Source organism: Salinicola salarius (assembly GCF_003206135.1).
Taxonomy (GTDB): domain Bacteria; phylum Pseudomonadota; class Gammaproteobacteria; order Pseudomonadales; family Halomonadaceae; genus Salinicola; species Salinicola salarius.
Genome location: NZ_PZJT01000011.1, coordinates 57,672 through 155,119, shown reverse-complemented (window position 1 = coordinate 155,119; position 97,448 = coordinate 57,672). Strand labels below are relative to the sequence as shown.

77 protein-coding genes, 8 tRNA genes and 1 pseudogene (1 of these 86 only partly in view) are annotated in these 97,448 nt (G+C 62.2%); 33 read left to right on the top strand and 53 right to left on the bottom strand.

Annotation, left to right across the window (positions count from 1 at the left end):
* A partial coding sequence (locus DOM32_RS12240) for a PDC sensor domain-containing protein (protein WP_478013359.1) occupies nucleotides 1-608 on the bottom strand: 608 nt, incomplete at its 3' end.
* Between the two features lie 334 nt (nucleotides 609-942).
* Between DOM32_RS12240 and DOM32_RS18275 the strand changes: the two genes are divergently transcribed.
* From DOM32_RS18275 to DOM32_RS12225, 3 genes are all read left to right on the top strand, one after another.
* The gene (locus DOM32_RS18275) at nucleotides 943-1,401 is read left to right on the top strand and encodes a type II toxin-antitoxin system HicB family antitoxin (protein WP_277354959.1); all 459 of its coding nucleotides are present in this window, start codon (nucleotides 943-945) and stop codon (nucleotides 1,399-1,401) included.
* A 1-nt stretch (nucleotide 1,402) separates the two neighbouring features.
* Entirely contained in the window at nucleotides 1,403-1,561 is a 159-nt protein-coding gene (locus DOM32_RS18270) for a type II toxin-antitoxin system HicB family antitoxin (RefSeq protein ID WP_338095127.1), read from the top strand.
* Nucleotides 1,562-1,710: 149 nt separating this feature from the next.
* Nucleotides 1,711-2,787 (top strand): DNA cytosine methyltransferase, encoded by a 1,077-nt coding sequence (locus tag DOM32_RS12225; protein WP_110634835.1) that lies wholly within the window; start codon nucleotides 1,711-1,713, stop codon nucleotides 2,785-2,787.
* On the opposite strand, the gene DOM32_RS12220 is transcribed toward DOM32_RS12225, so the two are convergent.
* From DOM32_RS12220 to DOM32_RS12150, 15 genes are all read right to left on the bottom strand, one after another.
* On the bottom strand, nucleotides 2,699-3,148 hold the full coding sequence (locus tag DOM32_RS12220; protein WP_208625379.1) for a very short patch repair endonuclease: 450 nt from the start codon (nucleotides 3,146-3,148) through the stop codon (nucleotides 2,699-2,701). The two genes, DOM32_RS12225 and DOM32_RS12220, sit on opposite strands and share 89 nt — an antisense overlap.
* 43 nt (nucleotides 3,149-3,191) lie before the next feature.
* Entirely contained in the window at nucleotides 3,192-4,868 is a 1,677-nt protein-coding gene (locus tag DOM32_RS12215; RefSeq protein WP_110634830.1) for an ATP-binding protein, read from the bottom strand.
* Nucleotides 4,869-4,955: 87 nt separating this feature from the next.
* Entirely contained in the window at nucleotides 4,956-5,312 is a 357-nt protein-coding gene (locus DOM32_RS12210) for a S24 family peptidase (RefSeq protein ID WP_110634827.1), read from the bottom strand.
* A gap of 556 nt (nucleotides 5,313-5,868) precedes the next feature.
* Nucleotides 5,869-5,956 (bottom strand) — tRNA-Ser (locus DOM32_RS12205).
* A gap of 139 nt (nucleotides 5,957-6,095) precedes the next feature.
* Nucleotides 6,096-6,656 (bottom strand): nitroreductase family protein, encoded by a 561-nt coding sequence (locus DOM32_RS12200; protein ID WP_071231329.1) that lies wholly within the window; start codon nucleotides 6,654-6,656, stop codon nucleotides 6,096-6,098.
* Nucleotides 6,657-6,724: 68 nt separating this feature from the next.
* Complete coding sequence (queF, locus tag DOM32_RS12195; protein ID WP_110634824.1) at nucleotides 6,725-7,564, bottom strand: NADPH-dependent 7-cyano-7-deazaguanine reductase QueF; 840 nt, start codon at nucleotides 7,562-7,564, stop codon at nucleotides 6,725-6,727.
* Nucleotides 7,561-8,334, bottom strand: a complete 774-nt coding sequence (locus DOM32_RS12190) for an ABC transporter permease (protein ID WP_071231331.1) — start codon at nucleotides 8,332-8,334, stop codon at nucleotides 7,561-7,563. The genes queF and DOM32_RS12190 overlap by 4 nt, the downstream gene beginning before the upstream one ends.
* On the bottom strand, nucleotides 8,331-9,314 hold the full coding sequence (locus DOM32_RS12185; RefSeq protein ID WP_110634820.1) for an ABC transporter ATP-binding protein: 984 nt from the start codon (nucleotides 9,312-9,314) through the stop codon (nucleotides 8,331-8,333). The genes DOM32_RS12190 and DOM32_RS12185 overlap by 4 nt, the downstream gene beginning before the upstream one ends.
* Nucleotides 9,315-9,502: 188 nt before the next feature.
* Nucleotides 9,503-9,578, bottom strand: a tRNA-Glu gene (locus DOM32_RS12180).
* A gap of 171 nt (nucleotides 9,579-9,749) precedes the next feature.
* A tRNA-Gly gene (locus DOM32_RS12175) sits at nucleotides 9,750-9,824 on the bottom strand.
* Nucleotides 9,825-9,876: 52 nt separating this feature from the next.
* Nucleotides 9,877-9,952, bottom strand: a tRNA-Glu gene (locus tag DOM32_RS12170).
* Nucleotides 9,953-10,062: 110 nt separating this feature from the next.
* Nucleotides 10,063-10,137 (bottom strand) — tRNA-Gly (locus DOM32_RS12165).
* 53 nt (nucleotides 10,138-10,190) lie between these two features.
* A tRNA-Glu gene (locus DOM32_RS12160) sits at nucleotides 10,191-10,266 on the bottom strand.
* Nucleotides 10,267-10,383: 117 nt separating this feature from the next.
* Nucleotides 10,384-10,458 (bottom strand) — tRNA-Gly (locus DOM32_RS12155).
* Nucleotides 10,459-10,480: 22 nt separating this feature from the next.
* Nucleotides 10,481-10,556: transfer RNA gene (locus tag DOM32_RS12150), tRNA-Glu, on the bottom strand.
* Nucleotides 10,557-10,737: 181 nt separating this feature from the next.
* Between DOM32_RS12150 and msrB the strand changes: the two genes are divergently transcribed.
* The 6 genes from msrB (at nucleotide 10,738) to DOM32_RS12120 (ending at nucleotide 16,117) form a co-directional block, all read left to right on the top strand.
* The gene (gene msrB, locus DOM32_RS12145) at nucleotides 10,738-11,136 is read left to right on the top strand and encodes a peptide-methionine (R)-S-oxide reductase MsrB (RefSeq protein WP_087719581.1); all 399 of its coding nucleotides are present in this window, start codon (nucleotides 10,738-10,740) and stop codon (nucleotides 11,134-11,136) included.
* A gap of 121 nt (nucleotides 11,137-11,257) precedes the next feature.
* A complete protein-coding gene (gene ylqF / locus DOM32_RS12140) occupies nucleotides 11,258-12,202 on the top strand; it encodes a ribosome biogenesis GTPase YlqF (protein WP_110634817.1) in 945 nt (314 codons plus the stop codon).
* A 210-nt stretch (nucleotides 12,203-12,412) separates the two neighbouring features.
* Nucleotides 12,413-13,639 (top strand): pyridoxal phosphate-dependent aminotransferase, encoded by a 1,227-nt coding sequence (locus DOM32_RS12135; RefSeq protein ID WP_110634814.1) that lies wholly within the window; start codon nucleotides 12,413-12,415, stop codon nucleotides 13,637-13,639.
* Between the two features lie 173 nt (nucleotides 13,640-13,812).
* Nucleotides 13,813-14,715, top strand: coding sequence for a protease HtpX (gene htpX, locus DOM32_RS12130; protein ID WP_110634811.1), 903 nt, complete (start codon nucleotides 13,813-13,815; stop codon nucleotides 14,713-14,715).
* Between the two features lie 197 nt (nucleotides 14,716-14,912).
* Entirely contained in the window at nucleotides 14,913-15,335 is a 423-nt protein-coding gene (locus tag DOM32_RS12125; RefSeq protein ID WP_071233172.1) for a MarR family winged helix-turn-helix transcriptional regulator, read from the top strand.
* 11 nt (nucleotides 15,336-15,346) lie between these two features.
* On the top strand, nucleotides 15,347-16,117 hold the full coding sequence (locus tag DOM32_RS12120) for a siderophore-interacting protein (protein WP_110634808.1): 771 nt from the start codon (nucleotides 15,347-15,349) through the stop codon (nucleotides 16,115-16,117).
* A 44-nt stretch (nucleotides 16,118-16,161) separates the two neighbouring features.
* Here DOM32_RS12120 and pdxB read toward each other — a convergent pair whose 3' ends face one another.
* The gene (pdxB, locus tag DOM32_RS12115; protein WP_110634805.1) at nucleotides 16,162-17,313 is read right to left on the bottom strand and encodes a 4-phosphoerythronate dehydrogenase PdxB; all 1,152 of its coding nucleotides are present in this window, start codon (nucleotides 17,311-17,313) and stop codon (nucleotides 16,162-16,164) included.
* Nucleotides 17,314-17,539: 226 nt separating this feature from the next.
* Here pdxB and DOM32_RS12110 point away from each other — a divergent pair, with 226 nt between their 5' ends.
* Nucleotides 17,540-17,815 (top strand): WGR domain-containing protein, encoded by a 276-nt coding sequence (locus DOM32_RS12110; RefSeq protein ID WP_071233175.1) that lies wholly within the window; start codon nucleotides 17,540-17,542, stop codon nucleotides 17,813-17,815.
* 58 nt (nucleotides 17,816-17,873) lie between these two features.
* Here the strand turns inward: DOM32_RS12110 and rlmKL are convergent, their stop codons facing one another.
* Nucleotides 17,874-20,066, bottom strand: a complete 2,193-nt coding sequence (rlmKL, locus tag DOM32_RS12105) for a bifunctional 23S rRNA (guanine(2069)-N(7))-methyltransferase RlmK/23S rRNA (guanine(2445)-N(2))-methyltransferase RlmL (RefSeq protein WP_110634802.1) — start codon at nucleotides 20,064-20,066, stop codon at nucleotides 17,874-17,876.
* Between the two features lie 254 nt (nucleotides 20,067-20,320).
* Between rlmKL and rmf the strand changes: the two genes are divergently transcribed.
* Nucleotides 20,321-20,530 carry a ribosome modulation factor gene (rmf, locus tag DOM32_RS12100; protein ID WP_083387499.1) on the top strand — a complete coding sequence of 70 codons (210 nt, stop codon included), beginning with the start codon at nucleotides 20,321-20,323 and terminating at the stop codon, nucleotides 20,528-20,530.
* 174 nt (nucleotides 20,531-20,704) lie between these two features.
* Here rmf and DOM32_RS12095 read toward each other — a convergent pair whose 3' ends face one another.
* From DOM32_RS12095 to DOM32_RS12065, 7 genes are all read right to left on the bottom strand, one after another.
* Nucleotides 20,705-21,739, bottom strand: coding sequence for a quinone-dependent dihydroorotate dehydrogenase (locus DOM32_RS12095; RefSeq protein WP_110634799.1), 1,035 nt, complete (start codon nucleotides 21,737-21,739; stop codon nucleotides 20,705-20,707).
* A gap of 224 nt (nucleotides 21,740-21,963) precedes the next feature.
* Nucleotides 21,964-23,112 carry a hypothetical protein gene (locus tag DOM32_RS12090; protein WP_071233178.1) on the bottom strand — a complete coding sequence of 383 codons (1,149 nt, stop codon included), beginning with the start codon at nucleotides 23,110-23,112 and terminating at the stop codon, nucleotides 21,964-21,966.
* A gap of 227 nt (nucleotides 23,113-23,339) precedes the next feature.
* Nucleotides 23,340-28,157 (bottom strand): NAD-glutamate dehydrogenase, encoded by a 4,818-nt coding sequence (locus DOM32_RS12085; protein WP_110634796.1) that lies wholly within the window; start codon nucleotides 28,155-28,157, stop codon nucleotides 23,340-23,342.
* Nucleotides 28,158-28,364: 207 nt separating this feature from the next.
* The gene (gene trmA, locus DOM32_RS12080; RefSeq protein ID WP_110634793.1) at nucleotides 28,365-29,489 is read right to left on the bottom strand and encodes a tRNA (uridine(54)-C5)-methyltransferase TrmA; all 1,125 of its coding nucleotides are present in this window, start codon (nucleotides 29,487-29,489) and stop codon (nucleotides 28,365-28,367) included.
* A 34-nt stretch (nucleotides 29,490-29,523) separates the two neighbouring features.
* Complete coding sequence (gene murI, locus DOM32_RS12075) at nucleotides 29,524-30,381, bottom strand: glutamate racemase (protein ID WP_110634790.1); 858 nt, start codon at nucleotides 30,379-30,381, stop codon at nucleotides 29,524-29,526.
* Nucleotides 30,374-31,273 (bottom strand): LysR family transcriptional regulator, encoded by a 900-nt coding sequence (locus tag DOM32_RS12070; protein WP_110634787.1) that lies wholly within the window; start codon nucleotides 31,271-31,273, stop codon nucleotides 30,374-30,376. Before DOM32_RS12070 ends, murI begins: the two co-directional genes overlap by 8 nt.
* A gap of 129 nt (nucleotides 31,274-31,402) precedes the next feature.
* Nucleotides 31,403-31,945 (bottom strand): hemerythrin domain-containing protein, encoded by a 543-nt coding sequence (locus DOM32_RS12065; RefSeq protein ID WP_110634856.1) that lies wholly within the window; start codon nucleotides 31,943-31,945, stop codon nucleotides 31,403-31,405.
* 303 nt (nucleotides 31,946-32,248) lie between these two features.
* Between DOM32_RS12065 and DOM32_RS12060 the strand changes: the two genes are divergently transcribed.
* A complete protein-coding gene (locus DOM32_RS12060) occupies nucleotides 32,249-33,601 on the top strand; it encodes a replication-associated recombination protein A (RefSeq protein ID WP_110634784.1) in 1,353 nt (450 codons plus the stop codon).
* A gap of 95 nt (nucleotides 33,602-33,696) precedes the next feature.
* On the opposite strand, the gene lolA is transcribed toward DOM32_RS12060, so the two are convergent.
* From lolA to DOM32_RS12045, 3 genes are all read right to left on the bottom strand, one after another.
* A complete protein-coding gene (lolA, locus tag DOM32_RS12055) occupies nucleotides 33,697-34,353 on the bottom strand; it encodes an outer membrane lipoprotein periplasmic chaperone LolA (protein WP_071233184.1) in 657 nt (218 codons plus the stop codon).
* Nucleotides 34,354-34,507: 154 nt separating this feature from the next.
* A complete protein-coding gene (locus tag DOM32_RS12050; protein ID WP_420876621.1) occupies nucleotides 34,508-38,191 on the bottom strand; it encodes a DNA translocase FtsK in 3,684 nt (1,227 codons plus the stop codon).
* 211 nt (nucleotides 38,192-38,402) lie between these two features.
* A complete protein-coding gene (locus DOM32_RS12045; protein WP_110634781.1) occupies nucleotides 38,403-40,436 on the bottom strand; it encodes a methyl-accepting chemotaxis protein in 2,034 nt (677 codons plus the stop codon).
* Between the two features lie 145 nt (nucleotides 40,437-40,581).
* Here DOM32_RS12045 and aat point away from each other — a divergent pair, with 145 nt between their 5' ends.
* From aat to infA, 3 genes are all read left to right on the top strand, one after another.
* Entirely contained in the window at nucleotides 40,582-41,274 is a 693-nt protein-coding gene (gene aat, locus DOM32_RS12040; protein WP_071233265.1) for a leucyl/phenylalanyl-tRNA--protein transferase, read from the top strand.
* Nucleotides 41,271-42,029: an arginyltransferase gene (locus tag DOM32_RS12035; RefSeq protein WP_071233186.1), complete on the top strand. Its 759-nt coding sequence runs from the start codon at nucleotides 41,271-41,273 to the stop codon at nucleotides 42,027-42,029. Before aat ends, DOM32_RS12035 begins: the two co-directional genes overlap by 4 nt.
* Before the next feature lie 279 nt (nucleotides 42,030-42,308).
* Nucleotides 42,309-42,527, top strand: coding sequence for a translation initiation factor IF-1 (infA, locus tag DOM32_RS12030; RefSeq protein ID WP_013332816.1), 219 nt, complete (start codon nucleotides 42,309-42,311; stop codon nucleotides 42,525-42,527).
* 182 nt (nucleotides 42,528-42,709) lie between these two features.
* Here infA and clpA read toward each other — a convergent pair whose 3' ends face one another.
* Nucleotides 42,710-44,974, bottom strand: a complete 2,265-nt coding sequence (clpA, locus tag DOM32_RS12025; protein WP_071233187.1) for an ATP-dependent Clp protease ATP-binding subunit ClpA — start codon at nucleotides 44,972-44,974, stop codon at nucleotides 42,710-42,712.
* Nucleotides 44,975-45,086: 112 nt separating this feature from the next.
* Nucleotides 45,087-45,416, bottom strand: a complete 330-nt coding sequence (clpS, locus tag DOM32_RS12020) for an ATP-dependent Clp protease adapter ClpS (RefSeq protein WP_420876623.1) — start codon at nucleotides 45,414-45,416, stop codon at nucleotides 45,087-45,089.
* A 312-nt stretch (nucleotides 45,417-45,728) separates the two neighbouring features.
* On the opposite strand from clpS, the gene DOM32_RS12015 reads away from it, so the two are divergent.
* From DOM32_RS12015 to DOM32_RS11980, 8 genes are all read left to right on the top strand, one after another.
* Nucleotides 45,729-46,334, top strand: a complete 606-nt coding sequence (locus DOM32_RS12015; protein ID WP_110634850.1) for a pseudouridine synthase — start codon at nucleotides 45,729-45,731, stop codon at nucleotides 46,332-46,334.
* Nucleotides 46,335-46,477: 143 nt separating this feature from the next.
* On the top strand, nucleotides 46,478-46,927 hold the full coding sequence (locus DOM32_RS12010) for an NUDIX domain-containing protein (protein WP_071233190.1): 450 nt from the start codon (nucleotides 46,478-46,480) through the stop codon (nucleotides 46,925-46,927).
* 180 nt (nucleotides 46,928-47,107) lie between these two features.
* Complete coding sequence (gene mnmA / locus DOM32_RS12005) at nucleotides 47,108-48,349, top strand: tRNA 2-thiouridine(34) synthase MnmA (RefSeq protein WP_110634776.1); 1,242 nt, start codon at nucleotides 47,108-47,110, stop codon at nucleotides 48,347-48,349.
* Nucleotides 48,346-48,990, top strand: coding sequence for a high frequency lysogenization protein HflD (gene hflD / locus DOM32_RS12000; RefSeq protein ID WP_110634773.1), 645 nt, complete (start codon nucleotides 48,346-48,348; stop codon nucleotides 48,988-48,990). The genes mnmA and hflD overlap by 4 nt, the downstream gene beginning before the upstream one ends.
* 67 nt (nucleotides 48,991-49,057) lie before the next feature.
* The gene (purB, locus tag DOM32_RS11995; protein WP_110634847.1) at nucleotides 49,058-50,422 is read left to right on the top strand and encodes an adenylosuccinate lyase; all 1,365 of its coding nucleotides are present in this window, start codon (nucleotides 49,058-49,060) and stop codon (nucleotides 50,420-50,422) included.
* Nucleotides 50,423-50,452: 30 nt separating this feature from the next.
* Nucleotides 50,453-51,631, top strand: coding sequence for a ribosomal protein uL16 3-hydroxylase (locus tag DOM32_RS11990; protein ID WP_110634770.1), 1,179 nt, complete (start codon nucleotides 50,453-50,455; stop codon nucleotides 51,629-51,631).
* Between the two features lie 162 nt (nucleotides 51,632-51,793).
* Nucleotides 51,794-52,261 carry an outer membrane lipoprotein gene (locus DOM32_RS11985; RefSeq protein WP_071233193.1) on the top strand — a complete coding sequence of 156 codons (468 nt, stop codon included), beginning with the start codon at nucleotides 51,794-51,796 and terminating at the stop codon, nucleotides 52,259-52,261.
* A gap of 197 nt (nucleotides 52,262-52,458) precedes the next feature.
* Nucleotides 52,459-53,445 carry a lipid A deacylase LpxR family protein gene (locus DOM32_RS11980; RefSeq protein ID WP_110634767.1) on the top strand — a complete coding sequence of 329 codons (987 nt, stop codon included), beginning with the start codon at nucleotides 52,459-52,461 and terminating at the stop codon, nucleotides 53,443-53,445.
* 126 nt (nucleotides 53,446-53,571) lie between these two features.
* On the opposite strand, the gene DOM32_RS11975 is transcribed toward DOM32_RS11980, so the two are convergent.
* The gene (locus DOM32_RS11975; protein ID WP_071233195.1) at nucleotides 53,572-53,859 is read right to left on the bottom strand and encodes a hypothetical protein; all 288 of its coding nucleotides are present in this window, start codon (nucleotides 53,857-53,859) and stop codon (nucleotides 53,572-53,574) included.
* Nucleotides 53,860-54,063: 204 nt separating this feature from the next.
* On the opposite strand from DOM32_RS11975, the gene slyD reads away from it, so the two are divergent.
* The gene (gene slyD / locus DOM32_RS11970; protein WP_071233268.1) at nucleotides 54,064-54,546 is read left to right on the top strand and encodes a peptidylprolyl isomerase; all 483 of its coding nucleotides are present in this window, start codon (nucleotides 54,064-54,066) and stop codon (nucleotides 54,544-54,546) included.
* Between the two features lie 129 nt (nucleotides 54,547-54,675).
* Here the strand turns inward: slyD and DOM32_RS11965 are convergent, their stop codons facing one another.
* The 6 genes from DOM32_RS11965 to DOM32_RS11940 all read right to left on the bottom strand — a co-directional run bounded on the left by DOM32_RS11965 (nucleotide 54,676) and on the right by DOM32_RS11940 (nucleotide 64,034).
* Nucleotides 54,676-55,287: a C40 family peptidase gene (locus DOM32_RS11965; RefSeq protein WP_110634764.1), complete on the bottom strand. Its 612-nt coding sequence runs from the start codon at nucleotides 55,285-55,287 to the stop codon at nucleotides 54,676-54,678.
* Between the two features lie 263 nt (nucleotides 55,288-55,550).
* Entirely contained in the window at nucleotides 55,551-57,962 is a 2,412-nt protein-coding gene (locus tag DOM32_RS11960) for a DUF1266 domain-containing protein (protein WP_244179905.1), read from the bottom strand.
* 151 nt (nucleotides 57,963-58,113) lie between these two features.
* Nucleotides 58,114-59,394 carry an acyltransferase family protein gene (locus tag DOM32_RS11955; protein ID WP_071233198.1) on the bottom strand — a complete coding sequence of 427 codons (1,281 nt, stop codon included), beginning with the start codon at nucleotides 59,392-59,394 and terminating at the stop codon, nucleotides 58,114-58,116.
* Nucleotides 59,395-59,552: 158 nt separating this feature from the next.
* Nucleotides 59,553-59,795 (bottom strand): GlsB/YeaQ/YmgE family stress response membrane protein, encoded by a 243-nt coding sequence (locus DOM32_RS11950; protein WP_071233199.1) that lies wholly within the window; start codon nucleotides 59,793-59,795, stop codon nucleotides 59,553-59,555.
* Between the two features lie 164 nt (nucleotides 59,796-59,959).
* The gene (gene mdoH, locus DOM32_RS11945) at nucleotides 59,960-62,431 is read right to left on the bottom strand and encodes a glucans biosynthesis glucosyltransferase MdoH (protein ID WP_110634759.1); all 2,472 of its coding nucleotides are present in this window, start codon (nucleotides 62,429-62,431) and stop codon (nucleotides 59,960-59,962) included.
* Nucleotides 62,432-62,450: 19 nt separating this feature from the next.
* Nucleotides 62,451-64,034: a glucan biosynthesis protein G gene (locus DOM32_RS11940; protein ID WP_244179904.1), complete on the bottom strand. Its 1,584-nt coding sequence runs from the start codon at nucleotides 64,032-64,034 to the stop codon at nucleotides 62,451-62,453.
* Between the two features lie 316 nt (nucleotides 64,035-64,350).
* Between DOM32_RS11940 and DOM32_RS11935 the strand changes: the two genes are divergently transcribed.
* The 4 genes from DOM32_RS11935 (at nucleotide 64,351) to DOM32_RS11920 (ending at nucleotide 70,320) form a co-directional block, all read left to right on the top strand.
* Complete coding sequence (locus DOM32_RS11935) at nucleotides 64,351-65,904, top strand: glucosyltransferase domain-containing protein (RefSeq protein ID WP_110634756.1); 1,554 nt, start codon at nucleotides 64,351-64,353, stop codon at nucleotides 65,902-65,904.
* Nucleotides 65,905-66,133: 229 nt separating this feature from the next.
* On the top strand, nucleotides 66,134-67,729 hold the full coding sequence (locus DOM32_RS11930) for a solute:sodium symporter family transporter (protein ID WP_071233202.1): 1,596 nt from the start codon (nucleotides 66,134-66,136) through the stop codon (nucleotides 67,727-67,729).
* Between the two features lie 168 nt (nucleotides 67,730-67,897).
* Nucleotides 67,898-69,289 carry a YcjX family GTP-binding protein gene (locus DOM32_RS11925; protein ID WP_110634753.1) on the top strand — a complete coding sequence of 464 codons (1,392 nt, stop codon included), beginning with the start codon at nucleotides 67,898-67,900 and terminating at the stop codon, nucleotides 69,287-69,289.
* On the top strand, nucleotides 69,286-70,320 hold the full coding sequence (locus tag DOM32_RS11920; RefSeq protein ID WP_110634750.1) for a YcjF family protein: 1,035 nt from the start codon (nucleotides 69,286-69,288) through the stop codon (nucleotides 70,318-70,320). Before DOM32_RS11925 ends, DOM32_RS11920 begins: the two co-directional genes overlap by 4 nt.
* A 59-nt stretch (nucleotides 70,321-70,379) precedes the next feature.
* Here DOM32_RS11920 and DOM32_RS11915 read toward each other — a convergent pair whose 3' ends face one another.
* The 7 genes and pseudogenes from DOM32_RS11915 to DOM32_RS18395 form a co-directional block, all read right to left on the bottom strand.
* Nucleotides 70,380-71,180: a Cof-type HAD-IIB family hydrolase gene (locus tag DOM32_RS11915; protein WP_071233205.1), complete on the bottom strand. Its 801-nt coding sequence runs from the start codon at nucleotides 71,178-71,180 to the stop codon at nucleotides 70,380-70,382.
* Nucleotides 71,181-71,383: 203 nt separating this feature from the next.
* Entirely contained in the window at nucleotides 71,384-73,066 is a 1,683-nt protein-coding gene (gene nagE, locus DOM32_RS11910) for an N-acetylglucosamine-specific PTS transporter subunit IIBC (protein WP_110634747.1), read from the bottom strand.
* A gap of 10 nt (nucleotides 73,067-73,076) precedes the next feature.
* The gene (locus tag DOM32_RS11905; protein ID WP_110634744.1) at nucleotides 73,077-75,809 is read right to left on the bottom strand and encodes a glucose PTS transporter subunit IIA; all 2,733 of its coding nucleotides are present in this window, start codon (nucleotides 75,807-75,809) and stop codon (nucleotides 73,077-73,079) included.
* Nucleotides 75,810-75,910: 101 nt separating this feature from the next.
* The gene (locus DOM32_RS11900; RefSeq protein ID WP_110634741.1) at nucleotides 75,911-76,930 is read right to left on the bottom strand and encodes an SIS domain-containing protein; all 1,020 of its coding nucleotides are present in this window, start codon (nucleotides 76,928-76,930) and stop codon (nucleotides 75,911-75,913) included.
* Complete coding sequence (gene nagA, locus DOM32_RS11895; RefSeq protein ID WP_110634738.1) at nucleotides 76,930-78,090, bottom strand: N-acetylglucosamine-6-phosphate deacetylase; 1,161 nt, start codon at nucleotides 78,088-78,090, stop codon at nucleotides 76,930-76,932. The genes DOM32_RS11900 and nagA overlap by 1 nt, the downstream gene beginning before the upstream one ends.
* Nucleotides 78,091-78,152: 62 nt before the next feature.
* Nucleotides 78,153-78,614, bottom strand: coding sequence for a GntR family transcriptional regulator (locus DOM32_RS18400; protein WP_420876622.1), 462 nt, complete (start codon nucleotides 78,612-78,614; stop codon nucleotides 78,153-78,155).
* 42 nt (nucleotides 78,615-78,656) lie between these two features.
* Nucleotides 78,657-78,887: pseudogene (locus tag DOM32_RS18395) on the bottom strand (GntR family transcriptional regulator); the annotation flags it as partial.
* A gap of 275 nt (nucleotides 78,888-79,162) precedes the next feature.
* Here DOM32_RS18395 and DOM32_RS11885 point away from each other — a divergent pair.
* The 4 genes from DOM32_RS11885 to DOM32_RS11870 all read left to right on the top strand — a co-directional run bounded on the left by DOM32_RS11885 (nucleotide 79,163) and on the right by DOM32_RS11870 (nucleotide 84,223).
* The gene (locus DOM32_RS11885) at nucleotides 79,163-81,103 is read left to right on the top strand and encodes an exoribonuclease II (protein ID WP_110634733.1); all 1,941 of its coding nucleotides are present in this window, start codon (nucleotides 79,163-79,165) and stop codon (nucleotides 81,101-81,103) included.
* 174 nt (nucleotides 81,104-81,277) lie between these two features.
* Entirely contained in the window at nucleotides 81,278-82,411 is a 1,134-nt protein-coding gene (locus DOM32_RS11880) for an N-acetylglucosaminyl phosphatidylglycerol synthase (RefSeq protein WP_071233210.1), read from the top strand.
* Nucleotides 82,404-83,219 (top strand): N-acetylglucosaminyl phosphatidylglycerol deacetylase, encoded by an 816-nt coding sequence (locus DOM32_RS11875; protein WP_110634730.1) that lies wholly within the window; start codon nucleotides 82,404-82,406, stop codon nucleotides 83,217-83,219. The genes DOM32_RS11880 and DOM32_RS11875 overlap by 8 nt, the downstream gene beginning before the upstream one ends.
* Nucleotides 83,216-84,223: a glucosaminyl phosphatidylglycerol flippase gene (locus DOM32_RS11870; protein ID WP_110634727.1), complete on the top strand. Its 1,008-nt coding sequence runs from the start codon at nucleotides 83,216-83,218 to the stop codon at nucleotides 84,221-84,223. The genes DOM32_RS11875 and DOM32_RS11870 overlap by 4 nt, the downstream gene beginning before the upstream one ends.
* A gap of 114 nt (nucleotides 84,224-84,337) precedes the next feature.
* On the opposite strand, the gene sucD is transcribed toward DOM32_RS11870, so the two are convergent.
* The 9 genes from sucD to sdhC all read right to left on the bottom strand — a co-directional run bounded on the left by sucD (nucleotide 84,338) and on the right by sdhC (nucleotide 95,980).
* Nucleotides 84,338-85,210 (bottom strand): succinate--CoA ligase subunit alpha, encoded by an 873-nt coding sequence (sucD, locus tag DOM32_RS11865; RefSeq protein ID WP_071233213.1) that lies wholly within the window; start codon nucleotides 85,208-85,210, stop codon nucleotides 84,338-84,340.
* Nucleotides 85,210-86,376 (bottom strand): ADP-forming succinate--CoA ligase subunit beta, encoded by a 1,167-nt coding sequence (sucC, locus tag DOM32_RS11860; protein WP_071233214.1) that lies wholly within the window; start codon nucleotides 86,374-86,376, stop codon nucleotides 85,210-85,212. Before sucC ends, sucD begins: the two co-directional genes overlap by 1 nt.
* Before the next feature lie 120 nt (nucleotides 86,377-86,496).
* Nucleotides 86,497-87,948 carry a dihydrolipoyl dehydrogenase gene (gene lpdA / locus DOM32_RS11855; RefSeq protein WP_087719534.1) on the bottom strand — a complete coding sequence of 484 codons (1,452 nt, stop codon included), beginning with the start codon at nucleotides 87,946-87,948 and terminating at the stop codon, nucleotides 86,497-86,499.
* Nucleotides 87,949-88,031: 83 nt separating this feature from the next.
* A complete protein-coding gene (odhB, locus tag DOM32_RS11850) occupies nucleotides 88,032-89,618 on the bottom strand; it encodes a 2-oxoglutarate dehydrogenase complex dihydrolipoyllysine-residue succinyltransferase (protein ID WP_110634725.1) in 1,587 nt (528 codons plus the stop codon).
* Between the two features lie 51 nt (nucleotides 89,619-89,669).
* Entirely contained in the window at nucleotides 89,670-92,501 is a 2,832-nt protein-coding gene (locus DOM32_RS11845) for a 2-oxoglutarate dehydrogenase E1 component (RefSeq protein ID WP_110634722.1), read from the bottom strand.
* A 259-nt stretch (nucleotides 92,502-92,760) separates the two neighbouring features.
* Entirely contained in the window at nucleotides 92,761-93,471 is a 711-nt protein-coding gene (locus tag DOM32_RS11840) for a succinate dehydrogenase iron-sulfur subunit (RefSeq protein ID WP_071233218.1), read from the bottom strand.
* A gap of 14 nt (nucleotides 93,472-93,485) precedes the next feature.
* A complete protein-coding gene (sdhA, locus tag DOM32_RS11835) occupies nucleotides 93,486-95,258 on the bottom strand; it encodes a succinate dehydrogenase flavoprotein subunit (RefSeq protein ID WP_071233219.1) in 1,773 nt (590 codons plus the stop codon).
* A gap of 3 nt (nucleotides 95,259-95,261) precedes the next feature.
* Nucleotides 95,262-95,609, bottom strand: a complete 348-nt coding sequence (gene sdhD, locus DOM32_RS11830) for a succinate dehydrogenase, hydrophobic membrane anchor protein (RefSeq protein ID WP_071233220.1) — start codon at nucleotides 95,607-95,609, stop codon at nucleotides 95,262-95,264.
* On the bottom strand, nucleotides 95,603-95,980 hold the full coding sequence (gene sdhC / locus DOM32_RS11825; protein WP_075569934.1) for a succinate dehydrogenase, cytochrome b556 subunit: 378 nt from the start codon (nucleotides 95,978-95,980) through the stop codon (nucleotides 95,603-95,605). Before sdhC ends, sdhD begins: the two co-directional genes overlap by 7 nt.
* Before the next feature lie 494 nt (nucleotides 95,981-96,474).
* Between sdhC and gltA the strand changes: the two genes are divergently transcribed.
* On the top strand, nucleotides 96,475-97,448 hold the 5' portion of the coding sequence (gltA, locus tag DOM32_RS11820) for a citrate synthase (RefSeq protein WP_110634719.1). Its footprint extends 313 nt past the window's final position; the window shows 974 of its 1,287 coding nt (coding positions 1-974); it begins with the start codon at nucleotides 96,475-96,477; its stop codon lies beyond the right edge, outside the window.

Here is a 97,448-nt window from a genome sequence, read left to right as displayed (position 1 = left end):
TACCGAGAGATCACACCTAGCCGCACGCCGTTGTCGTCGAACACCGGCGTGACGATATCGATGACGGCCGTCTTGGTCCCATCACCGTTACTGTTCGCCCCCGGATGCGGTGGCGATATGTAGAGCTCGCGAGGTTGCAACTGCATGGCTTCCTGAAAGGCTTCCGTCGCGGCGTGATTGACCACCGGAGGAACGGGTTGCAACTGGGCCGTGGTGGAAGAGAGCTGCTCACGCCCATGGGTATCGAGCAGCGTCAGGCGGGTATAACGGCCAAAGTGCGTCAGCAAGGTGTTAAACAACGCCTCCAGCTGTTCCAGCTCGCGCCGGGATTCGATGTCCTGAGCAGGCGGGGGGAGCGCACTCTGGCGGCTCGCCAGGTAATGACGCAGAAGAGGAAACTCCGCCGTCGCCAACACCTGGTTGAAGCTCTCGTTCATGTCCTGGAGCAGCACTGCATACTTGGCTTCCAGCAAGGCCTCGGCGGCCCCGCGCGTACCATCCAACCGCTCCTCCAGGTAAGCCGCGAAGAAGGGATAGAGCATCATCGTCACTACAATGACCGGGAGAAGAGCGGCCACGACCAGGCGGGCCCAGAGCGCTTTCAGCATCAACGGCGAAATCTCGTACAAGGCCAAAAGCCGGCCATATCTCCGGCAGCGCATCCGGTGCTGCCAACAGGCTGGGCAGGGTGCCAGCTGGCCCCTGCAGATGAATCCGGCGCAGTATCTATCAGAACTTTCCTGGCGTCATCAAGAACAATGGTGGTTGCAATCAACGGATTACTACCCCACGGCACAATCCAGTGATGGCATTGGCGCAGCCTGCGATGGCCGCACGCCGGAACACGCCATGAGCGGTTATGGCACACCGATCCGGGCATGATCGACGCGCAGCGAAACCGCAACATCTGACACTGATACCAGGGCGACGTGCAACGGATCAATGAAGAATCGGTATGCTGCGATACGACCTCATACGGCACTCTGCCACGATCAGTTCGAGCTATATTATCATCAGGCCATCGTGGAGGCGGTCAGCGGTCGTATTCGTGGGCTCGAAGCACTGATCCGCTGGCGCCACCCTCAGAAAGGCATGATCTCGCCGGGGAAGTTCAATCCGCTCGCCGAGAAAACCGGCCAGATCATTCCCCCTCGAGCGCTGGGTGCTACGCGTGGCCTGCCAGGACGCTGCGGGCAAACCGACACTGCCTACGGCGTCACCTTCCCTGACTTCCCCGGCTGCTACTCGGCGGCCGATGAAATGGCGGACCTGCCTCGCATGGCTCAGGAAGCTGTCGAGGTGCATTTCGAAGGGGAAGATATGGCAATCCCTGCGCCCTCAACGCCAGAAGACTGGGAAGGTCACGAGGACTTTCAGGGGGGCTACTGGATGTTGATCTGACATCGACCTGTCAAAGGTCAGCACCAAGGCGGTGCGCGTCAATATCAGCCTGCCCGAATCACTGGTGGCCAAGATCGACAGCGCGGCAAAAGCACGTCACCTCAGCCGCTCCGCCTTTCTGGCGATGGCAGCCCAGCACGAAATGAACGAATCGCGCTGATCGAAATGGTAAAGATAACGGCCCCGGTATCGCCGTGATTAAACATGGATGAGCTACGAGGCTTGATCTTGAAGACCATCTGAAAAGAAAATATCGCTCGAGATTTTCCCTATAACTGTATAAACTGCCAGCAGAATAGGAGGACACTCATGATCGAAGCCGTCGACCTCTTCTGCGGGGCAGGAGGCTTGACCGCGGGTTTGCGCGAGGCAGGCATCCGCGTTCGTGCTGGTTACGACATCGAGGGCGCATGCAAATACGCGTACGAATTCAATAACGGCGCCACGTTCGTCGAGAAGGACGTGGGCCAAGTTGGTAAGAATGAGATCGACGGCTGGTATGCCGAGGAATCCATCCGTCTACTGGCAGGCTGCGCGCCGTGCCAGCCGTTCTCGACGTACAACCAGGGCCGGGACACCACCAAGGACGAAAAGTGGCCTCTCCTCAGTGCATTCGCGCGGTTGATCAAAGAATCCCAGCCCGAACTGGTGACCATGGAAAACGTCCCGGACGTCACCAAGCACGCCGTCTATCACGAGTTCGTGGCGACACTGAAAGAGGAAGGCTATCACGTCTCTGCTGGGCGAATTGCCTGTGCCGATTACGGCTTGCCACAGCAGCGCCGCCGCCATGTCTTGCTGGCCTCCAAGCTCGGCCCCATATCGATGATCGAGCCCACTCACCTCATGCAGCCGAAGACGGTGAAACAGGCCATCGGACATCTGAAACCGATAGCATCGGGTGAATGCGACCCCGAGGATCCACTTCACAAGGCTTCGAAGCTCAACGAACGCAATATGCGACGAATCCGGGCTTCGAAACCTGGTGGCACTTGGAAAGACTGGCCAGAAGATCTGATCACCGAGTGCCATACCCGTAGCTCTGGGCAGTCGTATATTGGTGTCTACGGCCGGATGGAATGGAGAAAGCCGAGTCCAACGATGACTACGCTCTGCTATGGCTACGGCAATGGGCGATTCGGACACCCTGAGCAAGACCGAGCCATATCCCTGAGAGAAGCCGCAATCCTTCAAGGTTTCCCCGAGAATTACGAGTTCGCGCCGCAGAGCGCGGGAATCAATTTCAGGAACGTCGGTAGGATGATCGGCAACGCCGTACCGGTACGACTCGGCGAGGTCATCGGCCTGAGCTTTCAGGCGCATCTATCGCAGTATCGGGAGCAGGGGGCAACTCAAACTCCTCACGAAGCCGAGATTCCAGCTTAGCGAGATCCCGCGTCTCACACTCCCATACGATCAATACGCGCCACCCCAACGCCCGCAAGGCTGCCTCCTTGCGGGCATCCCTCTCCACATTGCGCTCGAACTTCGGCAGCCAGAAATCTTGGTTAGTCTTGGGTGTCGTCGCGTACTTGCACCCCGGATGTCGGTGCCAGTAGCAGCCGTGGACGAAAATGATGGTCTCGTGTCTCGGCAGCACGATATCCGGCGAGCCCGGTAGATCCTTGCGATGCAGCCTAAAACGCAGACCCAGACCATGAAGTAGCTGCCGAGTGGCGACTTCGGCGCCAGTGTTCTTCTGGCGGACGGCCTTCATCTTGTTAGTAGTTCGGGCTGTCACTGTCATCTGTTAACGCTAGAAGTTTGATGAGCTTTCAGCGCACAATTCATCAGCTCCCCCTAACCTTTCTTAACAGAAACTTCACCCTACCTTTAATGCTGATAAGAGTCATCCTTAACTGGTCCTTTGCTTCTCCGGTCAATAGACTCGTATGACCTACCGCATTGCGAATTGGCTTATACATCACATTGTCGCGACACAGAGGCATAGAGTTGATATTAGCACCATCCCTCTCGCGATCTTCAGAAAGAACACTTAGCGTATCCATGCCAAGATAACAAAGATCATCTTGGCTACGAGTAATACTATAGTATATATTGGCCCTCACAAGGTTCCTTCCCTCTTTTTCTTTGTAGTCAGAAGCTTCATTTGTGGCTCGCGCATTCAAAGCAATCAGTTGATCGCCAATATATTTACGCAGAAGGTTTTCAGTCAGGAAACAATCCACGTAGGCCGAAACATTATATTCAGCGTCTTTCCTGATATCGGATAACCAGTCATCTACTTTGCTTTTATTAGGCTCACCTTTATCAGGAGAAAATTCCCTTTCGGCCTCAGAAATAAAAGCTTTGGCTTTCCTGTCCCTTTTGCTCACACGATCGTCTTCGTCATCGCCTTCCTCGTTGATAGCGCGACGTAGTTCGTCCCATTCTTTCAATAACTGAGGGACCAAGTCTTCCTGGAGATAATCAAGAAGCTTTCGAAATTCTTTGTCACTTTCTAAGACGCCTTCACGACTACTAGTAAAAGGATCTTTAGTTCCACGATCCATGCTATCGTAATGAATTTGTCCATAAAGATAGCTCTCAAGAATCCGTTGAGTCGGAATGTGACGAAGAATGTTCTTTTCTCTCAGTCGACCATTCACGAAGAGGTCGACGGAAGCCCTTTCGTCAGTACCATCTATCTTGGCATCTCTAGGTTTGACGACAGTCGCTAGGAAGCCTTTGATGGGCAACTTAGAAGTCACGCCCACTGGGTCCGCTCTCAGAGCATCAAGCGTAGAAAGGTAAGGATCTTCGTAATCGTTGATGAGCCAAAGAAATTGGGTGCCTCTAGCCAGATCTTTTAAGTCATCAATACCCACCCTCCTACCATTGACATGGATATTAAAATCGTTATCTATCAATGAAAACTTGAAACTCATCGCCAATGTCTTTCGAATGAATTTCTCGGAATTCCTGATAGAACCTTTCATATCCTGGAAACAAATTATGGTTCCCTGAGAATGTCCTTCAGACAAACCTTTGATTGAGTCGGCGTCGACTCGCTCCAATTCATACTGTTGGGGTGTGAGATCATCGGTTATAGCCTGATCCAACTGACCATTATCGATGGTACCACCGACGTAATCGAACCCTTGCTTTTTCGTATAAACTGAAATTCGCTCAGCGCACGAAAGCAAAGCCAATTTTCCTATGCCTTTGGCACCAATGTAAGGTCTGTCTCTGATAGTACGGGTCTTACCATCTTTACGCTTGGAATATCCGATTTTCAGGAACTTACCCTGAAAATCATCTGCATTCATGCCTACCCCATCATCTTTGATGGAGAAAGCGTCGTTGTCGCGGTCTATATGTATCCAAACATTCTTGGCATCGGCGTCCCACGAATTCGAGATAGCCTCTCCCAAAACTGTGACGAAATTCCTATAAAGATTACGACCTAAGTGATTGAGCACACTCAAGGAGAGCTCAAACTTAAAATCTTGTTGTCCAGACGCCATTTTTTCCCTCGTACCCGGGTCTCTGCCCGTTATCGAATCATGGAGTGTCTCGTTGTAGACCCATGACTCCCCGGCATTCGTCGCTGATCAAAAAACCCTGCCCACCTTTCTCCAGCACTGCCCAATAATCTCGACGCGCCATTGGTCCTCTGGCTTGATCAGCTCCCGCTCGTAGGCCGAGTTATCGCTGATCAGTACCCACGCCCCACCGGCGACCCGCTGCACGCACTTGAGCCGTAGCTCGTCGTCCATGCGCAGCAGGAACACGCCATCCGGCGTGCGCTGGGCGCGATTGACCAGCACCTGCTCCCGGTCGCGGATCGTGTCGCCCATGGAATCGCCACGCGCGGTCACGCCTACCACCTGGGCCGAATCGACGCCCTCGGCCTCGAACAGCTTGACAGGCAGGTAGAACGTCGACTGGATCGTCTCGGCATCGAACAAGCGCCCTTTCCCGCTTCTACCTCATACATCGGCAATGGCAGCGAATCCTGAACGGGTTCAGGCAATTCGGATTGCCGGCCAATTGGACCATCCGATCCATTCACGCCGATTGCCTTGGCTACTTGCTGGCACATTGAACGAGAGCTTATCCCATGAGCGCCAAGCCGTCGAAGGCTTGCCAACGCAGGCGCGGCATTGGCAAGCTCGTCGGGGCCAGAGGCTGAGGGCGTGTTCGGGCCCGGCTTTATTGGTGGAGAAAAATGAATGGCTGACGCTTCCGGCGCCCCAAAAACCGGACGCCTCGGGGCGAACCGGAGGGTTCTCATCGCCTCCCCCGCCTCGAGGTTTATTCCGGGCATGAAAAAGCCGGCTACTTGAGCCGGCCAATTCGGAATTCGTGGCGGAGGGGGAGGGATTGCTGGCGCTTGTCGGCGCTCGAAAAGCAAAATCGCGAGCGCCTCGGTGCGAACCGGAGGGTTCTCATCGCCTCCCCCGTCTCGAGCTTTATTCCAGACATGAAAAAGCCGGCTACGGGAGCCGGCTAATTCGAAATTCGTGGCGGAGGGGGAGGGATTCGAACCCTCGAAGCCTTTCGACTTACACACTTTCCAGGCGTGCTCCTTCGACCACTCGGACACCCCTCCGCATTGTCATTCCGTTCACAATGGCTGTGCCGCTGCGTTCAGAACGGCGCACATAGTATCGAGCTAAACCTGTGATCGCAAGCCATTTTTCCTTTTCCGGCGACCTTTTACGTTATTCGTTGAGAACCCGGCCGCCGAGTCAGGACCAGCGCTCCACGTATTCGTCCGGATTGCGCGCCGGGGCGCTGGGGTAGCGCCCTCCTGCCTGGCCCAGGTAGAGGTAGCCGATCAGCTCTTCATGCTCGCCGAGGCCGAGACCACGCCACACGGTCTTGTCGTGCGCGTAGGTGCCGGTGCGCCACATGGCGCCGAGCCCCTGCGCGTAAGCGGCGTAAAGCATGGCATGGGCGGCACAGCCGGCCGAGATGATCTGCTCCACCGGCGGCACCTTGGGCAGATCCGGGGTGATCCTGGCGATCACGGCGATGATCATGGGGGCGCGCTTGGGCTTCTTGCGGGCGGCGTCGAGGCTGCCGTCGTCGATATGCGGATTGGCCTGATAATCGGACTGGGCGAAGAGTTCACCCAGCCTATCGAGCCCTTCCCCGCTGATCTCGATGAACCGGTATGGCGTCATTTCCTTGTGATCCGGCGCTCGCAGCGCCGCGCGATAGAGCGCGTCCAACTGCTCTGCGCTCGGTGCCGGGCCGGCCAGCTTGCCCATCGAGCGGCGCTCGTGCAGCAGTGTCATGGCATCCATGTGTAGCTCCTTCGACGATACCGGTAATGAGACTCAATGCCTGGTCGCCTGACTCTACGTCAAAAGCGTCATTGCCGCAGCAGCCGTGCGGGCAGTTCCGGCGCCCAACCCGGCGTGGCACGCCACGGGTTGATATCCAGCCCGCCGCGACGCACGTAGCGTGCCATCACCAGCAGCGCCTGCGGGCGGCAGCGCGCCATCAGGTCGACGAAGATGTGCTCGACGCAGTGCTCGTGAAAGTCCTGATGCTGGCGATAGGAGACGATGTATCGCAACAGGGCGGCGCGGTCGAGCCGCGGGCCACGGTAGGCGATCAGCACGCTTCCCCAATCCGGCTGGCCGGTGACCGGGCAGTTGGATTTGAGCAGGTGCGAATGCAGCGTCTCCTCGACGACATCGCCCTCGTCACAGATGAGCAACTCCGGTGACGGCGTGTAGCGGTCGATATCGACTTCGATCTCGTCGATGCACTTCCCCGGCATGGCACGGGGGGCCAGCGCGGCGTCATCGACACCAAACAGCTCCACGGTGACCGGCGCACCGGCGGCCGCGCTCAGGTCCCGCACCAGGAAGTCGATCACTGCCTCGCGGCCGGCAAACGTCGTCTGGTTGAAGCTGTTGAGGTAGAGCTTCCAGGACTTGGATTCGATCAGCCGTGGCGAGTCTGCCGGCAACCGGAAGCGTGCGACGGCCACGACCGGCTTGCCGCGCAGATCGAGCCAGGAGAGCTCGAACGCCCACCATTCGTCGCCGCCCACGAAAGGCAGCGACGATGCCTCGATGCCCAGCGGCGCACGGTTGGCCGCGCGCTCGATGGGGAACAGCAGCGAGGCGTCGTAGCGCTCGGGATAGCTGGAGACCTCGCCGAGCGGCGCGTCGATCAGGGTCTGAGGGCGATCCTGATTCATGAGCGAATCCCCTTGCCGCGATTGAGCATCCACAACGCCAGGAACCAGAACGCGACGATGAAGACGGCGATGGCTATCAGCGCGCCGCCGACGGGAATGTCGGAGATGCCGAGAATGCCATAGCGGAAGGCGTTCACCATGTAGAGGATCGGGTTGATCATCGTCACGTTCTGCCAGAATTCCGGCAGCAGGTCGATCGAGTAGAACACGCCGCCCAGATAGGTCAGCGGTGTCAGCACGAAGATCGGGATGATCGAAATGTCGTCGAACTTCTTCGCCAGCAGGGCGTTGACGAAACCGCCGATCGAGAACAGCAAGGCAGTCATGATCACCACCATCAGGGTCAGCAGCGGATGGTGAAGGTCGAGATGGGTAAAGAACAGCGACACCACCGTCACGATCAGCCCCACGCCCAGCCCGCGCGCCGCCCCGCCAATGACGAACCCGGCCAGGATGACCCAGTTGGGCATCGGCGAGACCATCATCTCTTCCACGCTGCGCTGGAACTTGTTGGAGAAGAACGACGAGGCCACGTTGGAGTAGCTGTTGGTGATCACGGACATCATGATCAGTCCGGGCACGATGTAGGACATATACGAGATGCCGTGCATCTCGCCGACACGGGAGCCGATCAGGTTGCCGAAGATGATGAAGTACATCGTCATGGTGATGGAGGGCGGCACCAGCGTCTGCGGCCAGATCCGCAGGAAACGGCGTACTTCCTTGACCACCATGGTCCAGAGAGAAATCAGCAGCTGCCGGGTATTCAAGACGCCGTCTCCTTGGCCTGTGAGGATGTTTCGGATTGAGTGTCGATACCGGTCGCGGCCTCCGGTTGCGAGGTCATCGACACGAACAGTTCTTCCAGCCGATTGGCGCGGTTACGCATCGAGAGAACGCGTACGCCCTGCTCCGTCAGTTGCTGAAAGGCGTCGTTGAGATCGGTGCCCTTCCGTACCGATAGCGCCAGCTGGTGCGAGTCGACACGCTCGATCTCGAAGCCCTTGATCAGCGGCGTCGTTTCCAGCGGCTCGGCGAGATCCATCAGGAAGGTCTCGGTATCCAGCTCGGTCAGCAGTCCGCGCATCGAGGTGTTCTTGATGATCTCGCCGCGGTTGATGATCGCGATGTTGCGACACAGGCTCTCGGCTTCTTCGAGATAGTGCGTCGTCAGGATGATCGAGGTGCCCTCTTCCTCGTTGATCCGTCGCATGTACTCCCACATGCTGCGGCGCAGTTCGATATCCACGCCAGCGGTGGGCTCGTCGAGAATCAGCAGACGGGGGCGATGGATCAGGGCGCGGGCGATCATCAGTCGGCGCTTCATGCCGCCGGAGAGCATGCGGGCGGCGCCGTTGCGCTTGTCCCACAAGCCAAGATCCTTGAGCAGGCGTTCGCAGCGCGGCTTGGCTTCCTTCATCGGCATGCCATAGTAGCCGGCCTGGGTGAGGATGATGTCCCCGACCTTCTCGAACTGGCTGAAGTTGAACTCCTGCGGCACGACGCCGAGAGCATACTTGGCCTTGGCAAAGTCCTGGTCGATATCGATGCCGAGGATCTTCACCTGCCCCGCCGTTTTCTGAACGAGCGAGCAGACGATGCCGAGCGTGGTGGATTTGCCTGCCCCGTTGGGGCCAAGCAACGCAAAAAAATCGCCCTGAGCGACATCGAGATCGATGCCTTTCAGGGCCTCAAAACCATTACCGTAGACTTTGGTCAGCCCGCGGATGGACAGTGCCGGTTCTGCCATCAGGGTTTCCTGCCATGTTTATGAAATCAAGGTTCGCAAGATCAAGCGATACAAGGTGCCAGCCAATATGGGGGCAATCCCGCCGGGTTCAATCTTTAGCAGACGAATGGATGGTTCGTTATGACAGCGCCGGAAATACCGATTGCGCCATACAGCCGCCAGCCTGATCCGAGAGAAACCGAAGAGAGTGGCGTCCCATAGGGGGTTCGAACCCCTGTTACCGCCGTGAAAGGGCGGTGTCCTGGACCACTAGACGAATGGGACGCAAAAGAAGAGATGCGATATGGAGCGGGAAAGGAGATTGACCGGGCTGGCGTTCCAGCTCACGACCCTCGCCTACCGTTCCTACGCTTGCGATATGGAGCGGGAAAGGAGATCGATCGGACCGGCGTTCCGGCTCACGACCCTCGATCACGCTTCAGATATCACAGAAACTGGAGCGGGAAAGGAGATTCGAACTCCCGACCCTCGCCTTGGCAAGGCGATGCTCTACCACTGAGCTATTCCCGCTTATCGATGTCGACACCTTCGGCGGCGACGTCATGACCTGGCGATCATGAAGTGGCGTCCCATAGGGGGTTCGAACCCCTGTTACCGCCGTGAAAGGGCGGTGTCCTGGACCACTAGACGAATGGGACGCAAAAGAAGAGATGCGATATGGAGCGGAAAGGAGATTGATGGGGCGGCCCATCCGTCGGGCTGGCGTTCCAGCTCACGACCCTCGCCTACCGTTCCTACGCTTGCGATATGGAGCGGGAAAGGAGATTCGAACTCCCGACCCTCGCCTTGGCAAGGCGATGCTCTACCACTGAGCTATTCCCGCTTATCGCTGCCGACACCTCCCGGTGACGACGCCATGATCTGACGATCATGAAGTGGCGTCCCATAGGGGGTTCGAACCCCTGTTACCGCCGTGAAAGGGCGGTGTCCTAGACCACTAGACGAATGGGACGCATATTGGAGCGGCCTAGACCGTTCCGGTACTTCAAATTTGGAGCGGAAAAGGAGATCGACCGGGCTGGCGTTCCAGCTCACGACCCAAACTGCCTATCTTGCGCTACCAAAAAATTGGAGCGGGAAAGGAGATTCGAACTCCCGACCCTCGCCTTGGCAAGGCGATGCTCTACCACTGAGCTATTCCCGCACCGTACTTCGCCTGAACCGAGTGGCGTCCCATAGGGGGTTCGAACCCCTGTTACCGCCGTGAAAGGGCGGTGTCCTGGACCACTAGACGAATGGGACGTAATGTCTCGGCTCCGTCGAAGTGGCGCGTATGTTACTGAGCCGGTTTTGAGGTGTCAAGCGATTGATTTCACCGATTTTCGCCACAACCCAATCAAGGCTGGTCAGCGGCCGACAAATGGCCTGTAATGCAGGGCAAGCAGCCGAAGCGAATAGTGCCAAAGCGATGAGGAGAGCGAACATGAGCAAGGTACAGAAGACAGAAGCCGAGTGGCGCGAGCAGCTGACTCCCGAGCAGTACCACGTCACCCGCGAAAAAGGCACCGAGCGGCCTTTCACCGGCGACTATCAGGTCGAGCCGGTCCAGGGCATCTATCATTGCATCTGCTGCGGCGCCCCGCTGTTCGAGAACGAGCACAAGTTCGAAGCACACTGCGGTTGGCCGAGCTTCGACCGCCCCTTGGCAGCGGCAGCAGTCGAGGAGCATCAGGACGACAGCCATGGCATGCGCCGGATCGAGGTGACCTGCCGGCGCTGTGATGCGCATCTTGGCCACGTTTTCCCGGATGGCCCGGCGGAAACCACCGGCCAGCGGTACTGCATCAATTCCGTGGCGATCACGTTCCACGCCGGCGAATAATCCGCGCCGTCGGTCCACGCCGAGCGGGCAGCCATTCNNGAATGGCTGCCCGCTTTTCGTTGGGCTCGCCCGACAGGCACGACGCAGTCATTGCAGGCATAAAAGTAGGCAGGAGACAGGTATGCTCGGCTGGTATCCCGGACACATGAACAAGGCGCGGCGCCAGATCACCGAGGCGCTGCCGGAAATCGACGTGGTGATCGAAGTGCTCGACGCCCGCCTGCCCTACTCCAGCGGCAACCCGATGCTGGCCGAGCTCACCGAGCACAAGCCGGTCCTCAAGATTCTTTCCCGCGCCGATCTGGCAGATCCCGAAGCCACGAAACAATGGATCGCGTTCTTCGACGCGCAGCCGGACAGCCGCGCCATTGCCGTCACCACCACCCAGGCTCGCGAGCTCAAGCAGATCCCGGCGCTTTGCCATGAACTGGCAGGCCAGGTGCGCGTCGACCGCGATGTCCGCGTGATGGTGATGGGCATACCCAACGTCGGAAAATCGACCCTGATCAACGGGCTGGCCGGTCGCAAGATCGCCAAGACCGGCAACGAGCCGGCAGTCACCAAGCGCCAGCAGAAGATTCGAATCGACGGCCGCGTCTCGCTGATCGACACGCCAGGCGTGCTGTGGCCCAAGATCGAGAACCAGGCCAGCGCCTATCGACTCGCCGCCAGCGGCGCGATTCGAGACACCGCGATCGAGTACGTCGATGTCGCCATCGTCTGCGCCGCCGAGCTGGCCAAGCGCTATCCCGAAAGCCTGCGCGAACGCTACAAGCTCAGCGAACTTCCCATTTACGTACCACCAACCAACGCCGACGCCGTGGACGCCGACGGCCCCAGGCTGGTCGATCTTCAGGCCAGGGCCGGCTTCGACGGCCACGCGATCATGAACGAGATCGCCCGCAAGCGCGGCGGACTGAAGGCCGGCGGCGTGATCAACCTGCATCGCGGTGCGGAAGTGCTGCTGCACGAGCTGCGCGACGGAAAGCTGGGCAGGCTCACCCTGGAACTGCCCGAAGACATTCCCGAGCCCATCGAGGAAACTCTCGACGAGTCCGAAGGCTGATCCCCACCCTGCAAAGGGTGAAATCCTGCCACTTCTGCCCCTTGCGCCGCGCCCGCGCGGCGTTATGCTGGAACATCGGCGACGCAGCCCGCCGAGAAGTACTGCCTGAATGCCTTCACATCGGCCATGAGGCTTCATCCAGTACTTCCCTGACCCTCTAACCTTATCCACCCGCCTGACTTTTTAGGCTGTGCAGCATACGGAAGCCCCATGAACAGCCCCATTCGGAAATCGCACAAGCTCGACAATGTCTGCTACGACATTCGCGGGCCCGTTCTCGATCATGCCAAACGGCTCGAGGACGAAGGTCATCGCATTCTCAAACTGAACATCGGCAACCCGGCGCCCTTCGGTTTCGAAGCGCCTGAAGAGATTCTTCAGGACGTGATGCGCAACCTGCCGACGGCACAGGGTTACTGCGACTCCAAGGGGCTTTACTCGGCGCGCAAGGCGATCATGCAGGAATGCCAGCGCAAGGGGATTGCCGGCGTCGGTGTCGAGGACGTGTTCATCGGCAACGGGGTTTCCGAGCTGATCGTGATGGCGATGCAGGCTCTGCTGAACGATGGCGACGAGGTGCTGATTCCCGCCCCCGACTATCCGCTGTGGACGGCTGCCGCCAATCTGTCCGGCGGTCACCCGGTTCATTACCTGTGCGACGAGGCTGCCGACTGGTCGCCAAATATCGCGGATATTCGCGACAAGATCACCGCGCGTACCCGTGCGATCGTGCTGATCAACCCCAACAACCCCACCGGCGCCGTCTATCCGCCGACCGTGGTCAAGGAGATCCTGACGATCGCCCGCCAGCATGGCCTGGTGGTGTTCTCCGACGAGATCTACGACAAGATCCTCTACGATGGCACCGAGCACGTTTCCACCGGAGCCCTGGCCGAAGACGATCAACTGGTCGTGACCATGAACGGCCTTTCCAAGAGCTACCGCTGTGCCGGTTTCCGCTCGGGCTGGATGATTCTGTCCGGCGGCCAGGGCAAGCAGAATGCCGAGGACTTCATTCAGGGGCTGAACATGCTGGCCTCGATGCGCCTGTGCGCGAACGTGCCGGCGCAGCACGCGATCCAGACCGGGCTTGGCGGCTATCAGTCGATCAACGACCTGATCCTGCCCGGCGGGCGCCTGCTGGCCCAGCGCGATGTCGTTTACGAGAAGCTCAATGCCATTCCTGGTGTCTCCTGTGTCAAGCCCAAGGGCGCGCTCTACGCCTTCCCGCGGCTCGACCCGGAGATCTACCCGATTCACGACGACGCCCAGATGGTGCTCGACCTGCTGCTGCAGGAGCGCATCCTGCTGGTGCAGGGTACGGCCTTCAACTGGCCAACGCCGGATCATGTCCGCATCGTGACCCTGCCGTGGGCAGATCAGTTGAGCGACGCCATCGACCGCTTCGCCCGCTTCCTGTCGCGCTACCGCCAATAATTCAGGGGCCGCGCATCGCTGCGCGGCCGCCCCCTCTCTCTTGAAACCTATTCGCGAAAATCGTATCTAACGGTTCATAACCGCCTGATTATCCGACGATAACGCATAACAGGCTAACTAAAGCCATCGCGCAAGGCGGTGGTAGCGCTTTCCACGACTGAGGGTAAAGACCGATGATGCGAATCATCCTGTTTCTGGCAACCAACCTGGCGGTGGTGCTCGTCGCCAGCGTCACGTTGCGATTACTGGGCGTCGAGCCCTATCTCAATGCCAACGGGCTGAACATGAACAGCCTGCTGATCTTCTGTTTCGTGTTCGGCATGGCCGGCTCGCTGGTATCGCTGTTCATCTCCAAATGGATGGCGAAGATGAGCACCAGGGCCAGGGTGATCGAGCAGCCGAGCAACTCGACCGAGCAGTGGTTGCTCGATACGGTTCGCGAACTGGCCCAGCAGGCCAATATTCAGATGCCGGAAGTCGCGATCTTTCCCGCTCAGCAATCCAATGCCTTCGCCACCGGCTGGAACAAGAACGATGCGCTGGTGGCGGTATCCCAGGGCCTGCTGGAGCGCATGCGCCCCGAGGAAATTCGCGCCGTTCTGGCGCACGAGATCGGTCACGTCGCCAATGGCGACATGGTCACGCTGGCGCTGATCCAGGGCGTGCTGAACACCTTCGTGATGTTCTTCGCGCGCGTGGTTGCCCAGGTCGTCGACAGCTTCCTGCGTAGCCGTGACAACGAGGGCGGCCTGGGCTTCATGGGCTACTTCGTGGTGGTGATCGTCGCCGAGATCGTGTTCGGGCTGGTGGCGTCGATCATCGTCGCCTGGTTCTCGCGCTTCCGTGAATATCGTGCCGACGCCGCTGGCGCCAAATATGCCGGAAGCGGCGCCATGATCAACGCATTGGCCCGTCTGAAAGCCGAAACCAACCAGCCGGACCAGATGCCGGACTCGCTGACGGCATTCGCCATCACCACCGGGCAGACACGCAAGATCATGGAGAAGCTGTTCGCCAGCCACCCGCCGCTGGACGACCGTATCCGTGCGTTGAAGGAATCCGCCTACCGGGGGTGAGCCGTGATCGAAGCCGGTTCACTTACCGGCCGCCCCATTGGCTCACGCAACGCCCCGCCTCGTGCGGGGCGTTGCGTTTCAGCCATCACGAACTCACTCGATCGTTTGGCATCCGCGCCAATCGATAATGAGAATGGTTGACACTTGGCTTCGGCGAGCGCTTAATTGGTTGATATTATCAACCGATAAGGCGCGACATGTCCGGTACGACAGTGGGTGAATCCCTGCATCAGCTCATGCATGCCTACAAGCGAGCCTTGCGCCAGGCCTATGCCGAGGCCGAGCTGCCACTCACCGTATCCCACATCCGGACGCTCAAGGCCATTCGTCGCCAGGCACCCTGCACTGCCCAGCACATCGCGCATCACACCCAGCGTGACAAGGCCCAGATTACCCGGCTGCTTCGCGACCTGCTCGATGCCGACATCATTGTCAGGACGCCACATCCGGATGACCGGCGCAGCCAGATGCTGTCGCTGACCGCCCATGGCCAAGCCGTATTGGCACGAGTCGATACCTGCGAGCGCCAGGTGCATGCGCGGTTGTCGAGCGGGATGGCACCGGCCGATCTCGAGGCATTCCTGCGGCTGTCGCGGCTGATGATTTCCAACCTGAATTGACCGGAGTCCCGATGCCCAAACCCGCCCCCAGATCTTATACCGTGCTGAACCGCCAACTGGTCACGCCCCACATGCTGCGCCTGACCTTCGGCGGTGAAGGCATGGCAGCCTTTCCTGCCGACCAGGAAAGCGCCTACATCAAGCTGGTCATCCCCACCGGCCATGAGTCGATACCGGAAACCCCGTCAAGCGTGATGCGAACCTACACCGTGCGTCACCAGCGCGACGGCGAAATCGATGTGGATATCGTGCTGCATGAAGACGGCGGCCCTGCCGCGACCTGGGCGGCAGCGGCAACGCCTGGCGACACGATCCTGATCGGCGGCCCGGGACCGGTCAAACGCCTGCCGGAAAACGCCGACTGGTATCTACTGGTTGGCGACATGACGTCGCTGCCGGCGATCGGCGCCAATCTGGGAAGACTTCCGCCGAGCGCCCAAGGCCGTGCCATCATCGAAGTGACCAGCGAAGCGGATATCCAGGAACTGGACCTGCCCGACGGCGTGCAGATCGACTGGCTGATCAACCCACATCCCGGCAGTGACAGCGATCGCCTGGTCGACGCCCTGCGCGAATTCGACTGGCGCCCGGGCACCCCGGGGATCTGGGTTGCCTGCGAGTTTTCCGCCATGCGCAAGCTGCGCCGCTATCTGATCGATGAACGCGGCGTGGGCAAGCGGGAGATGTATATTTCGAGCTACTGGAAGCTGGGTACCAGCGAAGATGGTCATCGCGTGGTCAAGCGCGAGGATGCCGACAGGGAAGAAGCCGAGAGCGCCTAGCCCGGCAAGACGCTGGCAAGAGCGGCGCTCTCGTTTCGGCTCGGCTATTTGCCGAGCTTGACGCTGAAGCCGAACCCTTCCAGAGCGTCACGAAGGCCGCCCTTGTTCTTCTTCAGCTCGACCCGCAGCGTCTGGAATTCACGCCGGGGCGGATATTCGCGGCGGTAGGCATCGAACCCTGCCGCCATGCCCAGGCGACGGCGATAGCGATCGAACGCCAGCATGTCCCGGCGCACGTCATAACAGGCCCGGGCACATAGCGACAGCGCCTCCAGCGGCGGTGTCCAGCTGTGCAGGACGATCTTGCGCAACCACGGGTCGGGCTTGAGCTGGCCGAGCTTCTTGCGCGCCGGCAAGCCGAAGTGCCGCATGGCCGCCTGATAGATCATTTCCGTGCCCAGCATCTTGCCGTCGACACTGTAGCCCGCGATGTGCGGCGTGCCGATGTCGACCAGCTCGAACAGCGCCTCGTCGATTCCCGGCTCGTGCTCCCAGACATCGAGCACCGTGCGCAGATTGGCCTGTCGCTCGAGCCGTTCACGCAGGGCGTTGCCATCGAGGCAGTCGCCGCGTCCGGCGTTGATCAGCACCGTGCCCGGCTTGAGGGCCTCGATGCGCTCGCGGTTCAGGAGATGGTGTGTGGCATGTTCGCCTTCGGCCACCAGCGGCGTGTGCAGACAGATGATGTCGGCCCGCTCGATCAGCGCATCCAGGTCCAGGAAATCGTCCCGATTCTCGGCCTCGGCGCGCGGCGGATCGCAGATCAGACATTCGACGTCCAGGTTATCGAGCCGGGTCGCCAGCCGCCCGCCGACGTTGCCGGCACCGACGATACCCACCGTCTTGCCGGAGAGCGAAAAGCCCTCCTCCTCGGAGAGCAGTAGCAGGCTGGAAAGCACGTAGTCGACCACGGATTCGGCGTTGCTGCCGGGGGCGCTGGCAAAGCCGATCCCGCGCTCGGTCAAAAGATCCGTATCGATATGGTCGGTGCCGATGGTGCAGGTGCCGACGAATCTCAGCTTGTCGGCGCCTTCCAGCAGCGCCGCATTCACCTTGGTGATCGAGCGGACGACCAGAATGTCGTGGCCCCGCAGGCTGGCCGCCGTCATCTCGCGGCCGGACTGGCGAGTGACTTCCCCCAGTTCACCAAAGAATTCTTCCGCCAGCGGAATGTTCTCATCCACCAGGATGCGCATGACTATCCTCTTGTCTCGTTCATCCCGGCGCCAGGCCGGGCCCGGCGATGCGTCGGCTTCGAGCGTGGCACGTCAAAACCGGCGTCGATTTCTGCGGGGCTTGCTTTACAATGGCGCCTGACGCCGGGTTTGCCGCGGAGTTGAAGAACCGCGATGCTCGGCGCAGCCATATTAGGCCGGCCATTCGCGATGAACAAGCGATGAGCACTAAGCAGCAGGAGTCCCCGTGATCGTCCGTTGGGAAAGTGAACATGACTATGTTCTGGTCCATCTGCACCAGGACATGTTTGGCGACTGGATCTACAGCCGTGCCTGGGGCCAGATCGGCACCCAGTACGGCGGCCTGAAACATGCCGTCGCCGACAGCTACGATCAGGCCATGATGTGGATCGATGACCTCTCCCACATCCAGACGGCCCGCGGCTACCGCAAGGTGCTCGAGGCCGACGACGACAGCCCCGAGGGGCGCCAGGCCGTAGCCCAGCTGTCGCTGCTGGACTAGGCCCTGTCCGAAGCTGCCCGCTCGCTGAGTCAGGTACGAGCCGGCCGTTCCCGAGCGGCTAGCTCGCGTGCCGGATGCGGAAACAGTGATGCAGGTTGGCGCGCCGGGTGAAGTCCGGATCGTAGGTCTGGGCGGTGATCTCCTCGACCTGGTAGGTGGACGCCACCACAGCGTCCAGGCTGAACCGCTGCTGGTTGTTCGAGAAGATCAACTCCCCCGCCGGCGCCAGACGTGCCATCGCCAGCTCGATCAGCCGCGCGTGGTCGCGCTGGATATCCAGCGTGCCCTCCATGCGCTTGGAATTCGAGAACGTCGGCGGATCCATGAAGATCAGATCGAACTCGCTGCCCGCGGCTTCCAGCCAGCGCAGGCAGTCGTCGCGCACGACCCGGTGCCGGCTCTGATCGAGCTTGTTGAGCGTGAAATTGTCTCGCGCCCACTCCAGGTAGGTATTCGACAGATCCACGCTGACGCTGTCGCTCGCCCCGCCCAGGGCGGCATGCACCGTGGCCGTAGCGGTATAGCAGAACAGGTTGAGAAAGCGTTTGCCGCCGGCGATTTCACCCAGCAGCCGTCTTACCGGGCGATGATCCAGAAACAGCCCGGTATCGAGATAGTCCTTGAGATTGACCCACAGTTTAGCGCTCCCCTCTTCGACCACGAAACGGTCGCCGCTGTCGGCATGCTTGCGGTACTGCGACTTGCCGCTCTGACGCTCGCGCTGCTTGTAGTGGATCTGCTCCGGCCGCACGTCCAGCGCGACGGGAATCGCGCTCAGCGCATCCATCAGCCGACGCTGCGCCTTGCCCGGGTCGACCGATTTCGGCGCCGCGTACTCCTGCACGTGGACCTGATGGCCGTAGACATCGATGGCCAGGGCGTACTCCGGCATGTCGGCATCGTATAGCCGGTAGCAGGATTCTCCGGATTTCTTGAGCCACTTGCCGAGACGCTTGCGATTTTTCTGCAGACGATTGGCAAACATCTGCGCGCCTTCGTTCAGCGTCGTCTCTTTCTGCGCCGATCGAGTTGGCTCGCTGTCACCTTCCGAGTCTGTCCGGCTGGCGATATCGATCAACAGCAGCTTGCAGTCGAGCGGGCCGTTCTTGAACGCATACTGCTTGTGCGCCCGCAGCCCGAGACGATGGCCCAGGTCCGGGTTGCCGGTGAATAGCGCCAGCTGCCAGCCCGGGAACTGCCGGCGCATGCGCTCGCCGAGATCGCTGTAGAGCGCGACCAGTTCCGGCAGTTCCCCCAGCCGCTCGCCATAAGGCGGATTGGTGATCACCATCCCGCTGCCTTCGGCACCGTGCTCGCGAAGCTCGGCCGGGCAGTCGAGCGCTTTCACCGAGCCGCCGGATAGCGTAATCAGCGCAGGGATGCCGGCACGCATGGCGTTGCTTCTTGCCGCCGAGATCGCCTGCGGGCTCTGGTCCAGACCGAACAGGCGCGACCTGGCCCGGCGTCGGCCGAGATCGGCTCGTGCCTGCGCCTCGCGACGCAACTCTCGCCAGGCCTCGGCATCGAAGTCGGCCAGCGCCTCGAAGGCAAAGTGCTCACGGGTCAACTGAGGCGCCACGTCCGCCGCCATCAGTGCGGCCTCGATCAACAACGTGCCGGCACCACACATCGGGTCGACCAGCGGTTCACCGCGCTTGGCCCGCGCCGGCCAGCCCGCACGCACCAACAGCGCCGCCGCCAGGTTCTCCTTGAGCGGCGCGTGGCCGGTATCGCGACGATAGCCGCGCTGGTGCAGACTCGCCCCCACCAGGTCGACCCCCACCAGCAGTTGCCCCTTGTGCAGGTGGGCATACAGCCGAACATCGGCCTCGCGCGGATCGATGCCTGGTCGTTCCCACCCGGCGTCGCGCAGCGCATCGACCACGCCATCCTTGACCACCTGAGCGCCGAATCGCGTATGTCGAATGGCTGCGGATTGGCCATGGAAGTCCACCGCTAGCGTCTGGCCGGGCTTCAGCACCTCCCCCCACGGCAAGGCCTTGACCGCGGCAACGATCACCGCCGGCTCCTCGCAGCCGGTTTCCCGGCCGAGGGTCAGGATTACCCGGTTGGCCAGGCGAGACCAGAGACAGATGCGGTAGGCCGTTTGACGGTCGGCGGACGCATGCAGGCCGGCGACCGTAGTTTTTTGTACCTTGCCCCCGAGATCGGCGATCTCCTCGGCCAGCAGGGACTCGATGCCCCACGGGCAAGTAATATAGAGGCTTAACAGTGAGTTATCGTCTTTCATGGCGGCATCATCCGACCGTTATGAAGCGGTCATATTCCCGTGAGTGCAGTGAAAAAGAGACTTTATGACGAAACGACTATCGACATCGTTTCTCATTTCGACTAAAGCTAGGAGGTGTAGCTACGAAACAACGCATGCGGTTTTGCCTGTCCGGACGTTTTCGCGGGCAGTCGGTCGGAGTTGGCCCAAGGTCGCTCGACAGACTGTGGTTTTCCCTAGGAGATGCACTTGTTCTGACAAGAGGCTACTACACGATGAAACGACAGAAACGTGATCGCAACCAGCGGGCATTTCTCCACGGTTACAAAGCGGGGGTCGGCGGTCGCTCACGCGACGAGTGCCCGAGCCAGGATGTGAATCTGCGCGAAAACTGGATGAGCGGTTGGCGTGAAGGTCGCGGAGACCAATGGGCCGGAATGACAGGCGTTTCGGGCATTCACAAGAACCCGGCGGTAATGACGTAGTTGACACTTACCTCAGTACACTCAAGGCTCGCTACTGGCGGGCCTTTTTATGACGTGCATTTCGCCAGATTTCCTACCTTTCTCGCCTGGGCCGCTTCGCACCCAACCCATTACGTTGCCCCTTTTCTGTCGCCTCACGCTGTCCGGTAAATTCACCGTGCTACGTCCGCCAGCTTAATCGGGTGCCTGACCGTTATTGAGCTGAGTCGCACGTACACACTCTCCGATCAGCTCCGGCCCGCGATAGATGAAGCCGGTGTAGAGCTGTACCAGATTGGCGCCAGCCTGGCATTTTTCGCTGGCCCGAACGCCGCTATCGATACCGCCCGCGCCAATGATCGGCATCGTCGGCATCAGTTGCCGCAACTCCCTCACCACGGCGGTCGAACTCGCGAACAGGGGCGCGCCCGACAGCCCTCCCGCTTCATGCGCATGAGGCGTTCCCGCCACATGCTCCCGAGACACCGTGGTATTGGTCGCGATGACACCATCGATCTCATTGGCCTGGAGCGTGTTCGCGACCAGCGCAATCTCCTCGCGCGTCATGTCCGGCGCGATCTTGACCGCCAAGGGCACGCGACGGCCGTGTTCGGCGTCAAGCTTGACCACCTCGGCCTTCAGCGCACTCAAAAGGCCATCGAGATGATCGCCAAACTGAAGGTTGCGCAGCCCCGGCGTGTTGGGCGAGGAAATGTTCACCGTGATGTAGTGGGCGGCACTGTGCGCCTTGCGCAGACAGGCGACGTAATCGTCCACCGCGCGCTCGACCGGCGTGGTCAGGTTCTTGCCGATATTGATGCCGATGACACCGTTGTAGCGGCTTTTGCGCACGTTGGCGACCAGATGATCGACCCCCGCGTTGTTGAACCCCATCCGATTGATGATCGCCTGCGGCCCGGTCAGCCGGAACAGACGCGGCTTGGGGTTGCCCTGCTGCGGCTTGGGCGTCACCGTGCCGACCTCGACGAAACCGAAGCCGAGCGCCCCCAGGGCATCGAGATGATCGGCATTCTTGTCGAGCCCCGCCGCCAGCCCGACCCGATTGGGAAAGGTCAGCCCCATGAGATCCACGGATGCCGAAGCCACGTAAGTATCGCCGAGCATGCCGGAAAGATGGGCGCGGTGTGCGACGTCCAGCGCGGTCAATGTCAGGCGGTGGGCGGCTTCCGGTTCCAGCCGGAACAACAGGGATCGAACGAGGGCGTACATGGATAGGTCTCGTCGGTAACGATAGGGGGCGCTTGCGGCGGGCGAGTATATCCCAACTTCGCCTCTCGGGACGAACCCGACCTTTGACGGCTTCGAGCGCCGAGGTAGTTCGCAGCATCGAGGCGGTTAGACGCGTCGAGAAAGAGAATGGGAAAAACGGTCATGCACACAAGCAGATACGAAAAGCCCGGCGCCAAGACGCCGGGCAATTCCGTGCCACACGATTACTGGGTATCGAGTTGCTGAACCCGCAGCGTGTAGTTGTTGGCAGCGTTCATGGCGGAACCGAATCGTTGCCCCTTGACCCAGACACGGTAACGACCGGGCTGCAGCACGGTTTCGATATCGAAATCGCCGACCGCCAGTGAACCTTCGTCGCTGGCGACCGTGTTGCCGTTGGCGTCGAGGACCTTCGCCTGCAGACGATACGTGCCTTCGTTGCCGGGGAAGGTGGAGCTGGTGACCGAGACCGTGCCCGCTTCGGCGACGTCGAAACTCAGCACCTCGCCTTCCTGCAGCACCTTGATATCGGCGACGATCTCGTCGAATGCGTCCGGCATCTGCGGCTCCGGCGGGCGACCTGCGCGCGGCGAATCGGACGTCGCGTCGTCGACGGCAGCCGCCGCCATTGCCACGCCGTTGCCGGGCGCACCGGCGTTATCATTGCGAGTGGCCGGCGGCCTCGAGGCTTCCCCGGTATTGCCGGTGCCAAAGTCGGGCCCGCTGGCTGCCCCGTTCTTATTGCCGGCCACAGCGAGTTCGTCGGCGGATTTGCGTCCCGGTGCGCTCAACGTCGCCACCTGGTCGCTCTCGTCGACGAAGGCCGTGGTCCGGCCACTGGCGCCAGGGCCGCCGAACATGATGCCGCCGCCGTCATCCATACCACCTGCGTCGCTGGCCACCACCCTACCGCTGGCATCGAGTCGCGCGACATCGATATTGAAGCTGTTGCCACCGGTCTTGGTGGTGCCGAACTTCTGGCCCGAGACCTGCAGGGAGTAATCGCCCGGCTCTAACGTTTCCGTCATCTCGAGACCACCGGTATTACCCAGTCCGGAACCGCTGGCCAACACGTTGCCGTTGCTGTCCACCAGCTTGGCGGAAATCTTGTAGTCATCCGACTCGCCCGGGAGGATCGAGCTGGTGAACTGGTAACGGCCCGCTTCGTCGACGGTGAACGGGTGCTGATGGAGACCGCCGAAGAAGAAGCTGCGGCTATGTGCATCCGAACTGGACTTGAAGAACTTGGTCAGGTCGACCTTGCTGGCCGCTTCCTGGGCATCCTTCAGCGCCTCGCTCTGTGCCAGGACCTGAGTACTGGCACCGGCTAGGCTCAATGCCACGAACAAGGTGGAAAATACGCGATACTTCATGAGGCCTCTCTGCGTTCTGCGACCGAATCGGAGCCAAGCATAACAGAGACACCCCCCGACGCACCTTAAAGGCTGCCGGAGAGCATCTTTGCGCTAGATAATCATGACTCGAGCTAGATAAATCATGACTCGATGGAACGCGAATCTGCGCTCGAAGGTGCTACGGGCAGACAGGTCGCCTCCATCCGGCATGGGCGACATGGCTGCCGCCCGGCCTGCAGGCCACCTTAGCCCTCGCTTTCGCTCTCGGCAAGATCGACCAGTTCGCGGATCGCGACGGCGACCAGCGGAAAGCTGATCTGCGTTCCCGTTCCGATTTCCGCCAGCAGCGCATTCCAGCGTTCGAACAGCGGCGCGTGCTGCTCCTGCCAATGCGCCACTCTGGGCTCGATCTCGCGCGGGGCGTCCGTCATCCCCAGCACCTTGACCGTCAGCGCCAGCTGCTGGCGGTCGAGATCGTCGCGGAACGTTTCCCGCGCCTGCGCCTGCCAGCTGTCGCGGACTTCCAGGCTATTGATCTGCTGCATCATCCGCGGCAGTTCCAGACGCTGACCGATGGCATAGTAGGTCTCGGCGACCCGCTGGATCTTGTCACCGCTGGTTCGCGCCGCCTGGATGATGCCCAGCCCGGCGTAGAGGCTCGAGGCCGCCGCAACGACCGATGCCAGCGCTTCCGGCACCTTCGCCTTGACCAGCTCATCGCGCCGCGTGCTCCAGGCCTCGCGCTCGTCGCCGCTGAGACGGTTGCCGATATCCTCCTTCAACTGCGCCAGCTGCGGCGCGTACTGCTCGACGCACTCCTTGACCCCGAGCGACCCGCGATGACGCAGGAACCAGCGCGTCGCACGACGCAACAGCCGCATCAGATCCAGCATCATCGCGTACTGCGTCTGGCTGTCGACATGATAATCCAGTGCCTCGATCTGCTCCCACAGCGGGTTGAGACCGAAGCTGTCACGGGCGATGACGTACGCCTGGGCGATCTCGACTCGCGAAGCACCGGTGGAATCGCGCAACTGGCGCACGAAAGTGATGCCCATGTGGTCGACCAGATCGTTGGCGATCTGGGTCGCCACGATCTCCCGCTTGAGACGGTGCTCATGAAGATCGTCCGGATACCGTTCGGCCAGCGTCGTCGGGAACGCCTTGGTCACATGCTGCTGCAGTTGCCCGTCCGCCGGCAGACCGGCCGCGATCAGATCGCTCTTGAGCGTGCTCTTGGCGTAGGAAATCAACACGCTCAGCTCCGGCAGCGTCAGGCCGCCGTCGGCATTGCTGCGTTCGATCAGCTGTTCGTCGGTGGGCAGGAACTCGAGCTCGCGGTCGAGGCTGCCGGCCGCTTCCAGCTCGTTGATGAATCGGCGGTACGGGCCGAGCCCCTCCTTCGACTGCAACTCGGAGAGCGACAGCGCCTGGGTCTGGCGGTAGTTATCGCGCACCACCAGCTCGCCGACCTCCTCGGTCATTTCAACCAGCAGCTGATTGCGCTGCTTCTCGGTCATGTCGCCACGCTGAACGATACCGTCCAGCAGGATCTTGATGTTGACCTCGTGATCCGAGCAGTTGACCCCGCCGGCATTGTCGATGAAATCGGTATTGACCCGGATGCCCTTCTCCGCGGCTTCCATTCGGCCCCGCTGGGTGAGCCCCAGGTTGCCGCCCTCGCCCACCACGCGGCAGTTGAGTTCGCGACCGTCGATGCGAAGGCCATCGTTGGCCTTGTCGCCGACATCCGCGTGGCTCTCGCTGGAGGCCTTGACGTAGGTGCCGATGCCGCCGTTCCAGATCAGATCGACCTGCGACTTGAGCATCGCGTTGATCAGGTCGTTGGGCGAGAGCTTGTCCGCCTTGATGCCGAAGACCTTCTTCATCGCTGCGGATATGGGTATCGACTTGGCATCCCGGGAGAACACGCCGCCGCCCTCCGAGATCAGTTTCTCGTCGTAGTCCGACCAGCTCGAACGCGGCAGCGCGAACAGACGCTTGCGCTCGGCAAAGGACTTGGCAGCATCGGGACTGGGGTCGACGAAGATATGGCGGTGGTTGAACGCGCCCACCAGCAGGATCCTGTCGGAGAGCAGCATACCGTTGCCGAAGACATCGCCGGCCATGTCGCCGATACCCAGCACGCTGAACGTGTCCTTCTGGGTATTCAGCCCCATCTCGCGGAAATGGCGCTTGACCGATTCCCAGGCACCACGGGCGGTGATCGCCATGCCCTTGTGGTCATAGCCCTGGGCACCGCCGGAGGCGAAGGCATCCCGCAGCCAGAAGTCGTATTCGATCGAGATCGCGTTGGCGTAGTCGGAGAAGGTGGCCGTGCCCTTGTCGGCGGCGACCACCAGGTACGGATCGTCCGGATCGTGGCGCACGACCGAGCGCGGCGGCACGACGGTGGTGCCGTCGAGATTGTCGGTGATGTCCAGCAAGCCGCGGATCAGGGTACGGTAGCACTCGATCCCTTCGGCCTGGATCGCATCGCGATCGGCGTTTTCCGGCATCCGCTTGCAGATGAAGCCGCCTTTGGCCCCGACCGGGACGATGACCGAGTTCTTGACCTGCTGCGCCTTCATCAAGCCCAGGATCTCGGTGCGGAAATCCTCGTTGCGGTCCGACCAGCGCAGGCCGCCACGGGCCACCTTGCCGCCGCGCAGGTGAACGCCTTCCATCCGCGGCGAATAGACGAAGACCTCGAACATCGGCCGCGGCTTGGGCATGCCCGGCACCTTGCTGGGCTCCAGCTTGAACGAGATGTACTCCTTGACGCTGCCATCCTCGCGCGGCTGGAAATAGTTGGTGCGAACGGTCGCCTGGATCAGATCGACATAGCGGCGCAGCAGCAGATCGTCGTTGAGACTCGCGACCTGATCGAGCATCGCATTGAGCTCGTCGATGCATTGCTGGCACTGCTCGTCGCGCTTATCGCCCTCCGGCGAGAAACGCAGCGTGAACAGCCGCGAGAGCCCCCGGGTGATATCGGCATGGGCCGCCAGGGTATTGGCGATGTAAGCCTGGGAAAGCCCGATGCGCAACTGCTTCATGTAGCGCGCATACGCCCGCAGGACCGCCACCTGACGCCAATCCAGATCGGCACCGATGATCAGGCGGTTGTAGCTGTCGTTCTCCGCATCGCCCACCCAGATCTTGGTGAAGGCATCGATGAAGTTGTCACGCATCTTGCCGAGATCGACTTCGCCCTGGCCGTGATATTCGAAGGTGAAATCATGGATCCAGTAGGTCTGCTGCCCGCTCGCGATGCGGTAGGGCCGCTCGCTGATGACACGCAAGCCCAGATTTTCCAGCACCGGCAGCATGTCGGAGAGCGGAACCGGCGTATCCTGGTGGTAGAGCTTGAGATTGACGCTCTCCGCCGCGCTCTCGGCCAGATGATAGAGACTGACACCGATCGGGGCACCGTCATCGAGCGCTTCGAGATGGCGAATGTCGTTGGCGGCGGTACGCGCCGAGAAGTCGTCCCGGTAGCTGCTGGGGAAGGCATCGCGAAAAGCCTGTGCCCGACGATTGCCCGCTTCCTCGCCGAAACTTTCGATCAGCGCCGCATGCAGGTCCTCGCGCCAGTTGCGCGCCAGATTGATGACCTTTTTCTCCAGTGCGCGGCTGTCGAAGTTCACCGGCTTGTCGCCGTTGAAGCGCAGCGTGAACTGGATACGCGCCAGAATCGACTCGGACAGATACGGGTTGAAGTCGGCGAAGGTCGCGTCGAGCTCCTCGCACAGCAGCTTCTGGATGCGCAGGCGCAGATCCGTCGAGAAGATGTCCCGCGGCACGAACACCAGGCAGGAGTAGAACTGCCCGGCGCGGTCCTCGCGGATGAACAGGCGCACCCGGCGACGCTCGCGGATATTGAGAATGCCGAACGCGGTCCGGCTGAGTTCTTCGGTGGAGCTCTGGAAGAGATCGTCCCGCGGGTGTACTTCCAGCACCTGCAACAGCAGTTTGCCGTTGTGCCCTTTCGGATTGACCCCGGCGGCGTCGATCACCGCCTGAACCTTGCGCCGCAGGATCGGCACGGTTCGCGGCGACTCGTTGTAGACCAGCGAGGTGAACAGGCCAAAGAAGCGCCATTCACCGATCGCCTTGCCCTTGCCGTCGTGGCGCGTGATGGCGATGTAATCGGGGTAGGTAGGGCGATGCACGCGCGCATGGTAGGCGCTCTTGGCAAAATGCAGCAGCGCCGACTCTTCGTCCTTCTCGAATCGCACGGGCTCCTGGTAGCGCGGCTGGTCCAGCTTCAGCACGCCGAGGGCACTGCCTTCCACCCGCTCGCTGTGGACGTTCTTGCCGCTGCCGACGAAGCGGCTTTCGGCGTAGCCGAGAAACGTGAAATGCTCGTCCAGCAGCCACTTGAGAAAGGCCACGGTCTCTTTGCGATCCACCGCCGTGACGCTGCCCGCCTGCTGGCTCTCCAGCGCCTCGATGACGTCGCGAACCTTGTCGCACATCGGGTCGAAATCGGCCACGGCGGTGCGCACGTCGAGCAGCACGTCGCGCAACCCCTGCTCGAGGTCGGACAGCGTCTCGCCATCGGTATGACGATCCACCTCGATCAGAATGATCGACTCGCGCGCTTCCGGCGCCTGCTGGGCGCGCGTCCCGGTAATTCGCGTGGCATGGTGGCGAGCATCGCGCTCGACCGCCAGCACGGCGTTATGGATCGCGTGCAGAGTCAGCCCCCGGCGGTTGAGCTCCATGCGGACCGAATCGACCAGAAACGGCATGTCCTCGTGCAATACGGCAACCACCGTATGCGGAGACTGCCAGCCGTGGGTTTCGAAGTTGGGGTTGAAAACACGCACCTTGGCTTCGTCGGGATCGAAGGTGCGCATGAAATGCCATGCCGCCAATGTCGCGCCATAGATATCGTCCAGCTGTCGATCCGCGGCCTCTTCGAACGGCGCGGTAGCGTAGAGATCTTCGGCGAACGCCGTTATCCGCTTGACCTTATCCTCGGGGAGACGCTTGGAAAGCTTTTCCTGCAGCTGTTCCAGGAATTCCGTTTTTCCCTCGATCGCGACGTGTTGCATCTATCACCTCGGCTGGCATCGACCGTCAACATGGCGGCCACATTCAATAGACTGGAAGCTTACGCCAGTGCCGCATGGCGCCCTACACAAGTGAAGCTTCGTCATGACGCATGTCGGTTATGCATCATCGGCGGCACTACTATGCGCACCCCGGCAGTTGACAACGCTCGCCGTTACAGCCAGATCACTGGCAAACGGTGGCTCGAATCACGCTGCCGGCAGACGCTCCAGCAGAACCCCGCACTCACAGTGGTCCGTCCAGGGGAATTGGTCAAACAGCGCCATGCGAACCACGCGATGGGTCTGGCTCAGCTGTTCCTGGTTGACGGCCAAGGTGTCGGGGTTGCACGAAATATAGACGATGCGGGGATAGCGCATCAGCGGCGTGCAACTCTCGGCATCCAGCCCGGCCCGCGGCGGGTCCACCAGCACGGTGGAGAACTCGCACTCGTCGAGCTGCATGGCGGCGACGCGACGGCCCTGCTTTTCCCCGGTCAGCGCCTGAGCGAACTCCTCGGCCGACATCCGCGCCACGTGCACGTTGTCGATGCCGTTGGCTTCGAGATTGGCCTGCGCGGAGGCGACCGATGTCCGGGAAATTTCGGTGGCCACCACGCGGCGGAAGTTCTCCGCCAGCGCCACCGTGAAGTTGCCGTTGCCGCAGTAGAGCTCGACCAGATCCCCCTGGCTGTCCGACGTCACGTCGCGCGCCCAGTGCAGCATCGAGCGGCAGATTTGGGCATTGGGCTGGGTGAAGCTGTTCTCGACCTGCTGATAGCGAAGTTCCCGGCCGTCCACTTCGAGCCGTTCCCAGACGTGGTCGCGATCCAGCACCAGCCGCTGCTTGCGGGAGCGCCCGATCAACGACACGCCGAGCTGCGCCTGAAGCTCGCGAGCGCGTGCCTCCCAGTCATCGTTCAGCGCCTTGTGGTAGATCATCGTGACCAGAGCCTCGCCGCTCAGAGTGGTGAGGAACTCGACCTGGAACAGCTTGCGCCGCATCAATGGCTCGTCGCGAATCGCGTCCAGCAACTGCGGCATCAGTTCGTTGATGCGCTCGCTGGCGACCGGGAAGCGATCGACCCGGACGACACGCTGCGCGACCCGGCCCCGATGACGCGGCGCCTCCGGATCGGGTTCGAACATCGCGTAGTAGAGATCGTCGCCCTCGTGCCAGACCCGGAACTCGGCGCGCATGCGGTAGTGCGACGGCGGCGACGCGAACACCTCCAGCGGCGGTGGCGAGAAGCGGGCGAACTGGCGCTCGATGCGCTCGCGCTTGGCCTCGAGCTGAGCGTCGTAGCGGGAAGGGTCGATATCGAAAATCACCAAACCAGAAATCCTCAGGCAGAAATAGCGCAATGACTCATGAAACGTGAACGGCAACGGCTGGCGAGGCGATCTCGAGCATCGCGGGCGGCGCGTGACCGAAACGCATCAGCGCCGATGCCAGTCCCGGCGCCGAGGCGGCCGTCGCCCAGCTGCTGGCATCCGGCGAAGGGGTGGCGCCCCTTCCCGCCTCGACAGCGGCGGCCGGCGTCGATCGATCAGCTCGCGCCGGAGCCTCCGAGAGCACGGACTCGAGACGCCTGGCGATGGCTGCCCCGGAATCGATCCAGCGAACGCCCGACGGCAGCAAGGGCTCGAGATAATCGCGCAGCAGGGGAAAATGGGTACAGCCCAGCACGACGACGTCGATATTCTCCACCGCCCTGAGCGGTGCGATGGCCTCGCGAACCCTGGCTGGATCGACCGCCTGCCCCTTGAGCAGATGTTCGGCTTCGATGACCAGCGTGTCCGCCGCCACCCGTATGACACGACAGCCCCGCGCATGGTCGTCGATCAGTCGATCCAGATAAGGGCGGCGGACGGTGGCGCGGGTGGCGAGCAGACCGATCGTGCGGCTTCGCGTCGTCTCGGCCGCCGGCTTGATCGCCGGGACCGTACCGATGACCGGTATCGACAGCCGCGCTCTCAGCGCCTCCAGCGCCAAGGTGCTGGCGGTATTGCACGCGATCACCAGCGCGCGAGGGCGGGCTTGCCGGCAGGCGCTTTCGCACACGGCGACGATTCGAGCCACCAGCCAGGCGTCATCCTTGGTGCCGTAAGGCAATGCGGCATTGTCACAGACGTAGCCCAGCGAAAGCCACGGCATCCGCCGCCGAATGTCGGTGCTGACCGAGAGGCCACCGACGCCCGAGTCGAAAATCAGCGCATCAATCATGTTGCCGATCGTCTCCGAAGTAGTCGAGCAAGGCATCTATCAGGGCCCGCAACCGGGCCGGCATGTAGTCGCGCTCGGCATACAGCAGATGGACATCGAGCGGCGGCATCTCGAACGCCTCGAGCACACGAACCAGTTGGCCGGTACGCTCTTCCGACGCCGCCAAGGAGGCCGGCTTCAATGTCAGCCCCATGCCCAGCACCGCGGCTTCCACCAGCGCCCGCCCGTTGTTGCAGGACAACGCCGGCTGCAATCGCCAGCGATAGATCTCGCCATCGACCCAGAACGGCCAGTAGAGCCCATGCCGCGACAAGGTGTAGTGCAGGCACCGGTGATTCTTGAGATCGCGGGGATGCTGCGGTGTCCCGTGACGGCGGAGATAGGCCGGCGACGCGTAGAGGTGCAACGGCATCCGCATCAGCGGACGGGCGATCAGACCGGAATCCTCCAGCTCGCCGATACGCACCACCAGATCGAAATCCTCGGCCAGCGGGTCGACGCGTCTGTCTTCCAGCACCAGATCCAGCGACACCGCAGGATGCGCCGCCTCGAAAGCCTGCAGCGCCGGCATCAGCGAGCGGGCGCCGAAGTCCACCGGCGCCGAAAGACGCAGGCGGCCACGCACCTCGCCGCGCTGCTCCCCGATTCCCGCCTCCAGCTCCTGCAACTCGTCGAGCAGGCGGGTCGCTGTCGTCAGGTAGCGCTCTCCTTCCGCGGTCAATTGCAGGCGGCGCGTGGTCCGTACCAGCAGGCGGACACCAAGGGCCTCCTCGAGCCGCGAGACCTGCTTGCTGACCATGGCATTGGAAACACCCAGGCGCCGGGCACCGCCAGCGAAGCTGCCGGCCTCGATCACCGCACGGAAAACCTGCATCGCTTGCAGCCGATCCATCCTGCCCCCTGCCACCGTTTTCAGGGGATCATTCTACGCAAGCGACGACGATCGCGCAGTGGCGATCGTCGTCGGGAGCAAGACAGGGCAGGCAGGACGGGGAATCGGCGAAATCGAGCCACGCCGGGGCTACAGTGGCGAAGGTGCCTCGCGAAATTCGGTGTACAGTTCCGGATAGGCTTCCTGCAACCGCGCTAGTTCGGCGCCGGCCTGTGCAGGCAGTTCGGCGGCGAGCCGTGCCAGGTCGTCTTCGTCGAAATGCTCCCGGATCAGCGGGAACAGCTCTTCACGTTCGGCCCGCAGGTAGGCCCGGTGCGCTTCGAGATAGACCTTGAGATCGTCGGCGAACTTGTCCATCGGCATTACCCCGTCCATGAGAATCATGTCGATGTCCTGGGAGAGCCGCATCAACTGCTGATGAAGGTGCTGATAATCGCTGGCCAGGCGCTCGGTCAGTTCGTTGATCCGGGATTCCCGGGCCACCAGTCGATCGCTGCAGATACGCTCCAGCGGGATTGTGAAGCCGTTCATGTAGTCGAGGATATAATCCACGACTTCCCGAATCAGACGAAAGTCGGGGCGATCACCGTCAGCCAGCGTCTTGTGCTTGAGTTGCAACACATGCAGCAGGCGCGCCATGTTGGCATGGTCCTGACGCAATTGGGTCAGCATGGGCATGGTGTGTCTCCTGTCCGTGAAGCGCGATGTCGGTTAACACCGCCTTGTCAGCCTAGTGTAGTGCTTGTTGCCATGGTTGCGCTGGAACGCATACTGTCCTGGACTTCGCCACCAAGTGCCAATGTCCAAGTGTCAGCGTGCCGCCTGTGCCTGCCAAGGATCGGTTGGGTCGGCAATCGACGACACGCTAGAATTTCATACCCTAGCGGTTTTTACGATAAACGCTCTACGCCTAACGTCTGAATCGCTGTAGCGAAATGTACCGTTTCGCTGCCGTCAGCCAGCCTGGAAGATGCCATGGACCTTTTTGCCGAAGACACCTCTCGAGGTGCCTCCCGCACCGACAACGCCCCTCTCGCCTACCGCATGCGGCCGCGCCGGCTGGAGGACTACGTCGGGCAGCAGGCCCTGGTCGGGCCCGGCAAGCCGCTGCGGCGCATGGCGGAAACCGCCAGCGTGCGCTCGATGATCCTGTGGGGGCCGCCGGGCGTCGGCAAGACGACGCTGGCCGAAATTCTGGCGGAAGCCTCCGGCGCCCGGCTCGAGCAGTTGTCTGCCGTCATGGCCGGCGTCAAGGACATCCGCGCAGCTGTCGAGCGGGCGCGGGAAGGCCAGATGCGCGAACGCCAGACCCTGCTCTTTCTCGACGAGATCCACCGTCTCAACAAGAGCCAGCAGGACGCCCTGCTGCCCCATGTCGAATCCGGCCTGCTCACGCTGATCGGCGCCACTACCGAGAATCCGTCGTTCGAGGTCAATTCGGCACTACTCTCCCGCGCCCGGGTCTACGTGTTGAAGACACTCGACGAGAGCGAGCTGATCACGGTCCTGAAGCGCGCGCTCGGCAACGAGACGCTGGGCCTGGGTGCGCGCAACATCCGCGCCAGCGACGAGACGCTCTCGATCCTCGCCCGCGCAGCGTCCGGGGATGCCCGCCGCGCCCTGGGCCTGCTGGAAACCGCCTGCGATTTCGCCAAGGCCGACGAGCATGGCGAACATCTCGATCGGGATGCCGTGATCGAAGTGATCGGTCACCAGGCCGCCGCCTTCGACAAGCAGGGGGAGCACTACTACGACCTGCTCTCGGCCATTCACAAGTCGGTGCGCTCTTCGCGCCCCGATTCGGCATTGCTGTACATCGCCCAGTTCATCAGCGGCGGCGGCGATCCGTTGGACATCGTCCGGCGCCTGGCCGCGATTGCTTCGGAAGATGTGGGCAACGCCGATCCCCGCGCGCTACCGCTGGTCATGGCGGCATGGGACGCCTATCTGCGACTGGGCGACTACGAAGGGCAGCGCGCCATCGCCCATGCCGCAATCCACCTGGCGATCGCCCCCAAGAGCAATCGAATCGACCAGGCCTGGAGCCAGGCCAAGGCGTTCGTCGCCGCGCATCCCGACCTGGAAGTGCCGGTCTACCTGCGCAACGCGCCTACCCAACTGATGTCGTCGCTCGGTTACGGCGACGGCTATCGATATGCCCACAACGAACCCAATGGTTACCCCGCCGGCACCGAACATGACTGCTGGCCGCCGAACCTGCCCCGCGCGCGTTTCTACGACCCCAGCGACTACGGCCAGGAGAAACGCTTCCAGCAGATGCAGGCATGGCGTGCCGAACTGGATCGGCAGGCGGACAACGAGTCCTGACCGGCGAACCTACCCCCGACAGCCTGCTTCCTGAAACGCATCCGCCCCCGCCGTGACGGACACGACGGGGGCGAGTCGACCGAAAAGCGAGAGGGTCAGGGCGTCGCGGGCGCCTGCTCGCGGATCACGTCGGCATCTTCGGGCGCCTGGAACTGGAACTGGGCGGGATCGATATCGATATTGGTCTGCGCGTTGTCGAAGTCGATGGCCGTGCGCTGGCCGGTGCTGTCGGTCATCTGCAACGCATCGAGCTTCTCGCTGTAGAAGGTCAGCTTGAGCTGTTCGAACAGGGTATCGTTGGCCTGCGGGACCAGGGTAAAGGTCTCGCTGGCGCCCTGCTGCTGACGGGACACGTCATAATTGTCGGAGAGCTCCGAGGCGCTTCCGGAGAGCAGCAGCGCCGGCGTATGCGTGACGCGATCGTCCAGCGGTTGAATGGTGACCTGCTCGAGATCCGGGTCGTAGAGCGAGACTTCGTTGCCGTCGGAGACCACCAGTTGGCGGTACGGCTCGTTCACTTCCCAGCGGAAATGCCCGGGACGCGACAACCACATGTGCCCGCTGGTGTCCTGCAGGCTCGAACCCGAGGCATCCAGGATCTGCTGTTCGAAGTCCGCGGAGTAGGTCTTCAGCGGCTCCAGCAGATGGGTCAGGCGGTCGGCGGAAGCCTGGTCCGCCAGCGCGGTCTGCGTCATCAACACCGGCGCCAGCAACAGCGATCCGGCGAAAGCCAACCTCTTCATCTTGCGCATGGGCATTCCTTATCGTGAATCGTCGAACTCTCATCGACGATCGTGGATCAATGGCGTGGAATCATTGTGGTAATGACGTGAAAACATTGTGGTCATTGCTGAGACAGCAAAACGGCCACAGGGTTTACCTCACCCCGTGGCCGTCAGCTCTCGATCAATGGCCGACCGGCGGTGGCGCGAGAACCTCCCGCGAGCCATTGGTGCCCATCGAGGAGACGACACCGGCCTGCTCCATCGCTTCCACCAGTCGGGCAGCGCGGTTGTAGCCGATCTTGAAGCGACGCTGGACGGCGGAGATGGAGGCGCGGCGCGTCTCGGTGACGAACTGCACGGCTTCGTCGTAGAGCGCATCCTGCTCGGCGTCTTCGCCATCGCCGCCGCCATCGGCCTCGAGCCCGGCCAGGGCATCGGCGGAGACACCGCCGGACAGGATCTCCTCGATGTACTCGGGCTCGCCACGACGTTTCCAGTCCTCGACGATGCGATGCACCTCGTCGTCATCGACGAAGGCGCCATGCACACGCTGCGGCATGCCGGCACCGGCCGGCAGGTAGAGCATGTCGCCGTGGCCCAGCAGATTCTCGGCCCCGCCCTGATCGAGGATGGTGCGCGAATCGATCTTGGACGACACCTGGAACGCCATGCGCGTCGGGATATTGGCCTTGATCAGCCCGGTCACCACGTCGACCGAAGGCCGCTGTGTAGCCAGGATCAGGTGGATACCGGCCGCACGCGCCTTCTGGGCCAGGCGGGCGATCAACTCTTCGACCTTCTTGCCGACGATCATGAACATGTCGGCGAATTCGTCGATCACCACCACGATGTACGGCAGCTTGTCGAGCACCGGCGGCTGCTCGTGCATTTCCCAGGGCTGCGGCTCCCACAGCGGGTCCTGCACCTGGGCGCCGTGACTTTCGGCTTCGTCGAGCTTGGCATTGAAGCCGGCGATGTTGCGCACGCCCATGGCCGCCATCAGCTTGTAGCGCCGCTCCATTTCGGCAACGCACCAGCGCAAGGCGTTGGCTGCCTCCTTCATGTCGGTGACGACGGGCGCCAGCAGATGCGGAATACCGTCATAGACGGAAAGCTCGAGCATCTTGGGATCGACCATGATCATGCGCACCTCGTCCGGCGTTGCCTTGAGCAACATCGACACGAGCATGGTATTGATCCCCACCGATTTACCGGAGCCGGTGGTGCCGGCGACCAGCAGGTGAGGCATCTTGTTGAGGTTGGCGACTACCGGCTTGCCGCCGATGTCCTGCCCCAGCGCCAGCGTGACCGGCGACTCGGCGTTCTGGTAGACGTCGGAATCCAGCACCTGGCGAATGCGAATCATGGCCCGGTTGGGGTTGGGAATCTCGATCCCCACCGTCGGCTTGCCGGGAATGATCTCGACCACGCGCACGCTCTTCACCATCAGCGAGCGTGCCAGATCCTTGGCCAGGTTGCTGATCTTGGAAACCTTCACGCCGGCCGCCGGGCGGATCTCGAAGCGGGTGATGACCGGCCCCGGCCAGGTCTCGACCACTTCCGCCTTGACGCCGTATTCGCGCAGCCGCATCTCGAGCAGATCGGCCATGTCGGCCAGCTGCTCCGGCGTATAGTTGGGCTGCTCCGGATCGGCGGGCGTGGTCAGGCGGATCGACGGCAGATCGCCGCTCGGCTCCGGCAGATCGTCCATGACCGGGCGCTGGCTCTGCAGGTGCTCGACGGTCCACAGTGTCGGCTGGTCATCGGCGGCAGCCCTGGCTTGGGCCGCCGTCGCCAGCCGCCCCTCGCTCGGGGGCGTCGACGTCGGCGCTGGCGAAGGCTGCGGCGCCGCCGAGAGCCCGGCGGCCATGCTTTCGCCTCTCTCGCCTCTGCTCTCGCGCCTGTCGCCGCCGCTCACGGATACCTGATCGTCCTCGATATCGAAGCGCGGTTCCTGACGCTGCGGTGTTCGCTCGGCAACTGAACGGCTAGGTTCCTGCGCTGGCACTGATGATGGTGATGGCGTTGGCGATGAAGAGATCATCGGCTCCGAGGGTATCTCGCCGCTGTCCGCTTCGACTTCCCGCCAATTGATGCCCGAGTGTCGCGGCTGAACGTCTGCCGGCTCGGACGAGAACGCCTCGTCCGACGCCATTGCCGATCCTTCGATATCGGTTATCGATTTTTCGGTGTCGATGACCGGTGCTTCAGTATCCATTGCCGGTTCGTCGGCCTGGGAGGCCGTTACGGACCCCCAATTCGACATCGGCTCCTGGCGTTCCGCGCGAATTCCCCACTGCTGGGTCGGCGCGTCCTCGTCGCTTGCGGAGAGCGAAGGCTCGCTCTGCGCGGGTTCCTGCGGCTGGCGGCTCTCGCCGTCAATTTGGGGCTCTTCGCCGTACCGGAACGCTTCGCCGTGCCGGTACGCCTCACCGTGCTGGCGCTCGTCGGTGTCGTCCCGGAGAGTCGGAGACATGGGCGAAGGCTCGCCTGCTGGCGCTTGAAAGGCATCGGGAATGCGTCGCCGGGTGACATCGGCACGGAACGGCGCGCTTTCCGGCCGGGATTCCTCCCCGGCATCCGGCTTGTCCCGAGCCTCGGCGGCCGAGATCGCCGACGAGGCAGCGACGGCACTCGTCGAATCATCGGTTGCCGATATTCTGCCCGGCCCTGGCTCGGCGAAAGATGGCTGCCGTGCCGAGACCTCGCCTCCAAGGCGAGGGGCAGGCGCCGTTCGCTGCGGTACGTCGGGTTCCTCGCCCGGTAGCCGCCCCAGCGTGGGTTCGCGGGCTTCGTCACGCTGCTGGCGAGCGGTATAGGAAGCTTCAGGCCGTTTGGCAGACGGCGTTCGCGCCGGAACATCCCACGGAATATCCGTACGACCGTCATGACGCCACATCGAGGTGTCGCGACGCTCGCCTCCGTCGGTGGCCGCCCCAACGGCGCTTTCCCAGGCAGGCTCCTGCCGGACTGGTCGATCGGCGTACGCGTCTTCGTCTTCCCACTGTTCCAGATCCGGCGCCCTGTTCCAGGGCAGCCAGTTCCAGGGCAGCACCCTGGCCCACCACGCGCTCCGGCGCGGCGCGTCTTCTTCGTCCAGGGCATCGTCCGCCGCTGCCGCGTCATCGGCGGCCGCACTGCGTGCCTCGGCCTTGTCGAGGCGACGGGTTTCCCGAGCCTCGCGACGCTCGCCAGCGCGAGCTTTCGTCCAATGGAACAGCCGATTGAGCGAGCTACCAAGCTCATCCATCACCGTCAACCAGGACATGCCGGAAAACAGCGTGAAGCCGCACATGAATGCCGCGATGGCGATCAGCGTGGTGCCTCGCACACCGACCAGCGAGCCGAGAGAACCGGCGATACCACGGCCGAGAATGCCGCCCGCCTGGTTGGGAAGATCGCTGGCAGCGTTGTAGAAATGCAGGTCGCCCAGCGTGGTCGTGCTCATCAACAGCAGCACGAGCCCGCCGGTATGAACGGCGAGCGCCATGGGGTCCCAGGCGATCTGCACCTGGGTCTGACGCATCAGTCGCCAGGCGCCCAGGCCAAACATGCCTGGCCACCACAGCGCACTGGCGCCGAACAGCGAATAGAGCACATCGGATAGCCAGGCACCGATCCTGCCCATCCAGTTGGAAACCGACTGGTCCGGCCCGCTATGGGACCAGCCCGGGTCCGTCGGCGTGTAGCTGAACAGCGCCAACAGCAGGAACACGCAGATGGCAAGCAACAGAATCACGGCACCTTCGCGAGTCACGCCCTGTAGGCGCATGATCACGTGGCGGGCCTGCTCCTTGGCTTGCGCTTGCGTTAGTGGACGACGGCCTTTCTTGGCCGAACTCTTGGCCGAACTTTTGGCACTCAAATGATCAACCCCCTCGCGCCCGATCCGGCGTGGCGTAACACGATCGGCAGCCACGCCGCTGGCGGCATTCCATTCCGCTCGCGGCATTGACGATCAACGGCCGAACCGCTGATGGGCCCGACCTCTTCAACCCGCCATCATACCGGGGGCCGCGCCGACATCACAGGGGGCGCACGCAGGTCATGAAACTCATGATCTGCGTGGCGCCAGATCAACTCGGCAGAGGCTCGTCGGCCGTCAATCGCCGCCCTGTCTCGGCCGAACGCGAGACAGCCGCAGGCGTTTCTGTCTGGCTCTGCGGTGTGCTACGCAACCGGAACAGCGAAACGGTCTCTGCCAACTGCCGACTCTGCTCGTTCAATTGTCGGGTCGATACGCTGGACTGGCGCACCAGCGCGGCATTGCTCTGAGTGGTCTCGTCGATCTGCGAAATCGCCACATTGATCTGTTCGATACCGTGGGATTGCTCTTCGGATGCCAGCCGGATCTCCGAAATCAACGTGCTGATGCGCTCGACCTGGGACACGATCTCGGTGACCCGCTGCCCCGCCTCGGCGGCGCGCAGGTTGCCACTGTCGACCTCGCTGACGGTCTTGCCGATCAGCGCCTTGATCTCCTGCGCCGAGGTCGTGCAGCGTTCCGCCAGACTCCGGACTTCCTGAGCCACCACGGCGAAACCGCGGCCATGCTCGCCGGCCCGAGCGGCTTCGACGGAGGCGTTCAACGCCAGCAGGTTGGTCTGGAAGGCGATGCCGTCGATCACGCCCACCACTTCGGATATCTGCGTCGCCATGCCGACGATGCGCTGCATTGCCTCTGCCGTTGCCTCGACGGTGCTCTGCGCCTCACCCGCTGCCGCCACGGTTCGCTGTGCCTGTTCATCGCCTTCCTGCGCCCGTTGCGCATTCTGACGAACCGTCGCGTTGATCTCTTCGGTACTGGCGGCGGTCTGCTCGAGGCTCGCCGCCTGGGATTCGGTGCGCGATGCCAGCTCGGTGTTGCCGGAGGTCAGCTCCCGGGTATGGCTCTCGGTCTGCGCAACCGCAGTACGTACTTGCCCCACGATGCGCTCGAGTCCATCACCGATGCCATTCATGGCAGCGACCAGTTGTCCGATTTCATCATGCCGTCGCGTCTCGATACGCTGTGACAGATCTCCCTCCGCCAGCGCCCGGGCCAGGCCGACAGCACGATTCATGGGCCGAGTCACCAGCCGCTTGACGATCCAGTAAAGCGCCAGACTCAGCGCCGCGGCCAGCGCAAGCGAAATCAGCAGGAAGCGATCCCGCGCCGCCATCACTCCTGCCTGCATTTCATCGACCGAGACCGAACCGGCCACGACCCATTGCCACTCGGGATAGCGCGAGTAGAGCACTAGCCGCCCTTCGCCACTACTGGCGGTATACTCGACCTCGCCGGATGACGCCTCGAACAGCGGTGCGAAAAGATCTCCCATCTCGCCATTCAATACGTTCTGCCCCTCGTAGGGCCCACCGGCGATGACCTCTCCCTGCTGGTCACCGACTGCCGAGATCAGCATGGTGTAGCCAGCATCACCGATGCCCGTTTTACGAATGCGATCCTGGACCTGAGCCATCTCGGCACTGACATCCACGCCCACGAACATCGCACCGACGACCTTGCCATCTTTATCCTGAATGGGCTGATACTTGGTGATATAGGGAGTGCCGAAAAGCGTGGTAAGACCCGTGTAAGGTCGATTCTCCATCAGCCTGGCGTAGCTCTTCGAGCCCCGACTGAGCAACGTTCCCATCGCTCTCTCGCCGTTCTCGTTCTTGAGAGACGTGGAAATGCGCACGAAATCGTCCCCGTCGCGCGCGAAGATCGTCGCTGGCGTACCCGTCTGATTGGTGAAGCGATCGAGCTTCCAGGTGTTGTCGTTGAGAACTTCGAGCCCACCCTTGAGCGTCGGCGTCTGACGCCCCGCGACCTCGATGAGCTGGTCAGGGCTCAATGCGAAGCGCCCCGAATACTGATCCGACAGAATCTTCAGGAACCGATCTGCCTGTTGCTGCAGGCTGTAATTGAAAAGCGACAACATGCCGCCGATGGAATCCTGCTGGGTTTTCAATTCATGCGTCGTGGCTTCGCGCAGTTGCGTCGTACTCGCCTGGGCCATGGCGAAGGCCAGCCCCATGAGCACGGCGGCTTGAAGAAAGGCAACGATAAGGGCCAGTTTGGTACCGATGCCGGCACGGCGAAGGCGCTGTCGAAATGCAGCCATGGTGGTTTCCGAGATTGAAGGAATCAAGGCCCTTATCGGCGGCGGCGAAGACAATCTTGATGACACTCGCGACGAAAGATGCAAAAGGCATCACACCTTTCGAGGTTTGCTATGCTGTTGGCCGCTCTCTTGTCCGGCCAAACGCATGCTGCCCTGGTTATCGCCACATATCGTCGCCTTCCCGCCAGTCTCCCAGGCGCTCGATGAACCCGACGGTCTGCTAGCCGCAGGAGGCGCGCTGAGCTCCGACTGGCTGTTGTGTGCCTATCGACAGGGCATCTTCCCCTGGTATGCCGAGGGCCAGCCAGTTCTGTGGTGGTCGCCAAATCCACGTATGGTGCTGTTCCCTGAGGAGATACGCGTCCGCCGAAGTCTGGACAAACGACTGCGCAACGGAGGCTTCGAAGTCAGCTTCGACCGTGCCTTCCCGCGTGTCATCGCCGCTTGCGCCGAAACCCGCGCCGATGCCGAAGGAACCTGGATCGACGACGCCATGCGGAAAGCCTACGTGGATCTTCACCGCCTGGGGCATGCGCACAGCGTCGAAGTCTGGCAGGCGCAGACGCTGGTCGGCGGGTTGTACGGGCTTTCGATCGGGCGCGTCTTTTTCGGCGAATCGATGTTCAGCCAGGTTGCCGATGCTTCGAAGGTAGCGCTGGTGCATTTGGCGCGACACCTTCAGCGTCACGACTTCGCGTTGATTGACTGCCAGATGCATACGCCCCATCTGGCCAGCATGGGTGCCAGAGACATCGCCCGGGAGACATTCCTCGACTACCTTGAGAAGAACGTCAACGCACCCAACCCGGCCAGCCTCTGGCCGACGGAGTCAACGTGAGCAGCGACAATGCGAGCAACCCGCAGCGTCAGGCACGCGATCTTCGTTTTTTCCTGACGGTTCCCCACCCCTGCAGCTACCTGGAGGGGCGGGAGGCAACGACCCTATTTCTCGATCCTCAGGAGACGGTCGCCCCGGAGGTTTACGATGCGCTCACGCTACTGGGCTTTCGGCGCAGCGGCAGCAACCTTTATCGCCCCCACTGCGAGAGCTGCAGCGCGTGCACTTCGGTCAGAATCCCGGTCGACGACTTCACCCCATCGCGGACGCAGCGCAAGCTGATCAATCGCAACCAGGATCTGACACTCAGACTGCGACCGGCCGAATTCGACGAGCAGCACTATGCTCTCTACGCCCGTTATATTCGCGCCCGGCATGCGGATGGCGACATGTTCCCGCCGAGCCGGGAGCAGTACCGGATGTTTCTGGCCCAGACCCATCCGTTCGCCAAGCTGCTGGAATGTCGACTGGGTGATCATCTTATGGCAGTCGCTGCCACGGACATGCTCAGCCATGGCCTGTCGGCGATCTACACCTTCTTCGATCCCGATCCGCTTTTCGAGCGGCGCTCGCTGGGCAGCTTTGCCATCCTCAGCCAGATCGAGCTGGCACGTAAGCGCCACCTCCCCCACGTCTACCTGGGTTACTGGATCCAGGCGTGCCAGAAAATGCGTTACAAGCAGGATTACCAGCCACTCGAGTATCTCAGCGGCGGCCGCTGGCAACGCGTGATCCCGGCAACAGCATTTTCCTAGAAGCGCAGGGAACCCGGCGCGGGCAACTTTGCATGTCGACGAACGACAGCGTCATTCCCCGAATGGCCTTTTAGCGCGATTTCAAGCGGGATTTTTGCCTTCCCTGACGAGATGGCCCATAATATCGCGCACTTCAGAGGCCCAAGCGCGGCTGATAGATGACGACGTGGATGGCAACACTGCCATTCGCGTTATCTCACGTCGATTGACGACCGTGCGGCGCCATGCCAGGCCCTCATACCAAGCCCATGCTCACAACGTTCAAGAGGGATCGCCTATATGGCACGAGAAGATCATATCGAAATGGAAGGCGTGGTCGTCGACACGCTTCCCAACACCATGTTCCGCGTTGAACTGGAAAACGGCCACGTCGTGACCGCCCACATTTCCGGCAAGATGCGCAAGAACTACATCCGCATCCTGACCGGTGACAAGGTCAAGGTAGAGCTGACTCCCTACGACCTCTCCAAAGGCCGCATCGTCTACCGTTCGCGCTAATTCGCGAGCCCATCTCGCGCTTCCCGCCCTGCTTTGGCGGCCTTGCCCGTCATCCTGAAAAAACATCTGACATCGTAGTCTTGCGTCAGACGGGTGAGATGAGATGACACGAATCGAAAAACGCCTCGCCATGTTGCCATGGCGAGGCGTTATCGTTTCCGCGGGATCGAGACGTTGCGCCGTCAGGCGACTTCGGCCTCGGTCTCCAGCTGCAGCTCGTCGTTTTCGACCCGCACGTGCACGATGCCGCCGTTGTCGGCCAGATCGCCGAACAGGATCATCTCTGCCAATGGCTTCTTGAGCTTTTCCTGAATGACGCGCGCCATCGGCCGCGCCCCCATCTCCGGATCGTAACCCTTCTGGGCAAGCCAGACACGAGCGTCTTCGTCGACGTCGAGTTGCACGCGCTTCTCGTCCAGTTGGGCCTGCAGTTCGACCAGGAACTTGTCGACCACGTTGCGGACGATGGAAGGCTCGAGGCCGTGGAACTGAATGATCCCATCGAGACGGTTACGGAACTCCGGCGTAAACGTTCGGCGAATCACTTCCATGCCATCGGTAGAGTGATCCTGCGTCTGGAACCCGATCGAACGACGCGAGATCTGCTCGGCTCCGGCGTTGGACGTCATGATGATGATCACATGGCGGAAGTCCGCCTCGCGGCCGTTGTTGTCGGTCAGGCGACCGTGGTCCATGACCTGCAGCAGCAGATTGAAGACCTCGGGGTGCGCCTTCTCGATCTCGTCGAGCAACAGCACGCAATGCGGCTGCTTGTTGATCGCCTCGGTCAACAGACCGCCCTGATCGTAGCCCACGTATCCCGGCGGGGCGCCGATCAGGCGCGATACCGTGTGACGCTCCATGTACTCCGACATGTCGAAGCGAACCAGCTCGATGCCCATCAGATGGGACAGCTGCCGTGCCACTTCGGTCTTGCCGACGCCGGTCGGCCCGGCGAACAGGAAACTGCCCACCGGTTTGTCCGGCGACTTGAGTCCGGCACGGGACAGCTTGATCGCGGCGGACAGGCTGGTGATCGCCTCATCCTGGCCGAAGACCAGCATCTTCAGATCGCGCTCCAGGTTGGAGAGCAGCTTGCGATCCGAGCTGGACACGCTCTTGGGCGGAATCCGCGCGATGGAAGCCACCACGGCCTCGACCTGATCGACATCGATCGTGGCAATCCGCGCCTCCGGCGGCAGCAGACGCTGATGCGCGCCGGCTTCGTCGATGACGTCGATCGCCTTGTCGGGGAGATGACGATCGTTGATATACCGGTCAGCCAGCCGCGCGGCACTTTCCAGCGCACCGTCGGTGTACTTCAACTGATGATGTTCTTCGAAGCGGCCGCGCAGCCCCTTGAGGATGCGGATGGTGTCCTCGACGGTCGGTTCCGGCACGTCTACCTTCTGGAAACGACGCGCCAGTGCCCGATCCTTCTCGAAGATGCCGCGGAATTCCTGGAACGTGGTCGAACCGATGCAGCGCAGCTCACCGGAAGAGAGCAGCGGCTTGAGCAGGTTGGACGCATCCATGACCCCGCCGGAAGCGGCGCCCGCGCCGATCACCGTATGGATCTCGTCGATGAACAGGATCGAGTTGTCCTGCTTGCGAAGCTCGGCCAACAGCCCTTTCAGGCGCTTCTCGAAGTCGCCCCGATACTTGGTGCCGGCCAGCAATGCGCCCATGTCGAGCGAATAGACCACCGCATCCGCAATAACGTCCGGCACGTCCTCCTCGACGATACGCTTGGCCAGCCCCTCGGCGATGGCGGTCTTGCCGACACCCGCTTCACCCACCAGCAGCGGGTTGTTCTTGCGTCGGCGTGCCAGGATCTGCACCACACGCTCGAGTTCGTGGTCACGTCCGATCAACGGATCGATCTTGCCCAGACGGGCCTGATCGTTGAGGTTGGTGGCGTAGTTGCTCAGCGGGCTCTGGCCGTTCTCGGTGGCCGCCTCTTCGCCCTCCTCGGACTCCTGGGAAGGCTGCTGGGCCTGGCCATGACCGGCCACCTTGGAAATGCCGTGGGCGATGTAGTTCACCGCATCGACCCGGGCCACGCTCTGCTGCTTGAGGAAATAGACGGCCTGACTCTCCTGCTCGGAGAAGATCGCCACCAGCACATTGGCGCCGGTCACCTCGCTCTTGCCGGAAGACTGGACGTGGAAAACGGCACGCTGAAGCACGCGCTGAAAGCCCAGCGTCGGCTGCGTTTCCCGATCGTCCTGCTCTTCGGGAATCAGCGGCGTCGTGGAATTGATGAAATCCTGCAGATCGGCACGAAGCTTTTCCAGATTCGCCCCACAGGCATTCAGCACATCGGCTGCCGAGGCATTATCGAGAAGCGCCAGCAGCAGGTGCTCCACGGTCATAAACTCGTGTCGCTTGGAGCGCGCCACGGTGAAGGCCGTGTTCAGGGTGAGTTCAAGTTCTTTACTCAACATGGCAGTCCCCTTTTAGCCACTGAGGGCGTCGGTCGGCACTTTCACAATCGGGCACAAACAGCGGTTTCGCAAGTCTTCGAAGACAAAAGCGTCGACGATGTGTGTCCGCGTCCTACTCTGCGGCATCCACGTCACACATGAGAGGATGCTCGCACTCTCTTGCATATTCATTGACCTGATGGCATTTGCTCTCCGCGATATCGCGGGTAAAGATGCCGCAGGTCGCCTTTCCCTGGGTATGGACGGCCAGCATGATCTGAACCGCCTTCTCGCTATCCATGGCGAAGAACCGCTGCAGCACCTCGACGACGAACTCCATCGGCGTGTAGTCATCGTTGTACAGCACGACCTTGTACATCGGCGGCGGCGCCAGTTGCGGGTCGGACACCTGCTCGGCGACATCGCCCTGCTCTTCGTGATCAGGGTCGGGAGGGCGTGTCATACCCATGCGCGCCGGCTCCCTGGAAAGGTACAACGACACTCTATCTACGATCTCTGACATACGGTTGTTGGCACGATCTGGATGAGTCCCTGGATGCATCGGCTCGGGTACATCAAGTGGGTCGGGTACATCAAGTTGGGACTGGGTCAGGTATTGGATACCATCGAAGGCCCGAGGTTCCCTGAAGATGCGGCCGATAGAGCCCGTATGCAAGCCTTCACTGAAAATAGTCGCGACAGGCCGCTACCGCCATGGCATCGTGGCCGCGATATCACCGTCGCGGCTATTCAAGAGGAGCGTTGGCGACCCGGCATGAGTCGAATCTATCTATTGCACAAGCCCTATCATGTGCTCTGTCAGTTTACCGATGATCAAGGGCGATCCACCCTGGCCGACTATCTGCAGGTTCCCGACGTCTATCCAGCCGGACGCCTCGATTACGACTCCGAAGGCCTGCTGCTGCTGACCGACGATGGCGCCCTGATCCACCATATCAGCGACCCCCGTCACAAATTACCGAAGCAGTACTGGGTGCAGGTCGAGGGAACGCCTGACGACGCTGCGCTCGAGGCGTTACGACAGGGCGTCACGCTGAAAGACGGCCCGACCCGGCCCACCAGGGTTCGACGATTGACCCGGCCAGAGCCCGCTCCACGGGTCCCGCCGGTTCGCTATCGGGAGTCCATCCCCACGACCTGGCTGGAAATCGAGCTGCGCGAAGGGCGCAATCGACAGGTACGTCGCATGACGGCGCATGTCGGCCACCCGACGCTACGCCTGATTCGCGCCGCCATCGGTCCATGGCGACTGGGCGATCTGCAGCCCGGAGGCTGGCGCAGCGAGACCGTGAACACCCCCCGCAAGCGCTCACCGCGACAGGACCGGAACCCACGATCGAAGCCACGGCGCACTCGATGACCGCCATACCGTTCCCGTTCCGGCCCTCGCGGCGCAGCCCTTCTTCCGACCGCGGGCTTTCGAATTGCCCCAGACCGGGTATGATCGGCTGAACCCCGTGGCCCGGTGTCGAGGGCCGCGCACCGAGTTGGGAGAATGAAGAAATGAATCGCTGGACACCCCGCGTGACCGTTGCCGTGATCGTGGAACGGGCCGGTCGTTACCTGATGGTGGAAGAGGATCGCGGCGGGCCGTTCAGTCTGTTCAACCAGCCTGCCGGTCATCTGGAGCGCGGCGAGCGCCTGATCGCCGCGGCCGAACGCGAAGTTCGCGAAGAGTCCGCCTGGCAGATCGCCATCACCGATTACCTGGGACTCTACGTTCACCAGACTTCGGATGGCCTCACGTTCCATAGCCACGCCTTCATCAGCCTGCCGCTGGCGCATCTGGGCAATCCGCTAGACAAGGGGATCATCGGCGCTCACTGGCTGACCTACGACGAAATCGACGATCTCGATCGCAGCCGCCGCCTGCGCAGCCCGGTGGTGATGCAGCGATTGCGTGACGCGCGTGACGGCCGCCGCTACCCGCTCGATCTCATTCGCGAGCGCTGAGACCGGTCCCGCGGTCGAGGGCCGCTCGCGTGGCGGGAATACTGTCAGGCTCGATGCCCAGACCCGCTTTCGGCTATAATCCCGGGTCATTTATTCAGGGCGGCGCCCGTTTCGTCGTCGCGCCCAGCCGCCGACGCATCCGATGTCATCGCCCGCCTTCACCTGTCCTCGGGAATCGCCATGACCACTGACAGCTTGCCCAGCGATAGCGTGCGCTCACCCAACGCAGGCGACTTGCCGCTCCAAAAGAAGGCCAAGAAGGTCATCGTCGGCATGTCGGGGGGCGTCGATTCCTCCGTGACTGCGTTGCTGCTGATCCAGCAGGGCTATCACGTCGAAGGCCTGTTCATGAAGAACTGGGACGAGGACGACGGCACCGAGTACTGTACGGCGATGGCGGATCTGGCCGATGCCCAGGCGGTCAGCGATACGCTAGGCATCAAGCTGCACACGGCCAATTTCGCCGCCGAATACTGGGATAACGTCTTCGAGCACTTCCTGGCGGAGTATCAGGCAGGCCGAACGCCGAATCCGGATATCCTTTGCAACCGTGAAATCAAGTTCAAGGTCTTCCTCGACTACGCCGAGATGCTCGGCGCGGATCTGATCGCCACCGGCCACTACGTTCGCCGAGGTGCCGACGATGCCGATGGCCGGGCGCAACTGCTCAAGGGTCTCGATGGCAATAAGGACCAGAGCTATTTCCTGCATGCCGTTCCCGGCGATGCCATCGCGCGCACGCTGTTCCCCGTAGGCGAACTGGAAAAGCCCGAGGTCAGGGCGCTGGCCGAACGTCACGGCCTGGCCACGGCGCGCAAGAAGGATTCCACCGGCATCTGCTTCATTGGTGAACGCCGCTTCAGCGACTTCCTCAAGCAGTACCTGCCCGCCCAGCCCGGCCGCATCGAGACGCCGGAAGGCGATCTGGTCGGCGAGCACATGGGGCTGATGTATTACACCCTGGGGCAGCGACGCGGCCTGGGTATCGGCGGTCTCAAGGATCACAGTGAAGAACCGTGGTTCGTCGCCGCCAAGGATCTCGAGCGCAACGTCCTGATCGTCGTCCAGGGCGAACATCCGCTGCTTTACAGCGATGTCGTGTACTGCGAACCGGCAGCCTGGGTGGCGGGCGAACCGCCGGCGAAGTCGCGTCTCAGTGCAAAGACCCGCTATCGCCAGCAGGACGTCGCCTGCGAGGTGACACTGCTGGCCGATGGCGAGATCGAGGTTCGCTTCGATGAGCCTCAGCGGGCGGTCACGCCCGGCCAATCGCTGGTGCTCTACGATGGCGACGTGTGTCTCGGTGGCGCTGTCATCCGCGCCACCGAGACCGCCGATACGGCGGCCGTCGCCGAATTGACCGGCGCAGCGCGGCCCGACACCAACCTTACCGCAACGACGGGGAGCCAGCGTTCGGCATGAATCCAACGCCCATTCAATCGGCACCGCTCGACGGCAATGGCCGGCAGGCGCTGGCCCTGGCCGGTGTCTTTCAGGCGGCTTCCGTGGTCGATCAGCTCGCCCGTACCGGCCAGTGCGACGAACGCGCCTGGAACACGCTGCTCCGCGCGACGCTGGATACCAACCCGCCGAGTTTCGAATCGATCTACGGCGGCCATCACAACAACCTGCGCCTGGGCATCGATACCCTGCTCGCGGTGATGTCCCGCCAGCATGCCCAGCCGGCGGTGATGCGCTACGGCTTCTCGATGGTGTTGCTGATGCAACGGCTGCGCAAGGACGATGCCATGATGAGCACCCTCGGCCAGCGTCTCGTCCGCATCCAGGGCCAGGCGGAACATTTCGGCGAGACGCACGAGAACGTCATCGCCAGTCTCGGCGAGCTGTATCAGGAGACGCTTTCCACCTTTCGCTACCGGATCGTGGTGCAGGGCGAGCCCAGCCTGCTGCAGAGCCGAATGATGCCGGAACGTATCCGCACCGCCCTTCTCGCCGGCGTGCGCTTCGCCCTGCTATGGCATCAGCAGGGCGGCCGCCGCTGGCGTCTGATCTTCCAGCGCGGCGCCATCAGGCGCACGCTGCGCGAGCTCGACGCCCACTGATGTCGAGCCCCATGAATTCGTTAACCGCGAGCTTCGAGCTCGTGCGAGCCTTCGGGAACCCAAGATGATCGAACTTTCCGCATTGACCGCCCTCTCCCCCGTCGATGGCCGCTACGCAGCCAAAGCCGCGCCGCTACGCGAACATTTCAGCGAGTTCGGCCTGATCCGGGCTCGCGTCACCGTCGAGGTGCGCTGGCTCGAACGATTGGCGGCCCATCCCGGTATCGCCGAAGTGCCGCCACTTTCCGCAGGGGCACAGGCGTTTCTGGACAAGCTGGTGAAGGAATTTTCCATCGCCGATGCCGAACGCATCAAGACCATCGAACGCACGACCAACCACGACGTCAAGGCCGTCGAGTACTTCCTCAAGGAAGCGATTGCCGACCAGCCCGAGCTGCACGCCATCACCGAATTCGTTCACTTCGCGTGTACCAGCGAGGACATCAACAACCTTTCCTATGCCCTGATGATGCGCGACGGCCTGGCCGCGCTGCTGCCGACGATGCATCAGGTTCACGATGCCATCGCCAAGCTAGCGCACGAGCATGCCGAACAGCCGATGCTGTCGCGTACCCATGGCCAGACCGCCAGCCCCACGACGCTGGGCAAGGAGATGGCCAATGTCGCCTACCGCCTGCAGCGCCAGCTCAAGCAGATCGAGTCGGTGGAACTGCTGGGCAAGATCAACGGCGCCGTGGGCAACTACAACGCTCACCTGGCGACCTATCCGGAGATCGACTGGGCCGACAACGCCCGCATGTTCGTCGAATCGCTCGGGCTCACGTTCAACCCCTATACCACCCAGATCGAACCCCACGACTACATCGCGGAGCTGTTCGATGCCATCAGCCGCTTCAACACCATCCTGATCGACTTCGATCGCGACGTGTGGGGCTACATCTCGCTGGGCTACTTCAAGCAACGCACCGTTGCCGGGGAGATCGGCTCCTCCACGATGCCGCACAAAGTCAACCCGATCGACTTCGAGAACTCCGAAGGCAATCTGGGGCTGGCCAACGCGCTGCTCGATCACCTGGCCCGCAAGTTGCCGATCTCCCGCTGGCAGCGTGATCTGACCGACTCCACCGTGCTGCGCAATCTCGGCGTCGGCCTGGCCTATGGGCTGATTGCCTACGAAGCCTCGCTCAAGGGTATCGGCAAGCTCGAGGCCAATCCGCAGCGTCTCGACGACGACCTGGACCAGAGCTGGGAAGTGCTGGCCGAGCCGATCCAGACTGTCATGCGCCGCTACGGGATCGAAAAGCCCTACGAGAAACTCAAGGAACTGACCCGCGGCAAGCGCATCGACCAGGCCGGTTTTGCCGCCTTCATCGACACGCTCGCCCTGCCGGACGAAGTCAAGATCGAGCTCAAGGCGCTATCACCGGCAAGCTACATCGGTAACGCCATCGATCAGGCCAAAGCGCTTTAAGCCCTCAACGATACCCAACTGGAGATCGATATGACGTCGGCCAACTCGCCCCGCACCCTGCTCGGCGGCCTCACGCCCGCCCAGTTTCTCAGCCAGCACTGGCAGAAATCGCCGCTGCTGATCCGCGGCGCACTGCCCGGCTTCGTCTCGCCACTGGAGCCGGACGATCTGGCGGGCCTGGCCTGCGAGGAAGGCATCGAAGCCAGGCTGGTCGAGGAGCATGGCCCCGACAAGGCGTGGCAGGTCAGCCATGGCCCGTTCGACGAGGAGACTTTCTCGCGCCTGCCGGTCAGCGGCTGGTCGCTGCTGGTGCAGGCTGTCGATCACTATATGCCCGAAGTCGCCGAGCTGCTGGAAGCGTTCGACTTCATACCGCGCTGGCGCCTCGACGACATCATGGTCAGCTACGCCCCGCCTGGCGGCAGCGTGGGCGCGCACGTCGATCAGTACGATGTCTTCCTGCTGCAGGCCAGCGGCCGGCGTCGCTGGCAACTGGGCGGCACGCCCGGTAACGACGCCAGGCTGATTCCCGGTATCGATCTGCGGATTCTGGAAGACTTCACCGTCGAAGCCGACCAGGACTGGGTGCTGGAGCCGGGCGACATGCTCTATCTGCCCCCCGGCGTCGCTCATCATGGCATCAGCGACGCCGACGACTGCCTGACCTTCTCGATCGGCTTCCGGGCGCCCTCCAGCGATGAGGTCGTGACCTCGTTTGCCGACTATATCGGCGAGCAACTCGGCGACAGTCGGCGCTATGGCGATTCCGATCTGCAGCCGCCGGCCGCCATCGGCGAACTGGACGATCAGGCGATCGCCCGTGTCCGCGCCTTGCTGCTGGATGCCATCGACAGGCCGGAACAGATGGCGCAATGGTTCGGTCGCGCCATGACCCAGCCCAAGTACCTGGATCAGTTGGTCCCGCCCGAGTCCCCAAGCGATCCGAACGATCTTCGAGCCGCCCTGGAGAGCGGCAGCGAGTTGACCCACAGCCTCGGCTCGCGCTTTGCCTGGCGCCGGCTGGATGACGCCCGGGCCACGCTGTTCGCCGATGGAGACGCCATCGTCTGCGATCTCGAGCTGGCGCAGTATCTGTCGGCTAACCCTCGCCTCGACGCGAAGGTACTCGAGTTTCCGGATAGCGAATCCCTGCTCGCCGCTCTCGTCGATAGCGGTAGCTTGAGCGTACCCGAGGAAGATGATCAGTGATCAGGATCATCGGGGGCAGTGGCAGCGATGCCTACACTCCGAGTAGAGAGACGTAGTGTCGTGGAAGACATTCTGTACTGGACGCATTTTAGAACACTGTTTTAATGTATTGATTCAGTGTACCCGGCACGAAGCCAAATCTGGATGTTAAGGAGAATCGATATGAAACGACTCATCGCCCCCGCGCTGGTCATGAGCCTGCTGGCCCTGGCTGGCTGTACCAACAACTCGACGTATTCAGGTGACGTCTACCGCGGCGATCAGGCGGGTACCGCACAATCCGTCAGCTACGGCACCATTCAGTCGGTTCGTCCGGTACAGATCCAGGGCGGCAACGGCGAAAGCGTTCTCGGCAGCCTCGGCGGCGCCGTGATCGGCGGTCTGCTGGGCAACCAGGTCGGTGGCGGCTCTGGGCGTACCATTGCGACCGCCGCCGGCGCCATCGGTGGGACCGTCGCCGGCAGCAAGATTCAGCAGGCGACGGACCGCGTCGACGGTTACGAGCTCGAAATTCGTCAGGACAGCGGTCAGAACGTCGTGGTCGTTCAGAAGGCCGACCGCAACTGGCAGGTGGGTCAGCGCGTCAAGCTGGTTGCCAGCGGCTCGAGCGTGAGCGTGGCCCCCTATTGATCCAAGCAACGACGGATCCAGGCAACCAGGACGGCTAAAAGCGTGTCCGGTGTAGAAAGCCGTCTATAGCAGACGTCAACGGCGCCCTTGGGGCGCCGTTTTCGTTAGCGTAGTATTAATTCCAAAGGTTATCGACGCTTTACCTACACTGTTGTATGTTGTGTAGGTCACATTCGTTCAAGGGAATAATACGATTCATGAAGGGACTCACGTGGACAAGAACCGGCTTTGCCATCGCCCTGGCTGGAATATCCGGCTCGGTTTGGGCTGATGGCATCCTGACACTGAAATCGGAAAACGATATTTTTGCCAGTGGTGACGACGGCCACTATACCAACGGGCTGGAGATCGACTGGTCTTTCAAACCCGACCGGGATCACTGGACTCGCGCTCTTGCCGAGGCCCTGCCCGGCTGGAGCGCAGCCTCGCTCGATGGAGCCGCTTATCGTTTCGGACAACAGATCTATACTCCCGAAGATATCGACGAGAGACGTTTGATCGAAGACGACCGCCCCTATGCTGGCGTCCTATATGCCGGACTTTCCCTGTTCGATGACGAACAGCTCGTCGGATGGCGTCACACCAGCGGCTTGTATTTCGATGTCGGCCTCGTCGGACCAGGCTCCGGCGGCCATACCGTACAGCAGAATTTCCACCATCTCATCAATAGCGATGAACCCAAGGGCTGGCACAATCAGCTTCATAACGAGCCGTTCGTCAACGTGGCCTACAACACCGCCTGGTGGAAGCAAAGCCAACTGGGCGCACTGGAAGCCGAATACGGCCCTTCGGTCGGATTCGCGGCCGGCAATCTCTATACCTATGCCGCAACGGGGCTCGGGCTGCGCCTGGGTCAAGGATTGAACAAGAGTTTCGGCGTTCCGGCCGTGGCACCCGCCCAAGGCAGCCAGATCTTTTTCGAAGCCAACAGTGGCTTCAACTGGTACGTCTTTGCCAATGTCGAAGGTCGGTTCATGGCCTATAACATGCTGCTCGACGGCAATACGTTCGAGGACAGTCACTCCGTCGACCGACGCCCCTGGGTCGGCGATGCTCAGGCCGGCCTGGCGCTCTCCTGGAATCGCTGGCAGCTGACCTACAGCTCCGTCTGGCGTACCCACGAGTTCGAAACACAGGACAGCGGCGATCAGTTTGGCTCGATCACGCTGTCGACCTGGCTGTAACGTCGTCGGTGCTCGTCACCGCAAGCGCATCTCAAGCATCTACATCTCAAACGCACGACGGGCGATGCTTCAAGCATCGCCCGTCGTACATGATGACCTTGGCCCGGATGACAGGCCAGCGGCCATTCAGTGCAATCTGGCTTTACGCATTCCCCAGCAGACGACGCGCTTGCCCACCCAGAGACCGATTGCCAGCAGGATCAGCGTCAACAGCATGGAGACGGGATTCACGATGAAGGTTGCCCCAAGCACGGCCAGGGCGATCGCCATCATCCAGCGATCCTGGGCGGGATCTCCCTGTAGCTGTGCCGGCAGCCGGCGCTTGACCGCCCCTCCAAGCGCACCATCCCAAGCCTTGAGCAATAGAAAAAGCAAAACGGCGAAGGCAATGAGCCAAACGACGAAAACGGTCATGACGAACTTCTCCTCAACCGCAGGATCACGGTGGTTTATCCTCGAATCAGGGTAACCACACCCATGAAACGGCGCAACTGCTATGGAGGCGGTCCGAGGGCCGCATCGAGCCGGCTAGACCAATATCCAACGTCATTGCGACCTGACAGAAAGGCCGTGGCACGTTAGGATGGGAAAGACATGCACAAACGCAAAGGTTTCGAGATGCAGATTGCCCAGAACTCCGTGGTCGCGTTCCACTACACACTGACCAATGATGCGGGAGAGGTGCTGGACAGTTCCGAAGGTCGTGAGCCGCTGACCTATCTTCACGGTGCGGGCAACATCATTCCGGGCCTCGAGAAGGAACTCGAGGGTCACGGCAGCGGTGATAAGCTTCAGGTCGCCGTCGCACCGAGCGAAGGTTATGGCGAAGTCCAGCCGGCACTGGTTCAGGAAGTTCCGCGCGATGCCTTTCAGGGTGTCGATAACGTCGAGCCCGGCATGCAGTTCCAGGCACAGACTCAGGAAGGCCCGCTGATGGTCACCGTCACCAAGGTAGAAGGCGATACCGTGACGGTCGATGGCAATCATCCGCTGGCCGGTGAAAAGCTGAACTTCGATGTCGAGATCGCCGAAGTTCGCGAAGCGACAGAAGAAGAAGTATCCCATGGTCATGTCCATGGCGAAGGTGGTCACCAGCATTGATCGTGTCGGATCCCGCCTAACGGGATCCGCTATCGGTGTCACCGCCACCACGTAAAAGGGCAGCCTCATGGCTGCCCTTTTTAATGCTCGCGGAATGCTCGATCGAGACGCCGACACTCACGACCGATCTCAACCTTCGCTGGCCAGCATGACCCGCTGGGCCAGTTGCGTGCGCTCGACGGGGCGCCGCGCCTGCCAGTAGTAGCGCTTCCAGTAGACGTTATCGAGACGAGACAATTTCACGCCCTGAGATGACGAGGCGTGGAGGAAATAACCATCGCCCACGTAGACGCCGACATGGTTGTAGGGTCCCGGCGGCCGGAAAAAGACCAGATCCCCCGCCTTGAGGCTACTCTCCGCCACTCGACTCCCTTCCAGTACCTGCTCTTCTGTCGTACGCGGCAGCTCGAGAGCGAAGGCTTCTACGAACACGTGCTGCATCAATGCGGAGCAATCGATACCGTTTCGCGTCGTCCCGCCGAGCACGTAAGGTGTTCCCACCCAACGCTCATGCTCGTCCAGCAGCGCCTTGCGAATAACTGCCGGAGAGACATTCTGCAGACGAAAGTCCCGGATTGTCCGAGGCACAGGTGCCACACTCCGGTTTTCGCTGGCAGCAACGGTCGGGGATTTGACCAGGGGAAGTGAATACTGCGCGTTGACCTGTTGTTGTTTTACAGGAGCCGAGCAACCGGACATGACCATCACCAGTGCCAGCCCCATGGCTGTGCGTCTTAGCATTCAGCGCGACCTCGTTCGCCTGTGAGCCGTCACGGGCACCGCCTGTCTATAGGCGACTCGTGAGGAGTCGCCCGGCGAAATGGAGTCGCTGTGGTGGTGACACACCTCGACGAGGTGTCACCGCCAAAACGGCCTGTATTCGGCTCGAATCATCGATCAATCGGACAGAAAAAAGCCACGCCCTCTTTCCAGTGGGCGTAGCACAGCGGAGATCATATGTCATTGAAAACGCTTTGGCGAGTCTTCCGGATCAACGAACGGCATCAATGCAGATGATGCGCCTCGCCCGGCAGGATATCGACATGGAGCGATGTCCAGTGCGTCATGGCGCTACCGGGGAAATCGAGGCTCGCCCAGGCGCCGGCCAACAGCGGCCTGGCTTCCAGCCAGGCGTTGAGAGCCTCCCGAAAGCGCATCAGAAAGGCCTCGCGTTCAGGCGTGTCGTCCATGAAGAATCCGAAGCCGCTGTACAGCCCTTCGGCGTAATCGTGCCAACTGCTGTAATGCTGCCCTGCCAGGCGCATCGCGGCATCAAGATAGTAGGAAAGCCGATCCTCGTCGAGCCAATCGAGCTGCCTACCCGCCAAGGCGAGATCCACCAGCTGCGCGATATCCCAGGCGGTCATGTCCTGATCGTTGCAATGGCAGGCATTGTCCCGCACGTGCTTCAGACGCAATAGATGAATTCGCTCCTCGTCCGCACACTCTCCCGACTCGAGAATCGCGATTTCCGCCTCGAGCCGAGTCCGATTGAGCGTGTAGGGCGCATAATTGACCTGGTAATCCTGGCGGTCACCCGCTTCGACCAGAAAATCCAGGAAGTCGATGAGCCCGGAGGCACCCTGCAAGGCATATTGGTGCTCTATCCACTCCCCCAACGCCTGCCGATCCTGTGGCGCCAGAGGCTGAGGCGCCTGCCACAGTGCTTCATTGAGCGGCCCAGCGAGCGATATCGCCGTGAAGCGCGTCAATGTTGGTCGCACGCCTGGCTCGAGCCAGGTCAGTGACCGCGACGGTGTCAGCCAGTGAAACGGCGACCCCGGATCATGCCGATGCCAGGCAATATCATCCGCCAGCGAGACTTCGTCAGGCGCTTCATCCTGACTCAGGACGGTCTCCCAGGCATGCCAGGCCGAGAGCATGCGCAAGAGGTCGCTATAAAACCGACTCAACACATCACATAGCGACTGGGCCAGCGCCTTGATCTCGGAAGTCGGATAGCGACCGCTATCGGCGGCCATCACCAGATAGAACGCATACTTTTCCGCCATGGCGATCGTCGCTGCATGATCGGCACAGGCAGCCAGACGCCGCGATGCCTTCTGAGACGATTTTCGACCAACGCGATGGCGAGAGTCCGCCGCCAGCTGATTGAGATGATGCGCCTGCGCAGGCATCCAGAACCTCGCCAGCCCAGCGGTTCCCTCTTCCCGGCGTAGGCCGAGAACTTCTTCGAGGTAGCGCTCGGCATCCTGAATCCGAGCCTGCCCCAGCGGCTCATCGAGATGCCGCCGATGAATCAGATCCGGGTCCCGTATCGCCGCAATGGCCAGCACCCAGCTGTCGGCTTCTCCACGCTGGCGCTGGATGAACGCTCGCGCCAGGTGGCGCTGTTCCTCTTCCAGAATGCGGGAAAGAGGCGTCTCCCACGGGCTTCGGCTGGCGACCAGCAGCCCACTCCAATCGCTGTCGAACGTCTCCCGCAAATCCCGACCTTCGAACAGGCTGCGCCCTCGTTGATAGGCACGCGCAACCGCTTCCCAGTCGGTGTAGCGCTGCTGCAGGAGATCGATGGCATGGGCCGCGAACACTTCGGCCTCCGAGGCAGAAAGCCAGCCAGCGCAGTAGCCAAGGTAAGCCTGATCGACGAGCCGCAGCCAGTCCCACGCGGCCCAGTCCAGCGGCTCCTCTTCGGCCAGAAACCGCAACAGCACCCGGCCGTAATCCTGCTGGTCGCCCAATCCGGATAACCACTCGACGCGAGATTCCGCCCCTTGGCGCGCGAGTCGAACCGCGTCCATCTCCCAACCGTAGCGATGCCCCTGACCCGCAAGCCAGAACAACAGGGACTTGAGCTCATCCGGACCGCGGACCTCGCCCTGCTCACACAGCAACGCCTGTTGCTGCCGCTGTTCTTCCGCGGAGCACTGGATTGGCCAGGCAAGAACCGGCGCGATGGCGGCTCTGGCTCGCCACAGATCGGCGGGCCAAAGCGGAGCTGGCGCATCGATCGATTTCAGGCTGTGTCGAACCTTGAGCCAGGAAACGCCTCGCTGCTGCCGTTCCCGGGCCACTAGCGCTTGCCCCGCCATATCCAGCGCCGGGTCACCCAGATGTGTCAATGCCTGCAACCAGGCCTTGAGCGTCGGCATGCTGGTCACGATGTCGCGCGCCAGGGCAAGCAGCCAAGCCTCATCCGTTCGAGGATGGGTCCAGCCCACGGTACTTCCCAGCGCCAGCAACTCCAGAGCGGCCAGCCGTGCGATTGAAAGCTCGCCTGTGTCGGACGCGTTCTCCCAGAGTCGCCACGCAAACTCGTCCCGACTATCGATCCCGAGCAACGTCAGGCGCTCGAACGCCTGCTCGGCGCTGAGTGCCAGTCGAGGATCGCTGACAAGGGGCCAACCGCAAAGCGTCAGTTGCTGGGCCCACCATGGGACGAGAAGTTCGCTCAAGAGAGACCTCATGCTACGAGAAACGGCTTGCGCCGGACGCCGAATGGATTCCGACAGGGCGCATGCGGCGGCACAGTATACCGGAAAGGTGCTCGATACCGGAAAGGTGCTCGCGCGCCGATGGCATGGCGCACGACGACATGACAGAGACCTAGTTCAGCTTCTCGGTATGAGAGCGCGGGGACTCGCCGAGCAGGTGGCGTAACAGGAACTTCCTGACGCGCACCACGAACTGCTCCTGGAACAGCACGCAGAAGAGCACGGTCAGAACGAGAAACAACGGGTACAGCCAGAGGTGCAACTCACCCGCCGCCGCCAGACAGCCCTGAAAATCCGTCAAGCACAAGCCCGGATCACCGGAGAGCACACGCTCGACTCGCGAGAACACGGCATAAAGCGGCACATGCAGCGCGAACATCGGCAACGATGCACCGCCCAGTCGGGTTGCCCAGCGCATCAGACGGCGATTGCGAGGCTCCCCCCAATGCGCGGCGACGTAGATCAGCGCCAGTTGCGCTGGCAGCAGCAGACCATTATGCAGGGCGTAGTACCAGGCATGTCCCAGCCCCAGGAGCGTCACTGCGACGACCACGCTGACGGCAACGAGCAACAGCGTCAGACAGCACTGGGGAAGCGTCATCAGCCGCCCCTGCGCCTTGCGTTGCGCATAGAACGTGCAAAGCAAGATGCCGGCGGCGAACTCAGGCAGACGAATCAGCGGGTTGCGGTGCAGGATGCCGGTTTCGGGCACGCCGTAATCGGTCGTCAGAATGACATACAAAGGCGGAATCAAGTAGATCAGATTGACCAGCAGCATGGCGCGACGCGGGTGCAGAACGCGGCGCAGTCGAGGCGCCAGCCAGGGAAACGTCAGGTAAAAGAAGAACAACGCCGAGATCGACCAGGACGGCGGATTGAAGGTCAGATATAGCGGATTCCAGGCATGCAGCAAGGTGAAATTGAGCAGCAGATTGATGCCGGTTTCCAGCGGCCCCATGGTGTGGTTCAGGCTCTTCCAGTCGAGCTGGCCGATATCGTTATTGACGTCATACACGACGAACCGCAGCGAGATATCGCTATCCCCCGGTGCGATTGCCAGGTAGCCGACCAATGCCGATACCGCCATGGCGAGAAGCAGTGATCCGATGTGGATCGGGTAGAGATTCGAGAAGCGCTTGAGCCAGAAGCTTCTGGGTGGCTCGCGCATCTGGTATGACGAATCGAGATAGACGTGCGTCAACAGAAAGCCGGATAGCACGAAAAAGGCGCTGGTCGAGAAGAAACCGATATCGGTCACGTAGTGCGACCAATCGCGAATGGAAGGATAGTTGTGAAGCGTATGAAAAATGACGATGTAGAGGCCGAGCAGAAAGCGCAGCCATTCGAGCCCAATGAAGCGCTCTTTACGCGTGCCGGTCGTTGAATCGGGCATCCTTGCAGATCTCTGTCCGTCAAAGGCGCTAGTGTACCCGATTCCTGTCAGCAAACACTTGGCCTGAATTGCTTTCCGCGAGCGCGACGGTCAGCCAGAACCAAGAAAGCCGCGCAACGCGCGGCTTTCTCTCCTGGACCCAACGGTACGGAGTCCGCCTAGGCTTTCTTCACCTTGGCGACGATCCACAACAGGATGATCGCACCAATGGTCGCCACGACCAGGGACCCGATCAGCCCGTTCGACGATAGCCCCAGGAGACTGAACAGGAAGCCGCCGATCACGGCACCAACGATGCCGACGACGATATTCCCGAGAATACCGAACCCACCGCCTCGCATGACTTTTCCAGCAATCCAGCCCGCAATGCCACCAATAATCAGCCACAGGATGAAGCCCATAGTGTTACTCCTTGATTCCCTTCAGCATGAACAGCTCATCGGGCAACTTCTCATTGCCTAGTCCAAGCATAGACAGCATTCTCGAATTGTTCGAAGTTCGAGACCAAAACGGGCCCACATGTGTGGAACCGCTTTCGCGTCGACAGGCGCATGGCAGCCGCAATTCAATGGAATGCCGGCACCCGTAGCGATACTTTTGGCGGCAATCCGTAATGACGCCAGGCAGCGTGAGCCTCGGGATCCTCCCACACTCGCCAGTGCAACTGGGAAAGCATCACCGGATCATCCAGAAACGCCAGGCGCTCGAGATTGCCCATCGACATCGGCCCCTGCTTGACGGCTTGGCTGACGCGCTCATGGCGTCTCCGTTTCAGCGGCTCGGCATGTGCATGGCGAGCCGTCCCCAGCGCCGTTGCCAAGGCATTCGATATCGGGTCCATGACCACTTGAACAAAAGTCGGCGTGGGCGCAGCGGCATTCATTCTGCCCAGATGACGCACCATCCGGCGCAGTACACGCGGAGGATGAGTCTCTTCAGGGATCCGGAACAGCCGCGCGCGGAAGCAGGCGCTTCCCAGCGATACCCGACTGGATAGCGTCGAGACCGGTATCGATATCATCATCGCCCCCACGATCGGCGACAGCCACCACAGGAAGGTCGGTTCCATGAGATAGACCCCCACGGCCCAGACCGCCCCGATCACGGTTTGACTCCAGTGATTGCGAATCGCATCTCCCCAGGTCGTGTCGCTGTTTTCACGAGACGGCGACCGCCACTGGATGGCCCAGCCCATGATCGAGGTCAGCACGAAACGCGTGTGAAACAGCATCCGTACCGGTGCCAGCGCCATCGAGAACAGCGATTCCAGCACCATGCTCGCCAGTACCTTGAGCGGCCCGCCGAACTGGCGACTTCCCTGAACCCACACCAGAATCACGCTCAACACCTTGGGCAGGAACAGCAGCGTTGCGGTGGCACCGAACAGCCCGACGGCAAGCGTGGGGTTCCACTGCGGCCATACCGGGAACATCATCCCCGGCTCCGGGAAATAGTTGGGCGTACTCAGCGTATGAACGGCAAGCAGCGCCGTCGACAGGACCAGGAAAAGACACCACAACGGCGCAGAGATATAGGACATCAGGCCGGTCAGGAACACCGCGCGGTGAACGGGATGGATCCCCTTGGAGAGAAACAGCCTGAAATTCATCAGATTGCCGTGGCACCAGCGTCGATCCCGGTTGAGCTCGTCGAGCAGGTTGGGCGGCATCTCCTCATAGCTTCCCTCCAGCTCGTAGGCGATCCAGACGCCCCAGCCGGCACGCCGCATCAGCGCCGCCTCGACGAAATCATGAGACAGGATCTCGCCGGACATCGAGCCCTTGCCGGGTAACGGTGCCAGCATGCAGTGCTGCATGAATGGCGCCATGCGGATGATGGCGTTGTGCCCCCAGTAATGCGATTCGCCCAGCTGCCAGAAGTGAAGTCCGGCAGTAAACAGCGGCCCATATACCCGCGTAGCGAACTGCTGCATGCGGGCATAGAGATTCAATCGCCCGGAAGCCCTGGGCGCCGTCTGGACGATACCGGCATCCGGGTGCGCCTCCATCATCTGAACCAGACGTGTGAGACAGGCCCCGCTCATCACGCTGTCGGCGTCCAGTACCAGCATGTAGCGATAGAGCGCGCCCCAGCGACGACAGAAGTCATCGAGGTTGCCGCTCTTGCGCTTCACCCGGCGCTGACGACGACGGTAGAACACCTGGCCAAAGGCATCGAGATCGCGGCACAGAGCCAGCCAGGCGTGGGTCTCCTGGATCGCGATGTCGGGATCGTAGGTATCGCTCAGGATAAAGACATCGAAATGGCGACCGTTGCCGCTCTGGCGCAGGGACTCGATCGTCGCGCGAACGCCGGCGAAAACTCGCGGGACGTCCTCGTTGCAGATCGGCACCAGCAATGCCGTGCGCGCGTCGTCCGGGATCGGCTCGTCGCCGACCTCGGAATCGATGGCGTAGCGATCCCGGCCTCGCAGCAGCTGGAAGAAGCCCATCAGGGCGGTCCAGAAGCCGGCGGAAACCCACGCAAACAGCAGCACGAACAGCGCCAGAATGGCAACTTCCAGCCATTGCTGGCCCTGATAGGGCAATACCGTTCGCATCTGGTTGGCGGCTACGACGCTCTGGCCGAAAATCAGCACCAGCAATACCCAGCGCCGCGCGCTCGCGATCCACTGCCAGCGCGGGGTCGGCTTGGCCTCGCGCTGCCTGCGCCGATAGCCACGATCTGCCCAGTTCTTCAGACGCTGGCCAAACCGCACGAAGGGATTGGTGGACCACGCCTCCGGTGCCAGTGGCGTCCGCCGCATGGGCGGCGCTGTCTGCAGGCGGGTGATCCCATGCTCGTCGGTGCTCAGAACGTCCGGCGGCGCCAGCGGCGGCTCGGCATAGGCCAGCGCCAGGCGACGCCCCACCGATGTGGCGGCAGGATCATCGCTGTCGACCTCTCGCCCGCCCAACGCCGCATGCAGCGATGCCATATCGTGAGTGTTCAGATCGCTGGCGAGCAGCTTGCGCCGCTCGTCACGATCCTGGGTTTCCAGTGCCAACCGCTCCAGGTATTGCTCGGCTGACGTCATCCGTGAGCTGGACGTCGCTTCAGCCATTGGCAGGCAGCCGGTAGTACCAGGTTTCGGAGACCCGCTTGTCGCCCTGATTCAGATAGGCGCGGATATCCAGCGGCTGGGCGTTGTCGCTGCGCTTGATCTTGACGAACACACGCCAGCCGCCGGTCGCCGGGTTACGCTCGGTAGAGGCGTCGACCAGTTCGCCATTGTCGCCGACACTGGCCTGAACGCTCAGGTTGGCATCATCGCCAAGGCCGGAGAGCGAAGGGCCTTCGAAATCCAGCACGAAGGCAAGCGAGCCGTCTGCTTCACGCACCAGATTGTCCTTACGCACTTCGCCACGCGAGCGGCGGGTCTGCTCGACCCAGGCCAGCGATGGGTCGACGTAACGGCTCTCGTCCTTGGTCACGGTGAAGCGATAATCGTAATCCAGCGGCGTGCCCGGTTGCGGAGCGGTTTCCGGCAGCCACATCGACACGATGTTGTCGTTGGTTTCATTGGGGGTCGGGATCTGGATCAGCTCGATCTTGCCCGCGCCCCACTCGTTCTGGGGTTCGATCCAGGCGCTCGGCCGCAGGTCGTAACGGCTGTCCAGATCCTGGTAGCTGTCGAACTCGTGATCACGCTGCATCAGGCCATAACCACGCAGGCGCGGTGTCGCATGCTCGTTGATCATCAGCTTCGCCGGATTGGCCAGCGGCCGCCAGGTCCAGCCGTTCTGAGAGTCGCTGATCAGCAGGCCGTTGGAGTCATGAATGGCCGGACGGTAGTTCAGCGTCGATGAGGGCTGCTCCGGACCATAGAGATACATGCTGGTGAGCGGCGCCACACCCAGCTTCTCGACCGCGCGACGCAAGAAAAGCCGCGACTTGACGTCGACCACGGTGTCGGCACCCGGGCGAAGAACGAAGCGATAGGCGCCCGTCAGGCTGGGAGAATCCAGCAACGCGAAGATGGTCAGATACTGGCTCGTCTTGCTCGGCTTGACGATCCAGAACTCCTTGAAACGAGGGAATTCTTCGCCGGAAGGCAACCCCGTGTCCACGGCGAGGCCGCGACCGGAAACGCCATAGACCTGGTTCTTGCCGACGACGCGAAAGTAGCTCGCGCCGAGGAATACCATCGTCTCGTCCTTGCGATCCGCCTGGTTGAGGGCGTAATTGACCTTGAAGCCCGCGATGCCCAAGTCATCGTCGTTCTTGGCGCTGTCCGGCAAATCGAGATTGCCGTAGGTAAAGTCATCGGGATTGTAGGCGAAATCCTGAACGCCCTGATCATCGACACTATGAAGCTGAATGGCACTGTCGTAATGCATGCCCTCATGGAAGAAGCTCAGAGTGAAAGGCACCCCGTCTCCACTCCAGACATCGCGGTCACGCTTGTACTGGATCTGCTCATACTGGCCGTAGTCCAGATTACGCAGCGCTTCCGGCAGATTTTTCTCAGGTTCGCTATAACCCTGCTTCGAGAGGTCTTCGGCTTTCTTCGCGACATCATCGAAACCAAAAGCCAATACATTTTGGGCGATACCGCTGAGTAGCAACCCTGTCAGGGCTACCACCGGAAGAAGCGCCTTGCGTTTTTCAAGGTTACTCCGCCGGATCGATGCACTCACACTCATACTCCTGTCATAACTATCTTGGCCGATATCAACGAGCTCGAAATGTTCAAGACCGCACATAGCCATATCGTAAACGGTCAGCTCAGCCGGTAGCCGCACTGCCGGTATTCAGGACGCGGACGCAACTCACGATGAAGGACGACGAGATAACGAAGCCTCCGTGCTTCGTATGGCCGAAGTCTAGCATACGCTACACTGCGGACACGGAAAGACCTCGATACCGGTCTGCGACCGCGCTATTTGACTCATGTTCTATTCACACACACTTTATTAGCCCGCGCCCCGGTTCACCGACGGATGAGGCCGATGAATGCGTATCGATTCGCACCCCAACCAGGTGAACATGACAACCGGATTACGCCGCTGGCTGGGCATAATGGCGTATCTGGTCATTTTCAGCTACCCCCTCGTCCACGCCGACCACCTCTATCGTGACGATATCTGGCGCAGCTTCCATGGCGAAATGGGGTGGGTCTCCAACGGGCGTCCGCTCTCCAGCCTGATCGCCTTCCTTGTCAATGGTGGCCCGCGTCTTGCCGATCTCGCGCCACTGCCGCTATGGCTGGGGCTGGCTGCCATCACCGCGGCGATTCTGCTGTGGCGCCGTCGCCTGCTTGCATTTGACACGGGTTATGCCTGGCTCGCGATGCTGATACTGGTCGTACAGCCATTTTTCCTACAAAACCTCTCCTATCACTTCGATGCGTTGCCCATGGCGCTCGCCCTGGCCTGCGCCATTGCCGGTATCGCCTGCGCCCTGGACCCGCGCGAAAACCATCTCTGGAAAGCGCGGTTTCGCTGGCTGACGGGCGGGGCCGGCGTACTGGCTTCGCTGCTGTTCTACCAGCCGGCGGCCAACGTCTACTTCATCCTGCTGGCATTTCATGTTGCCTTGACCATCTCGCACCATGGCCGCCCGGACTGGAACCGGCACCTGGGGGCACTGGCGGTGGGCGTGTTGGCACTGGTGATATCGAAGCTCGTCTCCGCGGCATTGATCGAGGGCGACTACAGCGAGCAGCACAGCAGGCTGGCGCCGCTCGGGCAGTTGCCCGGCCACCTGCTCGACCAGACCGGGCAATTCTGGCATTACGCGGCAACGATGGTGGACACGCCCACCTGGTGGCTATTCACGGCGCTGGCCATCGTGACACCGACAGGCTTGCTGGTCGCCGCGTGTCGCCGCCGCAGCGTCCCCGGGCTGCCGGTAATGGTGCTGGTGCTGGTCTGCTTGCCCTTCGGCGGGCTGGGATTCCTCTCGGCCCTGGCCCATCCGATCTGGCAACCCAGGGTGATGATGGGTTTCGGCGCGCTGTATGCCGGCCTGCTGTTCTGCGTTCTTCATTGGCTGGGACGTCCACGCCAGTCCAAGGGCTGGCCCCTGCTGGGTTGGCCACTGATCGTCTTGGCACTCGGCACGCCACTGACCCTGGCTTACGCCTACGGCAACGCACAGCGTCAACAGGCGCTCTTCGCCGATGAGGTGTCGATGCAACTGATCGACGATCTCGCCATACAGCCATCAGCCGCGCCGTTGGTCATCGATGGAACGCTGCCCTTCACGCGTGCGACACGTAACGCGATCGCCGTGCATCCCTTGATTGGCGAGCTGATCCATCCCTATCTCGACAATGGCTACTGGTGGGGCTATCAGGATCTCTACCGTCGCGGGCTTTCCTCTGCCTTCGAACTCGGTGACGACCCACCGCTACGCCGACGTTTCGAGGCGCAGTGCCACCATCTGACACCGCTATCCCGGCGCGCCTGGTATACGCTCTACCAGTTCGAGGGGCATTACGTGGTGTCTTTCGATCGCAAGTGTCATCACGCATTGACCACGACCGAACTTCCGATCGATGACTGAGCCGATCCGGCATGCCTCTTCCCGCTGCTGACCGCGCTCTGCCACGCTTTCTGTCATTGCCTCGTGAACCGGCGTTCAACAAACACCTACACATTGGGCTGGTTATGTCAGACAAATGGCGAATGGCGGTTTACAGCTAGTTGACCAACAATTCGCAGGGTAACGTGGCGCAACTCAACGTTAATTACGTTGGTGCGACCCTCGGGATGCATTCAACAAGGATACCCCTATGCATGCGTGGACTTTAATCTCGTTTCTGTTCTTCACGGGGTTGGTCGCCTTGATTACCTGGCGCATCACTCACCGTGACGATCTCAGTAACACGCGCGGCTACTTTCTCGCAGGACGCAGTCTCAGTTTCCCGCTGATCGCCGGCTCCCTGCTGATGACCAACCTCTCGACGGAGCAGATGGTCGGATTGAACGGCTCGGCCTTCTCGGACGGGCTGAGCGTCATGGCCTGGGAGGTCGTCGCCGTCGTCGCCCTGGTATTGCTGGCGCTGTTCTTCCTGCCGCGTTTCCTGCGCAGCGGCATCGCCACCGTTCCGCAACTGCTGCAGGAACGCTTCGGCCCGACGACGCAATTGATCTGCAACGTCATCTTCCTGGTCGCTTACGCCGTCATTCTGCTGCCGATCATCCTCTACTCCGGCGCCGTCGGCCTGCAGGGCATGCTGGACTTGCCAGTACTGACAGGCATCGATTCCAGCACGACGCTGCTGTGGCTGACGGTCTGGGGCGTCGGCATCATCGGCGCTGTCTATGCCCTGTTCGGCGGGCTGCGCACGGTCGCGGTTTCCGACAGCATCAACGCCATCGGGCTGCTGGTCGGCGGGTTCGTCATCGTCTATCTCGGTCTCGATGCCGTAGGAGACGGCAACGGCATCGCTGCCGGCTGGCAGGCAATCCAGGAGGCCCAGCCCGAGCGTCTCAACTCGCTAGGGCGCCCGGACCAGCAAGTGCCCTGGCCGACACTGTTCACCGGGGTCTTCCTGATCAACCTGTTTTACTGGTCGACCAACCAGCAGATCATCCAGCGCACCTTTGCGGCAAGGAGCCTTTCCGAGGGTCAGAAAGGCGTGCTGCTGACCGGCTTCCTCAAGCTGCTCGGGCCACTCTATCTGGTGCTGCCGGGCATCATCGCCTACCAGCTCTATGCCGATGAAGGCATCGCTGGCGACCAAGCCTACGGCTACCTGGTTTTCCACCTGCTGCCACCGTGGCTGACAGGCTTCTTCGCGGCCGTCATGGTCGGCGCCATCCTGTCGTCGTTCAATTCGGCGCTGAACAGCACCACGACGCTCTTCAGCCTGGGTATCTACAAGGGCGTGCTCAAGAAGGACGCCAGCGAGCAGCAAGTCGTCAACTCCGGCAAGGTCTTTGGCTGGATCATGGCCGTCGCGTCGATGGCCATCGCCCCGCTGCTGGCCGGCCAGGACAGCCTGTTCGACTACCTGCAGACCATGAACGCCATCTATTTCATTCCGATCCTTGCGGTGGTGATCGTTGGCCTGCTGACCAAGCGAGTGCCGGAGTCGGCCGCCATCTTTGGCCTGGTCGGGGGCATCATACTGATCGCTGCGGGCTACTTCGTGCCGCCGTTCAACGGCATCCTCGAGATCACCAATCAGTACCACTTCGTCGCCGGCGTCTTCGTGCTGCTCATCGTCGTGATGCTGCTGATCGGCAAGATCGCGCCGCGCCGCGAAGCCTGGGTCCATGAAGACGTCAAGGCCGTCGACCTGACGCCCTGGAAAGGTGCCGTGCCGGTGGGCATCGTACTGCTGGTCCTGGTCTTCGCGATCTACTTCGCCTTTGCCGGCTGATCGCGACGACAGATACCCGGCACAACACCGACGACGCCTCGCCACCGTGCGAGGCGTCGTCGTTTCAGCCTCTTTTCAGGGCAAAATCCTTTCATGGCCTCGCCGCCACGCCCGCATATCCGCTCAGATCGTTTACCATGCAGGCAGGTTTTCTTCGGAAACGAGGCGATGCGCCGACAACTGACTCATGAATTTCAGAACCTGATCGATCGCAGCCGGGATCGCCAGTTGCGCCTGGCGGTGACCGGGCTTTCCCGCGCCGGCAAGACGGCGTTTTTGACCTCGCTGGTCAACCAGCTGCGCCATGCGGGTATCGATGCCCGTCTCGACCTGCTCAAGTCCGCCCGTGAAGAGCGCCTGCTCGGTGCGCAGCGTGTCTCCCAGCCCGATCTCGGGATCCCGCGCTTCCCCTACGACGAAGCGATGGCCTCCCTCAAGTCGACACCGCCCCACTGGCCCGAGCCGACTCGTGGTATCAGCGAGCTGCGTCTGCAACTGCGCTACAAGACACGACGCGCTCGTGGCCTGCTGGGTGACACGGCGACGCTGACGCTGGATCTGATCGACTACCCCGGCGAATGGCTGCTGGACCTGCCGTTGCTCGAGCATGACTTCCTCAGTTGGAGCCAGGCCCAGCTCGAAAGCATGGGCCCGGAGCGTCGACGCTACGCCAGGACCTGGCAAGACGCCGCTGCGACCCATGCAGCCGACGAGACGGTGGACGAGTCGCGTCTGGCCGAGCTCGCCGAGCATTACGCCGCCTCGTTGCGCCAGGCCCGGGAAGCCGGCTTTTCTCACCTGCAGCCGGGCCGCTTCCTGCTGCCCGGGGATTTGCAAGGCGCACCGGTGCTGCAGTTCTTCCCGCTGCCGGGCGTCACCGAGAAGGATCGTCAGACGCTGGAAGCCCTGCCCGCCTCCAGCCTTTACCAGACGCTGAAAAAGCGATTTCGCTTCTATCAGCAGCATGTGGTCAAGCCTTTCTATCGTGAGCACTTCCGCCGCTTCGACCGCCAGATCGTGCTGGTCGACGTACTCGGCGCGCTCAACGCCGGCCCCGAACGCTTCGAGGATCTGTCGCGTGCGCTCACGACCTTGATGCGAAGTTTCGACTACGGCAAACGCAGCCTGCTGAACCGGCTGTTCTCGCCGCGTATCGACCGGCTCGCCATCGCCGCTACCAAGGCGGACCACGTCACGCCGGACCAGCATGCCAATCTGGTCACGCTGCTCGAATCACTGCTGGCCGAGCCGATCAAGGATCTACGCTACGCCGATGTCCCGGTTCGGGCTTTCTCGCTGGCCTCGATTCGGGCCACCGAGACCCGCGAAGTCGAAAGCGACGGCAGACGTCAACCGGCGCTGCGGGGACATGGCCTCGACGGCGAGCCGCTGCTGGTCTATCCCGGCGACGTCCCGACCCGGCTCCCGGAGCCAGAATTCTGGCAGCGCCAGGGATTTGCCTTCACGGCCTTCCGGCCGCCACCGTTCACGCCAGCCGCACTACCCCATATTCGCATGGACGCGGCTCTGGAATGGCTGATGGGAGATAAACTGCGATGAGCGACCCCCGCCCCGGGCAGCGCTTCACGTTCGATGAACCGCCGAGGCCTGCCGACGACGCCTCGTTGAACGGCGCGCAAATCTACGCCCCCACACAGGCCAGCGATCCCTACTCCGCGGACGACGACTCGCCCGCGCTCGATGCCGCCATCGAACCGCCGCGCAAGCGCCGCTGGGGGCTGTTGGCCATCTTCGGCGGCACGCTCGCGCTCGGCACGATCGAGGCCGCGCAGTCGCTCTATACTTCGGCCCTCGGCGGCGACTGGCTATCGGGCGCCTGGAGCATGCTCGGCCTGCTTGCCGTCGGGCTGGCTGCCAAGGCGCTCGCTGGCGAGGTGTGGCGGCTGCGCAAGTTGCGTCGGCATGCGCGCCTGCGGCAGCAGCTGGATGACGAGTGGATCGACGACACCGACAATGCCCGTACGGATCCCGCCACGCTGGCCGACGAGCTCCGTCGCCAGATGGGGCTCTCCCGGGATCATCCGCACTGGCAATCCTTCCTGCGCGCCCACCAGTCGCATCATACGGCGCACGAGACCCGCGAACTGATCGCATACCACATCCTCGCGCCGCGCGACCAGGCGGCACGGCGGCTGGTGACGCGAATGTCGGGAGAAACCGCCGTCATGGTCGCCGTCAGCCCGTTGACCCTGGTGGACATGTCGCTGATGGCCTGGCGCAACATTGCCATGCTCGATCGCATCGCCGCGCTCTATGGGCTGCAGCTCGGCTACGCCAGCCGCCTCAGGCTGTTCAGGGAAGTGCTGCGCAACATGGCCTTCGCCGGTGCCAGCGAGATGATCACCGACGCCGGCATGGATCTGCTGTCGATGAACCTGGCAGCCAAGCTATCGAGTCGCGCCGGTCAGGGCCTGGGCGCCGGGCTGCTGACGGCACGTCTGGGCCTGCGCGCCATGCGAACTACCCGGCCGATCGCCTTCGAGTCCGGCGAACAGCCGCGCCTCGCCGACCTGCGGCGTGAAGTGTGGCAGCAACTGCGCCGGCTGGATGACACTGCGGGGAAGGGTTGACTCGGCGAACGGAAGTCAGCCGCCGCATCGATCGAGAGCGGTGAAGCGACACCGTGACATCAATCGAGCGAAAAGAACGCTCGCAGCGTGTGGGCCACCGCAGATTCGTGATGCGCACCAATCCTCTTGGCCCGTGGCAGTTGATCGATGACCTCGGGATGGGCGTTGGAGACGACATAGGCATTGCCCACCAGCGTCAGCATTTCGACGTCGTTGAAGTTGTCGCCGAACGCCAGCGCCCGCTCGATGGGAAGATCGAGCGCCTTGAGCGCGCGACTCAGCGCGGTCGCCTTGTTCACGCCCCGATGCATGACCTCCAGTGAATTGGCCGCCGAGTAGGTGATATGCAGCGCTTCCCCGTACGCCTCCCGCAGGGTGCGCTCCAGCGGTTCGAGCAGTGCCGGCTCGCCGATGTAAAGTACCTTGCCGACGTGTTCATCTTTCAGGTCGCGCATGTCGTCGACCTGATAGGTGAACCCTGTCATCGCATGAAGCGGCAACAGTTCCGGCGCTTCGGCGTCGATCAGCCAGCGGTCATGGGTGTAGAGATTGAGCCGCACCGTCTCCGGACGCGGCAGCGCCACCAGTGCCTGAACCAGCTCGGTCGGCACCAGCGTTTCGTTGACGAGCCGATCGTCGGCATCGTGAACGTGGGCGCCGTTGCTGCTGATGATCCAGGCCGGGATCTCCAGCTGTCGTCGAATCGCCGCGATATCGTGATAGTGCCGCCCTGAGGCCAACGCGATCACATGCCCCTGCGCCGACAACGCCCGCAGGGTGTCTCGCGTCAAGGCGTCGACGCGATGCTCGGCATTCAACAGGGTATTATCGAGATCGCTGGCGATCAGATGCTGGGCCATGGAGTCTTCCTTGAATGGACGGCGTCGAACTTCAGCGGCCAAATGTCAGCCACGGTTTTCGAACTCGGGGCATTCAGTGTCGACGGCCGGCCGGCGGGCGTCAATTGCCCGCTGGCCGCCGTACGCTCTCCCGCTGCTCTCTCACTCTCCTTCTCTCCCGCTCTCTACACTCTCCCAGAATCGCAGCCCTCGACTCCGGTCTGTCATCTGGCCTCGAGACTATTGGCCACCGCGCGGGCCTGCCGGCCCATCACCAGATGCAGAACGCCGTGACCGATTTTCTGCATGCCGGCAGTTCCCAGCGCCAGGAGCGCAGATTCATCGATGCGTTCGCAATCCCCCAGTTCCACCCGCAGCCGGGTCGTTGCCACGGCCGCGACGGTGCGAATATTCTCCGCGCCGCCCAACGCCGCCAGCCACGCTTGTCGCGAATCCGCATCCAGCTCGGCATCGTCCAGTGCCGTGTCGCTCTCCAACGCCGTCGGTACATCCGGCGTCTTGCCGTGATCCCGCATCGCCGCACGGATCTCGTCGGCGACACCATCGGCGATCGGCCCCAGGATCACCTGAAGCCCGCCACCGCGCAGATGCAATACGCCACGCGCGCCGAGCTGCTTGAGGGCCGGCTCGTCGATGGCCTTGTCGTCGGCCAGCACCAGCCGCAGGCGCGTCGTACAGGCCCCCACGCTGGTCAGATTGGCCGCGCCGCCCAAGGCGCGCACGAACGCCGGGCCCCGTTCGCCGGCCTCGACCGGGGCACCGGCAGCCCCAGCGGTTTCCGGCTCGCGGCCCGGCGTAGGCAGATCGAAGCGCACGATGGCCCAACGGAAGATGCCGTAGTAGAGCACGAAGTAGCAGAGCCCCACCGGAATCATCATCCAGCCGTTGGTCGACAAGCCGTAGGAGAGCGCGTAGTCGAAGGCCCCGGCGGAGAAGGTGAAGCCCAGCTTGACGCCGAGCATGTTCATCAGCGCCATCGAGATGCCGGTGAGAACCGCATGCATCGCATACAGCGCAGGCGCCAGGAACATGAACGAGAATTCGATCGGCTCGGTGACGCCAGTCAGGAAAGCGGTCAGCGCCAGCGACAGCAACAAGCCGCCGACCTGGGCGCGACGCGATCGCGGCGCAGCGTGATACATCGCCAGCGCCGCCGCGGGCAGGCCGAACATCATCACCGGGAAGAAGCCCGCCATGAAGCTCCCCGCAGTCGGGTCACCGGCAAAGAAGCGGTTGAGATCGCCGGTGGCGCCGTCGAAGCTGCCGAACACGAACCACACGAAGCTGTTGAGCACGTGATGCAGCCCGGTGACGATCAGGATGCGGTTGAGCACGCCGTAGACGAACAGCCCCAGGTCGCCGGCGTCGATCAGCCATTGCCCCAGTTGATCGATGCCCTGCTGGACCGGTGGCCAGACCAGGCCGAAGATGCCGCCGAGCACCACCGCCGAAAGCCCGGTGACGATGGGAATGAAGCGCCGCCCGCCGAAGAACGCCAGGTAGTCCGGTAGCTTGATCGCCTTGTAACGGTTGTAGAGCAACCCGGCCACGCTGCCGATGATGATGCCCGAGAGCACCCCCATGTTGATATCGGGATTCAGCGTTTCCAGTACCGCGTTGAGCACCAGATAGCCGATCACCCCCGCCAGCCCGGCGGCACCGTTGTCGTCGTCGGCAAAGCCGACCGCCACGCCGATAGCGAAGATCAGCGCCAGGTTGGAAAAGATCGCATTGCCGGCATTGGCGATGAAGGCGATATCGAGCAGATCCGGCTGGCCCAGGCGCAGCAGCAAACCCGCCACCGGCAATACCGCGATGGGCAGCATCAGCGAGCGCCCGAGTTTCTGCAGACCGGCCATGAGCCGGGAACCGAAGGTCGTGGTCATGACGCGCTCCTCAATCTCTTGTTGTCGTGTTATCTCTTGCTGTCGCGCTGCCGATGCCGGACTTGACCTCGCCGACGCTCGAGGACACGCCGTCGATACCCTGGGTGCCGTCGTCTGGTACGTCGTCGTCCGCGTCGAGCATCGCTTTCGGCAGGTCGCCCAGCGCCTGTCTCACGGCGGCGCCATCTTCCAGCGCCAACAGCGAGGGGAGCCGGCTGGCCAGGGCGCCGGCGTGCAGCCGACGCAGCGCGGCCTTGACCGCGGCGATACGCCCGGGTTCGACGGAAAGCTCGTCGACGCCCATCGCCGCGAGCAAGGCTCCCGCCAGCGGGTCCCCCGCCGCCGCGCCACAGACAGCGACCGGGCATTGACCCGCCGCTCCTTCGAGACACAGCGCGATGAGTCGCAACACCCCGGGATGGAGCACATCGTTGCGCAGCGCCAGCGACGCGACCTCGCGATCCATGGCCAGGGCGTACTGAGTCAGGTCGTTGGTACCGATGGAGAGAAAATCGGCTTCGCGAGCCAGACTGGCCGCACACAGTGCCGCGGTCGGCACCTCGATCATCGCCCCCAGCGCCGGCAGCCGCTCGATGCCCAGCTCCGTCGCTCGTGATACGAGTCGTTCCCGCACCCAGCGCAATTCGCCGACATCGGCCACCATCGGCACCATCAGCCGCAGCGTCGGCAGTCCATCTTCGCAAAGCGGCAGGCCGCGCCCCGCTTCGAGCAGCGCGTCGAGCTGAGTCTCGAAGAGATCGGGATGTGTCTGCCAGAGTCTGACGCCCCGCTCGCCCAGCGCCGGGTTGGGCGTCGCCGATAGCGGGAGATAGGGAAGCTGCTTGTCGGCGCCGATATCCAGCAGACGCACGACGACCGGTTTGCCACCCATCGCCTCGACGGCGGCGCGATACTCGGCCTGCTGCTCGGCCAGCGTGGGCGCAGCCTGCCGCTCCAGAAACAGGAATTCGCTGCGCATCAGCCCGACGCCATCGGCGCCCGCCCCGGCAGCTTCCCGCGCTTCCATGGGGGAGGCGATATTCGCCGCGACATGAAGGCGCCGCCCGTCTCGGGTCGATACCGGGTCGAAGGCAGCCGCGCGCTCCGCTGACGCCTGCCGCCGCTGACCGGCCAGTTCGGCGTCGACCGCCGCCAGGCGGCTTTCGTCGGGCGCGAGCTCGAGCACGCCATGATGTCTGTCGCGACGGACATCCAGGCAGGCCTTGTCACTGTCCGCTTCCAGCAGCGCCTCGCCCATTGCCACCAGGCATGGCAGACCCCGCGCTCGCGCCAGAATCGAGACGTGGGAGGTCAAACCGCCGGCTGCCAGACACAGTCCGGCAATCCGATCCGCCACCTCGACGAACTGCGAGGGCGTGAGCTCCCGTGCCGTCAGGATCGCGCCGTCGATTCCCGAAACGGTTGTCGCCGCCTCGGTCGCGAGAGGCTGCATGACCCGGCGCTGCAGGTCGCGCAGATCGTCGGCCCGCGCCGCCAGCAAGGGATTATCGCCGGTCTGCAGACGTTGGATCTCGCGCTCCAGCGCCAAGAACCAGGCCCGCCCGGCGCTGTGCCCGCTGGCGATTTCCGCCTCGGCCGCTGCGCGCAGATCGGGATCGTCCAGCCAGGCGCGGTGGGCTTCGAAGATTTCCGTCTCGTCTTCCCGGCCCCGCGCCCGGGCGCCTTCCATCGCTCGAGCCAGCGAGGCGTCGGCATCGGCCACGGCCTGCGACAGCACCTGGCGCTCCCGCTCGGGGTTCTCCCCTTTGTCAGGCACATGCGGTAGCGCGACCGTGTAGCGAACCAGCGGCCCCACTACCAGGCCGGCGCTCGCCGCCAGACCGGTCAGAACGCCAGGCGCAGACTCGATGGCGGCTGCCTGTGGTGCCCGTTGCTGCCCGCCAGGCCGTGCCTGAAGCGGCTCATTCTGGCCACCATCACCGGCGGCTTCGGGTGTTTCGAGCAGCGCCACCGCCGCCTCGACAGCGGCCTGCGCGCTCGCCCCTCGCGCCATGATCCGGACCCGATCCCCCCGAGCCAGCCCCAGGTTGAGCAGGGCGCTCAGGCTGGCAGCGCTGGCTTCCCCCACAGGGGGTTCGCCGACGCGGCTACCTCCAGCCCGTGTCAGTGTCAGCTCGACCGCGTGCGTCTGGGCGATGGCTCGCAGCCGTGCCGCCGGACGGGCATGCAAGCCGCTGGCCGAAGTGATCGTTGCCTCGTCATGCGCGGTTTGCTCGCGCCCGGGCTCGTCGTGACCTGCGCTTGCTGCCTCGACGGCTACCTGCCAGCGAAGAAGCGCTTCGCCCATCTCGACGACCGTTCCCGGCGTGACCAGCGCTTCCAGCTGGATCTCGGCGCCGTTGGTCAGCACGATGGGGCTGACCAGCGCCGTGGCGCGCTGCGCCAGCCGGTCGGCGTCGAACCGGCACAGCGGATCACCGGCCGAGACGCGCTCGCCGGCCGAGACCAGCAGTTCGAACCCCTCGCCACCCAGATCGACGGTATCGAGCCCGATGTGCAGTAGCCATTCGTGGTTGCCATCGTCTCGCAGCGTGATCGCATGGGCGGTCCGGGCGCACTGGATGACCTCGCCGTTGCAGGGAGCATGCAACGTTTCCCCCAGCGGGTCGATCGCGATACCCGGCCCCATGACGCCTTCGCCAAAGACCGGGTCGGGTACTTCCGACAGCGGGACCACGACCCCGCGCATCGGGGCACCGAGAAACCGTAACGTGGATGACATGAAGACTCCCGACTTGTTGTTGTTTCGATCCTGTTTCAATCCGGCACTCGCCGAACGCCCGGTATTGAGTTGCTACCCGAGACCAGCGAACCGCTGGCGATTCAGAGCGTGCGCGTCACCTTCTGCAGGTGGCGCGGCTGATCCGGGTCACCACCGCGTGCCACCGCCAGCTTCGCGGCCATCACGTAGAAGCTCTGGATCACCGATAGCGGCTGCAGATCGTCATGACCGGCGTCGATCAACGGCAGATGACGCTCGGCGACACTGTCATCGGCCACCAGCAGCACCCTGGCGCCGATGCTCTCCAGCCATTTCGCCAACTCCAGCAGACCGGGCTGGTCCGGCCCCGGCGGGGCGAAGACCAGCACCGGATAGCCCGGCCCGATCAGCGCCATCGGCCCGTGGCGAACCTCGGCGGCACTGAACGGCTCGGCCTGGATGGCGCAGGTCTCCTTGAACTTGAGCGCCGCTTCCTGAGCGATGGCGAGCCCTACGCCGCGACCGATCACCAGCAGTTTGTCGACGCCGACCAGTGCATCTATCGCCGGCTGCCAGTCCTGTCGTGCTGCCGATTCGAGTCTCGACGGCAGCGCCTCCAGTGCCGACAGCAGCGCCTCGTCATCGGCCCAGACGCCCACCAGATGCGCGCCGGCGGCAAGCGTGGCGAGATAGCTCTTGGTTGCCGCCACGCTCTTCTCGACTCCGGCATGCAGGGCGATTTCACGCTCGGAGGCCTGCCCTAGCGGAGAATCGGGCGTGTTGACCAGCGCCAGGCTACGCGCCCCGCCCACGGCCAGCGCCTTCTGTGTCGCAACCAGGTCGGGGCTGGCGCCGGACTGCGAAATGGCCACCACCAATTGCCCCTGAACACGCCATGGCGCATTGGCAACGGTCGTCAGAGAAGGCGGCACCGACGCCACCGGCAGCCCGAGATGCTTCATCCCGAGATAGCCGAAATAGGCAGCGGCATGGTCGGAACTGCCACGCGCCACCGTCAGCGCGCCATGCAGATCCGCCTCGCGCAGAATCTGGCCGAACTCGGCCAGCGTGCCAGCGTTGGCTTGCCATTGGGCTCGCAGGCATTCCGGGGCGCTCTGCGCCTCTTCCAGCATCAGTGACATCAGTGGCTCTCCCGCGGCGCGCCGGCCGCCCGTGTTGTCGTCTGTTCTCGTGACGTTGCCGATGCCTGGTGGGCGAGCTCGCCCCCGACATAGACGGCATCGATCTCGAGTCGAGCATTCATGACCACGACATCGGCACGGCAACCGATCTCGAGCCGGCCGATCTCGGTCTCGCCGAGGAAATCGGCGGGGTACTGCGACAGCCGCCGGCTGGCATCACCGAGATCGAGACCGATCTGGACCAGATTGCGCAGCGCCTGATCCATGGTCAGCGTGCTGCCGGCCAGCGTGCCGTCGGCCAGGCGCACGCCCCCCAGGCACTTGGTGACATGCTGCTCGCCGAGCCGATATTCCCCGTCGGGCATGCCGGCCGCGGCGGTGGAGTCGGTTACGCCATAGAGGTAAGGAATGCAGCGCAAGGCCGTCAGAATCGCCCCGGGATGGACGTGCAGCAGATCGGGAATGATCTCGGCGTAGTCGGCATGCGCCAGCGCCGCGCCGACCATTCCCGGTTTGCGATGATGCAGCCCGGTCATGGCATTGAAGAGATGAGTGAAACCCTGGGCGCCGTGAGCCAGCCCGGCCACGCCCTCTTCATAGCTGCCCAGGGTATGGCCCATTTGCACCCGCACCCCGCGCTCGCGCAGCTGGCGGATGAGCTCGGCATGGCCGGACAGCTCCGGTGCCAGCGTCAGCAGCCGGATCGGGGCGAGGGCCATCAGCGCCTCGACCTCCTCGATCACGCCGGGGTGGGCATACGGCGGCTGGGCTCCCAGCTTGCCGGGGTTGAGATAAGGCCCTTCGAGATGCACGCCCAGCAGTCGCGCTGCCTGAACCGGCGGCTCATCGATCCGCCGCGCGATATCCCGCAACGCTTGGCGGATATCGGATACCGGCGCGGTCATGGTGGTGACCAGCAGGCTTGTCGTCCCGAAGCGCACATGGGTTCGTGCCATGGTGGTGGCGGCATCGCCACCTTCCATGGCATCCGCCCCGCCGCCGCCGTGAACGTGCAGATCGACGAACCCCGGCAGCAGGCGCGGATGGTCGTTGGCGTCCGGATCGACCGCCTTCCCCTCGAGGTTGACGATTCGTCCGTCATGCCAGTCGAGCGTGCCGAGCCGCCACCCCTCCGGAGTCAGAATGTTGCCGTAAAGCATGTCGGCTCCTGATCGAACGCTCTCACTGGGTCATTTCCTTCATTCATTTTCCTGGGCTGCCGTCATTGGGTGAGTTCCACCATGAAGTCGTAATAGTCGGTGCGACAATAAGTTATCGTCAGTTCGCCGGGCCGGCCGTCGGCGAGATAGCCGAGCCGGGTCATCATCAGCAGCGCCTGGGATGGCGGCACCTGGGCCAGTTGCGCCAGTTCGGCATCGGCGTTGATCGCCGACACGTGCTGCAAGGCCCGGACGATCGGCGTGCCCAGATCTTCGAGACGGCGATAGAGCGAATGCGTGACGCTCTCGGGATCCGACAGGACATGGCCCGGCAGACAGCTCTCCTCGACCGCGACGACCACGTCATCCGCCAGTCGCAGCCGCTTGAGCCGCGTGACCTGGTGGTCCGCGCTCAGCCCGAGGCGCAGGCTCTCCTCTACCGTTGGCGTGCCCAGGCGCCGGCTCAACCAGCGCGAGCTGGGGCGGTGACCGCGCTGAACCAGCAGTTCGGTAAAGCTGGTCAATCGTGTCAGCGACTGATTCAGACGCGGGGCGATGAAAGTGCCGGAGCCGTGGGTACGCTGAATCAGCCCCAGCGCCACCAGGCGATCCAGCGCCTTTCTGGCCGTGATGCGGGAGATGTTGAGCGATTCCGCCAGCACTCGCTCCGAGGGCAGTGCCTCGCCGGTCTCCCAGTCGCCCGCTTCGATCGCCTCGACCAATTGCTGGGCCAGCTGGCGATAGAGCGGAGTCGACTGGGCGGCGTCCAGTTTCAGCCGAGAAAGCGTGGGTGCCATGGCAGTTTGGTTCCGGCGTCGCTGTGGTGGAGCTCGTAGTGGTGGAGCTCGTAGTTAATACCACTTCAATACCACCAACATAACCAGTCGAATACCAATCTGCCAGTTTGGTTACTGCCGACATTGGTCGAATGCCACCGCCTGCCACCGCCTGCCACCGCCTGCCACACCCTGCCATACGGCCCGCCACGAGCAGCCGTCGACCACCGCATGATTGGCGTGCCCCACGCGGAATCCGTATAGTGTCGCTCTCGTCCACCGACCGATCCGATCCGATGCTGCAGAACAACTCTCTTCTGGCCCAGCTGAAGCAAGATATTCGCGCCAACACGCCGCGCGTTCAGGGCACCATCAAGGCGACAGACAAAGGCTTCGGTTTCCTCGAAGCCGAAGACGGCACCTCCTATTTCATCCCGCCACCCGCCATGAAGCAGGTTCTCCACGGCGATCGCATCGAAGCGATCATCAAGGAGAACGGCGACAAGAAGCAGGCCGACCCCGAGACGCTGCTCGAGGCATCGCTGGATCGCTTCGTCGCACGGGTGCAGAAGCGCGACGGCCGCCTGGCCGTGGTGCCGGACCACCCCTCGATCAATCTGTCGCTCAAGGCCCGTCTCAAGCGTTCGCTGGAAGAGTCCGACATCGCCGATGGCGACTGGGTCGTGGCGCGCCTGATCCGTCATCCGCTGCGCCCGGACGATCGCGCCTTCTTCACCCAGATCGACGAGCTGGTGGTCAAGAGCGAAGACCCGGCCGTGCCGTGGCGCGTCACTCTGGCACGTCATGCCCTGGAGCAGGAGTGCCCGCCGGCTGCCGACGCCTGGCCGCTGAAAGACGAAGGACTGACGCGCGAAGACCTCACCGCCGAGCCGTTCTTCACCATCGACGGCGAGAAGACGCGCGACATGGACGATGCGCTGCGCATCGAAAGCACCGACGACGGCTGGGCGCTGACGGTCGCGATCGCCGATCCGACGGCCTACGTGGACGAATCTCACGCCGCGGACAAGGAAGCGCGCACGCGCGCCTTCACGGTCTACCTGCCGGGCCAGAACATCACCATGCTGCCGGAAGCGCTGGCCGACGACCTGTGCTCGCTGAAGCCGGACGTCGAGCGGCCGGTGCTGGCCTGCCGACTGCAGGTCGGTCGCGATGGCACCCTGGGCGAGTACCGCTTCTTCGCCGCGACGATTCGTTCCCAGGCTCGCCTGGTCTACGACAACGTTTCCGACTGGCTGGAAGAAAAGGCAGGCGCCGAGGCGCCGGCAGCCCCGATCGCCGAGCAGCTCAAGGCACTGGCCGAGCTCTCGCGCGCTCGTGCCGCCTGGCGCGAAGCCAACACGCTGGTGTTCAAGGATCGTCCCGACTACGTGTTCGACCTCGACGATGCCGGCAACGTGCTGGGCATCCGCGTCGAGGAGCGCCGCATTGCCCAGCGCATGATCGAAGAGGCGATGATCGTCGCCAATGCCTGCTGCGCCGATCTGCTGGCCAAGGAAGTGGGACACGGCATCTTCAACGTGCACCACGCCTTCGAACCGGAAAAGATCGATCAGGCGCTGGAGTTCTTGACCGCCCAGGAGATCACGGTAGAGCGCGAGCAGCTCGCCGAGCTCCCCCGCTATCGCGAGTTGCGCCGGGCGCTGGATCTTCGGGAAGACGCCTGGCTGGATGCGCGCCTGCGGCGCTTCCAGGGCTATACCAACATGTCGGCACGGCCGGGGCCGCATTTTGGCCTGGGGCTCCCCGCCTACGCCACCTGGACATCACCGATCCGCAAGTACGGCGACATGGTCAATCATCGCCTGATCAAGCGGGTACTGAAGGCCGAGGCAGCCCCGGCGGAAGCCAGCCAGCAGTTGACCGAACAATTGACCGAGCGCCGCCGACTGAACCGAATGGCCGAACGTGACGTCAAAGACTGGCTTTACGTGCGCTATCTGGCTACCGCCATCGAGCAAGGCGATGTATTCGATGCCGATATCATCGACATCCGCCGAGGCGGCATGCGGGTTCGCCTGACCGCCAACGGTGCCACCGCCTTCGTGCCGGCACCGTTGATTCACAGCGATCGCAACCAGGTCGTGATCGACGACAAGGAAGGCCGCATCCAGGTCGCTGGCGAGCCTCGCTACGCGCTCGGCGGCGCCCTGCGCGTCAAGCTGGTCGAAGCCCGTGAAGCGACACGCTCGCTAGTGGCCACTCCCGCCGAGTGAGCGTGGTAATGGCTTGGCAGCGCTGGATATTATGGCGCTGCCAAGCTACCACTATGGTGTGAACGCCCTGTGGCAGTAACCCGATATACTGCAATGTAGTCATCGCCATTCTCCGGAATGTGCTTTATCGACAGGAACGTTCTCGACAGGGAAGCCTTTTAGAGGAGCGGCTCGTTGCACATTGCCGACGTCACGATGTTCTATGCCCCCGCCAGCGGCGGGGTTCGTACTTACCTCGATGCCAAGCATCGGCGCCTTGCCAAGCGACCGGGCATTACCTGCAGTCTATTGATACCCGGATCCCAGCTCTTTACTCACAACGGCATTCATGAAGTTCCATCACCGCCGTTGCCGTTCAGCCAGGGTTATCGATTTCCGCTTCGCCGTCGCGGCTGGGAGCGCGAGCTCGTTCGTCTGTCACCGGATATCATCGAAGCCGGCGATCCCTACGTGACCGGCTGGGCTGCCGTGCGGGCCGGACGCAAGCTCGATATCCCCGTCGTCGGGTTCTATCATTCCGACCTGCCGCGGTTGATCAGCAATCGCATGGGCAGCGGTATCGACAAGCTGGTGGAGCGTTATGTCTACCAGCTCTACCGGCGGTTCGACCAGGTGCTCGCGCCAAGCCGCGTGATGGCGGAGCGACTGACCCGTCTCGGCATCGAACAGGTCGCCATCCAGCCGCTAGGCGTCGACCTGGAGACATTCCATCCCAGTCGCCGCAATCCGGCGCTGCGCCAGCAGCTCGATCTCGACGACGGTACGAAACTGCTGATCTTCGTCGGTCGCGGCTCTCGCGAGAAGAACCTTCACGACCTGCTGGAAACCGCGCGCCTGCTCGGCAAGGGCTATCACTTGCTGCTGGTCGGGCCGAGCATGCCTAGCCGTGTCCCCGACAACGTCAGCGTGATCGACCGTTACACCCCGACCGAGGAGGTCGCGAGCTGGCTGGCATCGAGCGATGCACTGGTCCATGCCGGCACCCAGGAAACGTTCGGCCTGGTCGCGCTGGAAGCGATGGCAAGCGGCATTCCCGTCGTCGCCGCGCGTGCGGGGGCGCTGGCCGAGAACGTGCCGCTGGGCTGTGGATTATTGAGCGAGCCGCATTCACCGGCCGACATGGCCCGCGCCGTGAAAGAGCTGTTTTCCAATCACGATGCCGCCCAAGCCGGCCGTCGCGCCCGACGGTACGTGGAAAACAATCACGACTGGGACATCGTCATCGACGGTCTGCTTTCCCACTATCGCCGACTGACCAGTGCCACCGAAGGCGCAGGAGAGGCCCAGCAGGGTTCCCAGCATGGATGATCGCCATTTTTCGCTGGTACTCCACGATATCGCCCCCGAGACCTGGCCGGACTATCGCGGATTCGTCGAGGCGATCGATCGTCTGGGCGAACGCCTGGGCCGGCGCATTCCCATCACCTGGCTGGTCGTGCCCAACTTCCATGGCCGTGGCGAATGTCGCGACAGCGACACCCTGCGCCGCGTGCTCGACACCCGTCTGGAACTGGGCGACGAGCTGACGTTGCATGGCTACTTCCATCGGGACGATGCCCCGGCGCCGCGCTCGCTGCGCGATTTCTACATGCGCAGGATCTATACCTGGGAAGGCGAGTTCTACACCCTGGATCGTGCTCGCGCTGGTGCCCTGCTCGATGAAGGCATGGCGCAGTTCGACGCCTGCGGCTGGCCTCACGGCGGCTTCGTGGCCCCGGCCTGGCTGATGAGCCAGGGCACCCGCGAGGCGCTGCAGGAGCGGCCATTCACCTATACCAGCGACCCGCAACGGCTCTATCGTCTGCCGGCCTTTTCCACGCTGGAAGCGCCGAGCATCGTCTGGAGCGCGCGCAGTGCGTGGCGACGCGGCATGTCGAGAGTGGTCAGTGCCATCCAGTACCGCCGCTTCCAGCACGCCCAACTGTTACGCCTGGCGCTGCATCCGGTGGACATGCGCCATCGCCCTTCGTACGACTACTGGCTGCATCTCGTCGAACAGCTGCTCCACAATGGACGACAGCCGGTGACCAAGCGGGACTGGCTGGCCCATGAAGCTCCTGACCTCGCCACCGGCAATCTTGCCAACCGGGCGAACAAGGATCGCCCCGCGGCATGAAGCGCATCCTGTGGCTACTGGCGCTGGGTCTGGTGGCGGCGCTGGCGATACCGATCCTGATCGGTGGACGCGGCATCGTTACCGAACTGCGAGGCTTTCCTACCTCGCAACTGCTGATGATGCTGGGCATGATCTTCGTCTGCTGGAATCTCAACGCCCTGCGTCTGAGATTGTTGCTGGCGGGACGCGCCGGGAAGCTGTCCCAGACCCGCGCCTTTTCGATCGTCATGGCCACCGAATTTGCGATCTGCGCGACACCCGGTGGCACCGGCGGGCCATTGACTCTGCTCGGCCTGCTGGCCCGACGAGGCATTCGGCCGGCCCAGGCATCCGCCATCTTCGCCGTCGACCAGCTGACCGATCTGCTGTTCTTCCTCTCCGGTCTGGTGGGCGTCGCCGCTTACGTACTGATCGAGGCGGTCGATCTCAAACTCGGCTGGCTGGTGGGGTTGCCGACCCTGCTGCTGATCACGGCACTGGCGATGCTGTGGCTGACGCTCAGCAACTACGCCCGCGTCATGCACGTCACCGGTCGCTGGCTGGCCAAGCTCAACGTCAAACGGCGCTCACGCTTCGGCTTCGCCCGCCGGCTGCTGCACTTTCGCAATTCCCTGATGGAAACGTTGCGTTTGCCGCGCTGGCTGCTGCTAGGCGTCTTCCTGCTCTGCTGCGCACACTGGCTGATCCGTTACAGCGTTCTCTATCTGGTCGTTCAGGGTCTGGGGCAGCATATCGACTGGGCATGGACTTTCCTGGTCCAGATGGTATCGATGGCCGCAGGTCAACTGAGCTTCCTGCCGGGTGGCGCAGGCGGTGCCGAGCTGACATCGTCCGCGCTGCTGACGCCGCTGATCGGCGCGCAGAGTGCCGCCGCCGCCGTGCTGATCTGGCGTTTCGTCACCTACTATTTCTATCTGCTGGCCGGGTTCCCGATATTCATCGCCACCGCCGGCAAGGCGTTCCTGCGGATGATGAACAAACGGAAAGCCGCCGCCAAGCACTGATACCGAAGCGACGAATAGCGCGATTCACGGAGCGCGCAAATGCAATCGCCCCGCCAGGCGAACCTGGCGGGGCGATGACAGAGACGCATGGTCTCGAGCGGTCAGCTCAACGGCTTACCAGCCAGTAGCCGCCTTCAGCGCATCACCGATCTCGGCGAGCGAACGTACGGTCTTGACGCCAGCGTCTTCCAACGCGGCGAACTTTTCGTCCGCAGTGCCTTTACCACCGGAGATGATCGCACCGGCGTGCCCCATGCGCTTGCCCGGAGGCGCGGTAACGCCCGCGATATAGGAAACCACCGGCTTGGAAACGTTGGCCTTGATGTAGGCCGCGGCTTCTTCTTCGGCGGTGCCGCCGATCTCGCCGATCATGACGATCGCTTCGGTCTGCGGGTCGTTCTCGAACATCTCGAGGATGTCGATGAAGTTGGAACCCGGAATCGGGTCGCCGCCGATGCCCACGCAGGTGGACTGACCGAAGCCGTGGTCAGTGGTCTGCTTGACCGCTTCATAGGTCAGGGTACCGGAGCGCGACACGATACCGACGCGGCCCGGCTTGTGGATGTGACCCGGCATGATGCCGATCTTGGTCTCGCCCGGCGTGATCACGCCCGGGCAGTTCGGGCCGATCAGGCGAACGCCCAATTCGTCGCACTTGACCTTGACGTCCAGCATGTCGAGCGTCGGGATGCCTTCGGTGATGCAGACGATCAGCTTGATGCCGGCATTCGCGGCTTCGAGGATCGAATCCTTGCAGAACGGGGCCGGCACGTAGATGACGGAGGCTTCCGCACCGGTCTTCTCGACCGCTTCCTTGACGGTGTTGAACACCGGCAGGCCCAGATGCTCCTGGCCGCCCTTGCCCGGCGTGACGCCACCCACCATGTTGGTGCCGTAGGCAATCGCCTGCTCGGAGTGGAAGGTCCCCTGGCCGCCAGTGAAGCCCTGGCAGATGACCTTGGTGTTCTTGTCGATCAGGATACTCATTACTTGCCCTCCGCCGCTTTGACGACCTGCTGAGCCGCGTCAGTCAGGCTGGTAGCAGCGATGATGTTGAGTCCGCTGGAAGCCAGTTTCTCGGCACCCAGCTCGGCGTTGTTACCTTCCAGGCGCACCACCACCGGCACGTTGACGCCAACCTGCTCGACGGCACCGATGATACCTTCCGCGATCATGTCGCAACGCACGATACCGCCGAAGATGTTGACCAGAACGGCCTTGACGTTGGTATCGGAGAGGATGATCTTGAACGCTTCCGCCACACGCTCCTTGGTCGCGCCGCCGCCAACGTCGAGGAAGTTGGCCGGGCTGCCGCCGTTGAGGTTGACGATATCCATGGTGCCCATGGCCAGGCCTGCGCCGTTGACCATGCAGCCGATGTTACCGTCGAGCGCAACGTAGTTGAGTTCCCACTCCTGGGCATGCGCTTCGCGCTCGTCTTCCTGCGACGGATCACGCATCGCCTGCAGATCGGGGTGACGATACAGGGCGTTGGCATCGAGGTTGATCTTGGCGTCGAGGCAGTGGAGGTTGCCTTCGTCGGTGATCACCAGCGGGTTGATCTCCAGCAGCGCCAGATCCTTGTCGTGGAACAGCTTGGAGAGACCCAGGAAGATCTTGGTGAACTGCTTGATCTGGTCCTTGTTCAGGCCCAGCTGGAAAGCCAGTTCACGCGCCTGATACGGCTGTGCGCCGACCAGCGGATCGATTTCGGCCTTGAGGATCTTCTCGGGGGTCTCCTCGGCGACTTTCTCGATCTCGACACCGCCTTCGGTGGAGGCCATGAAGACGACACGGCGCGTGGCGCGATCGACGACAGCGCCCAGATACAGCTCGCTGGCGATATCGGTGCAGTTCTCGACCAGGATCTTGGCAACCGGCTGACCTTTCTCGTCGGTCTGATAGGTCACCAGATTCTTGCCCAGCCACTGCTCTGCGAATGCCTTGGCGGCTTCCGGGCTATCGACCAGCTTGACGCCACCAGCCTTGCCGCGGCCGCCCGCGTGAACCTGTGCCTTGACGACCCACTTGTCGCCACCGATTTTCTTGCAGGCCTGTGCGGCTTCATCCGGCGTGTCGACGGCGAAACCCTTGGACACTGGAAGACCGTAATCGGCAAACAGCTGTTTGCCCTGATACTCGTGAAGGTTCATCGATTCATGCCATTAGGTTGCATGTGACTCGAATGGCAACGAGCCGAGACATCGGCTCGCTGCCCCCGTGCCATTCCGACAGGGAATGGCACCTAGTGCAGGAAACGCGAAAGGAAAGACTTACTTGCGCTTCTTGCGGTTGGCCATGTGAATGGCGTGTCCATCGACGGCCAGCGCCGCCTCGTGCACGGCTTCCGACAGGGTCGGGTGCGCGAAGCAGGTCAGCGCCAGATCTTCGGCGCTGGAGCCGAATTCCATGGCGATCACGCCCTGGGCGATCAACTCGCCAGCGTGCTGACCCAGGATGTGGACACCGAGAACGCGGTCGGTTTCGGCATCGGCGATTACCTTGACCATGCCTTCCGGCGCGTTGTTGGCGAGCGCGCGACCACTGGCCGAGAACGGGAAGGCACCGGTCTTGACCTCGATGCCCTGCTCCTTGGCCTGCTGCTCGTTGATACCCACCCATGCCACTTCCGGGGCAGTGTAGATGACGCTGGGGATGGCATCGTAATTCATCTCCGGCTTCTGCCCGGCGATGATGTCCGCCACCATGACGCCCTCTTCGGATGCCTTGTGGGCCAGCATCGGACCACGGACCACGTCGCCAATGGCGTAGACGCCGGAGACGTTGGTACGGCACTGGTCATCGACGAAGATGAAGCCACGCTCGTCGAGCTTGATACCGGCAGCGTCATCGAGCAGATTTTCGGTGTAAGGCTTGCGCCCGACACAGACGATCAGCTTGTCGAAGGTCTGCTCCTGCTCGCCTTCGCTGTCGGTGTACTTGACCACGACTTCGCGAGACTTGCCCTTGCCCTTGATCTCGGAGCCGGTCACCCGCGCGCCCATCTTGATGTCCAGACCCTGCTTCTTGAACAGCTTCTGGGCATCCTTGGCGATCGCCTGGTCGACCATCGGCAGGAACGTATCCAGCGCTTCGAGCACGGTGACTTCACTACCCAGGCGATTCCACACGCTGCCCAGTTCGAGGCCGATGACACCGGCGCCGATGACACCCAGACGCTTGGGTGCTTCGGTGAACTCCAGCGCACCGGCTGAGTCGACGATGACATCGTCGGTCATCGGTGCCGGCGGAATGTTAACCGGCACCGAACCGGAGGCGATGATGACATTCTCGGCCTCGTAGGTTTCGGTCTTGCCGTCGTGACCGGTCACCTCGACCTTCTTGCCGTCGAGCAGCTTGCCGGTGCCTTCCAGCGCGGTGACGCCGTTCGATTTGAACAGCATGCTGATACCGCCGGTATTCTTGGCGATGACGCTGTTCTTGAACTCCAGCATCTTCTTCACGTCGGTAGAAATGTCACCGACGTTGATGCCGATCTCGGCGTAATGGTCCCGAGTCTCGACGAACTTGTGCGAGGTCTCCAGCAACGCCTTGGAGGGGATACAACCCACGTTCAAACAGGTACCACCGTGGACCGTCTTGCCTTCCTTGTTGACCCACTTCTCGACGCAGGCCGTCTTGAGACCCAGCTGAGCGGCGTGGATCGCGGCGACGTAGCCTCCAGGGCCCGCGCCAATGACGATCACATCGAATTTATCGGCCATGAGATATTTCCTGTTCGCTTCGTTTGCCATTCGCCGGGCGAACCCGGCGAATCGAAAGTCCGGTGTTTAGAGATCGAATACGCTCAGATGTCCAGCAGCAGGCGCGCCGGATCTTCCAGCAGCGACTTGATCGCCACCAGGAACTGGACCGCATCCTTGCCATCGATCATGCGGTGATCGTAGGAAACGGCGAGGTACATCATCGGGCGAATCTCGACCTTGCCATTCACCGCCATCGGACGCTCCTGGATCTTGTGCATGCCCAGGATCGCGGTCTGCGGCGGATTCAGGATCGGGGTGGACATCAGCGAGCCGAAGATACCGCCGTTGGTGATAGTGAAGGTGCCGCCCTGCATGTCCTCGATGCCGAGCTTGCCCTCACGACCCCGCTTGCCGAAGTCGCCGATCGCCTTCTCGACGTCGGCCAGCTTCATGCTGTCGGTATCACGCAGCACCGGCACGACCAGACCACGCGGCGTGGAAACGGCAACGCCGATATCCTGATAACCGTGGTAGACGATGTCGGTACCATCGATGGAGGCGTTGACGTCCGGGAAGCGCTTGAGCGCTTCGGTCGCTGCCTTGACGAAGAAGCCCATGAAACCGAGCTTGACGTCGTGCGCCTTGAGGAAGGTGTCCTTGTACTGGCTGCGCAGCGCCATGACCGCACTCATGTCCACCTCGTTGTAGGTGGTCAGCATGGCGGCGGTCTGCTGAGCCTGCACCAGGCGCTTGGCGATGGTCTGACGCAGGCGGCTCATCGGCACGCGCTGCTCGGGACGCTCGCCCTCGACCGCCGGGGCGGCAGCAGCCTTGGGTGCCGCGGCGGCCGGCTTGGCGGACTTCTTCGCCGAACCGTCCTTGATCGCCTTCTGAACGTCTTCCTTCAGAACGCGACCGCCTTTGCCGGTGCCTTCGATCTTGCTCACGTCGAGATCGTTTTCCGCGGCGAGTTTGCGTGCCGCCGGTGCCAGAATCTTGCCGTCGACCTTGGCATCCTCTTCACCGTCGGCGGCAGTCGCCTCGTCCTGGTCACCGGCGGATTCGGCGGAAGCACCGCTCTCTTTTCCACTACCGGCGCCTTCACCACCTGCGCCTTCGGAGAAGGTTGCCAGCAGGGCTTCGGACTCGACGACTTCGCCTTCCTGAACCTTGATCTCGGAAAGCGCGCCGTCGGCGGGGGCGACCACTTCCAGCACGACCTTGTCGGTCTCGATTTCGGCCAGCACCTCGTCACGCTTGACCGCTTCGCCGACCTTCTTGTTCCAGCTGGCGACGGTGCCTTCCTGCACGGATTCCGGGAAGCTCGGCGCCTTGACGTCAAAGCTCTTGCCGGCGGCAGCGGGCTTGGCAGCCGCCTTCTCTTCACCACCCGACTTCTGCTCACCGCCTGATTTTTCTTCGCTCCTGGCCTCGCTCTTGCCACCTTCAGAGGCAGCACCGAGAACGCCCAGCACCTGCTCGGACTCGCAGGTATCGCCTTCCTCGATCTTGATCTCGGAGAGCGTGCCCGCTTCCGGCGCCACCACTTCGAGGACGACCTTGTCGGTTTCGATCTCGACGATCAACTCATCGCGCTCGACGCTATCGCCCACTTTCTTGTGCCAAGTGGCGACCGTTCCCTCGGCAACGGATTCGGGAAAACTCGGCGCTTTGATATCAGTAGCCATGTCGTATCCTTAGTCTCTTTTCTCTCGCGCCTGTCTCAGCGGCAAGGCGCCTTACGCGTTGAAAGCGTCGTCGACCAGTTGGCTCTGTTGTGCCACGTGGACAGACATATAGCCTGCGGCTGGCGCGGCGGATGCCGGACGACCAGCAAACTTGAGGCTGTGATCCAACCCTTCGCGCACCATGCTCGCCACCAGGCGCAGATGATGCTGGCTCTGATACCAGGCGCCCTGGTTGAGCGGCTCTTCCTGACACCAGACGACCTGCTCCAAATTCGGATAGGTCCTGAGCGCTTCCAGCAGCTCGTCCTTGGGGAACGGGTAGAGCTGCTCGACACGGATAATTGCCGTGTTGTCACGCTCGTTTTCAGAACGATAGGTCGCCAGATCGTAGTAGACCTTGCCCGAGCAGAGGACGGCTCGCTTGACCTGCTGGGGATCCCGTTCGCCAACGTCGGGGATGACCATCTGGAAACGGCCTTCGGCCAGCTCTTCCATGGTCGAAGTCGCGTCCTTGTGGCGCAGCAGGCTCTTCGGCGACAACACCACCAGCGGCTTGCGCAGCGGACGGATTACCTGGCGGCGCAGCAAGTGGAAGATCTGGGCCGGCGTGGTCGGTACGCAGACCTGCATGTTGTGCTCGGCGCACAGCTGCAGGAAACGCTCCAGACGCGCCGAGGAATGCTCAGGGCCCTGGCCTTCGTATCCATGCGGCAACAACAGCGTCAGTCCGCACAGACGCGCCCATTTCGACTCGCCCGAGGAGATGAACTGGTCGACCACGACCTGCGCACCGTTGAAGAAGTCACCGAACTGGGCTTCCCAGATGATCAACGAGTTGGGCGCAGTCGTCGCATAGCCGTATTCGAACGCCAGCACGGCCTCTTCCGAAAGGAAGGAGTCATAGATGGCAAACGAGGGCTGATCGTCCTTGATGTGCTGAAGCGGAACATAAGTCGAGGCGTCGGCCTGGTTATGCACCACGGCATGACGGTGGGAGAACGTCCCGCGGCCGGTATCCTGCCCGGTCAGGCGGACCGGATGACCGGCATCGACCAGGGTGGCGTAAGCCAGCGTTTCGGCAAAGCCCCAGTTGAGCGGCTGGTTGCCGGCCAGCATCTTGCGCCGCTCTTCATAGACTCGCGCCACCTGCCGCTGCACGTCGATCCCGTTGGGAATCTCGCTCATCTTCTGCGCCAGTTGCGTCAGATGTTCGAGATCACAGCTGGTATCGGTGTCGCCGCTCCACTCGTGGCCGAGATACGGCGTCCAGTCGACGAACAAGCCCGTATTGGGCTGCTTGACCAGGGCATTGGCAACGTGATTGCCGGCCATCAGGTCGTCGCGATACTGCTCGCCCATCTGCTTGGCCTGATCCTCGGTCAGCACGCCTTCCTTGATCAGCTGTTCCACGTACAGGGTACGCGTCGACTTGTGCGACTTGATCTTGGCGTACATCAGCGGCTGCGTACCGGAAGGTTCGTCGGCCTCGTTGTGTCCCCGGCGACGGTAGCAGACCAGATCGATGACGACATCGCGCTGGAACTCCTTGCGATAGTCGACGGCGACCCGGGTCGCATGCAACACCGCTTCCGGATCGTCACCATTGACGTGGAAGATCGGCGCCTGAACCATCTTGGCGATATCGGTGCAATACTCGGTGGAACGCGCGTCATCGGCGCGCGACGTCGTGAAACCGACCTGATTGTTGATCACGATGTGCAGCGTGCCGCCGGTCTTGTAACCGCGGGTCTGCGACATCTGGAAGGTTTCCATCACCACGCCCTGACCGGCGAAGGCGGCATCGCCATGCACCACGACCGGCAAGACCTGCTTGCCTTCGACGTCCTGGCGGCGATCCTGACGAGCGCGAACGGACCCTTCTACCACCGGCGAAACGATTTCCAGATGCGACGGGTTGAACGCCAGCGCCAGGTGGACCTCGCCTCCGGGCGTCATCACGTTGGAGCTGAAGCCCTGGTGATATTTGACGTCGCCCGACCCTTGCTCGATCTGCTTCTTGCCGTCGAACTCGTCGATCAGTTCCGACGGGCTCTTGCCAAGGATATTGACCAGCAGGTTGAGACGGCCGCGGTGGGCCATGCCGATCACCACTTCCTTGACGCCGTAGTTGCCGCTGCGCTGGATTACCTCGTCCATCATCGGAATGAAGGATTCGCCACCCTCCAGGCCGAAACGCTTGGTGCCGGGATACTTGGAAGCAAGATAGCTTTCCAGCCCTTCGGCGGCGGTCAGGCGCTCGAGCAGATGCTCCCGTTCGCTCTGGCTGTACTTCGGCTTGGAACGCACCGACTCGAAGCGCTGCTGCAGCCAACGCTTCTCTTCGGTGTTGACGATGTGCATGAACTCACAGCCGATCGAGCGGCAGTAGGTCTGCTCCAGCGCCTCGACGATCTCCTTGAGCGGCGCCTCTTCCTTGCCCAGGAAGAACGAACCGGTCTGGAACTCGGTGTTCATGTCGGCCTGGGTCAGGTCATGGAAAGAGAAATCGAGGTCGGGGACCGTATCGGGCTTGCGCAAACCGAGCGGATCGATATTGGCACGCTGATGGCCACGGAACCGATAGGCATTGATCAGTTGAAGAACCTTGACCTGCTTACGGTTTTCGCTGCTGCCGGTGGCAGCCGATACGGTGGGACGACGCTCGCGCGCCAGCTGGTAGAACTGTTCCCGAATGGGGCTGAGAGGAACGTCTTGGGAGGGAGTGCCTTCCAGGCGCGGCAACTGATCAAACGCTTGGCGCCATTCATCGGGGACAGTCGCGGGGTCATTCAGATACTGCTCGTAGAGCGCTTCCACATAGTGGGCGTTGCCGCCGCTCATATGGGAAGTGCGCCACATCAACTCCATTATGCCTTCTTGCATCTCTCGTTCACCCTACACTGATGGGGTGTTGTCGGCGCCGGTCGCAGCTGCGCGCCTCGGCGTCACTCCGGAACCGTCGCGAGACGGCCAACGACCATGCCAATTCAAGGCGTCGTCATGATCGTTAAAAGCCGGTGCGCGAGGCACCGGCCAATATCTTGAGCTAAATCGGCTGCGACAACGCGTCGCAGCCAATAGCGTGGCGACATGATAACAAGCCAAGCGCTACGATTTAAGTCGTAGATGCCGCCCCTGACCATCAAGTCGCGTTGGACAGCAGCATTTCACGGATTTTTCCGATCGCCCGAGTCGGATTCAGCCCCTTGGGACAAACCGCGACACAGTTCATGATGCCGCGACACCGGAACAGGCTGAACGGATCTTCCAGTTCGGCCAGGCGGGCCTGCGTCGCGTTGTCGCGAGAGTCCGCCAGGAAACGGTAGGCCTGCAAGAGACCGGCCGGGCCGACGAACTTGTCCGGGTTCCACCAGAACGACGGGCAGGAGGTCGAGCAGCAGGCACACAGAATGCACTCGTACAGACCGTCCAGCTTGTCACGCTCTTCCGGGGACTGCAGACGCTCGATCGCCGGCGCTGCCGTATCGTTCTGCAGATACGGCTGCATACGCTCGTACTGCTTGTAGAACAGCCCCATGTCGACCACCAGGTCACGCATGACAGGCAGGCCAGGCAGCGGCCGCAGCACCAGCTTGTTGTCCTTGACCACGGACGACAGCGGCGTGATGCACGCCAGGCCGTTGGTGCCATTCATGTTCATCCCGTCAGAGCCGCAAACGCCCTCGCGGCAGCTGCGACGAAACGCCATCGAGCTATCCTGATCCTTGATCATGGTCAGGATGTTGAGAACCATCAGATCGCGCCCCTGGGTATCGATCTGGAACTCCTGCATGTACGGTGCGGAGTCGGTCTCAGGGTTGTAGCGATAAACGGAAACCTGAAGACTGGACATCGGTGACAACCCTCTTAATAGGTACGGACTTTCGGCTCGAAGGTGTCGACCGTCTTGGGCGTGAAGTTGACTTCACGCTTGGTCACGGTCTTCTCGCCCGGATTGAAGAGCGAGTGCTTGAGCCAGTTGACGTCATCGCGATCCGGATAATCGTAGCGAGAGTGAGCCCCACGGCTCTCCTTGCGCTCCAGCGCAGCGATGGCGGTGGCTTCGGCCACTTCCAGTAGATTGTCTAGCTCGAGCGCCTCGACACGCGCCGTGTTGAAGACGTCGGACTTGTCACCCAGATGCGCCTGCCCGATACGCTCGCGCAGCTCCGCCAGCTTCTTGACGCCTTCCTGCATGTTGTCTTCCTGGCGGAAGACACCGAATGCGTTCTGCATCGTGTTCTGCAGCTCGGCCTTGAGCTCGGAAACCGACTCGCCGCCACTGGACTCGTTCCAGCGCGCCAGGCGGCTCGTGGCACGCTCGACATCCGATGCGGAAGCCTCGAGATACTCGATGCCTTCGCTGAGCGCCTTGTCGATGTAGATGCCGGCGGCACGACCGAACACCACCAGATCGAGCAGCGAGTTACCGCCCAGGCGATTGGCGCCGTGAACCGAGACGCAAGCAGCTTCACCGCAGGCAAACAGACCATTGATGATCTGATCGTTGCCATTGCCGTCCTGCATGATGGCCTGTCCATGCACGTTGGTGGGAATACCCCCCATCATGTAGTGGCAGGTCGGCGTGACCGGAATCGGCTCCTTGACCGGATCCACGTGCGCGAAGGTCTTGGAGAGTTCGACGATCCCCGGCAGGCGCTTCATCAGCACCTCTTCGCCCAGGTGGTCGAGCTTCAGCATGACGTGATCGCCATTCTCGCCGCAACCACGGCCTTCCAGCACTTCCATGACCATGGAGCGCGCCACGACGTCACGTCCGGCGAGATCCTTGGCATTGGGCGCGTAACGCTCCATGAAGCGCTCGCCGTCCTTGTTGATCAGGTAACCACCTTCACCGCGGCAACCTTCCGTGACCAACGTCCCCGCACCGTAGATACCGGTGGGGTGGAACTGCCACATTTCCATGTCCTGCATCGGGAAGCCAGCGCGCAGTGCCATGCCGATGCCATCGCCGGTGTTGATCAGCGCGTTGGTGGTGGAGGCGAAGATACGCCCCGCCCCGCCGGTCGCCAGAACCGTCGCCTTGGATTTGACGTGCACGACTTCGCCGGTTTCGATGCACAGCGCAATACAACCGACCACGTCGCCGTTGGCGTTCTTCACCAGATCGATGGCATACCACTCGTCCAGGAAGACGGTGTTGTTTTTCAGATTGTTCTGATACAACGTGTGCAGCAGCGCATGGCCGGTACGGTCTGCAGCCGCGCAGGTACGCGCTGCCTGGCCACCCTTGCCGAAGTCCTTGGACTGACCACCGAAAGGACGCTGGTAGATACGACCATTGTCGAAGCGTGAAAACGGCAGCCCCATGTGCTCGAGTTCGAAGACCGCCTTGGGGCCCTCGGAACACAGGTACTCCGCGGCGTCCTGGTCTGCGATGTAGTCGCCACCCTTGACGGTGTCGTACATGTGCCAGCGCCAATCGTCGTTGGGATCGGCCGAGGCAATGGCACAGGTAATACCGCCCTGTGCGGACACCGTGTGCGAACGGGTCGGAAAGACCTTGGACAGCACGGCAGTCTTCTTGCCGGATTTGGCCAGCTCGAGCGCCGCTCGCAGGCCGGAACCGCCACCACCGATGATGATGGCGTCGAATGTCAGGTTACGCATGGTAGACATGAATCAGGCTCCCCAGAGGACTTGAACGCCCCACACCAGAAAAACGAAGATGGCGAGAATCACGATGGCCTGGAAGCCGAAGCGAACACCGGTGTGTTTGAGATAGTCGGTGGAAACCGTCCACAGACCGACCCAAGCGTGAGCGGCCATGGAAATGAAGGCCAGCAAGGAAAAGATACGCATCCAGGTCTGGGCGAACAGGCCACTCCAGGTGGCGTAGTCCAGATTGGGATGGAACAGCAGGTAGGCCACGACGAACAGCGTGTAAAGCGCCAGAACGACGGCGGACACGCGCTGAATGAGCCAGTCCGACAGCCCGCTGCGACCGAGATTCGTAATATTGGTTACCATACCCAGACTCCCGCCAGAACCACCAGGACAGCACTGATCACGACCGTGATTTGCGCCTTGCGATTGCCACCTTCAAGATCGACACCGTAACCGGTGTCCATGAGCAGGTGCTTGATTCCCGCCACGAAGTGAAAGCCGAGTGCCGACAGCAGGCCCCAGGCGATCAGTTTCGCCAACACGTTATTCGCCAGCGCGTCGCGTACTGATTCGAACCCCTCGGGAGAGGACAGCGAAGCATCCAGCGCCCAGAAGCCGAAGATCAGCCCGACGAACAAGATGACGCCGGTAATGCGATGTGCGATGGAGGTGAGTGCGGGAAGTGGAAAATGGATGGTGGATAGGTCGAGGTTTACTGGACGTTTGCTATTCACGGCTCTTAAACACTCTCTTAACCCTGACGGGTTGTGCCCGTTCAGGGGCGGTGGTTTTTAGAAGCAGGATCACGGTCGCGGAAGCAGTTCCGATGCGGCCCAAACCGGCTGACGATGCCATATCGTGCGGTAGCAGATTATAGGGTTTGGGCAACCGTATGACAAATCGCTCCGGCGTCCAAAGACGGAAGAAATGCGCCAGAACCGCGCCAGCACGGCCTTCGGGTTGTCGACATTTGGCTCAAATTCTTTCGTTACTGTCAGCCTGCCCCTCTCAATTGGTATGATAGTGGCTAGATTGGCAGAACAACGAGCTCCCTTCGCACAAGCCCGCCCCCTCCGCCACCTTGCAACTCGGCAACAACGCCGAAGCCACGGCACAAGGGCGACCCAGGCGAATTGACAATCCCCCGCGGAAATCTATAGTGGGCGAACTATTTTTCGCCCGCACGGCAGTAAAGACAAAGGCTTATGTCACGATAAAGGAGGCCATGATGGCTGACAGAAAAGCGAAATTATCGGTCGATGGTGTCGACAATGCCATTGAGCTACCGGTATACCCCGGTACCATTGGCCCCGACGTCATCGATGTCCGCGGCCTGACCGCAGAAGGCCTGTTTACCTACGACCCTGGCTTCGTTGCTACTGCCTCGTGCGAATCCGGCATCACTTACATCGATGGTGCCGCCGGCACGCTGCTCCATCGTGGCTACCCGATCGAACAGCTGGCCGAAAGCTCCAACTATGTAGAGCTCTGCTACCTGCTGATGTTCGGCGAGCTGCCCTCTCCCGAAGAGTACGAGACGTTCAGAAGCACGATTGCCCGCCATACCATGGTTCACGAGCAGATCGTCAACTTCTACAAGGGCTTCCGGCGTGATGCGCATCCGATGGCCGTCCTCTGTGGCGTCGTCGGCGGGTTGGCAGCTTTCTATCACGATAATCTCGACATCACGCAGGCCGATCAGCGCCACGTCAGTGCCATTCGCCTGATAGCCAAGATGCCGACCCTGGCGGCGATGTGCCACAAGTACAATATCGGCCAGCCATTCATGTACCCGCGTAATGACCTCAATTACTCGGAAAACTTCCTGTACATGATGTTCGGCAATCCGTGCGAGAACTACGAGGTCAATCCGGTCATCGCCAAGGCGATGGATCGTATCTTCATGCTGCACGCCGATCACGAGCAGAACGCTTCGACCTCCACCGTACGCCTGGCAGGCTCCACCGGCGCCAATCCTTTCGCCTGCATCAGTGCCGGCATCGCTGCACTCTGGGGGCCGGCGCACGGCGGCGCCAACGAGGCGGTCCTGGCCATGCTGGACGAGATCGGCGACGACTCCGAAGAAAACATCCAGCGCTTCATCGACAAGGCCAAGGACAAGGAGGATCCGTTCAAGCTGATGGGCTTCGGTCATCGGGTCTACCGCAACTTCGACCCTCGCGCCAAAGTGATGAAGGAGAC

Coding starts and splice junctions, on each gene's coding strand:
- DOM32_RS18275 (WP_277354959.1), top strand. CDS start 943: ATGAAGAATCGGTATGCTGCGATACGACCTCATACGGCACTCTGCCAC.
- DOM32_RS12225 (WP_110634835.1), top strand. CDS start 1,711: ATGATCGAAGCCGTCGACCTCTTCTGCGGGGCAGGAGGCTTGACCGCG.
- DOM32_RS12220 (WP_208625379.1), bottom strand. CDS start 3,148: ATGACAGTGACAGCCCGAACTACTAACAAGATGAAGGCCGTCCGCCAG.
- DOM32_RS12215 (WP_110634830.1), bottom strand. CDS start 4,868: ATGGCGTCTGGACAACAAGATTTTAAGTTTGAGCTCTCCTTGAGTGTG.
- DOM32_RS12200 (WP_071231329.1), bottom strand. CDS start 6,656: ATGGATGCCATGACACTGCTGCACGAGCGCCGCTCGATGGGCAAGCTG.
- queF (WP_110634824.1), bottom strand. CDS start 7,564: ATGAATCAGGATCGCCCTCAGACCCTGATCGACGCGCCGCTCGGCGAG.
- DOM32_RS12185 (WP_110634820.1), bottom strand. CDS start 9,314: ATGGCAGAACCGGCACTGTCCATCCGCGGGCTGACCAAAGTCTACGGT.
- msrB (WP_087719581.1), top strand. CDS start 10,738: ATGAGCAAGGTACAGAAGACAGAAGCCGAGTGGCGCGAGCAGCTGACT.
- ylqF (WP_110634817.1), top strand. CDS start 11,258: ATGCTCGGCTGGTATCCCGGACACATGAACAAGGCGCGGCGCCAGATC.
- DOM32_RS12135 (WP_110634814.1), top strand. CDS start 12,413: ATGAACAGCCCCATTCGGAAATCGCACAAGCTCGACAATGTCTGCTAC.
- htpX (WP_110634811.1), top strand. CDS start 13,813: ATGATGCGAATCATCCTGTTTCTGGCAACCAACCTGGCGGTGGTGCTC.
- DOM32_RS12125 (WP_071233172.1), top strand. CDS start 14,913: ATGTCCGGTACGACAGTGGGTGAATCCCTGCATCAGCTCATGCATGCC.
- DOM32_RS12120 (WP_110634808.1), top strand. CDS start 15,347: ATGCCCAAACCCGCCCCCAGATCTTATACCGTGCTGAACCGCCAACTG.
- pdxB (WP_110634805.1), bottom strand. CDS start 17,313: ATGCGCATCCTGGTGGATGAGAACATTCCGCTGGCGGAAGAATTCTTT.
- rlmKL (WP_110634802.1), bottom strand. CDS start 20,066: ATGAAAGACGATAACTCACTGTTAAGCCTCTATATTACTTGCCCGTGG.
- rmf (WP_083387499.1), top strand. CDS start 20,321: ATGAAACGACAGAAACGTGATCGCAACCAGCGGGCATTTCTCCACGGT.
- DOM32_RS12095 (WP_110634799.1), bottom strand. CDS start 21,739: ATGTACGCCCTCGTTCGATCCCTGTTGTTCCGGCTGGAACCGGAAGCC.
- DOM32_RS12090 (WP_071233178.1), bottom strand. CDS start 23,112: ATGAAGTATCGCGTATTTTCCACCTTGTTCGTGGCATTGAGCCTAGCC.
- DOM32_RS12085 (WP_110634796.1), bottom strand. CDS start 28,157: ATGCAACACGTCGCGATCGAGGGAAAAACGGAATTCCTGGAACAGCTG.
- murI (WP_110634790.1), bottom strand. CDS start 30,381: ATGATTGATGCGCTGATTTTCGACTCGGGCGTCGGTGGCCTCTCGGTC.
- DOM32_RS12070 (WP_110634787.1), bottom strand. CDS start 31,273: ATGGATCGGCTGCAAGCGATGCAGGTTTTCCGTGCGGTGATCGAGGCC.
- DOM32_RS12065 (WP_110634856.1), bottom strand. CDS start 31,945: ATGCTGACCCAATTGCGTCAGGACCATGCCAACATGGCGCGCCTGCTG.
- DOM32_RS12060 (WP_110634784.1), top strand. CDS start 32,249: ATGGACCTTTTTGCCGAAGACACCTCTCGAGGTGCCTCCCGCACCGAC.
- lolA (WP_071233184.1), bottom strand. CDS start 34,353: ATGCGCAAGATGAAGAGGTTGGCTTTCGCCGGATCGCTGTTGCTGGCG.
- DOM32_RS12045 (WP_110634781.1), bottom strand. CDS start 40,436: ATGGCTGCATTTCGACAGCGCCTTCGCCGTGCCGGCATCGGTACCAAA.
- aat (WP_071233265.1), top strand. CDS start 40,582: ATGCTGCCCTGGTTATCGCCACATATCGTCGCCTTCCCGCCAGTCTCC.
- infA (WP_013332816.1), top strand. CDS start 42,309: ATGGCACGAGAAGATCATATCGAAATGGAAGGCGTGGTCGTCGACACG.
- clpA (WP_071233187.1), bottom strand. CDS start 44,974: ATGTTGAGTAAAGAACTTGAACTCACCCTGAACACGGCCTTCACCGTG.
- clpS (WP_420876623.1), bottom strand. CDS start 45,416: ATGACACGCCCTCCCGACCCTGATCACGAAGAGCAGGGCGATGTCGCC.
- DOM32_RS12015 (WP_110634850.1), top strand. CDS start 45,729: ATGAGTCGAATCTATCTATTGCACAAGCCCTATCATGTGCTCTGTCAG.
- DOM32_RS12010 (WP_071233190.1), top strand. CDS start 46,478: ATGAATCGCTGGACACCCCGCGTGACCGTTGCCGTGATCGTGGAACGG.
- mnmA (WP_110634776.1), top strand. CDS start 47,108: ATGACCACTGACAGCTTGCCCAGCGATAGCGTGCGCTCACCCAACGCA.
- hflD (WP_110634773.1), top strand. CDS start 48,346: ATGAATCCAACGCCCATTCAATCGGCACCGCTCGACGGCAATGGCCGG.
- DOM32_RS11990 (WP_110634770.1), top strand. CDS start 50,453: ATGACGTCGGCCAACTCGCCCCGCACCCTGCTCGGCGGCCTCACGCCC.
- DOM32_RS11985 (WP_071233193.1), top strand. CDS start 51,794: ATGAAACGACTCATCGCCCCCGCGCTGGTCATGAGCCTGCTGGCCCTG.
- DOM32_RS11980 (WP_110634767.1), top strand. CDS start 52,459: ATGAAGGGACTCACGTGGACAAGAACCGGCTTTGCCATCGCCCTGGCT.
- DOM32_RS11975 (WP_071233195.1), bottom strand. CDS start 53,859: ATGACCGTTTTCGTCGTTTGGCTCATTGCCTTCGCCGTTTTGCTTTTT.
- slyD (WP_071233268.1), top strand. CDS start 54,064: ATGCAGATTGCCCAGAACTCCGTGGTCGCGTTCCACTACACACTGACC.
- DOM32_RS11965 (WP_110634764.1), bottom strand. CDS start 55,287: ATGCTAAGACGCACAGCCATGGGGCTGGCACTGGTGATGGTCATGTCC.
- DOM32_RS11955 (WP_071233198.1), bottom strand. CDS start 59,394: ATGCCCGATTCAACGACCGGCACGCGTAAAGAGCGCTTCATTGGGCTC.
- DOM32_RS11950 (WP_071233199.1), bottom strand. CDS start 59,795: ATGGGCTTCATCCTGTGGCTGATTATTGGTGGCATTGCGGGCTGGATT.
- mdoH (WP_110634759.1), bottom strand. CDS start 62,431: ATGACGTCAGCCGAGCAATACCTGGAGCGGTTGGCACTGGAAACCCAG.
- DOM32_RS11935 (WP_110634756.1), top strand. CDS start 64,351: ATGCGTATCGATTCGCACCCCAACCAGGTGAACATGACAACCGGATTA.
- DOM32_RS11930 (WP_071233202.1), top strand. CDS start 66,134: ATGCATGCGTGGACTTTAATCTCGTTTCTGTTCTTCACGGGGTTGGTC.
- DOM32_RS11925 (WP_110634753.1), top strand. CDS start 67,898: ATGCGCCGACAACTGACTCATGAATTTCAGAACCTGATCGATCGCAGC.
- DOM32_RS11920 (WP_110634750.1), top strand. CDS start 69,286: ATGAGCGACCCCCGCCCCGGGCAGCGCTTCACGTTCGATGAACCGCCG.
- DOM32_RS11915 (WP_071233205.1), bottom strand. CDS start 71,180: ATGGCCCAGCATCTGATCGCCAGCGATCTCGATAATACCCTGTTGAAT.
- nagE (WP_110634747.1), bottom strand. CDS start 73,066: ATGACCACGACCTTCGGTTCCCGGCTCATGGCCGGTCTGCAGAAACTC.
- DOM32_RS11905 (WP_110634744.1), bottom strand. CDS start 75,809: ATGTCATCCACGTTACGGTTTCTCGGTGCCCCGATGCGCGGGGTCGTG.
- DOM32_RS11900 (WP_110634741.1), bottom strand. CDS start 76,930: ATGTCACTGATGCTGGAAGAGGCGCAGAGCGCCCCGGAATGCCTGCGA.
- nagA (WP_110634738.1), bottom strand. CDS start 78,090: ATGCTTTACGGCAACATTCTGACTCCGGAGGGGTGGCGGCTCGGCACG.
- DOM32_RS11885 (WP_110634733.1), top strand. CDS start 79,163: ATGCTGCAGAACAACTCTCTTCTGGCCCAGCTGAAGCAAGATATTCGC.
- DOM32_RS11875 (WP_110634730.1), top strand. CDS start 82,404: ATGGATGATCGCCATTTTTCGCTGGTACTCCACGATATCGCCCCCGAG.
- DOM32_RS11870 (WP_110634727.1), top strand. CDS start 83,216: ATGAAGCGCATCCTGTGGCTACTGGCGCTGGGTCTGGTGGCGGCGCTG.
- sucD (WP_071233213.1), bottom strand. CDS start 85,210: ATGAGTATCCTGATCGACAAGAACACCAAGGTCATCTGCCAGGGCTTC.
- sucC (WP_071233214.1), bottom strand. CDS start 86,376: ATGAACCTTCACGAGTATCAGGGCAAACAGCTGTTTGCCGATTACGGT.
- lpdA (WP_087719534.1), bottom strand. CDS start 87,948: ATGGCCGATAAATTCGATGTGATCGTCATTGGCGCGGGCCCTGGAGGC.
- odhB (WP_110634725.1), bottom strand. CDS start 89,618: ATGGCTACTGATATCAAAGCGCCGAGTTTTCCCGAATCCGTTGCCGAG.
- DOM32_RS11845 (WP_110634722.1), bottom strand. CDS start 92,501: ATGCAAGAAGGCATAATGGAGTTGATGTGGCGCACTTCCCATATGAGC.
- DOM32_RS11840 (WP_071233218.1), bottom strand. CDS start 93,471: ATGTCCAGTCTTCAGGTTTCCGTTTATCGCTACAACCCTGAGACCGAC.
- sdhA (WP_071233219.1), bottom strand. CDS start 95,258: ATGTCTACCATGCGTAACCTGACATTCGACGCCATCATCATCGGTGGT.
- sdhD (WP_071233220.1), bottom strand. CDS start 95,609: ATGGTAACCAATATTACGAATCTCGGTCGCAGCGGGCTGTCGGACTGG.